At 30.3% G+C, this 115,343-nt stretch carries 124 protein-coding genes and 1 pseudogene (1 of these 125 running past the window's edge); 45 read left to right on the forward strand and 80 right to left on the reverse strand.

Going from position 1 to position 115,343, the window contains the following annotated elements:
• Positions 1–53: 53 nt before the first annotated feature.
• Positions 54–791 carry a hypothetical protein gene (locus AJ887_RS08150; RefSeq protein WP_032603283.1) on the reverse strand — a complete coding sequence of 246 codons (738 nt, stop codon included), beginning with the start codon at positions 789–791 and terminating at the stop codon, positions 54–56.
• The gene (locus AJ887_RS08155; RefSeq protein ID WP_070240068.1) at positions 784–2,010 is read right to left on the reverse strand and encodes a hypothetical protein; all 1,227 of its coding nucleotides are present in this window, start codon (positions 2,008–2,010) and stop codon (positions 784–786) included. Before AJ887_RS08155 ends, AJ887_RS08150 begins: the two co-directional genes overlap by 8 nt.
• A 127-nt stretch (positions 2,011–2,137) precedes the next feature.
• On the opposite strand from AJ887_RS08155, the gene AJ887_RS08160 reads away from it, so the two are divergent.
• Positions 2,138–2,722 (forward strand): IMPACT family protein, encoded by a 585-nt coding sequence (locus AJ887_RS08160; RefSeq protein ID WP_070240066.1) that lies wholly within the window; start codon positions 2,138–2,140, stop codon positions 2,720–2,722.
• 43 nt (positions 2,723–2,765) lie between these two features.
• On the opposite strand, the gene AJ887_RS08165 is transcribed toward AJ887_RS08160, so the two are convergent.
• From AJ887_RS08165 to AJ887_RS08190, 6 genes are all read right to left on the reverse strand, one after another.
• Positions 2,766–3,149 carry a hypothetical protein gene (locus AJ887_RS08165; protein ID WP_070240064.1) on the reverse strand — a complete coding sequence of 128 codons (384 nt, stop codon included), beginning with the start codon at positions 3,147–3,149 and terminating at the stop codon, positions 2,766–2,768.
• Positions 3,150–3,222: 73 nt separating this feature from the next.
• The gene (locus tag AJ887_RS08170) at positions 3,223–3,558 is read right to left on the reverse strand and encodes a hypothetical protein (RefSeq protein ID WP_002859498.1); all 336 of its coding nucleotides are present in this window, start codon (positions 3,556–3,558) and stop codon (positions 3,223–3,225) included.
• Positions 3,548–5,125, reverse strand: a complete 1,578-nt coding sequence (locus tag AJ887_RS08175; RefSeq protein ID WP_070240062.1) for an ABC-F family ATP-binding cassette domain-containing protein — start codon at positions 5,123–5,125, stop codon at positions 3,548–3,550. The genes AJ887_RS08170 and AJ887_RS08175 overlap by 11 nt, the downstream gene beginning before the upstream one ends.
• 122 nt (positions 5,126–5,247) lie before the next feature.
• Positions 5,248–5,781: a hypothetical protein gene (locus AJ887_RS08180; RefSeq protein WP_002861172.1), complete on the reverse strand. Its 534-nt coding sequence runs from the start codon at positions 5,779–5,781 to the stop codon at positions 5,248–5,250.
• Positions 5,781–6,041 (reverse strand): hypothetical protein, encoded by a 261-nt coding sequence (locus AJ887_RS08185; RefSeq protein WP_052800315.1) that lies wholly within the window; start codon positions 6,039–6,041, stop codon positions 5,781–5,783. Before AJ887_RS08185 ends, AJ887_RS08180 begins: the two co-directional genes overlap by 1 nt.
• A 42-nt stretch (positions 6,042–6,083) precedes the next feature.
• Complete coding sequence (locus AJ887_RS08190) at positions 6,084–6,515, reverse strand: hypothetical protein (protein WP_070240059.1); 432 nt, start codon at positions 6,513–6,515, stop codon at positions 6,084–6,086.
• Positions 6,516–6,682: 167 nt separating this feature from the next.
• Here AJ887_RS08190 and AJ887_RS08195 point away from each other — a divergent pair, with 167 nt between their 5' ends.
• Together AJ887_RS08195 and AJ887_RS08200 are read left to right on the forward strand one after the other, a co-directional pair.
• On the forward strand, positions 6,683–6,892 hold the full coding sequence (locus tag AJ887_RS08195) for a transcriptional regulator (protein WP_002778401.1): 210 nt from the start codon (positions 6,683–6,685) through the stop codon (positions 6,890–6,892).
• A gap of 60 nt (positions 6,893–6,952) precedes the next feature.
• On the forward strand, positions 6,953–7,909 hold the full coding sequence (locus AJ887_RS08200; protein WP_070240057.1) for a hypothetical protein: 957 nt from the start codon (positions 6,953–6,955) through the stop codon (positions 7,907–7,909).
• Between the two features lie 4 nt (positions 7,910–7,913).
• Here the strand turns inward: AJ887_RS08200 and AJ887_RS08205 are convergent, their stop codons facing one another.
• Both AJ887_RS08205 and AJ887_RS08210 read right to left on the reverse strand, forming a co-directional pair.
• Positions 7,914–8,486, reverse strand: coding sequence for a YceI family protein (locus tag AJ887_RS08205; RefSeq protein ID WP_002870418.1), 573 nt, complete (start codon positions 8,484–8,486; stop codon positions 7,914–7,916).
• Positions 8,487–8,560: 74 nt separating this feature from the next.
• Positions 8,561–8,923 (reverse strand): HIT family protein, encoded by a 363-nt coding sequence (locus AJ887_RS08210; protein ID WP_002857306.1) that lies wholly within the window; start codon positions 8,921–8,923, stop codon positions 8,561–8,563.
• Positions 8,924–9,029: 106 nt separating this feature from the next.
• Between AJ887_RS08210 and AJ887_RS08215 the strand changes: the two genes are divergently transcribed.
• Entirely contained in the window at positions 9,030–9,734 is a 705-nt protein-coding gene (locus tag AJ887_RS08215; RefSeq protein WP_070240055.1) for a putative metalloprotease CJM1_0395 family protein, read from the forward strand.
• Positions 9,735–9,797: 63 nt separating this feature from the next.
• Here the strand turns inward: AJ887_RS08215 and AJ887_RS08220 are convergent, their stop codons facing one another.
• The 13 genes from AJ887_RS08220 to lgt form a co-directional block, all read right to left on the reverse strand.
• Positions 9,798–10,010 carry a hypothetical protein gene (locus tag AJ887_RS08220; protein ID WP_070240053.1) on the reverse strand — a complete coding sequence of 71 codons (213 nt, stop codon included), beginning with the start codon at positions 10,008–10,010 and terminating at the stop codon, positions 9,798–9,800.
• A gap of 215 nt (positions 10,011–10,225) precedes the next feature.
• Positions 10,226–10,681: a hypothetical protein gene (locus AJ887_RS08225; protein WP_070240051.1), complete on the reverse strand. Its 456-nt coding sequence runs from the start codon at positions 10,679–10,681 to the stop codon at positions 10,226–10,228.
• A gap of 22 nt (positions 10,682–10,703) precedes the next feature.
• On the reverse strand, positions 10,704–11,702 hold the full coding sequence (locus AJ887_RS08230; RefSeq protein WP_070285078.1) for a Cj0814 family flagellar-dependent secreted protein: 999 nt from the start codon (positions 11,700–11,702) through the stop codon (positions 10,704–10,706).
• Between the two features lie 35 nt (positions 11,703–11,737).
• A complete protein-coding gene (locus tag AJ887_RS08235) occupies positions 11,738–12,520 on the reverse strand; it encodes a hypothetical protein (protein WP_070240047.1) in 783 nt (260 codons plus the stop codon).
• Between the two features lie 87 nt (positions 12,521–12,607).
• Positions 12,608–14,329, reverse strand: a complete 1,722-nt coding sequence (locus AJ887_RS08240) for a GMC family oxidoreductase (protein ID WP_002872556.1) — start codon at positions 14,327–14,329, stop codon at positions 12,608–12,610.
• A gap of 1 nt (position 14,330) precedes the next feature.
• Positions 14,331–15,059 (reverse strand): gluconate 2-dehydrogenase subunit 3 family protein, encoded by a 729-nt coding sequence (locus AJ887_RS08245; protein WP_002857555.1) that lies wholly within the window; start codon positions 15,057–15,059, stop codon positions 14,331–14,333.
• 135 nt (positions 15,060–15,194) lie between these two features.
• Complete coding sequence (locus AJ887_RS08250) at positions 15,195–15,899, reverse strand: tetratricopeptide repeat protein (RefSeq protein ID WP_052834232.1); 705 nt, start codon at positions 15,897–15,899, stop codon at positions 15,195–15,197.
• Positions 15,899–17,728 (reverse strand): dynamin family protein, encoded by a 1,830-nt coding sequence (locus tag AJ887_RS08255; protein WP_070240045.1) that lies wholly within the window; start codon positions 17,726–17,728, stop codon positions 15,899–15,901. The genes AJ887_RS08250 and AJ887_RS08255 overlap by 1 nt, the downstream gene beginning before the upstream one ends.
• Positions 17,718–19,904, reverse strand: coding sequence for a dynamin family protein (locus tag AJ887_RS08260; RefSeq protein ID WP_070240043.1), 2,187 nt, complete (start codon positions 19,902–19,904; stop codon positions 17,718–17,720). Before AJ887_RS08260 ends, AJ887_RS08255 begins: the two co-directional genes overlap by 11 nt.
• A gap of 27 nt (positions 19,905–19,931) precedes the next feature.
• Positions 19,932–20,657, reverse strand: a complete 726-nt coding sequence (locus AJ887_RS08265) for a fumarate reductase iron-sulfur subunit (protein WP_002938180.1) — start codon at positions 20,655–20,657, stop codon at positions 19,932–19,934.
• Positions 20,650–22,641 carry a fumarate reductase flavoprotein subunit gene (locus AJ887_RS08270; RefSeq protein ID WP_002861159.1) on the reverse strand — a complete coding sequence of 664 codons (1,992 nt, stop codon included), beginning with the start codon at positions 22,639–22,641 and terminating at the stop codon, positions 20,650–20,652. Before AJ887_RS08270 ends, AJ887_RS08265 begins: the two co-directional genes overlap by 8 nt.
• Positions 22,625–23,407, reverse strand: a complete 783-nt coding sequence (locus AJ887_RS08275; protein WP_002854660.1) for a fumarate reductase cytochrome b subunit — start codon at positions 23,405–23,407, stop codon at positions 22,625–22,627. The genes AJ887_RS08270 and AJ887_RS08275 overlap by 17 nt, the downstream gene beginning before the upstream one ends.
• 67 nt (positions 23,408–23,474) lie before the next feature.
• On the reverse strand, positions 23,475–24,290 hold the full coding sequence (gene lgt / locus AJ887_RS08280) for a prolipoprotein diacylglyceryl transferase (protein ID WP_070233628.1): 816 nt from the start codon (positions 24,288–24,290) through the stop codon (positions 23,475–23,477).
• A gap of 89 nt (positions 24,291–24,379) precedes the next feature.
• Between lgt and AJ887_RS08285 the strand changes: the two genes are divergently transcribed.
• Positions 24,380–25,279, forward strand: coding sequence for a membrane lipoprotein lipid attachment site-containing protein (locus AJ887_RS08285; RefSeq protein ID WP_002859484.1), 900 nt, complete (start codon positions 24,380–24,382; stop codon positions 25,277–25,279).
• A 70-nt stretch (positions 25,280–25,349) separates the two neighbouring features.
• On the opposite strand, the gene AJ887_RS08290 is transcribed toward AJ887_RS08285, so the two are convergent.
• The 8 genes from AJ887_RS08290 to gatC all read right to left on the reverse strand — a co-directional run bounded on the left by AJ887_RS08290 (position 25,350) and on the right by gatC (position 31,657).
• Positions 25,350–26,138: a shikimate dehydrogenase gene (locus AJ887_RS08290; RefSeq protein WP_002854447.1), complete on the reverse strand. Its 789-nt coding sequence runs from the start codon at positions 26,136–26,138 to the stop codon at positions 25,350–25,352.
• Positions 26,135–26,965, reverse strand: a complete 831-nt coding sequence (locus AJ887_RS08295; protein WP_002861155.1) for an SPOR domain-containing protein — start codon at positions 26,963–26,965, stop codon at positions 26,135–26,137. Before AJ887_RS08295 ends, AJ887_RS08290 begins: the two co-directional genes overlap by 4 nt.
• 13 nt (positions 26,966–26,978) lie before the next feature.
• A complete protein-coding gene (locus tag AJ887_RS08300; RefSeq protein ID WP_002870803.1) occupies positions 26,979–27,524 on the reverse strand; it encodes a DUF1882 domain-containing protein in 546 nt (181 codons plus the stop codon).
• Positions 27,521–28,765, reverse strand: a complete 1,245-nt coding sequence (locus AJ887_RS08305; RefSeq protein ID WP_044778523.1) for a serine hydroxymethyltransferase — start codon at positions 28,763–28,765, stop codon at positions 27,521–27,523. The genes AJ887_RS08300 and AJ887_RS08305 overlap by 4 nt, the downstream gene beginning before the upstream one ends.
• Complete coding sequence (lysS, locus tag AJ887_RS08310) at positions 28,762–30,267, reverse strand: lysine--tRNA ligase (RefSeq protein ID WP_070240041.1); 1,506 nt, start codon at positions 30,265–30,267, stop codon at positions 28,762–28,764. The genes AJ887_RS08305 and lysS overlap by 4 nt, the downstream gene beginning before the upstream one ends.
• On the reverse strand, positions 30,268–30,741 hold the full coding sequence (locus tag AJ887_RS08315; protein WP_002854230.1) for a Fur family transcriptional regulator: 474 nt from the start codon (positions 30,739–30,741) through the stop codon (positions 30,268–30,270). It lies immediately after the preceding gene.
• 1 nt (position 30,742) lies between these two features.
• Positions 30,743–31,306, reverse strand: a complete 564-nt coding sequence (locus AJ887_RS08320; RefSeq protein ID WP_070240069.1) for a CvpA family protein — start codon at positions 31,304–31,306, stop codon at positions 30,743–30,745.
• Positions 31,307–31,372: 66 nt separating this feature from the next.
• Entirely contained in the window at positions 31,373–31,657 is a 285-nt protein-coding gene (gatC, locus tag AJ887_RS08325; protein ID WP_044780450.1) for an Asp-tRNA(Asn)/Glu-tRNA(Gln) amidotransferase subunit GatC, read from the reverse strand.
• A gap of 144 nt (positions 31,658–31,801) precedes the next feature.
• Between gatC and AJ887_RS08330 the strand changes: the two genes are divergently transcribed.
• From AJ887_RS08330 to AJ887_RS08360, 7 genes are all read left to right on the forward strand, one after another.
• Positions 31,802–32,380 (forward strand): hypothetical protein, encoded by a 579-nt coding sequence (locus AJ887_RS08330; protein ID WP_002870798.1) that lies wholly within the window; start codon positions 31,802–31,804, stop codon positions 32,378–32,380.
• Positions 32,377–33,375 (forward strand): hypothetical protein, encoded by a 999-nt coding sequence (locus AJ887_RS08335; protein ID WP_044778522.1) that lies wholly within the window; start codon positions 32,377–32,379, stop codon positions 33,373–33,375. Before AJ887_RS08330 ends, AJ887_RS08335 begins: the two co-directional genes overlap by 4 nt.
• Positions 33,372–33,662, forward strand: coding sequence for a hypothetical protein (locus AJ887_RS08340; RefSeq protein WP_002854689.1), 291 nt, complete (start codon positions 33,372–33,374; stop codon positions 33,660–33,662). The genes AJ887_RS08335 and AJ887_RS08340 overlap by 4 nt, the downstream gene beginning before the upstream one ends.
• Positions 33,649–34,278, forward strand: a complete 630-nt coding sequence (locus AJ887_RS08345) for a type III pantothenate kinase (protein WP_070240039.1) — start codon at positions 33,649–33,651, stop codon at positions 34,276–34,278. Before AJ887_RS08340 ends, AJ887_RS08345 begins: the two co-directional genes overlap by 14 nt.
• A gap of 118 nt (positions 34,279–34,396) precedes the next feature.
• Positions 34,397–35,743, forward strand: a complete 1,347-nt coding sequence (locus tag AJ887_RS08350) for an FAD-dependent oxidoreductase (protein ID WP_070240038.1) — start codon at positions 34,397–34,399, stop codon at positions 35,741–35,743.
• 48 nt (positions 35,744–35,791) lie between these two features.
• On the forward strand, positions 35,792–37,234 hold the full coding sequence (gene pyk, locus AJ887_RS08355; protein WP_044780448.1) for a pyruvate kinase: 1,443 nt from the start codon (positions 35,792–35,794) through the stop codon (positions 37,232–37,234).
• 98 nt (positions 37,235–37,332) lie between these two features.
• Complete coding sequence (locus AJ887_RS08360) at positions 37,333–37,968, forward strand: hypothetical protein (protein WP_070240036.1); 636 nt, start codon at positions 37,333–37,335, stop codon at positions 37,966–37,968.
• Positions 37,969–37,998: 30 nt separating this feature from the next.
• Here the strand turns inward: AJ887_RS08360 and pflB are convergent, their stop codons facing one another.
• From pflB to der, 5 genes are read right to left on the reverse strand one after another with little or no spacing between them, the layout of a single operon-like run.
• Positions 37,999–40,461, reverse strand: a complete 2,463-nt coding sequence (pflB, locus tag AJ887_RS08365) for a motility protein PflB (protein ID WP_070285080.1) — start codon at positions 40,459–40,461, stop codon at positions 37,999–38,001.
• Between the two features lie 9 nt (positions 40,462–40,470).
• A complete protein-coding gene (gene serS / locus AJ887_RS08370; protein ID WP_002861147.1) occupies positions 40,471–41,706 on the reverse strand; it encodes a serine--tRNA ligase in 1,236 nt (411 codons plus the stop codon).
• Between the two features lie 10 nt (positions 41,707–41,716).
• Positions 41,717–42,676, reverse strand: coding sequence for a tryptophan--tRNA ligase (gene trpS / locus AJ887_RS08375; RefSeq protein ID WP_070240032.1), 960 nt, complete (start codon positions 42,674–42,676; stop codon positions 41,717–41,719).
• Complete coding sequence (locus AJ887_RS08380; protein ID WP_079860877.1) at positions 42,673–43,170, reverse strand: shikimate kinase; 498 nt, start codon at positions 43,168–43,170, stop codon at positions 42,673–42,675. The genes trpS and AJ887_RS08380 overlap by 4 nt, the downstream gene beginning before the upstream one ends.
• Positions 43,157–44,539 carry a ribosome biogenesis GTPase Der gene (gene der, locus AJ887_RS08385; protein ID WP_070285082.1) on the reverse strand — a complete coding sequence of 461 codons (1,383 nt, stop codon included), beginning with the start codon at positions 44,537–44,539 and terminating at the stop codon, positions 43,157–43,159. The genes AJ887_RS08380 and der overlap by 14 nt, the downstream gene beginning before the upstream one ends.
• A gap of 100 nt (positions 44,540–44,639) precedes the next feature.
• On the opposite strand from der, the gene AJ887_RS08390 reads away from it, so the two are divergent.
• The 7 genes and pseudogenes from AJ887_RS08390 to AJ887_RS08420 all read left to right on the forward strand — a co-directional run bounded on the left by AJ887_RS08390 (position 44,640) and on the right by AJ887_RS08420 (position 49,441).
• On the forward strand, positions 44,640–45,572 hold the full coding sequence (locus AJ887_RS08390) for a DMT family transporter (RefSeq protein ID WP_070240026.1): 933 nt from the start codon (positions 44,640–44,642) through the stop codon (positions 45,570–45,572).
• Positions 45,569–46,372, forward strand: a complete 804-nt coding sequence (gene kdsA / locus AJ887_RS08395) for a 3-deoxy-8-phosphooctulonate synthase (protein ID WP_070240024.1) — start codon at positions 45,569–45,571, stop codon at positions 46,370–46,372. The genes AJ887_RS08390 and kdsA overlap by 4 nt, the downstream gene beginning before the upstream one ends.
• A gap of 9 nt (positions 46,373–46,381) precedes the next feature.
• The gene (ribE, locus tag AJ887_RS08400; RefSeq protein ID WP_070240022.1) at positions 46,382–46,846 is read left to right on the forward strand and encodes a 6,7-dimethyl-8-ribityllumazine synthase; all 465 of its coding nucleotides are present in this window, start codon (positions 46,382–46,384) and stop codon (positions 46,844–46,846) included.
• Complete coding sequence (gene nusB, locus AJ887_RS08405; RefSeq protein WP_002854405.1) at positions 46,846–47,244, forward strand: transcription antitermination factor NusB; 399 nt, start codon at positions 46,846–46,848, stop codon at positions 47,242–47,244. Before ribE ends, nusB begins: the two co-directional genes overlap by 1 nt.
• Positions 47,241–47,918 (forward strand): annotated as a pseudogene (gene pyrF, locus AJ887_RS08410) (orotidine-5'-phosphate decarboxylase); the annotation flags it as partial. The gene nusB and the pseudogene pyrF, both read left to right, overlap by 4 nt.
• A gap of 57 nt (positions 47,919–47,975) precedes the next feature.
• Complete coding sequence (msrP, locus tag AJ887_RS08415) at positions 47,976–48,869, forward strand: protein-methionine-sulfoxide reductase catalytic subunit MsrP (RefSeq protein WP_070240019.1); 894 nt, start codon at positions 47,976–47,978, stop codon at positions 48,867–48,869.
• Entirely contained in the window at positions 48,869–49,441 is a 573-nt protein-coding gene (locus AJ887_RS08420) for a ferric reductase-like transmembrane domain-containing protein (RefSeq protein WP_070240017.1), read from the forward strand. The genes msrP and AJ887_RS08420 overlap by 1 nt, the downstream gene beginning before the upstream one ends.
• Here the strand turns inward: AJ887_RS08420 and AJ887_RS08425 are convergent.
• The 8 genes from AJ887_RS08425 to rpsU form a co-directional block, all read right to left on the reverse strand.
• Complete coding sequence (locus AJ887_RS08425) at positions 49,406–51,118, reverse strand: AAA family ATPase (RefSeq protein WP_002861139.1); 1,713 nt, start codon at positions 51,116–51,118, stop codon at positions 49,406–49,408. The genes AJ887_RS08420 and AJ887_RS08425 overlap by 36 nt on opposite strands.
• On the reverse strand, positions 51,118–51,942 hold the full coding sequence (locus tag AJ887_RS08430) for a hypothetical protein (RefSeq protein ID WP_070240015.1): 825 nt from the start codon (positions 51,940–51,942) through the stop codon (positions 51,118–51,120). Before AJ887_RS08430 ends, AJ887_RS08425 begins: the two co-directional genes overlap by 1 nt.
• 10 nt (positions 51,943–51,952) lie before the next feature.
• Complete coding sequence (locus AJ887_RS08435; protein ID WP_002861137.1) at positions 51,953–52,429, reverse strand: hypothetical protein; 477 nt, start codon at positions 52,427–52,429, stop codon at positions 51,953–51,955.
• Between the two features lie 8 nt (positions 52,430–52,437).
• Positions 52,438–52,929 (reverse strand): YajQ family cyclic di-GMP-binding protein, encoded by a 492-nt coding sequence (locus AJ887_RS08440; RefSeq protein WP_002861136.1) that lies wholly within the window; start codon positions 52,927–52,929, stop codon positions 52,438–52,440.
• Positions 52,919–53,854 carry a D-2-hydroxyacid dehydrogenase gene (locus tag AJ887_RS08445; RefSeq protein WP_070240013.1) on the reverse strand — a complete coding sequence of 312 codons (936 nt, stop codon included), beginning with the start codon at positions 53,852–53,854 and terminating at the stop codon, positions 52,919–52,921. The genes AJ887_RS08440 and AJ887_RS08445 overlap by 11 nt, the downstream gene beginning before the upstream one ends.
• Positions 53,855–53,857: 3 nt before the next feature.
• Positions 53,858–55,027, reverse strand: coding sequence for a glutathionylspermidine synthase family protein (locus AJ887_RS08450; protein ID WP_070240011.1), 1,170 nt, complete (start codon positions 55,025–55,027; stop codon positions 53,858–53,860).
• Positions 55,028–55,036: 9 nt separating this feature from the next.
• Positions 55,037–55,642, reverse strand: a complete 606-nt coding sequence (locus AJ887_RS08455; RefSeq protein ID WP_044778507.1) for a UPF0323 family lipoprotein — start codon at positions 55,640–55,642, stop codon at positions 55,037–55,039.
• Positions 55,643–55,757: 115 nt separating this feature from the next.
• Entirely contained in the window at positions 55,758–55,970 is a 213-nt protein-coding gene (rpsU, locus tag AJ887_RS08460; RefSeq protein ID WP_002780697.1) for a 30S ribosomal protein S21, read from the reverse strand.
• Positions 55,971–56,129: 159 nt separating this feature from the next.
• Here rpsU and ccoG point away from each other — a divergent pair, with 159 nt between their 5' ends.
• From ccoG to cmeC, 5 genes are all read left to right on the forward strand, one after another.
• Positions 56,130–57,506: a cytochrome c oxidase accessory protein CcoG gene (gene ccoG / locus AJ887_RS08465; RefSeq protein ID WP_070240010.1), complete on the forward strand. Its 1,377-nt coding sequence runs from the start codon at positions 56,130–56,132 to the stop codon at positions 57,504–57,506.
• Complete coding sequence (gene cmeR, locus AJ887_RS08470; protein WP_070240008.1) at positions 57,493–58,125, forward strand: multidrug efflux system transcriptional regulator CmeR; 633 nt, start codon at positions 57,493–57,495, stop codon at positions 58,123–58,125. Before ccoG ends, cmeR begins: the two co-directional genes overlap by 14 nt.
• A 94-nt stretch (positions 58,126–58,219) precedes the next feature.
• Complete coding sequence (cmeA, locus tag AJ887_RS08475) at positions 58,220–59,323, forward strand: multidrug efflux RND transporter periplasmic adaptor subunit CmeA (RefSeq protein WP_070240006.1); 1,104 nt, start codon at positions 58,220–58,222, stop codon at positions 59,321–59,323.
• The gene (gene cmeB, locus AJ887_RS08480) at positions 59,323–62,445 is read left to right on the forward strand and encodes a multidrug efflux RND transporter permease subunit CmeB (protein WP_079860876.1); all 3,123 of its coding nucleotides are present in this window, start codon (positions 59,323–59,325) and stop codon (positions 62,443–62,445) included. The genes cmeA and cmeB overlap by 1 nt, the downstream gene beginning before the upstream one ends.
• Positions 62,438–63,916, forward strand: a complete 1,479-nt coding sequence (cmeC, locus tag AJ887_RS08485) for a multidrug efflux transporter outer membrane subunit CmeC (protein WP_070240002.1) — start codon at positions 62,438–62,440, stop codon at positions 63,914–63,916. The genes cmeB and cmeC overlap by 8 nt, the downstream gene beginning before the upstream one ends.
• 22 nt (positions 63,917–63,938) lie before the next feature.
• Here the strand turns inward: cmeC and cmeU are convergent, their stop codons facing one another.
• The gene (gene cmeU / locus AJ887_RS08490; protein ID WP_002870770.1) at positions 63,939–64,190 is read right to left on the reverse strand and encodes a CmeU family protein; all 252 of its coding nucleotides are present in this window, start codon (positions 64,188–64,190) and stop codon (positions 63,939–63,941) included.
• A 127-nt stretch (positions 64,191–64,317) separates the two neighbouring features.
• On the opposite strand from cmeU, the gene AJ887_RS08495 reads away from it, so the two are divergent.
• A complete protein-coding gene (locus tag AJ887_RS08495) occupies positions 64,318–65,664 on the forward strand; it encodes a coproporphyrinogen III oxidase family protein (RefSeq protein WP_070240000.1) in 1,347 nt (448 codons plus the stop codon).
• Here the strand turns inward: AJ887_RS08495 and hemJ are convergent.
• The 4 genes from hemJ to AJ887_RS08515 form a co-directional block, all read right to left on the reverse strand.
• On the reverse strand, positions 65,661–66,113 hold the full coding sequence (hemJ, locus tag AJ887_RS08500; protein ID WP_002861126.1) for a protoporphyrinogen oxidase HemJ: 453 nt from the start codon (positions 66,111–66,113) through the stop codon (positions 65,661–65,663). The two genes, AJ887_RS08495 and hemJ, sit on opposite strands and share 4 nt — an antisense overlap.
• Positions 66,097–66,567, reverse strand: coding sequence for a signal peptidase II (lspA, locus tag AJ887_RS08505; RefSeq protein WP_052858530.1), 471 nt, complete (start codon positions 66,565–66,567; stop codon positions 66,097–66,099). Before lspA ends, hemJ begins: the two co-directional genes overlap by 17 nt.
• Positions 66,560–67,897 carry a phosphoglucosamine mutase gene (gene glmM / locus AJ887_RS08510; protein WP_002888125.1) on the reverse strand — a complete coding sequence of 446 codons (1,338 nt, stop codon included), beginning with the start codon at positions 67,895–67,897 and terminating at the stop codon, positions 66,560–66,562. Before glmM ends, lspA begins: the two co-directional genes overlap by 8 nt.
• Before the next feature lie 93 nt (positions 67,898–67,990).
• On the reverse strand, positions 67,991–69,016 hold the full coding sequence (locus AJ887_RS08515; protein ID WP_002857587.1) for a cytochrome-c peroxidase: 1,026 nt from the start codon (positions 69,014–69,016) through the stop codon (positions 67,991–67,993).
• Positions 69,017–69,215: 199 nt separating this feature from the next.
• Here AJ887_RS08515 and plsY point away from each other — a divergent pair, with 199 nt between their 5' ends.
• The 5 genes from plsY (at position 69,216) to AJ887_RS08540 (ending at position 72,694) form a co-directional block, all read left to right on the forward strand.
• Entirely contained in the window at positions 69,216–69,824 is a 609-nt protein-coding gene (gene plsY, locus AJ887_RS08520; protein WP_002860289.1) for a glycerol-3-phosphate 1-O-acyltransferase PlsY, read from the forward strand.
• On the forward strand, positions 69,809–70,126 hold the full coding sequence (locus AJ887_RS08525) for a dihydroneopterin aldolase (RefSeq protein ID WP_002857609.1): 318 nt from the start codon (positions 69,809–69,811) through the stop codon (positions 70,124–70,126). The genes plsY and AJ887_RS08525 overlap by 16 nt, the downstream gene beginning before the upstream one ends.
• A gap of 78 nt (positions 70,127–70,204) precedes the next feature.
• Complete coding sequence (gene hsrA, locus AJ887_RS08530; protein WP_070239998.1) at positions 70,205–70,876, forward strand: homeostatic response regulator transcription factor HsrA; 672 nt, start codon at positions 70,205–70,207, stop codon at positions 70,874–70,876.
• Positions 70,877–70,988: 112 nt separating this feature from the next.
• Positions 70,989–71,234, forward strand: a complete 246-nt coding sequence (locus AJ887_RS08535) for a YfhL family 4Fe-4S dicluster ferredoxin (protein ID WP_002854647.1) — start codon at positions 70,989–70,991, stop codon at positions 71,232–71,234.
• A complete protein-coding gene (locus tag AJ887_RS08540) occupies positions 71,234–72,694 on the forward strand; it encodes a Ppx/GppA phosphatase family protein (protein ID WP_052858526.1) in 1,461 nt (486 codons plus the stop codon). Before AJ887_RS08535 ends, AJ887_RS08540 begins: the two co-directional genes overlap by 1 nt.
• Here AJ887_RS08540 and AJ887_RS08545 read toward each other — a convergent pair.
• The 9 genes from AJ887_RS08545 to AJ887_RS08585 form a co-directional block, all read right to left on the reverse strand.
• A complete protein-coding gene (locus tag AJ887_RS08545; RefSeq protein ID WP_070239996.1) occupies positions 72,691–73,494 on the reverse strand; it encodes a hypothetical protein in 804 nt (267 codons plus the stop codon). The two genes, AJ887_RS08540 and AJ887_RS08545, sit on opposite strands and share 4 nt — an antisense overlap.
• The gene (gene fliN, locus AJ887_RS08550; RefSeq protein WP_070239994.1) at positions 73,495–73,803 is read right to left on the reverse strand and encodes a flagellar motor switch protein FliN; all 309 of its coding nucleotides are present in this window, start codon (positions 73,801–73,803) and stop codon (positions 73,495–73,497) included.
• On the reverse strand, positions 73,803–74,225 hold the full coding sequence (locus AJ887_RS08555; protein WP_044780438.1) for a chemotaxis protein CheX: 423 nt from the start codon (positions 74,223–74,225) through the stop codon (positions 73,803–73,805). The genes fliN and AJ887_RS08555 overlap by 1 nt, the downstream gene beginning before the upstream one ends.
• Positions 74,226–74,295: 70 nt before the next feature.
• A complete protein-coding gene (trpA, locus tag AJ887_RS08560; RefSeq protein ID WP_070233655.1) occupies positions 74,296–75,045 on the reverse strand; it encodes a tryptophan synthase subunit alpha in 750 nt (249 codons plus the stop codon).
• Positions 75,038–76,216: a tryptophan synthase subunit beta gene (gene trpB / locus AJ887_RS08565; RefSeq protein ID WP_044778488.1), complete on the reverse strand. Its 1,179-nt coding sequence runs from the start codon at positions 76,214–76,216 to the stop codon at positions 75,038–75,040. The genes trpA and trpB overlap by 8 nt, the downstream gene beginning before the upstream one ends.
• Positions 76,213–76,812 carry a phosphoribosylanthranilate isomerase gene (locus AJ887_RS08570; RefSeq protein WP_044778487.1) on the reverse strand — a complete coding sequence of 200 codons (600 nt, stop codon included), beginning with the start codon at positions 76,810–76,812 and terminating at the stop codon, positions 76,213–76,215. The genes trpB and AJ887_RS08570 overlap by 4 nt, the downstream gene beginning before the upstream one ends.
• The gene (gene trpD, locus AJ887_RS08575) at positions 76,799–78,400 is read right to left on the reverse strand and encodes an anthranilate phosphoribosyltransferase (RefSeq protein WP_070239992.1); all 1,602 of its coding nucleotides are present in this window, start codon (positions 78,398–78,400) and stop codon (positions 76,799–76,801) included. The genes AJ887_RS08570 and trpD overlap by 14 nt, the downstream gene beginning before the upstream one ends.
• On the reverse strand, positions 78,397–79,647 hold the full coding sequence (locus AJ887_RS08580) for an anthranilate synthase component I family protein (protein WP_070285084.1): 1,251 nt from the start codon (positions 79,645–79,647) through the stop codon (positions 78,397–78,399). Before AJ887_RS08580 ends, trpD begins: the two co-directional genes overlap by 4 nt.
• A 167-nt stretch (positions 79,648–79,814) precedes the next feature.
• Positions 79,815–79,940, reverse strand: a complete 126-nt coding sequence (locus AJ887_RS08585) for a hypothetical protein (RefSeq protein WP_044778484.1) — start codon at positions 79,938–79,940, stop codon at positions 79,815–79,817.
• A 122-nt stretch (positions 79,941–80,062) separates the two neighbouring features.
• On the opposite strand from AJ887_RS08585, the gene AJ887_RS08590 reads away from it, so the two are divergent.
• From AJ887_RS08590 to AJ887_RS08600, 3 genes are all read left to right on the forward strand, one after another.
• Positions 80,063–80,848, forward strand: a complete 786-nt coding sequence (locus AJ887_RS08590; protein ID WP_070239988.1) for a sulfite exporter TauE/SafE family protein — start codon at positions 80,063–80,065, stop codon at positions 80,846–80,848.
• 72 nt (positions 80,849–80,920) lie between these two features.
• The gene (gene uvrA / locus AJ887_RS08595) at positions 80,921–83,746 is read left to right on the forward strand and encodes an excinuclease ABC subunit UvrA (RefSeq protein ID WP_002854378.1); all 2,826 of its coding nucleotides are present in this window, start codon (positions 80,921–80,923) and stop codon (positions 83,744–83,746) included.
• 4 nt (positions 83,747–83,750) lie between these two features.
• Complete coding sequence (locus tag AJ887_RS08600) at positions 83,751–84,194, forward strand: YqaA family protein (RefSeq protein ID WP_002854339.1); 444 nt, start codon at positions 83,751–83,753, stop codon at positions 84,192–84,194.
• Here AJ887_RS08600 and AJ887_RS08605 read toward each other — a convergent pair.
• Positions 84,150–85,157 (reverse strand): nucleoside hydrolase, encoded by a 1,008-nt coding sequence (locus tag AJ887_RS08605; protein WP_002854630.1) that lies wholly within the window; start codon positions 85,155–85,157, stop codon positions 84,150–84,152. The genes AJ887_RS08600 and AJ887_RS08605 overlap by 45 nt on opposite strands.
• Positions 85,154–86,515, reverse strand: a complete 1,362-nt coding sequence (locus tag AJ887_RS08610) for an MFS transporter (protein WP_044780425.1) — start codon at positions 86,513–86,515, stop codon at positions 85,154–85,156. Before AJ887_RS08610 ends, AJ887_RS08605 begins: the two co-directional genes overlap by 4 nt.
• Positions 86,516–86,675: 160 nt before the next feature.
• On the opposite strand from AJ887_RS08610, the gene polA reads away from it, so the two are divergent.
• The 3 genes from polA to motB are packed head-to-tail and all read left to right on the forward strand — an operon-like array spanning position 86,676 to position 90,854.
• Complete coding sequence (gene polA, locus AJ887_RS08615) at positions 86,676–89,315, forward strand: DNA polymerase I (protein WP_070239986.1); 2,640 nt, start codon at positions 86,676–86,678, stop codon at positions 89,313–89,315.
• 16 nt (positions 89,316–89,331) lie between these two features.
• The gene (motA, locus tag AJ887_RS08620) at positions 89,332–90,108 is read left to right on the forward strand and encodes a flagellar motor stator protein MotA (RefSeq protein ID WP_002880492.1); all 777 of its coding nucleotides are present in this window, start codon (positions 89,332–89,334) and stop codon (positions 90,106–90,108) included.
• A gap of 2 nt (positions 90,109–90,110) precedes the next feature.
• The gene (gene motB, locus AJ887_RS08625) at positions 90,111–90,854 is read left to right on the forward strand and encodes a flagellar motor protein MotB (protein ID WP_044780423.1); all 744 of its coding nucleotides are present in this window, start codon (positions 90,111–90,113) and stop codon (positions 90,852–90,854) included.
• Between the two features lie 5 nt (positions 90,855–90,859).
• Here the strand turns inward: motB and flhB are convergent, their stop codons facing one another.
• Together flhB and AJ887_RS08635 are read right to left on the reverse strand one after the other, a co-directional pair.
• Positions 90,860–91,948 (reverse strand): flagellar biosynthesis protein FlhB, encoded by a 1,089-nt coding sequence (gene flhB, locus AJ887_RS08630; protein WP_044780422.1) that lies wholly within the window; start codon positions 91,946–91,948, stop codon positions 90,860–90,862.
• A 118-nt stretch (positions 91,949–92,066) separates the two neighbouring features.
• Entirely contained in the window at positions 92,067–92,663 is a 597-nt protein-coding gene (locus AJ887_RS08635; RefSeq protein ID WP_002854219.1) for a peroxiredoxin, read from the reverse strand.
• Between the two features lie 206 nt (positions 92,664–92,869).
• Here AJ887_RS08635 and AJ887_RS08640 point away from each other — a divergent pair, with 206 nt between their 5' ends.
• The 6 genes from AJ887_RS08640 (at position 92,870) to AJ887_RS08665 (ending at position 96,163) form a co-directional block, all read left to right on the forward strand.
• Entirely contained in the window at positions 92,870–93,154 is a 285-nt protein-coding gene (locus AJ887_RS08640; protein ID WP_002854354.1) for a DUF362 domain-containing protein, read from the forward strand.
• Between the two features lie 112 nt (positions 93,155–93,266).
• The gene (ndk, locus tag AJ887_RS08645) at positions 93,267–93,680 is read left to right on the forward strand and encodes a nucleoside-diphosphate kinase (RefSeq protein WP_044780421.1); all 414 of its coding nucleotides are present in this window, start codon (positions 93,267–93,269) and stop codon (positions 93,678–93,680) included.
• Positions 93,681–94,034 carry a hypothetical protein gene (locus tag AJ887_RS08650; RefSeq protein WP_044780420.1) on the forward strand — a complete coding sequence of 118 codons (354 nt, stop codon included), beginning with the start codon at positions 93,681–93,683 and terminating at the stop codon, positions 94,032–94,034.
• A 23-nt stretch (positions 94,035–94,057) separates the two neighbouring features.
• Positions 94,058–94,204 (forward strand): 50S ribosomal protein L32, encoded by a 147-nt coding sequence (gene rpmF / locus AJ887_RS08655; RefSeq protein ID WP_002858674.1) that lies wholly within the window; start codon positions 94,058–94,060, stop codon positions 94,202–94,204.
• A 5-nt stretch (positions 94,205–94,209) separates the two neighbouring features.
• Complete coding sequence (plsX, locus tag AJ887_RS08660; RefSeq protein WP_044780419.1) at positions 94,210–95,196, forward strand: phosphate acyltransferase PlsX; 987 nt, start codon at positions 94,210–94,212, stop codon at positions 95,194–95,196.
• Entirely contained in the window at positions 95,189–96,163 is a 975-nt protein-coding gene (locus AJ887_RS08665) for a beta-ketoacyl-ACP synthase III (protein WP_044780418.1), read from the forward strand. Before plsX ends, AJ887_RS08665 begins: the two co-directional genes overlap by 8 nt.
• On the opposite strand, the gene AJ887_RS08670 is transcribed toward AJ887_RS08665, so the two are convergent.
• From AJ887_RS08670 to AJ887_RS08750, 17 genes are all read right to left on the reverse strand, one after another.
• Positions 96,160–96,510 (reverse strand): RidA family protein, encoded by a 351-nt coding sequence (locus AJ887_RS08670; RefSeq protein WP_002854323.1) that lies wholly within the window; start codon positions 96,508–96,510, stop codon positions 96,160–96,162. The genes AJ887_RS08665 and AJ887_RS08670 overlap by 4 nt on opposite strands.
• Entirely contained in the window at positions 96,507–97,583 is a 1,077-nt protein-coding gene (serC, locus tag AJ887_RS08675) for a phosphoserine transaminase (protein ID WP_002880497.1), read from the reverse strand. Before serC ends, AJ887_RS08670 begins: the two co-directional genes overlap by 4 nt.
• A 9-nt stretch (positions 97,584–97,592) precedes the next feature.
• Positions 97,593–98,756, reverse strand: coding sequence for an exodeoxyribonuclease VII large subunit (xseA, locus tag AJ887_RS08680; RefSeq protein ID WP_044778464.1), 1,164 nt, complete (start codon positions 98,754–98,756; stop codon positions 97,593–97,595).
• Positions 98,753–99,460, reverse strand: a complete 708-nt coding sequence (ubiE, locus tag AJ887_RS08685) for a bifunctional demethylmenaquinone methyltransferase/2-methoxy-6-polyprenyl-1,4-benzoquinol methylase UbiE (protein ID WP_002872421.1) — start codon at positions 99,458–99,460, stop codon at positions 98,753–98,755. Before ubiE ends, xseA begins: the two co-directional genes overlap by 4 nt.
• 2 nt (positions 99,461–99,462) lie before the next feature.
• Positions 99,463–100,659 (reverse strand): hypothetical protein, encoded by a 1,197-nt coding sequence (locus AJ887_RS08690; RefSeq protein ID WP_002880500.1) that lies wholly within the window; start codon positions 100,657–100,659, stop codon positions 99,463–99,465.
• Between the two features lie 45 nt (positions 100,660–100,704).
• Positions 100,705–101,115, reverse strand: a complete 411-nt coding sequence (perR, locus tag AJ887_RS08695; RefSeq protein ID WP_002861102.1) for a peroxide-responsive transcriptional repressor PerR — start codon at positions 101,113–101,115, stop codon at positions 100,705–100,707.
• Between the two features lie 85 nt (positions 101,116–101,200).
• On the reverse strand, positions 101,201–103,048 hold the full coding sequence (gene dxs / locus AJ887_RS08700; protein WP_044779538.1) for a 1-deoxy-D-xylulose-5-phosphate synthase: 1,848 nt from the start codon (positions 103,046–103,048) through the stop codon (positions 101,201–101,203).
• Positions 103,041–103,871, reverse strand: a complete 831-nt coding sequence (gene fliH, locus AJ887_RS08705) for a flagellar assembly protein FliH (protein ID WP_070285086.1) — start codon at positions 103,869–103,871, stop codon at positions 103,041–103,043. Before fliH ends, dxs begins: the two co-directional genes overlap by 8 nt.
• Positions 103,872–103,878: 7 nt before the next feature.
• A complete protein-coding gene (gene fliG, locus AJ887_RS08710; RefSeq protein WP_002854670.1) occupies positions 103,879–104,907 on the reverse strand; it encodes a flagellar motor switch protein FliG in 1,029 nt (342 codons plus the stop codon).
• Positions 104,907–106,589, reverse strand: coding sequence for a flagellar basal-body MS-ring/collar protein FliF (gene fliF, locus AJ887_RS08715; RefSeq protein ID WP_002861099.1), 1,683 nt, complete (start codon positions 106,587–106,589; stop codon positions 104,907–104,909). The genes fliG and fliF overlap by 1 nt, the downstream gene beginning before the upstream one ends.
• Before the next feature lie 53 nt (positions 106,590–106,642).
• Positions 106,643–107,737, reverse strand: coding sequence for a histidinol-phosphate transaminase (gene hisC, locus AJ887_RS08720; RefSeq protein WP_002922251.1), 1,095 nt, complete (start codon positions 107,735–107,737; stop codon positions 106,643–106,645).
• Positions 107,727–108,800, reverse strand: a complete 1,074-nt coding sequence (pheA, locus tag AJ887_RS08725; RefSeq protein ID WP_070239982.1) for a prephenate dehydratase — start codon at positions 108,798–108,800, stop codon at positions 107,727–107,729. The genes hisC and pheA overlap by 11 nt, the downstream gene beginning before the upstream one ends.
• Positions 108,794–109,555, reverse strand: coding sequence for an HAD-IIA family hydrolase (locus AJ887_RS08730; protein ID WP_070239980.1), 762 nt, complete (start codon positions 109,553–109,555; stop codon positions 108,794–108,796). The genes pheA and AJ887_RS08730 overlap by 7 nt, the downstream gene beginning before the upstream one ends.
• 1 nt (position 109,556) lies before the next feature.
• On the reverse strand, positions 109,557–110,765 hold the full coding sequence (gene lysA, locus AJ887_RS08735; RefSeq protein ID WP_070239978.1) for a diaminopimelate decarboxylase: 1,209 nt from the start codon (positions 110,763–110,765) through the stop codon (positions 109,557–109,559).
• A 43-nt stretch (positions 110,766–110,808) separates the two neighbouring features.
• On the reverse strand, positions 110,809–111,867 hold the full coding sequence (locus tag AJ887_RS08740; RefSeq protein ID WP_070239976.1) for an LptF/LptG family permease: 1,059 nt from the start codon (positions 111,865–111,867) through the stop codon (positions 110,809–110,811).
• A gap of 1 nt (position 111,868) precedes the next feature.
• Positions 111,869–112,414 carry an aminoacyl-tRNA hydrolase gene (gene pth, locus AJ887_RS08745; protein ID WP_002892865.1) on the reverse strand — a complete coding sequence of 182 codons (546 nt, stop codon included), beginning with the start codon at positions 112,412–112,414 and terminating at the stop codon, positions 111,869–111,871.
• Positions 112,411–112,947: a 50S ribosomal protein L25/general stress protein Ctc gene (locus tag AJ887_RS08750; RefSeq protein WP_002791314.1), complete on the reverse strand. Its 537-nt coding sequence runs from the start codon at positions 112,945–112,947 to the stop codon at positions 112,411–112,413. Before AJ887_RS08750 ends, pth begins: the two co-directional genes overlap by 4 nt.
• A gap of 131 nt (positions 112,948–113,078) precedes the next feature.
• On the opposite strand from AJ887_RS08750, the gene AJ887_RS08755 reads away from it, so the two are divergent.
• Genes AJ887_RS08755 through AJ887_RS08765 form a run of 3 tightly spaced genes read left to right on the forward strand, consistent with a single transcriptional unit; the run spans position 113,079 to position 114,349 of the window.
• Entirely contained in the window at positions 113,079–113,417 is a 339-nt protein-coding gene (locus AJ887_RS08755) for a DMT family transporter (RefSeq protein WP_002870735.1), read from the forward strand.
• A 2-nt stretch (positions 113,418–113,419) separates the two neighbouring features.
• Positions 113,420–113,734, forward strand: coding sequence for a DMT family transporter (locus AJ887_RS08760; RefSeq protein ID WP_002794052.1), 315 nt, complete (start codon positions 113,420–113,422; stop codon positions 113,732–113,734).
• Positions 113,735–113,743: 9 nt separating this feature from the next.
• On the forward strand, positions 113,744–114,349 hold the full coding sequence (locus AJ887_RS08765; protein ID WP_070239974.1) for a dethiobiotin synthase: 606 nt from the start codon (positions 113,744–113,746) through the stop codon (positions 114,347–114,349).
• Here the strand turns inward: AJ887_RS08765 and AJ887_RS08770 are convergent.
• Positions 114,336–115,343: the 3' portion of an adenosylmethionine--8-amino-7-oxononanoate transaminase gene (locus AJ887_RS08770; protein WP_044779544.1), read on the reverse strand. Its footprint extends 276 nt past the window's final position; only the last 1,008 of its 1,284 coding nucleotides appear in the window; the start codon falls outside the window, past its right edge; the stop codon is at positions 114,336–114,338. The two genes, AJ887_RS08765 and AJ887_RS08770, sit on opposite strands and share 14 nt — an antisense overlap.

The following is a 115,343-nucleotide window of genomic DNA, read 5'->3' on the forward strand; positions in this document are numbered from 1 at the left end:
TAAATATTTGTGTAAGTATTTATATAAGTATTTGGTGGGTTAAAAAATGGGGGCTATATTTTAGAGCACTCGTAATTTTTATTTTTTATATTAACAAATTGACTTTTAAGTGTTTTAAAATCTGGAATATAAGCATAACCGCTAAGCGTATCTACAACGATACAAAGAGCATGCTTTTTTGATAACAAACGTATAATGCAATCTGAATTATTCTTTGCTAAAGTTTTTTCATATGCATAATTGGCATTTTTTAACGGAGAATACACTCTGCCCATTTCATCAAATACTAATCTAGTAAATCCTGAACAAGATCCTTTGAATTCAACCTTTTCTATTCCGAATCTTTTTGTAAGATTAAATCTTTGTGTAGTTTTTTCATCATCTTTACTAATAACTCCACTTTGACCTGAATTCATTAATTTGTTATGATTGATTACATCAACAGCAATTTCTCTATCTATATTGATTTCAGTTTTACCTAAATTAGCATTTCCATCGCCATTTTTATCCAAGAAAATAGTATATGTTTGATCATAACCTGTGGCAGCTGATTTTATAAAATAAATCTGCCATTTACTTTTAAACCACTCTCTTTTTGCGATAGCCAACTCATCAACTCTTATGCCTTCTTGCATCATGGCTAAACTTTGGGTATATTGGATATCATTAAGAATTTGTATTGCACCTTCTAGTAGATTGTCTTTTTTTAAGTAAAGACTGCCTAAATTAAAAACTATACCCAAAATGAGAATTATAAACACAAATTCCAACAAACTGAAAGCTTTAATCATAGTTTAAAATCTGATATACTTTTTCATATTTTCCAAGTTTTACCTTAACAATTTTTTTGTCCATATCATGCCTATCGGCTTGTTTTAAAGCTTTTAAATAAAACTTATTGCTATTTTTTATTCCATAGAATCGCAATCTTTTTTGCAAACTTGGGGCTGTTGCAAGCTCTAAAACATCTTGTTTTTTTAATTCTAGCGCCAATTCTTTAGCAAAATGATAATTATTGGCAAAATGACGATTTGGATTGTTTATAAAATAATACAATAATTGATTAGCGACGATTAAAAAGTAACAAAATATTAAAAAAATTATAGAACATTCTATAAAGATTTTATACCTTAATCGAAAAACTGGCAATCTCACTCTATAACTTTGCATTAAAGTTTTTATAAGCAAAGGAGTACAAATAACACAAAAAGGTAAAAAATCATCTAAAAAAAGTTTTTGTCTTAAAGAAAGCAACAAACAAAATACAAATGTTACGCTCATTAAAAACCATAATAAATTTTTATATTTCTGAAAAGTCAAACGATAAATAGTGTAAAAAAAATACACAAAAACCAAAGGAGAAAAACATGCAGCAAAAATTCCTAAAGTATCTAAAAAATAACCTCTTGGGCGACCACCTGTATCAAAACCATAAAAACTGATACTCGCTCCAAACAAAATAAGAGATAAGGTAAATAAAATAGCATTTCTTTTATAAATCCCAAAAAAGAAAAAAGTTAAAAATAAAATATTAAAAGATTTATCAACAAATAATACTATAATCAATAATATATAAAAAAGCCATTTTTTTTCATATTCGTAAGCACATAATATAGCAAGGGTTAAAAAAATCACCAAAGATGCGGCATTAACCAGTAAAGCACTTGCAACAGTACCCGGCAATAAAACAAATAACAATAAAGAAAAAAAAGCATCGATTTTAGTTTTAGTATATTTTAAAGCTAGTAAATACAAAAGTAAACAACTTAAAAAATGAAAAAATAAAAAAGGAAGCCTTAAACCAAAATCATTTTGCCCAAAAATAAAAGTTCCAAAATGAGATATATAATAAAGCAAACTATGGGAAAAAATAAGTGATTTACCCTGCTCATCAAAATAAATATCAGCTTCATCAGCACTAATACTCAGTGTTGAAATTCCATAAAACAAAGCTAACAAATCAAGACTAAGTAAAATGATGATAAGTTTATAATTTTTGATTTTTTCCATAATGAAAATTTTACAAAATTAAACTTAAAATATCAATGCAAATCATATAAATATCAAATATCTTAAAAATTAACATCAAATTGATTTTAGTTTTTATAAGTATAATTTTAAACAAAAAAAGGCAAAAATGCAAACTATTGATCAAATTTTTCAAACACAAATCGATATTAAAAAATCTACTTTCTTATCTTTTCTTTGCCCTTTTAAAGATTTTAAATTTTTAATAGAAACACTAAAAAAAGAGCATCCAAAAGCTGTTCATTTTGTCTATGCTTATCGTGTTTTAAATGATTTTAATCAAATTGTAGAAGATAAAAGTGATGATGGAGAGCCTAAAGGAACTTCTGGAATGCCAACTTTAAATGTTCTAAGGGGGTATGATCTTATCAATGCGGCTTTAATCACTGTAAGATATTTTGGCGGTATAAAACTTGGTACAGGGGGACTTGTAAGAGCTTATAGCGATGTGGCAAATGCCGTGATCAATAATTCTTCTTTACTTTCATTCGAATTGAAAAAAAATACAACCATTGCTATTGATTTAAAAAATTTAAATCGTTTTGAACATTTTTTAAAAACTTATTCTTTTAATTTCACAAAAGATTTTAAGGATTGCAAAGCTATATTACATATCAAATTAAATGAAAAAGAGGAGCAAGAATTTGAAATTTTTTGTAAAAATTTTGCACCTTTTGAAATAGAGAAATTATAAATTCTTGCAAGTAAATATAAAAGCTCCAAAATGGAGCTTTTGATTAAATTGCGCTCAATAAATCATTTAACAAAGTATTATTCTTACTTTGTTCATTTGCACCTTGTTGTGTAAGATCATTATGAACGCTAGCACTTTGAGCTCTCATAGACAACTCGCCTTCATTTTGTCTAAAACGATAAGCGTAAACATTTGACATTTGAGCATAATTACTTAAATTTGAATTTGAGTTTTGCGCATTGCTTTGAAAACTACTGCTAGAATTTAAAGCATCTCCGCTTGACTTCTCATCCGCCTTATTTAACATATCCATAAAATCAGAATCTCCAGATGAAGAATAATCTTCAATCTGTTTATCCACCTGTTTATACTGACCACTAATAGCATCGTATTCATACGAGCTAATCGTTCTATAATTTACCTGCATAGTTTTCTCCTTTCAAAATATGCAAAAACTATACAAGCAAAAAGCGTTCCTTTTTATGTAAGATCAATGTTTTTTAATCATGATGAGTAGGCAAATGCTCCACATCAAGCTCATTGTTGGCTATAAATTCCTCCTTGGCTTTTTTACAGTTTTCATCACGCATTTTGCGGTATTCATTGCGAATGGTGATTTCTTTATCGCTTAGAGGTCTATCTTCTAAAAAACTGATATGAAAATAAGTATCATCGCTCTTTGAATAAGTTTTATAAAAATCTATATAGTCAAAATAATCCTTGCCATTATCAAACTCTACCACTTCTTCTATATAAATCGTAGGCCCAAAACCCTTGTGATTTTGTGTATAATGCCCAAAACCTGCGCTGTATTGAATTCTAAATTTAGCCATCATTTTCTCCTAAAAATTCTTGATAAGTTCCACGAAAATCTGTAAGCTTACCATTTTCTAAATGCCAAATTCTATTAGCAAAAGCAGAAACTAACTCCCTATCGTGACTGATACAAAGCACTACACCCTTGAAATTATACAAAGCTTCGCCTAATGCAATAATACTTTCAAGATCTAAATGGTTATCAGGTTCGTCTAAAAGCAAGAAATTTGGACGCTCTAGCATCAAACGAGAAAGCATTAAACGATGTTTTTCGCCCCCACTTAAACTTGCTGCCATTTTTTCTTGATCGCTGCCACTAAAAAGCATTCTACCTAAACACTTGCGGATTTCATCTAGATCTTTAAATTTTTCACTCATAAGCCATTCGTAAAGTTTCAAATTTTCACAAATTAAATTACTTGTATCTTGAGGAAAATATCCAAGCTCTATAGTTGCCCCAAGATGTATAGATCCACTATCTGGATTTATAGCATGGGCGATGATTTTTGCCAAAGTACTTTTGCCCACACCATTTGCCCCAATCAAAGCGATTTTATCATTTTTTTCTATTTTTAGCTCCAAATTTGAAAACAATTGTTTATCATAAGCCTTGCCTATACCTTTAAATTCTAAAACTTCATTACCTATTTCACGATTGGTTCTAAAAACTATGCTAGGATCTCTACGGCTTGAAATTTTAATCTCTTCAAGCTCTAGTTTTTCAAGTGCCTTAGCACGGCTTGTGGCTTGTTTTGCCTTAGAAGCATTTGCGCTAAAACGGCGAATGAAATTTTCTAATTCTTCTCTTTCTTTTAAGGTTTTATCACGTTTAAGCTCAGCTTGTTTTGCCAAAAGCGTTGAAGCCATATACCAATCATCATAATTTCCCGCAAAATCACGAATTTGTTTAAAATCCACATCCAAAATTCTTGTGCAAATTTTATTTAAAAAATGCCTATCATGAGAGATGACAACCAAAGTCCCTTCATGTCTTAAAAGTTCATTTTCAAGCCAAGAAATCGCCTCTAAATCAAGGTTATTTGTAGGCTCATCTAAAAAAAGCACATCCGCACCCAAAAATAAAACTTGAGCTAGTAAGACTTTAAATTTATCCGCACTTTGTAAGGTGCTCATTAAAGCATCAAAATCTTTAATCTTTAAAGAACTTAAAATTTTTTCACAACGTGTTTCACAATCATAATTTGGATCTTCTTCGGCCGTTATTATCTCAAGCTCACCTAAGCGTTCATTGATCTCATCGGTAAATTCCTCGCTCATATAAAGCTTTTCTTTTTCTTTTAAGGCCTCATATAAACGCTTATTTGCACACATCACTGCATCTTTGATGGTGTAGTTTTCAAAAGCAAATTGATCCTGTCCTAAAACTGCGATTTTCAAGCCTTCATCAAATACTATTTCACCACTACTTGACTCAATTTCTCCTGAAAGAATTTTTAAAAAAGTCGATTTTCCCGCACCATTAGCACCGATAAGTCCATATCTTTGTCCTCTAACAAGCTTTAAATTCACATTTTCAAATAAAAGCTGATTTGCAAAACGCATAGTAAGATTTTTTACTTCAACCATGATTTTCCTTAAATTTTTTACTTATAAAAATTTTTAAGAAATTGTATCAAAAAAAGACTTGAAATTAATTGAGTACAAATTTTATATAGACAATGAAAATAAAATTTCATTGTCAAAATAAATTAATAATCCAAAAGTTCTACAAAAACTTGCTTTTTATCATCGCTAAATCTAGCACTATAAGAAATTTGAGTTTCATATTCCCCTCCATCAAATAAAATTCCTTTTAAAGCACCTCTTGAATATTTTTCTCGCATTTCATTAGGCATTTGTGGATAAGTAAATTTTAAACTAGCCATACAAAAACTAGTTTTTTTATCCTTGCTATCTTTGGTTATAAAACTTTCAAAAGAAGTATAAACCACTTCATTAGCATAATCTTTCAAATCAAGTAAAGGTTTAAAATGCGCCCTTAAAACTCCAAGCGTATCAGTAGATAATGCAGCCTCTAAATCCCTCATATCCATACCATTGGAATTTATCCTTAACGCCCTTAAGGATTGTTCATTTAAACCATACTCAACATAAACCCATTCATCATCATCTAAAATACTTTTTAGCGTAAGCTTAACATCTTCATCATCGCATTTTGGCTTATTATTAAAACATCCTGCAAATAAAAAGACCAACATCAAGCTTAATAAAATATTTTTCATTATTTCTCCATTATTATTTTAATAAATTCTATGATTTCATCATTTTTAGCACCATCTTCCCCTAAAAGACTTTTTAATAAATCTAAGTTAAGCTGTGGAGGAAATATAAGATAAGAATTTACTGGAAAACCATTTGATTTTAAGCCTATGCAAAATTTTTCATCTTTATTTGTGTATGCTTTTCCTGCAACAATTTTATAAGTATCTTTCTCATAAAGTAAAGTAGGCTCTACTTCAAAAGGTGTATATTTTTCACTCATTTTCATCTCCATTCTTTCATTAGTTTTAAAATAAAATAATCATCACTGTATGATATTTGCAATTTTTTCATAATTTTGTTTGCGAAGTTTTTTACCTACTAAAAACATATCTACAATCCACCAAATAGTCCAATTGACTATCCAATTCATAAGCACTAATATATATGCTATGTTCTGCAAAGATTCACTTGCAACAATATTAAAAATTATTGGAATAATCACAAATGCTAAACGCACAAAACCTAAAACCATATCACCTATCATAAAACGCCCTACTCCAAAAGGGCCAAATAAAAAAGTTCCTACCCAAAACACCAAAGCAGGGCTTTTTAGTTTAAGCATAGGAAGTTGATTTAACACATCTTTTTTTCTTTCTTCGCTTAAGCGTTCAAATTTTTCTTTTAGCGTAATTGCTGCTAAACCATCTCTTGGTAACTTATCACCAATATTAGAAAGAACTGAATTAAAATCCATACATTTCTCCTTGAAAATTAAAAAATATCTCGAATTATTCCACACTATCACTTAATTAATATTGAAATATTAAATATATTTTATATAAAAAATTGAATATTTCAAGTGTTTTTAATAAAGAAATTTTAATGTAAAATCTTTTAAAGGCTAAATTTTTAAGGTAAAAAATGACAAAAAAGAGCAAGCGTGATATGGCATATGAACTAGACATTGATGTTAGCACTTTATATAATTGGAGAAAATATAAACCCAATTTATATCGTATTGTTATGCTTGGCTTTAAATTTGATGAACTTTTAGAAAATAGCAAAAAAACTCATGAAGAATTACTTCATATAGAACAAACCATACAAGATGAAATTGCTAAATTTAAATAAAACCCACTTTTAAGCTTTTTTCTATACAATTATCACTTTTATTAAAATCAAGGATTTGAAATGTTTTTATTAGATTTTTTAATATCATTGAGCTTTATTTTTGAAATTTCAGCACTTGTGCTATCCTTTTACTTTAAAAATTCAAAAATTTTCTTTTTGACTTTAGTATTATTAGGAGCTAAGTTACCTTATTTTTATACAAGTTTTTTTCAAGCTAATTTATTTGTGGCTTTATTTTTACCTATGATTTTTACTCTATTTTGCCTTGGAAAACATCATGTTTTAATTTTAAATAAAAAAAATATTGCTTCAATTATAACCCTTATTTTTATAGGCGTTTTAAGCATCATTTTACCTAGAAATACTACTTTTAATAGCGCTGGTTTAGAATTTCATTTTATTGCATTAGATTTTTTTAAACCTGTAAGTGAATTAGGGTTTTTATTTTTTTTAGTCGGATTAATGCTTGTTTTTATCAAAACCTTTAAAACTAAAGAATATTATCTTATTATCGCATTTTTTGCTGCATATTTTCAGTTTTTATTTCAAGAAGGAGCAGGAATAAGGTATTTTGAATTTGCAAGTTTAGTTTTTTGTTTTTATCTTTTAAATCACGCTTATAGATTGGCTTTTTTTGACATCTTAACAAAACTACCTAATGAAAAAAGCCTTACACGCTTTACAAAGGGAAAAAACAACTATATCATTGCCTTGCTTCATTTTAATGAACTAAAAGACACTAAAGAAAGCTATGCCAAACTCATCTTAAAACAAATTGCAAAAATTTTAAAACGCTTTAGAGCAAAAATTTTCATCGTAGACAATGATTTTATTTTAATTTTTAATGATAAAAATCAAGCTTTAAATCATCTTGCTTTTTTAGAATCCACCTTGAAAAACACGGAATTTAATTTAGAAAATGAAAATTTTAAACCAGATTTTAAATTGATTTGGCAAGAAAGCGAAGAAAATTTGGATAAAAATTTACAAAGTCTAAGAGCAAGACTCTTAGACTAAAAAATTATTTTTCGTTTGCTTCAACTTCGATATTTAAATTAATATCATCGCTTAAAGTAATAGTTGAAGTACTTGTCGCGAATTTAAAATCAGAGCGTTTGATTTTTCCATTTAAAGAAAAACCTATTTTTTCTTTTCCATCTTTGCCTTTAGCTACACCGCCGATTTCAGTATCTAAAACGATATCTTTAGAAACTCCAGCTATAGTTAAAGTTCCTGTCATTTTGCCTTTTTCATTATCGATTTTTTCATATTTTTTCATTGTAAAAGTCATATCAGGATATTTTTTTGCTTTGAAAAAATCATCTTGTTGTAAGTGATTATCTCTTGTTTGATTTTCTGTATTTACAGATGCGATTTTTATAGTTGCATCAAGCTTTTTAAACTCAGCACTCGCAGGATCAAAATCAATCACCGCAGAATAATCTTTGAAATTTCCTTTTACATTGCTAATTTGTAAATGTTTGATTTTAAAACCTACATCTGTATGTGCTTTATCTAAAGTATATTCTTTAGCAAACAAACCTGTGCTTAACAAAGACACCGCAACCAATGAACTTAATAAAACTTTTTTCATTTTTTTCCTTTTTTTATAGTAATTTTCAATATAAAAATTTTATTAGATAAAACATAATAAATCATTAATAAAAATTAAAAAATTTTACTATTTAAAAATTTTACAAATTCTTCAAATTTAGGCAAATCAAGCTTTATTGCTTCTCTTTGCTGTTTTCCCCACATACACTCTGGAAAAAACGCATCTTCTTTAAATCTTGCCATAACATGAAAATGCACCCTTGGCACATAATTTGCAAAAGAGGCGATATTGATTTTTTCAGGTTTGTAAAATTCTATCATAGCCTTTTCACAAAGTAAAATTTTTTCAAAAAGTTCTTTTTGCAACTCTAAAGGACAATCGCTAAATTCTTTATAAATTTCTTTAGTAAAAATTTTAAGCCAAGGCACTTGAGCCTCCTCTTTCTCTATATAAATCAAATCATTTTCATAAATCATTACATTCCTTTGAAATTGTATTTATGATTATTTTACAAAATTTATCAAATTTTTAAGTCAAAATGCGTTAAAATTCCTAAAATTTAAAAAACAAAAAGGAGGATAAATGCAAATTAGTTCAAGTTATAACTCTTATGATTACTACTCTAGCAAACCTTCTTTTGATAAAACAAATCAATCTGATTCCACTCAAAAAGATGAAAAAAATCTTAGTGAAAATAAAGATGATAAAGAAAAAAATGGCGAACAAACCCAAATGGTTAATGGCGTAGAGCTAAGCCAAAAAGAAGTAGCTCAAGTTCGCGAACTCCAAAGTATCGATAGAAATGTAAAAGCTCATGAAGCTGCACATCAAGCAGCGGGTGGCGGCTTAGCAGGTGCTGCAAGTTTTACTTACACAAGAGGCCCTGATAATCAAATGTATGCTACAGCGGGCGAAGTTCCTATCAGCATGCAAAAAGGAAACACACCAGAAGAAACTATAGCCAATGCAAGACAAATCGCAGCAGCAGCTATGGCTCCTGCTGATCCTAGCCCACAAGACTATAAAGTTGCAGCAAATGCTACAAAAATGGAATTTGAAGCAAGAGCTGAAGCAATGAAGCTTAAAGCCGAAGAAGCCAAAGAAAAAGAAGAAGAAAATAAAGAAAAAGATGACAAAAATTCAGAAAATAGCTTAGAAAAAACAGATAAAGATTCAAAAAACAACGATAAAAATTTAAATTTTGATAAAGACTTTAAAAATTTTGTTGCTAGAACTTATCAACAAAACTCACAAAATAACGACATTAAATTCAACATCGCATCTTAAAATCCTTAATTTAAATAAAAAATTTACTCCAATCTTCCTTATAAATAAAGCTTTGTTTTAAAATTAAACAGATATATCTAAAAAATTTATCTTTTTATTATCTGCTTTATCTGTATTTGTAGAATTACTTTGTTCTTCTTTTTTAGCTTCGGCTTCTACTTTTTGTTTATCTTCTTCTTGTTCCATAAGCTTTAAAGTATCATATATTTGATGAACTTCCTTAGGCATACATTTATGGAAACGATGATTTGAATTTGCATGTAAAATATTTAACATTTTTTATCCTTTTTATAATTTAAATTTTTGCATTTTCAAGCCTTTATATCTATGCCTTGCTTATTCAGTATTTCTAAGATTTCTAAAACATCCATTCCATTTTCTTGTTGAACTTTTAAAAATTGTTGCCAAAAATTTGTTTTTACTTCATCTTTGTAAGTTTCGCTTTTACTTTCTGCTTATATAGGTTTAAAAGTTTTTGTTTCTTGTTCTTTTTAGTTGTTATATTGTTCTTGTGCAGTTTGCATTTCTTGTTGAATATCTTTTCTGCTTTTCTCGGCAATTTCGCCAAATCTAGCTTCGTGTTTAGCTTGAAGATCTAACCATTTTTGTTTAAATTCTTCTACACTCATACTTGTGTGATAAATTTTTACATATTCTTTTTGTAAGTCTTCATCCAACCAATGCACCGAAGCTTTATTTTGTGCTTTAAAATCTTCTTGGCTTAATTCACCCTTTAAAATCTGATCTTGTATAGAGCCTTTAGCGATAGGAATTTCTTTTGTAAGTTCATCATAATAATCTTTGTAAGATTTTAGAAGTTCATCTAAATTTGCAACATTTGACTTGTTTTTATCATTTGGAATTTGAGCGGTATTTTTATCGCCAAAATTCCAGTTATTTGTTGTGCTTATTCCAAAAATGCTTAAACTCGAATTTATAGTATTCATATTTTTTACCTTTTAATGTGATTTAAATTGTTATATCAATTTTTTGTTTTCTCTGTAAGTATTTTATTAATTCTTTTTGCTCTTTTTGCATTATCTCAATTAAAGGTGTAAATTCTATATTTTCATTATTTGTATCGACAATACCCGCACCTTGAACTATACTATTTTTATCTAACTTTAAATTATAGTTTCTATCATTCCAAGCTTTTTTGACTTCTTCACCACTCATAGACTTATCAAAGCCTTCGGTTTTTCCTTGACGCGTAGCCTCTCCTTCTCTAGTATAGATATTCTCATTTATAATAGCTACTAAAAGCCCACCTTTAGTAATAGTGCCATCTTTATTAGTGTATTTGCTTGGTGTCGTATCAAAAAATACGCCTGTATTAATATTTTCTTCACCGCCATTATTATTATTAAAAATATCTGTGGCAGAATTTCCTTTCATAAGATTTTCAGTAGTATTAAAAAACAATTTGTTTATTTTTGTATCAGTTGTATTTTCATAATCAAAATCTATATCAGCATTTAAATAATCCGTAGCAGAATTATAAATTTTCGTTACTTGCATAGTTTGGCGATTAAATTCATAGCCTTGTGGGAAGTTGGCTATCTCTTCTAAGTTAAAGTTATCTTTAGAATTTAGCACATCTTCGCCTACAACTTGACTTAAAATTTTATAGGCATTTCCTACGGTTTTAGCAATGTCTATACTCTCAAAAGCTCTTAATGGATTTTTTTCATTCGTAGATATTTTTACTAAGCTTTCCATAGTGCTAGAATGAATTTTTATATCCTCAGGAATTCCTGCTGCTTTATTAAATTCACTTGTAAAATAACCCTCGTTATCTACTTCATAACCTAAAACTTTATTATTTGTTTTAGTAGTGTCTTGGGCATCTTGTAGATTTTTTACACTATTATTTGAAGTGTTTGAATTTAAGGAAGAGTTATTATTGTGTTTAATGTTAATATTAAGATTAACAAAGGGATTATTGAAAGTTGAGTTAATGCCTATCATTTTTTATCCTTTTTAAAATTTAAATTTTTGCATTTTCAAGCCTTAATATCTATACTTTTTGGTGCAGAATTTGAAGAAAGGATTTTGTTAAATTCTCCTGCATCATCATCGCTAAATTTCATACCAAAAAGAAGTTCTAATTCTTTACTAGTGCTAAATTTACCTTCTAATAGTTTTTTTACAAGTTCGTTTCTTGTGCTATCATCTTTGTAAGTTTCTTTGTTTTTACTTTCGCCTTGAATGGCTTTGAAGGGTTTTTCACTTTGTTGAGTGATAATTTCATCATCACTAGAAAGCAACATTTTATCACCCATAGCCATTTCGTATTCTTTCACAAATTCATCGTGTCTTTGCTTAAAATCTATGTATTTAGTTTTAAACTCATTTAAGCTTAAATCTTTACTTATAAGTGCGTCAAATTCTTTATAAAATTCATCGGCTTTTTTGATGATGTCGTAGCCCAAATGAAACATCTTAGAATAAGAAACAAAAAAACCTAACATCATTTTCTCCGTAGTTGGGTCCCATTTTGTATAAGCAGGATTAAAATCTTTTAAAGGGGATTTTTCTATTTTATTGGGGTATTTTAAAGCATTTGACTTCATAAAGTTGTTAAATTCTTGCATATCTTTTTTGCTAATACTTTCATCAAGTCCGAATATTTTAGGATTATACTCAAATTTTTTTCCACGATAAGGCAAAGCACCTTCTCCTGTTATAACGGCTACTCCGTGTTTGTTGATTTTAAAATCAATATTTTTATCTTGTTTAAAATTTGAAGTGTTATAATTATAATTTAAATTTACACCATTAATCATTTTTGCCTTCCTTGATATTATATACTATATCGGAAAAAAATTAAAAATTTATAATCTTGAGAGTTTTCAAAAACTCTCAAGTTATTATCAAGCTAAGCTTTTTCCACTTTTATGATATTTTAAAATACCTTCAGCACAGCGATAAGCCAAAGCTCCCACAGTATCAGTTGGATTATATCCACTATTGTGTTGGAAATTTCCTGCTCCTACAACAAAAAGATTATCCGCATCCCAGTGTTGTAAATAAGTATTAACCACACTAGTTTCTCTATCTGCACCCATTGTTGTTCCACCTGTGTTATGAGTAGATTGATAAGGCACAACGCTATAATCCTTAAGATAAGCGCCTTTTTTGATTGATTTTACTCCTTGCATTCTTTTTGCTACCTCAGCTGTTTTATCTGTGATAAATTTATGCAAAGCTCTATCTTGATCGGTGAAATTATAAGTTAAGCGTAAAAGTGGCATACCAAAAGCATCTTTATAAGTTGGATCAAGACTTAAATAATTATTCTTATGAGGCAAAGAAGCACCTTGTCCTGCTACGGTAATAGCTCTTGTGAAATTATAATTTAATGCTTTTTTAAATTCGGCACCCCAAGTTGGAGCTCCTGCTGGAAGTGGGGCTGATTGTATAGGGCGAGTTCCAAGCTGAACGCTATAAATCATAGCTCCATGAAGGAATTTTTCCTTAGAATGATCAAAATTATCTCCGTTAAAATCATCACTCGTAGTTCCTAAAGCACCTGAACCCATAAAGGTGTTAAATTGCTCATCAAAGAAAGCTGTTGTGCCCATATTCATTTGGTAACAATAATTTCTACCTAAAGTTCCTTTACCTGTTTTTGGATCGTATTGCTCACCTATGTTGCTTACCATTAAAAGCTTAGCATTGTTAAACATATAACTTGTAAGTACAACTATATCAGCAGGCTGGATATACTCTTTCATCGTTCTAGTATCGACAAATTTTACCCCTGTTACTTTTCCGTCTTTTTTAAGAATTTGCGTTACATTGCTATAAGTGCGTATGGTGTATTTGCCTGTGCTCATAGCCTTTGGAATTACTGTGTTTAAAGGACTTGCTTTTGCGCCATACTCACAACCAAAACGCTCACAATACGCACAGTATTGACAAGGAGCTAAATCTTGACCATCAGGGTTTGTATAGCCACCTTTAGAATTTGAAGCTGGCAAACGATAAGTGTGTAAATTTGAACTTTTTGCTGCACTTTCAAATCGTTTAAGCATTTTAGTATTTTCAAGAGGTTCTTGTGGATAAGGACTGGATCTAAAAGCTCCCATTTTTTCTGCTAAAGGATTTGGCTCACCTGATACCCCACAGGTTTTTTCAAATCTATCATAATAAGGCTCCATATCCTTATAAGTCACGCCCCAATCTTGCAAGGTATAATCATTACCTAATTTATTACCATATCTTTGTTTGCTTAGGGTTTGAATTTCAAAGTCATAAGGCATAAACCTAAAAGTCCAACCATTCCAATGCACCCCTGCACCGCCAACATTATTACCCAATAAAAACGAACCCATTTTACGATAAGGCAAGGCTAAACCACTAGGATCATGGCGAAAAGTCACAGTGTCTTTCGAGCAATCTTGCATCAAACCATAATTAATCCCGTATCTCCACTCATCATGGATAAAATTAAAATTTTCAGTACTTTGCATATGTCCGCGTTCTAAACTAAGTACATTCAAACCTGCTTTAGTAAGCTCTGCAGCCACTATACCTCCAGTCCATCCTGCTCCAACTGTTACCACATCTACTTTTTTTAATACTTCAGCCATTTTAACTCTCCATATCTGCTAAACCCATAGGTTCAATGTTAAAAAATTCATCACTTGCAATTTTATCCACATAGCTCATTTGTGCGCCTGGATATTGCATCATTCTCCAACCATTTTTATTATCATTTCCGCCATAAATTGGATCAGCTAAAACTCCAGCTACTGTCATATCTCTTAAAAGTGTGAAAAAATAAGAAGATTTAAAACCTGTAGTTTGAATTTTTCCTTTTTCAAAATCGCTTAAAATTTTATCCTGATCTCCACCTTTAAGCAAAGAAAAAGATTTTTTATAACGCTTTTGAGCATTTTCTTCAAGAGCATGCACGCCTTCTAAAAAAATATCTTTGCGTTGCATAGGAGTTTGATAGCCTTGTTCAGCTTTACCCTCCATGAAAGGCCCTTGCATATATTCTCTATCATTATAACCATAAGCACTAGCTAGCTGATTATCAATAAAATAAGGCACGCCTAAACCTATAGCTCCTTCTCCCTGCTCATCTTTAGGATAAATTCTTTCACAGGCTGCACTTAAGGTATCAAATTCAGTTTGAGTTTGAAAAAACATTCTACCTCTAATTTTATTTGATTTTCCTTGTGAAGCTTGATGCGAATGCGTAAGTTCTGCTGCCTTTAAAACAGCACCGCCACCTATAGTGCTAGCTGCTACTACAGAACCACCTAGAAGCCCTAGTTTAAAAAAGCTTCTGCGATCAATAATATTGTCTTGCATTACTTCTCCTTGATAATAATTTAAACAAGACTATATTAGTCCTATTAATATAAATTTAACTTTAAAAAGCGATAAATTTTGTGTTATTCTTAATTTTATTTAAGTATATCTTTGAAAGTAATGAAAATAGAACTTTTAATAAAGCTCTATATCTTTAGAATTAAGTTCTTTATAAGCTGCGCAAGCTTCTTGATGTTTTTGATCGCAAGCCATTCCAAAATATCTTTTTGCCTTTGTTAGATCTTGTTTTTCTAGTTGATTATAGCGTCCTAGCAAATAACAAGCCTCACCAAAACCTAAAGTGCAAGATTTAGAATAAAAAGCAAGAGCAGATTTTACACTTGCTTTAACAAGTTCTCCTTTATCATATAAAGATCCTAACTGATAACAAGCCCTTGCATTTTTTAAATCACAAGATCTTTTATAAAAACTTGAGGCCATTTGTCCATCTTTTTCTTTTTCATAAAATAAAGCTATATTATTACAACTTAATGATTCTCCTAAAGTGCAAGCTTTATTAAAAGCCAAAAGAGCTTCATTTTTATAACCTTGATTTTGCAAAAGCAAAGCCATATTAGAACACGCATTTGCTAAACCCAATTTACAAGCTTTATCATAAAATTTATAAGCTTGATTTAAATCCTTACTCACACCCTTAGCACTTTCATGCATAAAAGCTAAAGAAAAACAAGCTTTAGAAATATCTTTTTCACAAAGATTCTTAAAAATTTCATAAGCTTTATCAAATTTATTTGCCTCGTAAAGTTTTAAACCCTCTTCTAATTCACTTAATGCAAATAATGAATTAAAAAATAAAAATAAAGTTAAAAATATTCTCATCAATCTTCCTTTATATTTTCTCTAACATTTAAAATCTGTGCTCTTCTTTTTTGAAGTTCTGCTTTTTTAAGATCTAAAAATTTATTTTTTTCTTGGATTAAATTTTGACTTTGTTCTAAAAAATTTTTTGCAATTTTTGTCAAAATAGGCTTATTAATAAGCAAAGCTTCAAACTCATAAACATTTAATTCATTTAAAACTCTTTCATAAATTTCACTTTTTTTAGGATAAAAAAGTACAAATTCAGAACTATCAAGCTCATAAAGAACACGGCTTTCATTGATTTTACGACTAAAAAATGCGAGGCTTAGTTTCGTAGCATTTTCATAATTTGTAAAAGCCTTAAGATTTAATTTTTCAAAAAATAAATCAAGCTCTAAAATACTTTTAAATAAAAGTTCTTTAAAATCTTTCAAAAAGTACTCATCGCTTGCATTGCAAAAAGCTCTTAATTCACTAAAATTTTTATCACTTTGGAAAATGTGATCTTTTTGTATGTTTGAAAATTCTGCTTTAAAAAGCAAAATTTCTCTTTCAAGTATGTTTATAAAATCTTTTAATTTCATCTTGATTTCTTCAAAAGATTTATAAAGTTCATTTTTGATTTTTTTAAACTCTTTACTCATCACATCACTATTATAAAACATCGCCAAAAAAGCATCGTCGCTCGAAATATAAGGCGCTTTATAATCATATCTTGTGTATAAATCTTTCTTTAAAAATCCTTTGCTTTCTTTGTAAAAATAAGCATCTTTTTCCTTAACACTTGCAAAAATTTCACTAGAAATTCTTTCACTAATGCTTTTAAGCTGTTCTAAAATCTGATGATTTAAAATTTCAATCTCTTTTAAAAAATTTTCATACGCTAAAAGTAAATGCTTTTCATAACTTTGAAATTGATTTAATAAACGATCAAAAATACCTACAAAAAGTTGGTTTTCATCTTCTAGAATTTCGCATAAATTTAAAATTTTTCTTTTAACAAATTTTTCTTTTAAAGCTGTTGTATCTAGCTGAGTTAAAAAATCAAGCAAAGATTGAAAATTAGATTTTTCATAGCTTTGCTCATCTTTAGCTTCTTTGCAAGAAATGGCAATAAGCTCATCAAAATATTTTAAAAATACACTTTTTGCATAATTTAAAACATTATCTAGTTCTTCTGTGCTTAATTTATCTTTTTGATTTAATACACAAATGCTATTTTCTCCTAAAAGTTCTAAATTTGCTTTTATGGCATCTTCTTCACTTTTTTTACCTGCATTATCAATCAAACTTAACCAAATCGCCCCATGAATATTTTTAAGCTCATCAAGAGTTGTTAAAGTATCATTTTCATTTGCATTTAAACCTGGAGTATCTACAAGAGTGATTTTTTCAAGTAAAGGAATGGGTGCAAAAATATGCAAACTTTTTGCTTGTTTTACTTCATTTCTTTGATCCGTATAAAAGGCTAATTTTTCTATATTTGTGATAATATCACTTCCATCTTCAAATTCTACTCTTAAAAAATATTCTTTTGCATAGCGTAAAAAAGTAGGTTTAAAAGTAACAGGAACAACACCCGTAGGCAAACAATCACACCCCAAGATCAAATTTAGCAAACTTGATTTACCACTTGAAAACTGCCCTATAATAGCGATATTAACATTCTTATCCAAAGAAAACACAAGCTCTTTTAATTCATTTTCTAAAGCATAACTTGCGTGCATAAAAGGCTCATTAAGTTCCTTACAAAGCTCTTGAATACACCCTTTAAAACTATCATCAAAACTCACACTATAAGTATTTTCATAGGCTTTTATAAAATCATTTAAAAGATTAATCTGCATTTAAAAGCCCCATTTCAAGTTGTTTTAATTTTTCAATTTTTTCTAAATTTTCTTCAAAAGAATTTAAAATATTAGCATCTTGATTTTTCAGACTCTGTAAAACTTTTTCAAGACTTTCTAATTTTGATTTTTGATTTTTTTCATAATGTTTTAATTTATCATTTAAAAACTCAAAAAATGCTCCATTGATATTTAAAGAGTTTAAAATTTCGCTCATTTTAAATTCTTTAAAAGTATCAAAAATAACCATATCTAAATTCGTTTCAAGCTCATATAAATCTGATTTTAGATTGCTTAATTTTTCAATTTTCAATCTTAAAAGTGCAAATTTTTCACTTTGAAAAATACTATCTATATTTTTTGAAATTCCATCTTTAAAACCTTCGAAACCATTGTCAAAATCATCTTTTAAAAAATCATATTTTAAAGATAAATTTGTTTTAAGCTCCTCGATTTTTTTAATATTTTCAAATTTAATTTCTCTTAAGATATCATTAATCCCATCTTTTGTGGTAATATCAACTATATTTAAAATACGAGAAAGATTAAGCTTTTGTGCATTATTTTTCAAATATTTAAACTCATCTATCAAGCGTTCTTTTAATTTTTTAGCCAAAAGTAAAACAAGATTATCTATGCCACTATCTATATTTTTAAGTTTTGCAATGGAATTTGAAATTTCATCTTGTGCTTCTTTTAACAAGGTGTTTTGCTTTTGAAGTTCAAGTAAAAGCTTTTGATTTTCTTCACTTACACCTTGTTTATTCTCCTTAATAAGACGATTTTGCATTTCATATTCGCTTAGAATATTTTTAAGCTCTAAATGCAATTCTTTTTTGTAAGCTCTTAAGGCAATCTTACTTTTTTCTCCTGCGTAAAGCTCGTTAAAAAGATAGTTTTCAAATTCTTGCATACCACTTTTTTGCAAACTTTCCTTAGGTGCTAAACCCTTATAAAAATCACTTGCCATTTTAGCACTCACACATAAAAAATCAATCTTTTCCACCAAATTTTCATCTAAATCCACAAGTCTTGATTTTAAGCTTTCTTTGGTATAAACAATGACTTCTTCTAAATCCTTTTTGCTTAACAAATCCGCTTTAGTTAAAACAATTAAAAACTTACTCAGCCTTGAGTTTAAAAGACAATGCACCAAAAAGTCCGCATCCTTTTGAGTCAAGCTTTGAGAAGCATTCATTAAATGAATTAAAAAATCACTTTCTCTAAGATACTCATTTGTAACAATTTCTCTTTGAACTACAACATCATCAAGTCCTGGAGTATCAACTATGGAAATATTATTTTTTAAAAAATCTAAATGACTTTTAATTTCTATTTTTTTAATTAAAGCTGAAATTTTATTTTTAGCTGAACTGAAATTTTTAAGTTCACAAAGTGCGATATTTTGTATTAAAGGTTTATCCTTGATAAAATCCTCTATATTTACACTCTTATCCAGCTTGTCAATAAATTCTTTTAAATCTGCATTAAAGTGCGAACTTTCAAGTATATTTTGCCATTCTTTTTTATCCCAAAAATATATCTTTGCTTCTTCACTCTTACCATAGCTTAATACTGTTAAATTAGCTGTTTCAGGTATGTTTGAAACCCCTAAAAAATCTTCTTTTAAAAGAGCATTTAAAAGACTTGATTTTCCTGCATTCATCACGCCAGTGATGGCTATATTAAACTCTAAATTTTGAAATTTTTCCAAAGTTTTTTGAAGTCTTGATTTTAAATTTTCATCAAAACTTAGCTTTTGAAGCTCCAAATTAATGGCGTTTAATTCTTTAAAATCATTTTGAAATAAAGCTTTTTGATCTATATTTTGAACTTTTTCTTGAGAAATAAAATCAAATATTTCGGTATTTTTCGAAATTTTTTCTAAAATTTTTAGAGCCTTAAGCAAATCTTGCTTTGGAACAAAACCTGATTTAAAAAGATTTAAAATACAAATTTGAGCATTTTGTATACTAAAAATATCCACTCTTAAATCAATTTTTTTACAAAGCTCTTGAAATTCTTTTAAGAGAAAATATCTTTCATAATTGTCTTTATTGACACTTAAAATAATCGCGCACTCAGCCGTATCAAGTTTGTTTTTATCTTGAAATTTAACATCAAAATTTAAAAACTGGAGTTCATTTTGCCAAATTTTTTGGAATAATTCTTTCATAATCTTCCCCTTAAAAAGGGGAAAGATTTATTTATTTCTTTGAGCAACAAGTTGTCTTCTCATATAAGCGATTTTACTTTGTAAAGGTAATTCTTTAGGACAATTATCTTCACAAGCAAGCAATGACATACAACCAAAAACACCATCATCATCGCCTACTAATTCATAAAAATCTTCTATAGTTCTATGATCGTGCGGATCTTGTAAATATCTAGCTGTTCTTAAAAGTCCTGTAGCAGCTATGAAATTTGGACGCATAAGTTTAGTTGCACAAGAAGCTACGCAAATTCCACACTCTATACAACGATCAAGTTCAAAAGTTTCATCCGCAACCTCTGGCTCAATGCGTTCTTCAAGTTTAGAAATATCAGTTTCTTTTTCATTATGCACCCAGCTTTCAACACGCTTACACATGTCTTCAAACCACTCGCCTGTATTCACACTTAAATCTTTAATATGTCTAAATGCAGGCATAGGCATAAGCTCTATCACTCCATCAGGATAATCTTTAGTTAAAGTTTTACAAGCAAGTTTTGGCACTCCATTAATCATCATTGCACAAGATCCGCAAATCCCTGCACGACAAACAAAGTCAAAACTCAGATCCGCATCCATTTTTTCACGGATCAAAGTCAAACATACAAAAACTGTCATAAAAGGAGTTTCTTCAAGCTCATAAGTCACAAAATGTGGTTTAGAAATTTTGCTTAAAGGATTATATTTAAATGCCTTTATTGTCAATTTTCTACTCATAATCAACTCCTATTCTTTGGTTTGGTGCTTTATATTTAGCTTGCAATTCATAAGGCATTAAAGCGTTTTGAATTTCATAACGACCTTTGCCTTCAGCTTCCATTTTTTCACGGATAGCATCCACTTCAGCTTGGCGTTTTTCACTTAAAGGATTTTCTATAATATTTCCTTTAGCTCCATATCCACGGAATGCTGGTGGAATTTCCATTTTCATAATATCAAGCTCTTCGTATTCTATGCGTGGTAAGGTTTCGCCTTCTACCCAAAAAGTATTGGTTCTTTTCATCCAATTTAAATCATCTCTTTTTGGATAATCTTCTCTATAATGCGCCCCGCGACTTTCTGTTCTTAAAAGTGCTCCATAAGCTACACAAAGTGCTATTTTTAACATTCTTGGCACTCTATACGCTTCTTCAAGCTCTGGATTTGCACAATCAAGTTCTTTACAATGTACTTTAACGTCTTGAGAATCTTTATAAAGTTTTTCAAGTTCATCTACTGCTTCTTTCAAACCTTCACCTGTTCTAAAGATGGCCACCTTATCCCACATGATTTCTTTCATTCTGTTTTTGATTTCAAAAACATTATATTTACCTTCTTTATCTACTAAAGATTTTAAATATTGATACTCTTTAGTTAAGAAGTCTTTTACTACATTTGTGTCAATTACTTCACCATTATTTTTACAATAATCTGCAAAATAATCTCCCACTATCATACCTGCTACAACAGTTTCAGCACATGAATTTCCACCTAAACGATTAAATCCGTGCATATCCCAGCAAGCTGCTTCTCCACAAGCAAAAAGTCCGTTTAACCATTGACTTTCACCTGTTGGTTTAGTTCTAATTCCACCCATAGAATAATGCTGCATTGGAAGAACTGGCGCCCAACCTTTTGGACCTTCATCTGCTGGATCAATACCATTGAAAGTTTTGCAAATATCTTGTACATCGCGGAGATTTTTTTCCACATGAGCACGACCCAATATAGAAATATCAAGCCATAAATGATCCCCATAAGGGCTTTTTACACCTTTGCCTTTACGAATATGTTCCATCATTCTACGACTTACCACATCACGGCTTGCAAGTTCTTTTTTCTCTGGTTCATAATCAGGCATAAAACGATATCCATCCACGTCACGTAAAATTCCACCATCACCACGACAACCTTCAGTAAGCAAAATACCGCTTGGTACAATAGGAGTTGGATGAAATTGCACTGCTTCCATATTTGAAAGTCTGCAAAGCCCTGTTTCAAGAGCGATGGCTGCGCCCGTTCCTTCGCAAATTACCGCATTTGTAGTTTGCTTATAAATTCTACCATAGCCCCCTGTTGCTATCATGGTTCCTCTTGCAATATAAGCAATAAGTTGTCCATTGGTTAAATCTCTAGCGATCACACCTAAGCATTTTTTACCATCATGGATAATTCTTACTGCTTCCATTCTATCAATAATTTTTACTTGATGTTTAATAGCTTCATTTGCTACACCATAAAGCATACAATGCCCTGTTGCATCTGCGATATAGCAAGTTCTCCATTTTTTAGTTCCACCAAAATCTCTAGCATTAATAAGCCCGTGCGCTTCTTCTTTTTCTTCAATCACAGTTTTTTGCGCATTGATTACAACAGTTCTTGGACCTTTAGTAACTCTAGTCCAAGGCACACCCCAAGCCGCAAGTTCACGCACTGCTTTTGGTGCAGTTTGAGCAAACATTCTTGCTACTTCTTGATCACAGCCCCAATCACTTCCTTTTACTGTATCTGCGAAGTGAAGATCTTCATTATCACCCTCACCTTTTGCCCCATTTGCTAAGCTTGCCTGCATACCTCCTTGCACCGCTGCAGAGTGAGAACGCTTCACTGGACAAATACTTAAAAGTGTTACACTTTGGCCACTCTTTGCTACTTCAATAGCCGCTCTAAGACCTGCTAATCCTCCGCCTATTACTAAAGCATCACTATATTGTATATTCATAATTTGCTCCATTGTAGTTTTTTATCATCGCAGTAGTTTGGGTTTGATTTTGGTAGTTTTCATAACCTATTTTTATAAATGCTGCAAGACTTAACACACCTAAAACTAGGAAGAAAATACTGATTATCCATTTAGCAGTTTTAAGCTTTTTACGACTTTCTTTTACATTTTTTCCTTCAAACCAACCCCATTTAACACAAAGTCTATAAAGCCCTATACTTCCATGAAGTTCAACACAGACTAAAAGAACAGCATAAAAAAGCCACATAAAATGACTTACAACCCTATCTCCTGACATATCGCCGCTGATTTTATCTGCATTGGTTACAATAAAAATAAGATGAGCAGAACCTAAGAAAAACATAATAAAACCTGTAAAAGCTTGAACCCACCATAACGAAGTATCGCTGTGATTCATTTTTTTACTGTGTGTTCTTAGTATTTGATACTGACGGTAATTAATAGGAAATTTTCTCATTGCAAGTAAAGCATGAACGAAAAAAACCACTAAAACACAGGCGGCTAAAAATGAAGTAAGATAACTCATAACAGGATTATCGTAAACAAATTTTAATTCTAAAAAATGTACCACAGAATTAAAAAAATCCTCACTGACTAAAATTGTAGAAACAAAAAGCATATGCACCCACATAAAAAGACCTAAAAAAAGCCCTGAGGCACTTTGGATAAAGTCTAATTTCGCAGGCATTTTACTTTTTTTGCCCTCAATGCTCTTACCCAAATAACCTTCGATAAGCTCACGCATCTTTACTCCTTTGTAAAAAGAAATTAAAAAATCCATTTCATTATATTACAAAAGTCTTTAAGATAGATTAAATATTTACTTTTTTAAACTTTATACAAATATAAACTAACAAAGCTGTTATAAACATTATAAAACTTAAAATTTGTCCCATACTCATACCCCATAAAACAAAACCCATACCAAAATCAGGCTCGCGATAAAATTCACATATAAATCTTGCCAATGAATAAGCACCAGCATAAACAAGAATCAATTCCCCTTGAAAACTTTGCTTAAATCTTGCTAAATAAACTATAATAAAAACAACAATACCTTCTAAAAATGCTTCATAAAGTTGCGATGGATGACGCAATACTCCATCAACATAAATTCCCCAAGGCACATTTGTAATGCGACCAAAAAGCTCTTGATTTAAAAAATTTCCTATACGACCAAAAACATAAGCCAATGGAACACTTAAAGCAACCAAATCAAGAAAAATCCAAGGATTTGTTTTATATTTTTTACAAAACAATAAAGTAGCTATCAAAAATCCTATAATTGCTCCATGATAACTCATACCTCGAATACCTACAAATTCACCATTAATATAAGGATTAAAAATTTGCCAAGGATGAGTAATATAATACATAGTATTTGCATCATAAATCAAAATATATCCAAGCCTTGCACCTAAAATAACCCCTATTTCAACCCATATAAAATAACTATCCAAATGTTTTTCATTAATGTCTAGTTGAAATTTTCTTACAAAAAATTTAGCCAAAAGCAAAGCCAAAAGCAAAGCTATAACATACATAATGCCATACCAATGCACCTTTAAACCAAAGATGCTAAAAGCTATAACATTAAAATTTGAATAAATATGCTGCCAAAATTCCATATATCTTTCCTAATTTTCTTTTATAAAAATATAACAAAAAAACTTTAACTTGCTATAATTAACACAAACACATTAAATAAAGGTAAAAAATGAAAAAATATATTTTACTTGCTAGTAGTATGTTAATTTTAGCAGCTTGTGGGGGTACAAGTAGTAATTTTGTCAATGTTTCTATGCCAAATTTTAAACCCCAAGTTCCAACAAAGGTTGAACCTATTGATTCTGGAGTAAGCATTGCTCTTGAGCCTATTAATATAGAACAAAATAACAATTATTCTGATTATTTTGAAAATTCAGTGCTTAAAATTCGCATAGAAAAAGAAATTGATCTTTTAAAACAAAATTTAGAAGAGCAGATCAAAACCATCGCTCAACTAAAAGGCTATAAAATAGTTACTACTAATCCAGACTACACTCTTAAAAGTTCAATCAGTATTTATACGGAAGAAAAAAATGCACAAAAAACAAGCAATTTTATGAGTGGAGATTATGTAAAATCCAATTTAGGTATAAATTTTAAAGGTAAAATAGATTTTATAGATGCACACAATCCACAAAATTCAACCAATCTTTCAAGTAGTACTAAACTAGATTCTTTAGTTGCGCTTAACTATCCTATTAAAAATGATGATGGGGTTAATATGTTTAAAACTACTATCTCCACTGTACCAACTCAACTCAATAAAGGTTTAGAGCAACCTGCTTTTGAAATTGATAAAAGTTTTTTAGCTTTTTATAAAAATACATTAAATACACTTTATAACAATCTACCAAAAGCAACAGACATAGGCAAAACTATACCTAATACAAATAGTGGTTTTAATAGTTTTGATGGCGATGCTACCTTTGAAGAAAGCTTACCTCAAACAAATTCTAATCAAAATAATACAATTGAAAACACGCCTACACAAAATATTCCTACAAATCCATCTTCAACAAATCAAAATAATCAAAGTAAAAATCAAGATGGGGTAGAAATATTTGAATGATAAAACTTGTGAGAAAATTAAACTTTCTCACACAAAAAATAAGATTTTCTTATACAAAAAAACTATCATTCTACTTTAAAATCAATGCCTGTTGCATTGCATTTTTTATCATCTCTCTTTTATCTCGTATTTCAAAAAAAAGCTCAAAAGCAAAAACCCCTTGCCATAAAAGCATATCAAGCCCATCTTTAATTTTTAAATGATACTCTTTACACAATCTATAAAAAGGTGTTTCTCTGCCATAAATTACCTCAAAAGCAAATTTAGCTTTAGGTAAAATTCCATCTAAAAGCTCTCTATCACAAGGTAAATTTTCATCTTTTAATCCAGCAGAAGTTGAATTTACAACCAAATCAAAGTCAAAATCTTGCAAGTTTTTATAAAGATAAGTTGGATAAGCTAAGAAATCTTTAAATCTTTCTTTACTACGATTAGCTATATACACTTCTACGCCTTTTTGTTTTAATGCATAAGCAAGCGCCAAAGCTGTACCTCCAGCACCTAAAATCAAAGCTTTTTTTATATTATCAAAATCCTTAATAGCTTCTAAAAAACCTAAAGCATCAGTATTATAAGCGTAAATTTTATCTTCTTTTAAGCATAAAGTATTTGCAGAGCCAATATTTCTAGCAAAATCATCCTTCACATCAGCAATATCTAAAGCTTTTTCCTTAAAAGGCAAAGTAATATTAGCTCCACTAAGTCCTAATTTAAAAAAATCTTCTCTTAAACAGTTAGCATTTCTTAAATGATAGCGTGTATAAATGCTATCAAGTCCTAAGGCTTTGATAGCATTATTATGCATTCTAGGCGATTTAGAGTGAGAAATAGGATCGCCTATAACTGCTAAAAATTTCATTTTAAAGTAAAAGAAAAAGCATCTTTTGCAATATCCTTACGGATTTTAGCAAGTTCTGCTGCAATATCTGCCTTTTCAAATGGTCCTATTAAAACCTTAGTAATTTCTTTACCTCCAACTGTAGTTTTATAAAGTTTATAATCATAACCTTTTTGTTTTACAGAAGCAAGTTCTTTTGATTTTTGATCCAAATTACTTACTGAGAAAATTTGCACATAAATACCCGATGCTAAACCACTTGGATGTACAGGTTTAGCATCAACATTTTTAAATAAATCATTTGCATTTTGTTCTTTTTTAGGGGTTTGTTTTGCACTTTCTTTTTTTACAGCTGTTTGTTTTTTTGCTTCTTCTTTAGGTTTTGCAGTTTGTTTTACTTCTTGTTTGGGAGCACTTGCTTGCGGAGTAGTATTTTCTGAAGTAGTTGCTGTTGGTTCTGCTGGAACTTCTTGATCAGGCATAGCAAAATTTGTACTATCATTGTTATTTGAACTAGAGGTTGTTGTATTTTGAGTTGTATTTTGTTCATCTTGAAATTGTTTTCTTAATGCCTCAAATTGATCTTCTGCTGAAGTATTATCTGTAATTGGCATACTTTCAAAAGAAGTATCATTGTTATTGTCTTGAGTTGCTATAGGTTCACTTGGTAATACACTTTGATTTTGCGTATTTTCATCACCACTACCATTAATAAGTTTCATAACTATCATGATAGCTAAAAACAAAATAACTAAAGCAATAACTCGTAAAAGAATTTTTTTTACTTTTTCACTTTTATTACTTTTTTCTAAAATAATATCATCAAATTCATTTTTTTGATTTTCCATAATTTGTCCTTTCTTACATGTGCTTAGACCAAGAACTTCCTCGTTCTTTTTGATAAACCTCATAAGGCAATATTAAAATATTAAATTCCCTAGGTACATCCATACTAGGAAACACCTTCCATTCTACTGGCATTTTACTTGCAAACATCATTGAAAGTTTAGATGCTAAAGAATAACCTTCGTTTAACGCCGTGTGTCCTTTGTGAATATAAAGATGTAAATGTCCTGGAGTTTTAGTCTTATAGGCTGTGAAATTTATAAAACCTTCCTCTCTTAAAATAAGTTGTGCACGGTGATAAAATCTTTCAGCATTAAAACCATTATAATCAAAGACAATATTTTCTACTTTATTATCTTTTGTTATTAAATCATGAGCGACAACAATTTTTTTAGCAGCGTGTTCTCTCATGACATTTAAATTTAAAGGAGCATCAACTCTTTCAAATTTATCAAAAAATAAGCGACCTCTATGTGTAGTTTTATTTACAATTTTATCGCGTCTTATATAATAATGATCGCCAATTATTTTAATTAGTGACATATCCATTGGTGAAATCAAAACATAGCCCTTTCATAAATAATAAAATTACTTGCAAGTTTTTTTAATTCTTGTTTAATATTCTCTTGTAATTTTTCATTATTAATATCATCTAAAATATCTGCAATATAATTTGACACAGTTTCCATTTCTTTTTCTTTAAAACCTCTGGCAGTAAGGGCTGGAGTTCCAAGTCTTAATCCACTTGTGATAAAAGGACTTCTAATCTCTCCTGGAACGGTATTTTTATTTGCAGTAATACCTGCATTTCCAAGAGCTAAATCTGCATCTTTTCCACTAAATTCACGATCTAAAAAACTCATTAAAACAAGGTGATTATCTGTTCCATCGCTAACAAGTTTAAATTTTCTATCCATTAAAACATTAGCTAAAACCTGAGCATTGGTTCTTACTTGTTTTGCATAAACTTTCCACTCATCACTAAGATTAAATTTAAATCCTACTGCTTTTGCAGCAATTACATGCATCAAAGGACCACCTTGAATACCTGGAAAAATCGCAGAATTAATTTTTTTAGCAAGCTCTTCATCATTTGTCATAATAATACCACCTCTTGGACCACGCAAAGTTTTATGTGTAGTTGAGCTTACTACATGAGCGTGCGGAAAAGGACTTGGATGTTCGCCTGCTACAACAAGGCCTGCAATATGAGCTATGTCAGCAAAAAGATAAGCACCTATTTCATCGGCAATTTCTCTAAATTTAGCAAAATCAATCACTCTTGCATAAGCACTAGCTCCACAAACTATAAGTTTTGGCTTTTCTTTTTTAGCAATTTCTCTTACTTTTTCATAATCAATTCTTCCATCAAGTTCTACACCGTAAAAACAACTTTCATACATTTTACCTGAAGAACTTACTTTTGCACCATGAGTTAAATGTCCGCCATGACTTAAATCCATTCCTAAAATTTTATCACCTGGATTAATCAAAGCCGCATAAACACCTTGATTAGCTTGAGAACCCGAATTAGGCTGAACATTAGCAAATTTACAATTAAAAAGTTTTTTACATCTTTCAATGGCTAGAGTTTCAATCTCATCAACAAATTCACAACCACCATAATATCTTTTACCCGGATAACCTTCTGCGTATTTATTTGTCAAGACACTTCCCATAACTTCCATTACTTCAGGTAAAGTGAAATTTTCACTCGCTATCATTTCAAGACCTTCACATTGACGCTCTAACTCTTTGTTTGTTAAATCAAAAATTTCTTTATCAAACATTTCCAAACTCATTCTTTCTCCTTTAGTTCTGATTTTAATGGACGCATTGCAGGAAACAATATCACATCTCGAATAGATTTTTTATTTGTCAAAAGCATAACAAGTCTATCTATGCCTATGCCCTGCCCTGCCGTTGGAGGCATTCCATAACCCAAAGCATTTACAAAATCTTCATCCATTTCGCAAGCCTCTTCATCGCCTGCATTTTTAGCTTCAATTTGTTTTAAAAATCTCTCATATTGATCAAGAGGATCATTAAGCTCATTAAAACCATTTGCCAATTCTCTTCCGCAAATAAACAACTCAAATCTCTCAGCAATCTGAGAATCCTCATCGCTACGTCTTGATAAAGGACTTATGGAAATAGGAAAATCAATCACAAAAGTAGGATTGATCAATTTTTCTTCCACATAATTGTCAAAAAGTTCAGCTTGTAAATGTCCAAGTTCAAGCTTTTCATTCGCTTCAAAACCATCTGCTTTTAATTTAGTAAGAATTTTTTCCTTATCTTCGATTAAATCCCTATCTAAATCACCATACTTGCAAAGTGCATCTTTATAGGTTATTCTTTCAAAAGGTTTGGAAAAATCTATCATTTTTCCATCAAATTCTATTGTTTTTCCTAAATTAAGTTTATCCAAAAGTAAAGCAAAAAGTTCTTCAGTTAAATCCATTAAATCTTTATAATTATGATAAGCCCAATAAAATTCTATAGTTGTAAATTCGGGATTATGAGTTAAATCCATACCTTCGTTTCTAAAACAACGATTGATTTCAAAAACCGCCTCAAAACCACCCACTATAAGTCTTTTAAGATAAAGTTCTGGAGCAATTCTTAAAAATCTTTCTACACCTAAAGAATTATGAAAAGTTATAAAAGGCTTAGCGTTTGCTCCACCTGCAATCGGATGCATCATAGGAGTTTCTACTTCTAAAAAGCCTTTATTTTCAAAAAAATGACGAATCAAACTCACTACTTTAGAACGCACTAAAAAATCTTTTCTAACTTCTGCATTCATTATCATATCAACATAACGTTTGCGATATCTTTGCTCAATATCTGTTAATCCATGATATTTTTCAGGTAAAGGAACAATAGCTTTTGTAGCGAGTTTTACTTTGCTTGCATGCAAACTAAACTCACCTGTTTTAGTTACAAAAGGAAAACCTTTAACCAAAACAATATCACCCACCTCTAAATTCTTTTTTAAAATCGTATAAAGTTCTTCACCTACGCTATCTCTACTAAAATAAATTTGTAAATTTGTATCCTCATCTTCAATGTTTGCAAAAATCGATTTCCCAGCTATACGCAAAAGTTTCAAACGTCCTGCAACGACAGCATTGACACTTTCATCTCTTTTTTCAATTTGCTCTAAAATATAAGAAAATTTATCCTTAAAAGTCTTTAAAGACATTTCTTTTTCTAAAAAATGAGGATAAGGATTAATCCCTATTTTTTTTAACTCTTTAGCTTTTTCTATTCTTTGCTGCTCTAAAATATTATCAAACATTTATATTTTTACCTTTGCTTTTTGATTATTACAATCGCCACAAACACCATAAAGCTGCATCAAATGCCCTGTAAGTTTAAAACCATGTTCTTTTGCAATCAAGGCTTGCTGTCTTTCTATAATAGGATTTTCGAACTCTATAATTTTTCCGCAATTTTTACATATCATATGATCATGATGAGGTTTATTGGCAAGCTCATATTTTTTACCTGCTGAACCAAAAGAAATGGAAGTTACCATTTCTGCTTCTTCAAGCAAATTTAAAGTACGATAAACAGTTGCAATTCCTACATTTAAATCAGGTTCAGCTTGTTTGATTTCCATATATAAACTTTCGGGTGTGTAATGAGTATCACTGTGATAAAGGGTTTTTAAAAGCACTTCTCTTTGCTTGGTATATTTAAGTCCGCCTTGTCTTAATATTTTTTTAAATCTCTCAAGTAAAACATCATATTCCACATTTTCTATCAGCATATCACTCCCCTTTTTGAGTATTGTTTAAATCACTTACAATATCTTGCAACTTTTCACTAGCATGATCTAGACTATTTTCTGTTAAAGGTTGATTCATAATAAAAGATCCCGTTTCTTTAAGCAAATTTAAAGTATAGCTATTTTTAGCAAAATTACCTAATTTGTCATTTAAAAAATCGATTCTTACTACACAAAAAACCAAAATTGCAAAAATTAAAAAGATTTTTGCTCCGCCAAATATAAAGCCACCAATACGATCTAAAAAACCTAAGCCACTTAATTTAATCAACTTAGAAAGAAAATTACCCACCAATAAACAAACTATCCAAAAAATAATTAATATGGCTAAAAATCCAGCAAATCCAGCTAAGCTTTGATTTTCTATCTTATAAAAAGCACTTTGTATAAATTCAGCTGCTTGAGTTGCATATTTTGAAGCAATAAAAACACCACCAATAATACCCAAAAGTCCAAAAATTTCTTTTATCAAACCATTGATAATACCCTTAAGCCCTAAAAGCAAGGTAAATCCTAAAATAAAAGCATCAAACCAATAAAAATTCATTTCAATACACTCTCTGATTTTTTGTTTTAAATTTATTCTACAAATAAGCACTAAATGCTAAGTTAATCATTCTATGATTTTAGGAACAACAAAAAAATGTTCTTGTTTTTTTGGAGCACAATCTAAAACCTCATCAATAACATTGCTATTTCTTATCTCATCAATCCTCAAAGGAGCTCCACCTTTTATAGTACTCACAGTAATCTCTTGGGAGTTTAAATCAAGTTCGTTTAATTTTTCAACAAAATTCACAATTTCACTTAACTGTGCAATGGTTTCATTTCTGTTTTTTGTTATTTGCAAAGCACTTAATTTTTCAAGCTTGCTTAATAATTTCTCATCTATTTGCATTTCTTAAACCTTAATAAAAAAGTTAAAATTTTGAAAATTATATCATAAAAAGCTTTAAATTGTTTAGGATATTTTGCAATTTATATGATACAATATCATAATTTTTCTATACAAAAATAAAAATATTTTTTTCAAGGATAAATTTTGGGACTAAAAGATAATTTAAAAGTTGTTAAAAACGAACTTAACACGGAAGAACAATTTATAGAAAATTTTATCAAAGGAGAGAGATTTATACGCAAGTATAAATTTTACATATCTGCTGTTGTTATAATTTTAGTTGCTTGGTTTGCTGGAAATTTTATAATCTCAAAAATAAACGATTATAAAACAAAAGAAGCAAATGAAATTTATGCCAATCTAATACAAGATCCTAGCAATAAAAATCTTTTAGAACAACTTAAAAATAAAAATACCAATCTTTACGCTATCTTTTTGCTAAAAGAAAATATTAATGATTTCAATAATACAACTCTCCAAAATGAACTAAAACAAATTTATAATAATGCTCAAACAAACACTTTACTTAAAAATATTATCGCATTATCTTTAGGAGATAAATCGATATTTTTAAAAAATTATGATAAATTATTAGAAGCTTACAAACTTTTAGAGCAAAATAAAATCGAAGAAGCTAATGTTTTACTTTCTCAGATAAAAGAAAATTCAAGTTTAAACCAAATAGCTAAAAACCTCAAACATTATCAAGGCATTACACAATGAAAAAAATATTTTTAACACTATTTTGTTTAATATTTCTATGTGCTTGTGGCACCAAAAGACAATATTTTGAACCAAAACAAACCGATGGAGATTTAAGTCATAATAGCAATTTAAAAAGTAAAATTGTTGATTGGAATCTAGTTTCTGCAAAACTTAGCAATAATACAGCTATCTTAAAAAATAATATCTCCATAGACAAGTTTAAACTTCCTAAAAATTATATGCTTCTAGCTTATCAAGATGGGGAATATTTTACTGCAGATAATAATGGAAATTTAAAAATTTTTGACAATTCTTATAATGAAATTTATAATTTTCAATTTGACGCTAGTGTTGTAGGAGTAGCTTCTAATGGAGATGATTTAGCCCTTGTACTTGCAAACAATACTATAGTTCTTGCAAATCGTTCTTTGGGTATTAAATTCAGTCAAACCCTAACCTCAGCTCCAGCCCAAGACAGTCGTACCGCTAATCCTATATTTTTAGACAATATCATCGTTTATCCAACACTGGATGGCAAAATTTTAATTCTTTCAAGAAACAATCTTCAAATCATTAAAGATGTGGTTATTTCAGCAGAAAATTTTTTCAACAATGTAATCCATCTAAGTGTAATCGGAGATAAACTTATAGCAACAACAGCTAAAAAAATCATTGTTGTAAGCCCTGCTAGAACTCTTTATCTTGACGCTGACATAAAAGATGTTGCACTTAGCGATGATGGTATTTTTATACTAGAAAAAGATGGCACTATTATTAAAACTGATTATAACTTAAGAAAAATTGCGGAAAAAAAATTTGAATTTGCTATTTTTGTAAAAAGCAATATATACAATAATTATTTATATATTTTTGAAAAAACAGGCTATCTTATCAAAATGAATCTAAATTTAGATAATGCACAAGTATTTAAACTTTCAGAAGCTGTTGATAAAATTTCTTTCATGGGAAATGGTAAATTTTACTACGGAGATAAAATTTTAGATTTGCTATGATAAAAATTTTAGAACAAACAATAAAGGCTTTAAAATTAAATTTAAAGCCCTATGACTTAAGTATGTTGACTAGAAAAAAAAGTTATATTTGTGCTAAAGATCAAAATAACATTCTTTTTATGTATACAGGAAAAACAAAATTTTTAATGAAAGATGCCTTATTTTTAGAAAATCTAGCACAGCAAATTAACATAAATAACAAATATTTTTTTAGCATGGCTTCTCTTTGCTCTAAAGCAAAAAATCATCTAGAAATGAAAGGATTTAATATCTATGCTGCTCTGTGACATTGGGAATTCAAATGCTAATTTCCTAGATGATAATAAATATTTCACTCTTAGTATAGATCAGTTTTTAGAATTTAAAAATGAACAAAAAATTTTTTATATCAATGTCAATGAACATCTCAAAGAACATTTAAAAAATCAAAAAAATTTTATCAATCTTGAACCTTATTTTTTATTTGATACAATTTATCAAGGATTAGGAATCGATCGCATAGCAGCTTGTTATACCATTGAAGATGGGGTTGTTGTAGATGCAGGTAGTGCTATTACAATTGATATTATTTCTAATTCTATACATCTTGGTGGTTTTATCTTGCCAGGTATTACAAATTATAAAAAAATTTATAGCCATATTTCACCACGATTAAAAAGTGAATTTAACACTCAAGTTAGTCTTGATGCATTCCCGCAAAAAACCATGGATGCTTTAAGTTATGGTGTTTTTAAAGGAATTTACCTACTGATAAAAGATGCCGCTCAAAATAAAAAGCTTTATTTCACTGGTGGAGATGGGCAATTTTTAGCAAATTATTTCGATTGCGCAATTTATGATAAACTTTTAATCTTTCGAGGAATGAAAAAGATTATAAAAGAAAATCCCAATTTACTTTATTAAAAATGTTACAAAAATTCTCATTGATATCAAACCTTAATGAAATTTAACTTTTTGTAAAACAAATTCAATTAAACTTCTATTTAGAAAGAAGTTTATTAAAATAAAAAAAGGAAAAACAATGAGCCAACAAGAATTTGATGTGCTTGTCATCGGAGCTGGAATTTCAGGAGCAGCATTATTTTACGAGCTTGCAAGATATACAAATATTAAAAATATTGCTTTGATAGAAAAATATAATACGGCCGCAACATTAAATTCTAAAGGAACGAGTAATTCTCAAACCATTCATTGTGGAGATATTGAAACCAATTATACTTTAGAAAAAGCGCGAAAAGTAAAAAGAACAGCTGATATGATAGTTAAATATGGATTCATGCAAAATGCGCAAAATAATTTCATGTTTTCTCATCAAAAAATGGCCCTAGCTGTTGGAGATATAGAATATGATTATATGAAAAAACGCTATGAAGAATTTAAAGAACTTTATCCTTATATAAAATTTTTCGATAAAGCAAAAATCAAACAAATTGAACCCAAGGTTGTTTTAGGAGAAGATTGCAATCAAGATAGACCTGAAAATATCTGTGCCATGGGTGTTGAAAGCGGCGAGGTTTTTACAACTGTAGATTTTGGGAAAATGAGTATAAATCTAATAGAACAAGCGCAAAAACAAAATAAAAATACTTTTGTTGCCTTTAATCAAGAAATTATTCACATAGAAAAAAAGGATGATATTTTTATATTAAAAACCTCAAATCATCAAGAATACCATGCCAAAAGCGTAGTTGTCAATGCTGGGGCGCACTCTTTATATTTAGCACATAAAATGAACTTAGGTATGGATAAGTCTTGTTGGCCTGTTGCAGGAAGTTTTTATTTAACCAAACAAAAACTTTTAAACGGTAAGGTTTATATGGTGCAAAATCCTAAACTTCCATTTGCAGCTCTTCATGGAGATCCTGATTTACTTGCTGATATGAACACTCGCTTTGGACCTACCGCACTTGTTATTCCAAAACTAGAACGTTATCATGGTCTAAAATCAGTTCCAGAATTTTTTGAAGCGCTAAAACTTGATAAAACTGTTTTAAAAGTAACTTTTAATATGTTTAAAGATGCAACAATTAGAAATTACATCTTTTATAATTATCTTTTTGAACTACCTTTTGTTGATAAAAGCTTATTTGTTAAAGATGCCAAAAAAATAGTCCCAAGTCTTAAAGCAAGCGATATTTATTATGCGAAAGGTTTTGGAGGCGTAAGACCGCAAGTTATTGATAAAACTAAAGGAGAATTAATACTAGGTGAAGCAAGCATCACAGAAACCCCTGGTATTATTTTCAATATGACTCCAAGCCCTGGAGCAACAAGTTGTTTAGGAAATGCTGAAAGAGATGCAAAGCTTGTATGTAATTACCTAGGAATGGAATTTAACGAAGATAAATTTTCTTCAGAATTATTGTAATCATTTTGTTTCTATTTTTAGCTACAATAATTTCAAAAGGAGTTTGCTATGCTTAAAAAAACAAAAATTGTAGCCACAGTAGGTCCAGCAAGTGAAAAGGAAGAAATTCTACGCCAAATGATTATCAATGGTGTAAATGTTTTCCGTTTAAACTTTTCTCATGGAACACATGAGTATCATAAAAAAAACTTAGATACCATAAGAAGAGTAGCTAAAGAATTGCATACTCGTATTGGAATTTTACAAGATATTAGTGGTCCTAAAATTCGTACAGGCGAACTTAAAGAACCATTTGAATTAAAAAAGGGTGATAGAATTGATTTTTATCGTGAAACAATTTTAGGGGAGAAGATTGCTCAAAATCATTATAAAATCAGTATCAATCAAAAATCTATTTTAGATATGTTAAAAATTGATGAATATATTTATCTATATGATGGATCAATTCGTGCTAAAGTAGTAAACATAGATGATCAAAAAATTGAAACCATTATAGAAAATGATGGTTTTTTAAACTCAAATAAAGGTATTAATTTTCCGAATACTAAAATCAATATTGATGTTATTACACAAAAAGATAAAAATGATTTACTTTGGGGTATAAAAAATGAAGTAGATTTTTTAGCAATATCTTTCGTACAAAATGCGCACGATATTGATGAAGTTCGTGAAATTTTAGCACAAAATAACGCAAAAATATCTATTTTTGCAAAAATTGAAAAATTTGATGCAGTAGAAAATATTGATGAGATTATTAAATCTAGCGATGGTATAATGGTTGCAAGAGGAGACTTAGGTATTGAGGTGCCTTATTATAAAGTTCCTAATATCCAAAAAGAAATCATACAAAAAGCAAACAATGCCTCTAAGCCTGTTATTACTGCGACTCAGATGCTTTTTTCATTAGCCAAAAGCAAAACCGCCACAAGAGCTGAAATTTCAGATGTTGCAAATGCTGTTTTAGATGGAACAGATGCAGTAATGCTAAGTGAAGAAAGCGCCGTTGGTATAGATCCTGCAAATGCTGTTGATATAATGTGCCAAACTATAATAGAAACAGAAAAACGCTATCCATATAACAAATTTAATGATTTTAATGATTTAGACAATACAGATAAAATCATGCGTTCTTCAGCTCATCTTGCAACAGATCTTAACTCTGATGCTATTTTTTCTTTAACAAGTAGCGGAAAATCTGCTATTAAGATTGCAAGATATCGTCCAAATATAGAAATCATAGCAGTAGGGCATTCTGAAAAAACCTTAAACTCTTTAAGTATAGTTTGGGGAGTTAATCCTGCGATTTTGGTTAACAAGAGTAATGAACTTACAGAATTATTAAAAGACTCTGTAAGATCAAGTGTTGAAAAAGGTTTTATGGATGAAGACAAATGCTATCTTCTAACTGCAGGCTTTCCAACAGGAGTAGAAGGTACTAGCAATCTTATCCGCATTCTCAATAAAGAGCAAATTGCTTATTATCTACAATAAAACATTAAATTCCTTTGAAAATAAGGAATTTAATGTCCTTATAAATTTTTTAAGTCAAAAGTCGATATAAATTAAAGCCTCACACAAAAGGAGCAAATATGCAAGTGAATACTTTTTCAAATATCGCTAGCATGGCACAAACACAAGTTAGCAATAAGAAGGCAGATGATGCTAAGGAAAACACAAAAGACAAAAATGTTCAAAGTGCTAATTCTAGCAGGGATGTAGATAAAAATACCCTTGAAAAATTAAATGCACTTGGTGGAAAGGGCATTACACAAATTTACCTAGTTCAGTTTCAACAGCAAACAATGAATGCTGTAATAGGTTCGAGCAATGCCCAAACTGGACTAGATAGTCTTTTAAATGGTGCCAATTTAAATACTGCGAAATCTATACTTACAAATATTGATTTTGCATCCTTAGGCTACAGTGGCAAAAATCCACTTGATATGAATACAGATGAACTTCAACAACTTGTAAGTGAAGATGGTTTTTTTGGAGTGGAAAATACAGCCAATCGCATCGCGGATTTTGTTATTAAAGGCGGTGGCGACGATGTTGAAAAATTGAAAAAAGGTCTTGAAGGTATGAAAAAAGGATTTGAGCAAGCAGAAAAAATGTGGGGTGGAGAACTTCCTCAAATCAGTCAAAATACAATAGATGCGGCACTTAAAAAAGTTAGCGATCGCATTGATGAACTAGGCGGAAAAACTCTAGATCTTCAAGCTTAACTAAAAATGCTTAGAAATTTCTAAGCATTTTTAGTTGTTATTAATATCAAAAGTAAAAAATTCACTCTTAAAATTATTAGGTAAAGTTTTATACTGAGATATCGCAGCTTCATAGTTCTTTACTTCTTGATACAACATACCAAGAGCTGCTTTACTCTCTTTGTTATTTTTATCTGTAAGTTTAGAAAGCTGCAAAAGCGCTATAGCTGAATTTGGATTATTTGCACCTACGGCTGCTACGGCTGCTAAAAATAAAGTTTTAGTATCTTTAGCTCCATAATCATCAATCAAAGAATTATAAAGCGCATAAGCCTCCTCGTATTGCTGTGCAAAAATATCCAAATAAGCTAAAGTTTGTAAAATACCCTCATCTTTTGCTCCTGACACATTAATCAACTCTTTAAATTTCTGTCTTTCTAAATTTAAAAGCCCTGCAATATGCATTAAATTAACATAAAATTCCCTAGCTATATTTGGCCCACCAAAAACACTACGATAATCAAGTTTTAAATTTTTAAAATGAATTTGAGCATTTTGAGCATATTCTTTAATATTTAAATTTGAATTTAAAGAATTAAAATACAAAATATTTGTCAAAATATCTTCAGGCAACTCTGAACGCAATTTAGCAATTTTCACATCTACTTGATTATTAAGGTTATTATTTTTAGCAACAATAGCTTCAAAAATCAAACTCAAAGGCGTATCTTTTTTTGCTTCATCTAAATAAGGAAGCATAGAAATATAATTATTATTAACTAAAAATAACATACTTTTTTGCATATTAGCTTTAAAATTAGAATCAGCAGCTATATTATCAAGAATTTCATTGTAAAGTTTAGTTGTATCAATATCAATTAATTTTGCACAAAACATAGCAAAAGCACCTGCTAAGTAATTTTTAGGATTAAGATGATATGAACTTGAAAAATGCTTATAAGCAAGTTCATAATTTTGCATTTGGGCATAAGTTAAAGCCAAATTATAATGTAAAATACTATGTTCTGGATAATCCTTGATAAGTTTTTGAAATTCTTGGTTAGCAAGGCGTAACTTCTGATTTAATGCATAGTTAATAATATTGGCAATTTTTACATTGGTAGATGAAAGAGCCTTGCTTGTATTAAGATAAACTCCCGCATCAGCACTATCATCAACGAAATCTGTAACATTAGCTTTTTTAATATATAAAGCAGCCTGCTTACTATCAAAAACTTGATAAGGCGCAAAATAAAAAAGCAAATCGAATTGATCTTTTTGTTTTTTTAACAAATCTTTTGAAAAAGAATTTTGAGCAACTGCTATATTAAAAAGATCCTTATTTAAACGAACTTGAATTTTATAAGCATCTAAAATCTTATATCTATCTTTATCATTATCATAAGAATTTTGCAAGCGCGCTAACATATCTTGATAATTTCCTGTTTTAATATCAACCAATGTTAAAGCCGCCAAACTTTGATTAAAATCTCTTTCAATTTTCATCGCTGTACTTAAAGCGACTTTAGCTTTAGCATATTCTCCTATTCTAGCGTATAAAAGACCTAAAGATAAACTAGATTCAAAATTGCCTTGAGAATTTAATTGCTGTATAGCCTTGGAATCAAAGTCCATTTTTGCATAAATTTTAGCAGACAAATACTTTGCAACATCAGAATACGGCTCCACATCTGTTCTTTGTAACATTTGTAAAGCCTCAGGGTAATATCCTTTGTAATAATTAATCAAGCTTAAATAATAATCATATAATTTTGATTTTCCTTCTTTTGGAAGATACACTTGAGCTAAATCAATATAATATCTAAATTTTTCCTTATCATTAAGCTTTAAAGCACAAACAGCAGCATTGATAGCAGCTACACTTTGATTTTCTCCATTGGCTATAGCTTTCTTGAAGCTTTCAAAAGCTTCTTGGAATTTATTCTCATTCATTTGAGAAACGCCTAAATTATAATTAGATAAAGATTCGTTATATACGGCAACTTGCTCATAAACTTTTAAAGCCTGTTCAACCTCACCCTTTAAATATAAAGCATTTGCTTTTTGGATCATACCATCAATTCTTTGCATATCATTGTATTTATATGATTCATCAGGCATAACAACAGGTTGTTCTAAAGGCTTAGAAGCTATAATATCTGGTTTAATTTTTCCTTCACTAAAAGTTAAATAAAAAAGTGTAAAAACTAAAATACAAATAATCCCCAAAGATAAACCCACAAGAGACATAAACTTACGATCTTTATACCAAGGCGCAGGCTCTTGACTTTCAACTTCTTCAAAAGTTAATACATCTTCAGGCGCACTTTCTCTTGTAAATTTAAAACCACTATCACTATTTTCTTGAGGTAATTCTTCTGGCAATGATGCAAATTCTTCATCTTCTGGAGCTTGCCCCTCTTGCCCTTTAAATCCCTCTAAACTCTCATCAAGTCTTGGTTGATTTAAGCCATCTTCGGGTTTTTCTAGTATTATATCTTCTTGTTCAGCCATCTATACTCTTTAAAAATATTTTTTCAAAGCATCAGGAATATGAATTTTTCCTTCTTTGTCTTGATAATTTTCCATAATCGCTACCAAGGTTCTTCCTACTGCCAAAGATGAGCCATTAAGAGTGTGAACGAGTTCATTTTTTCCTTGTTCATTTTTATAGCGAATTTTAGCACGTCTTGCTTGAAAATCACGACAATTTGAAACCGAGCTGATCTCACGATATTTATTTTGTCCTGGAAGCCACACTTCAAGATCCACAGTTTTTGCTGCACTAAAACCCAAATCTCCAGTGCAAAGCATCAAATGTCTATGCGCTAAACCTAAAGAACTCAGCAAATCACTTGCACACTCAAGCATTTCATTAAACACGCTATCACTTTGCTCAGGTTTAGTAATACTTACAAGCTCTACTTTTTCAAACTGGTGTTGTCTTATAATACCTCTTGTATCACGCCCTGCACTGCCTGCTTCTTTTCTAAAACAAGCGCTATAACAAGTCATTTTTATCGGTAAAGTTTCACTCGCTAAAATTTCTCCACTATAAAGATTGGTTACTGGAATTTCAGAAGTTGAGATCAAATACAAATCCTCATCATCTACCTTATACATATCTTCTTTAAATTTTGGCAACTGACCTGTCCCAAACATAGTAGCACCATTTACCAAAAAAGGCACATTAACAAATTCAAATCCACGACTTCTATTAAAATCTATCATATAATTTACCAAAGCGCGGCTTAATAAAGCTCCTTCGTTTTTAAGCACACAAAAACGACTTTGTGAAATTTTTACCCCACGCACAAAATCAAGCCAATTTAAACTCTCACCTAATTCAAAATGTTCTTTTGGAGTAAAATCAAAGCTAGGTGGATTTAAAACTTCTTTAAGCTCCACATTTTCATCTTCGTCTTCACCCACAGGCACACATTCATCAGGGATATTTGGGATGGCATGAGCGATTTCTTCAAGCTCATTTTCTAAAGCATTTACTTTAGCGCTTTGCTCATTAATTTTACTTTTATTTTCGCTTAATTTTGCTTTTAAACTTTCTTTATCTTCGGTTGTAGCAAGTTCTTTACTGAATTTATTTTGAAAAGCTTGAAATTCTTCTAAAGCTGTTTTTTCTTTTTTTAAACTTGCAAAAAGTTCAGCAAGTTTTTTTAAGATATTTTCATCAACTTTTTTATTTTTTAACTTTTTAGCCACTTCATCAAAATTATTTTGCAAATTTTTTAAATCTAGCATTTTCTACTCCTTAAAGTCCGATTTTTTCATAAATTTTTTGCATTTTTTCTTGGGCGATTTTTCTTGCTTTTGTCGCACCAAAATCCAAAATTTCTTTCAAATGCGAAGGCTTTTCTAAAAGCTCATTATATTTTTCTCTTGCTTCTTTAAAATAAGCATTTACAAGCTCGTTTAAATACATTTTAAAATGTCCATAACCCTCACCACCTTTTTCATAGCGTATTTGTAATTCTTTTTGCCCTGATTCATCTAAAAAAAGCTTTGCGATTTTAAAAATATTGCAGTTTTCATGATCTTTTGGATCTTCTAAAGCGGTGCTATCTGTAACTATGGAAGAAATTTGTTTTTTTAAGGTTTTTTCACTGCTAAAAATATCTATAGTATTTTGATAAGATTTACTCATTTTTGCCCCATCGGTGCCTACAACTACAGCTACTTCTTCATTAACTTTAGCCTCTGGAAGGGTAAAAATTTCACCCCATTCATTATTAACTTTTAAAGCAATATCACGTGCGATTTCAACATGTTGGATTTGATCTTTTCCCACAGGAACAATTTGTGTATCAAAAAGTAAAATATCAGCTGCCATTAAAACAGGATAAGAAAAAAGTCCGTGTAAAGCACTAAGCCCCTTAGCAACTTTATCCTTATAACTATGCGCACGCTCTAATAAACCCATAGGAGTAAATTGCGATAAAATCCAATAAAGCTCCATAACTTCCTTAACATCACTTTGCAACCAAAAAACGCTCTTTTGTGGATCTATACCAAGGCTTAAAAAAGCCGCAGCAGCTTTTAAGGAATTTTGTTGAATTTTTTCTCCATCTTGAGAAGAAGTCATGGCATGATAATTAGCAATAAACATAAACATTTGGTTTTTTTCTTGCGCATCTACCATTTGTTTAATCGCACCAAAATAATTACCTATATGCAAATCGCCACTTGGCTGAAGGCCTGTTAATACTCTCATTTTATCACCTTTTTAATCTCGCTTAAAAGCTCATCTATATTTTTATTTTCTATATTTAAAATAAAATTTGCCTTTTGTTCATACTTGCTTAAACGCTCATTATATAATTTTTTTGCTTTAATTTCATCATAAAATAAAGGTCTTTTAGAAATTTCATTTTCATCTAAACGCTTTTTTAAATATTCAAAATCTGCTTTTAAATAAATACAAAAACCTGCTTTTTCTAAATTTGAAACATTAACAAAGCCCCCACCTGTAGCAATACAAGTTTTCTCACAAGAACTAAAAAAATCAGCCATTTTTTGCTCTTGTTCTCTAAAAAAATTCTCACCTTTTTGCGCAAAAATTTCACTGACTTTTTGATTAAATTTTTGTTCTATTAAAAAATCACTATCTAAAAAAACAAGATCTAAATCCTTAGCTAAAGCTCTTGCTAAAGTGCTTTTTCCAGAACCCATAAATCCTATAAAAACGATATTTTTAACTTTCATCATTTTCTTTACTGCCCTTTTTACGCGAAGCGATCACTAAAGGCACACCTTCGAAATTAAATTCTTTTCTGATTTGATTTTGCAAATAACGCTTGTAGCTAAAATGCAAGGCCTTAGGACGATTCATAATAAGTGCAATTTTTGGCGGTGCTAAGTCATATTGTACTGCATAATAAATTTTAACCAATTTCCCATAATCATGCGGCAAAGGATGTGCTCTTGTGGCATTTTCTATCAAGGTATTAAGCTTAGAAGTTTGGATTTTTTGAGTAAAATTTTCAAAAATTTGCAAAATTTTATCGAGTAAAACATGCACCCTTTTTCCACTTAAAGCTGATACACTAATCACGGGTGCGTAAGCTAGAAATTTAAAACGATCAAGACGCAATTCTTTTACAGTCTTATCAAAATCCATCTCACTTTTATCCCATTTATTTAAAACAATAATCACACCCAAACAATACTTAGCCACAAGCCCAGCAATGCGTTCATCAAGCTCGTTAAAGCCCTCATGCGCATCTAAAACCAAAAGTGCTATTTGAGAATGAGATAAAATTTTTTCCGTGCGATTTAGTGCAAAGCGTTCTAGTCCTTGAATTTTACCCCTTTTTCTAATACCTGCAGTATCAACAAATTCTATCACTTTATCTTTATGAACTACACTTTCATTAACAGGATCTATAGTAGTTCCTGCGATAGAACTTACAACACTGCGTTCTTGCTTAACCAAAGCATTTAAAAGACTTGATTTTCCAACATTTACACGCCCTACAATACCCACTCTGATATGATTTTGATCAACTTCTTTAAATTGAAATTCTTTTCCTTCTTCATAATGCTCTAAAAAATCTTCTAAATTTTCTTCTTCATCGGGGATTAAAAACTCTTCATGTAAAAATTTTCCAAGCCATTCATAAAGTTCATCTAAGCCTACATTATGAGTTGCTGAAAGATTAAAGATTTCCTTTACGCCAAAATTTGCAAACTCCCAAGCCCTTTCTTCATCTTTTTTATTATCTACTTTATTAATCACTAAGGCTATAGGTTTTCCAAGTTTTTTTAAAGAATAAAAAAACTGTCTATCCTCATCATCAGGCGCTAATTTCCCATCAACTAGATAAAGTATGATATCGCTTTCTTTAGCTACTTTTAAAGTGTTTTTTTTCACATTTTTAAAAAGTTCATCACTTTCATCAAGCCCCCCACTATCAATAAGCATGGCTTTTTTTGAATGAATATGAATTTCTGTTTTATTTGTATCTCTAGTTGTGCCTGAAATATCACTTGTAATAGCTATTCTTTGTCTTGCCATTCTATTAAAAAGACTTGATTTTCCCACATTTGGCTTGCCTATAAGTATGATGCTTTGCATTTTTTTCCTAGAAAATTATATTTTTAAAATTATATAAAATTTGGCTTAATATTAAGCAAAAAAAGACTAGAATTAGCCCAGATTTTAGTCAAGGAAAAAAATGCTAAAAGTAATCAAGCATAATTTAGGAATTTATTTCATGATTTTAGCATGTTTGGATTTTGCACTTATGGGAGCTTGTGCAAAAATTCTTAGCAAGGAAATGAGTTCTATAGAAATTATGTTTTTTAGAAATATCATAGGAATTTTTTTCATAGTCTATCTTTTAAAACGATCTAAGGCACATAAAGAAGGGGGGCATTTTTGGCTCTTGATATTTCGTGGAGTAGTAGGCACGCTTTCACTATATATGTTTTTCTATAATGTTTCAAATATTACACTAGGTGGAGCTTTTGCTTTTCAAAAAACCGCTCCTATTTTTATTACTTTAATAGCTTTTGTTGTTTTTAAAGAAAATATTGGCATCAAAGGCTGGATAGGAATTTTAATAGCATTTGGTGGAGTACTTTTAATCGCTCAGCCTTGGACTCACAATTTAAATCATTCAGGCTTTGATTTAAAAAATTCAGTTATAGGTATCACGAGTGGATTTTTAGCCGCTTTAGCTCTTACAAGTGTAAGAGAACTTAGAAAATCTTACACTACAGAACAAATTGCCTTTTCTTTTATCCTTTTAGGAACCTTAATGCCTTTAATTTCTATGATCAGTGCTGAATTTTTTGAACCACAGCATCTTGATTCTTTGCATTTAGATTTCATTCTAGCACCTTTTGTGATGCCAAGTCTTACAGCTTGGCTTATCATTGCCATTATGGGAACTTTAGGTACCATTTATCAAATTCATGTCACCAAAGCTTATGGTATCGCTAAACAAGCAGGAGTGGTTGCTGGGGTTAGTTATCTTGATGTAGTATTTAGTATGATAGTTGGGATAATTTTAGGAGATAATTTACCAAGTACTATGGTTTTTTTAGGTATAATAGGCATTATTTTTGGTGGATTAATTTTAGTTAAGAACAAAGGAAAAAAATGAAAAAAATGATACTCATTGCTGGTCCTTGTGTGATAGAAAGCAAAGATTTGATTTTTAAAGTTGCTGAACAATTAAAAAATTTTAATGAAAATCCAAATATAGAATTTTATTTCAAATCAAGCTTTGACAAGGCCAATCGCACAAGTATTAATTCTTTTCGAGGTCCTGGTCTTGAAGAAGGATTAAAAATTTTACAAAGCGTAAAAGATGAATTTGGTATGAAAATCTTAACCGATATACATGAAAGCAATCAAGCAAACCCTGCAAGTGAAGTAGCTGATGTCTTGCAAATTCCTGCTTTTTTATGTCGCCAAACCGATTTACTTATAGCCGCAGCAAAAACTAAGGCAAAAGTTAATATCAAAAAAGGACAATTTTTAAACCCAAGCGATATCAAATACAGCGTTAAAAAAGTTCTACAAACCCGTGGTATAGAAGATGAAGGCTATGAATCTGCTCAAAAAAATGGTGTTTTTGTGGCTGAAAGAGGAGCTAGCTTTGGCTATGGAAATTTAGTAGTAGATATGCGTTCTTTAGTTATCATGCGTGAATTTGCTCCAGTTATTTTTGATGCTACCCATAGTGTACAAATGCCAGGTGCTGCAGGTGGAAGTAGCGGAGGGAAAAGCGAATTTGTAGAACCTTTAGCAAGAGCGGCAGCAGCCGTAGGCATAGATGGCTTTTTCTTTGAAACACATATTAATCCTTGCGAGGCTTTATGCGATGGACCTAATATGCTTAATCTTACACGCCTTAAAAATTGCGTTAATACATTACTAGAAATACAAAATATCATATAAGGAAAACAAATGAATATTATTGAAGGAAAATTAAATTTAGACTCAAAAACAAAAATTGCTATCATTAATGCAAGATTTAATCATATTATCACAGATCGTCTTGTAGAAGGAGCAAAAGATGCTTTTTTAAGACACGGAGGCAAAGAGGAAAATCTAAGCCTTATACTTGTTCCTGGTGCTTTTGAACTTCCGTATGCGTTAAAAAAAGCTATAGAAAGCAAAAAATTTGATGCAATTTGTTGCGTAGGCGCAGTAATTCGTGGCTCAACTCCGCATTTTGACTATGTTTCAGCAGAAACTACCAAAGGCATAGCCAATGTGAGTTTAAATCATAATATCCCTGTAAGCTTTGGTGTTTTAACTACAGACACAATAGAACAAGCCGTAGAAAGAGCTGGAAGCAAGGCAGGCAATAAAGGCTTTGAAGCTATGACAACTGTAATTGAGATGTTAAATTTAAGCAAGGAGCTTTAATGGCAACGCGTCATCAAGTTCGCCAAAGCGTCATCTCCTTACTTTATGCTTTTGAATTAAATTCTCAAAACAACGTTTTTGTAGATGAAATTTTAGATGAAAAAAAAATACGCAATGAACAAAAAAATTTTACTTTAAATTTATATCATGGAATTTTAGATAATTTAAACAATATTGATGAAACCTTAAATTCATTTCTAAATGATAATCAAATTACAGCTTTAGGACATGTAGAAAGAGCTATACTAAGACTTGGAGCTTATGAGTTACTTTTTACCGATACTCCTAGTGCCATTGTTATCAATGAGGCTATAGAACTTGCCAAAGAACTTGCTAATGACAATTCTCCAAAATTTATAAATGGAGTTTTAGATGCCTTGATAAAGGCTAAAAAATGAAGCTTTGTGTCGCGCTTGATCTTTCTACAAAAGAGGAATGCTTACAACTTGCTAAAGAATTAAAAAATTTAGACATATGGTTAAAAGTAGGTTTAAGAGCATATTTAAGAGATGGTTTTAATTTCATAGAAGAACTTAAAAAAGTTGATGATTTTAAAATATTTCTTGATCTTAAAATTTATGATATTCCCAACACTATGGCAGATGCTTGCGAAGAAATATCAAAACTTGGTGTTGATATGATCAATATCCATGCAAGTGCTGGAAAAATAGCCATGCAAGAAGTTATGACACGGCTTAGCAAATTTTCAAAAAGACCTTTAGTTTTAGCAGTTTCTACTCTTACGAGTTTTGATGAAGAAAATTTCTTTAGTATTTATAGACAAAAAATCGAAGAAGCTGTAATTAATTTTTCAAAAATATCCTATGAAAATGGACTTGATGGTATGGTATGCTCTGTTTTTGAAAGTAAAATCATCAAAGAACACACTCAAAGAAATTTCCTAACTCTCACTCCAGGAATTCGTCCATTTGGAGAGAAAAATGATGATCAAAAACGCGTCGCTAATTTAACAATGGCTAGAGAAAATTTAAGCGATTTTATTGTAGTTGGACGCCCTGTTTATAAAGATAATAACCCTAGAAAAATTTGCGAAAAAATTCTACAAGAAATTTAATAATCATTATCCTTGTTATGTTTTAATAATAAAAATTTTTAATAAGGAAAAATTATGATTATAACTCCTGAGAATTTATATAAAAAAAGAAGAGATTTTTTAAAACTTGGAGCAGGTGCTTTAATAAGTTCAAGTGTGCTTACTTCTAAATTATCTGCTTTAAATTTCACAAACGATACTAATCCAAACAAACTTGAAATCAGCGATGAAGAACTGGCTACAAATTATGTCAATTTTTATGAATTTTCAACAAATAAAAAAAAGGCTGTATCATTAGCACAAAATTTCAACACTCAAAATTGGAAAATCGATATCAGTGGAGAAATAGAAAAACCTTTAACTTTAAACATGGAAGATATTTTAAATTTTCCCCTAGAAGAAAGAATTTATCGTTTTCGCTGTGTTGAAACTTGGTCTATGGTGGTACCTTGGGTAGGCTTTGAATTGCGTCGTTTAATTGAAATGGCAAAACCTACAAGCGAGGCAAAATTTGTTAAATTCACCACTCTTTTAGATAAGAGTCAATTTCCCGATCAAGATACTTTATTTCCAACTATAGACTATCCTTATGTAGAAGGACTTCGCATGGATGAAGCTATGCATCCTCTTACCTTGCTTGCAGTAGGAATGTATAAAAAAGCCTTAAAGCCTCAAAATGGCGCTCCAATACGCCTTGTTGTTCCTTGGAAATATGGCTTTAAAAGTATTAAATCCATAGTTAAAATAGAATTTACCAAAGAACAGCCTAAATCCACTTGGGAAAGTTACGCTCCAAACGAATATGGTTTTTATGCCAATGTCAATCCTAATGTTTCTCATCCTAGATGGTCTCAAGCTAACGAGAGGACTTTAGGAGATTTCTTTACCAAGCCTACTTTAATGTTTAATGGATATGAAAAAGAAGTGGCAAGTTTATATAAAAACATGGACTTAAAAGTGAATTTTTAATGCAGGCAAAATACTTTAAATTTCTTGCTTATTTTAGCTTTATCATAAGTTTAATCTATGGCTTTTATCACATCATAAAAGCCTTGGATTTTGTAAAAGAAGCCTATATTTACACTGGAATATTTGCTTTAATCTTTTTAAATTTAAGTCTTTTATTTTCTTTACTGAAATTTAAAAAAACAAAAAATTATCCTAAAATTTTAGGTATTTTTGCAGCTTTTTGGGCGATTTTACACTTTTTAAATTATTTTATTTTTGATAGAAATGCTCAAATTTTAAAGCTTTTTGATGATATTTCACATCGTTTATTAGAAGTAAGTGGATTTATCGCATTTTTAATCATATTTTTAATGCTTTTAAGTTCTTTTAAAATCTTTAAAAAACTTAGTAAAATCAGAAAACTAGGATATTTAAGCTTAGTTTTGGCAAGTTATCATTATTTTTTAACTCCAAAAGTTCCTATGTTTTGGGAATGGAGTGCTTTAATTGTAGCTTTGTTTTATTTTATAGTTCGCTATACAAAAACATTAAAAAAGTTAAAATCCAACAATCTTACTTTTATCAAAACTTGAATTTAATTCTTTTTGTATGCTTTCTATAAAATCTTGCATTTTAAAAACCCCATCTTGTGATACAGCTACTTTCAAAGCTGTATTCTTCACCACCATTAAAATTTGTGCTCCACTTAATTCATAATTTGATAAAATATTTATATCAAAATCTTTTTCAAATAATGCTTTTTTAGGTAGAAATTTTTCCCAAATTTTAAGCCTATCTTTAAAATCAGGTTTTTTAAATTCTATCTTATAATCAAATCTTCTTGAAAATGCACTATCTAAGCTTTCTAAAAAATTTGTCGTAGCGATAATCACACCGCTAAAACGCTCAATTTGCTCTAAGAATATATTTTGCATTTGATTATGCATTTTATCGCTACCACTACTTCCATCTACACGCGTACTTAAAAACTGATCGGCTTCATTGAGAAGTAAAATAGGACTTTGTTTGCAAGTTTGCACGATATTTTTATAGGTATCAAAAATTTTTCTTACATTTTGTTCACTCTCTCCAACCCATTTGCTCAAAATTTTAGAACAGTCAAAACTAAGAACAGATTTTTTCATTGATTTAGCCATAGCTAAAGCTGACATAGTTTTTCCAGTACCAGCAGGACCATAAAAAATAATTTTAGCTTCTATATTTTTATTGCTCTTTATACCCCAAGAATGAAGTCTTTCTAGGACTTTTTTATCTTGTTGTTTTAAAATATTTTCTAAAAGCTCTTTTGTATTTTCAGGCATAATAATATCATTGATGTCAGTGCTTGGTTCTATAAGCTCGAAAATATCTTGATCTTTTAAAACACTTTCAATTTTGATTTTTTTACTTTGTTTTGGTTCAAAATTTATAATTCTTTGTAAAATTTCATCAATAATAAAAAAACTTTTAGAAATATCTCCAAAAGCATTTAAATATTCATCATACTCGATTAAGTTTAAAAGAGGAGCATTTTCTTGTAATAGTTTTTTATTTTTATGCCTTTCTAAATCATTTTCACTGATTAAAGAAAGTAAAGAATTCATTTCTCTAGAAATCGAACTTTCATTACTTAAGGCGTATTCTTCTTTTAAAAGTGCTAGAAAAATAATTTGTTCTTTATGTTCAAGATTGTATTCTTTAAAAATATCAGCTAATACATTATAAAATTTACTTTTTTTTAGTCTTTCTTTGATATGTTTTTCATAAAGTTTAATTTGATTTTTTATTTCACTATTATAAGCACTTTTTTGTATAAAACTTAATCTTTCGTATAATTGAATACGCACAAATTCATCTTTTAAATATTCTAAATAATCTGCATAAGCCTCTTGTTTCTCAAAGTTTAAACGAGGTTTTGCTTCTAAAAATTCTAAAAAATATTCACTTAGACTAAGCTCGCTTTGCAATAAGGCAAGAGTTAATGTTTGAGTTTTATTATTTTCTAAACTTTTAAAAAAACTCGAATTTTGATTTACAAAACCTCTTTCGATAAGTTTTTTTAAATCCTCCAAAGCATCAAGATAAAGATACTTATCATTTCCAAAAATTGTCGATAATAAAGTAAAGGCATTGATAGAAGAAATAGAAACGACATAATTTCTACAAAGTTCTCTAAGAATCAAAGCCTCATTTTTAGCACACTTAAGTTCTTTATAAATTTGAGTATCTTCTATATTTTTCAAACTTAAAAAATTTTTTAATTTTTCCATTATTTTTTAAATTCCTTAAGCTCATCTTCGTTAAATTCTACGCAAATATTTTCATCTAAAAAATGACCTTCAAAAGGTAGATAACAAATTTTTAGTTTTCCATTATTAAGCAAAAAATTATTATTAAATTGTAAATTTTGCAGATCTTCAAAACACTCATCACATGTATTTTTAAGCTTCTCATGTAAAAGATTTTGAAATTTTTGATTTTCAGTATTATACAAATCATTTAGTTTTACAAACGCGTGAGCATTAATATCATAAACAAAATTATTTAACTCTAAAATAGCACGACTCATGCCATCTTCATAAAAATAATACCATTCTTCAAAACTAATTTTTCCATCTTGTAAAAAAATAGGTTTTTGGCGAATTTGTTCAAAGCTAAATACACCCTTATGAACAGGATGAAATTCTTTAAAATCATCATTAAAACCTATAAAATCAAGACTACGCTTTATACGAATGCCATCTTGCGTTTCAATAAGTTCTAAAGTAGTCGTTCCTAAATTTTCTCCTTGAAAATTTTTATTATCATATGTAAGCATTTTAGAAGAATTGATTTTATATTTTTTACGCTCATCCTGCCAAAAATCATTTATCTTAAAGAGTGGAATCTCTAAATTTCCATTTATATCATCAACAATTAAAAAACTAGAACTTGTTTGATTTTTATCCCTGTCAAAAAGTGGAGTCATAGGTGCATTATCATAAACTATGGCAAAAATTTCTTTATCCTGCAAATGATAAAAATACAATTCACCTTTATAAACTTGTGCTAAAGCTAGATTTACAAAGCAAAATACCAGTAAAAAAAATTTCAAACTCTATCCTTCAATTTTGAATATGCGTTAAGATAATTTTAGTATGTGAAATTTTATCAAAAAAACTTACTTTATTATCACAAACTTGATAAAAAATTTCATAATTTTTTGCTTTTAAATTTTGCTCAAAACCACAATCAGTTTTTTCTAAATTTTTACCCTGCCATAAAGCATTTGCCTTTAAAATATCACTTAAAATATCATCATAATATACATTTTTAAAAAATTTTTGATTAAACACTTTTTTATCATAACACACTGCATTGATGCAAATTTTATCCTTGATTTTGAGTTCAAAAAAAGCTTGCCCTAGTTTATAAACTTCCAAATTTAAAGCATTATTTTCTTTTTTTAAAAAAGCTGCATCATTGATTTTTATCATAGGAGAAGCAATCAAAACCATCAAGCTTTGACTTGAAAAATTTTGATTTTTCACACTACAAGCACAAAGAAAAAAAACAAAACATAGAGCTAAACAATGTTTCAAATTTAACCTTATTTGAGATTTTTAAAACTGATATTTAACTCTAAATCAAGCTCTTTTACAAGCTTCATCACAGCTTGTAAATCATCGATTTGTTTTGCTACAACACGAATTTCTTCACCACGAATCGAAGAGTTAACTTTAAGCTTGCTATCTTTAATAGCTTTATTGATTTTTTTAGCATTTTCACTATCAATAGCATCGTTTGCTTTCAAATTTAAACGAAACATTGCTCCACTTTCACGAGAAAGCTCTTTAATAGCATTAGGATTAATTCCTCTTTTGATAAGTTTAGAAATCACTATATCTTTTAGAACATCAAGTTTTCCTTCACTAGAAGAACTGAGTTTAAAAATACTCTCTTTTTCGTTTAAATCAATCTCACACTTAATTCCTTTTAAGTCATAACGACTATCAAGTTCTTTTTTAGCTTGTTCAAAAGCATTTTTTAACTCTTGCTTATCTAAAGCTGCTGAAATATCAAAACTATGTTCACTTGCCATTTTCTATCCATTCTTTTAAATTATTATAAACTATATCCATTAAAGCATTTAAAGCTTCCTTACTCGCCCATGCAACATGAGGGGTGATAATAAGATTTTCTTTATTTTTAATGCTTAAAAGCGGATGATTTTTCATCATAGGTTCAATTTCTAAAACATCAAGCCCTACACGAATATTTTTTTCATCTATGATTTTAGCTAAATCATTTTCATTGATAATCCCACCTCTTCCTACATTAATCAAAATCGCATTATCTTTTAAAAGCTTTAATTCTTCAAAGGTGAGTAAATTTTTAGTTTTTTCATTTAAAGGTGCATGGATACTTATAATATCACAAGTTTTTAATAAATCTTTTAATTCCAAATGTATAAAATCTGCGTTTTTATTAGCTCCACTCGTAGAACAATAATAAATTTCAGCTCCAAAAGCCTTTGAAATTTTTGCCACTTCTTTACCTATAGTTCCTAAGCCTATAATACCATGTTTTTTACCGCTTAAGGTGTTTAAAATTCTGCTATAATCTGTAAAAATAGGACTTTCACACCATTTACCCTCTTTACTCCATTTGTCATAATAAAGCACTTGATTTAAAAAAGCAAACATAAATGCAAAAGTATGTTGTACAACACTCATGGTAGAATACCCAGCAGCATTTTTTACAATAATACCTTTTTCTTTAGCATACTCAATATCGATATTATTAACCCCTGTAGCAGTTTCTAAAATGAGTTTTAAATTTTTACAAGCATCAATCACATCTTTATCAATTACAACCTTGTTTGTTATGGCGACATTAGCATCTTTTAAACGCTCTATGGTTTGCTCTTTATTTGTTGTAGTATAAATTTGTAAAGAACCAAATTTTTCAAAAACACTTAAATCATAATCCCCTAAAGTTGCCGCATCTAAACAAACAATTTTCATTTTTCAATCCTTTATGATATGTCCTACAAATTTAGAATAATTATCAAGCACAAGACCACCTTTTCTAAATCCTAAACCACACCCTTCATAGGCAAAGAAAACACCTGCTTGATAGTATTCGTTTTCACATGAATTAAACTCTACATATTCTTGATAAATAGCCTTATTATTCCCGTAAGGACCTACATTCTCATGCAAAGTTTTTCCATCTTTAATTATACTGATATTTGCACCTTCTCTACCAAAAACAGGTTTTTTAACATAGTTTTTACCCTCTAAAGGAGTATCTTTTGTTTCTAAAAGTAAAGGATGATTTGGATAAAGTTCCCATAAAATTTTTAAAATTCCCTTAGATTGAAATAAAAGCGTATAAGCAGGATTTAAAATAATTGCTCTTTGATTACGCATAATTTGAGTTAAAAGCATGGCAAGTTCACCCTCTTCTATGGCTATATCTTCCCAAGGAATAAGCTTAAACCAATACTCATAATTTTCGCCCTCTTTAAAAATACCCTCTTCGCTAAATTCCACCTCATCCACAAAGGAAAAATTAGTTTGAAAACCTGCTTCATTGGCTATATGAGAAAGTAATTTTGTAGTGATTTCTTCTTCTTTACTTCCTACAACACTTGAAAAAAGAATTTTCCATCCTTGATAATGCTCTTCAAACCCTTCAACACTTTCATCAAGGGTAATAAGTCTTTTAAAATTATCCATCAAACTTTCATAAATGCTGTTAAATTGTGCGCTTTCATCCATTCCATTTTGTTTTAAAAGCGCCCATTGTAAAATCGCACTTTCAAAAAGAGCAGTAGGGGTATCAGCATTAAATTCTATAAGTTTTATAGGCTTACCATCAAGTCCACCCGCTAAATCAAAACGCCCATATAAATGCCAATGAACCTCATTTTCCCAACTCATCTTAATCGCATCAATAAGATTAAAAGGAATTCCAAGCTCATCAAAACGATCATTATCAATCACTTCTTGCGCTGCAGCAATAAACATATCATAAAGCTCATTTACCGCTTCATAATAAGCATTAGCTTCACTTTCCTTAACACAAACTAACTTATTGCTAATATAATCACTTCCATCTTCATCTGTATGCCAAGAAAAACCTATATTTTCTAAATAATCTTTTTGAAGTTTGTCTACTTGTAATAATTGCATTATTTATCCTTAAGAACCAAAAGAAGAACTAGAACTTGCAGCTTTAGAGCCTCCACCAAAAAAGCCTGATTTTTTAGCGCTTGAGGTAGAACTCGTTGAGCCTGCTTTATTAAAACTATTCACACTTCTTTGATAAGCACTTTGATTTGAAAAAGCACCGCGTTGTTGATTAGCAAAATTTTGATTATTGAAAAGTTTTGAACCTATCCAACTTCCCAAAATAGCACCTGCAGCACTTGCAAGTAAAGTTTCTCCTAAACTCAATCCTCCGCTACTGATTTGTCCATTGTCTTTAGTTAAATTTGAAGTTCCATTGTCAATTTTAGCTGCTTCTTCTTTAATCAAAGCATCCATTTCTTCTTTGGATAAAATTCTTTCTGTACCATTAAGATCTTTTAAAACTACCCTTGTTTCATCACTTGGATATTGATCTTTGATTTTATACTGCCCTGGAGCTGTTTCTTCGATAATTACAAAAGCTCCTTGAGCATTAGCTGCTTGATTTAAAGTATCTGCATTGTCATTATTACTTCCACAACCTGCTAAAGCACCTCCAGCAACAGCTGCTAAACCACCTATCATACCAATTTGAATGATTTTTTTGATTTTTTTCATAAGTTTATCCTAAAAACAGAAAATCTAGATTAGAAATTTTAACAAAAAATAATAAATACTTTTTAATACCAAATGAAGTTTGCAGATATAAAAAAAGCCCTTTCGGGCTTTTGGGTTAGAGTCTTGACTCGTAGCGTCTAAGCATATAAAGTCTTTTAAGCATTTTTTTGCGTGCTGAAATTTTTTGTTTTTTGCGAATTTCAGTCATAGGCTCGAAAAATCTTCTTGCTCTTACTTCAGTTACAACTAGATTTCTATCTACTTGTTTTTTGAATTTACGATACGCTTCATCAAAAGACTCGTTAGGATGCACCTTGATTCCTGGCACAGTCCTCACCACCTTTCTGTGTAAATTTTTGTTGTGAAATATAATTATAAAACACTTCTTATTAATTCTAACTTAGAAAGCATTTAAAAATTGTTTTAGTTTTTATCGGTTATAATCCTTAATTACAAAGTGCTAAAAAATTATAATTAAGGTCTAAAAATGCAAGGACACATTACAAACTATACAAAAAAACGATATTTTGTATATTTAATTGCAAGTATTATCATATTTGCCCTACCTTTCATAAGAATTAATGAAAATCATTTTTTTCTTTTAAGTTTTGATCATTCTAAATTAAACCTATTTTTTATTTCTTTTTCAACACAAGAATTTTATCTCATGCCTTTTGTTCTTATATTTCTTTTTTTATTTATTTTTTTTATTACAACTTTAGGTGGAAGAATTTGGTGTGCTTGGAGTTGTCCACAAACAATTTTTAGAGTTATATATAGAGATATCATACAAACTAAAATTCTTAAAATTCGCAAAAATATCAATAACAAACAAAAAGAATATGAGGGACAATATTTTAAAAAATTTCTTGGAGTAATAATTTTTTATTTTATATCTTTAGTTGCTGTTAGTAATTTACTTTGGTACTTTATTCCTCCTGAAGATTTTTTCAATTATATTCAAAATCCTGGTGAGCATCTACTTTTACTTGGAGTTTTATTTTGTGCTAGCTTACTTTTTACTTTGGATATTACCTATTTACAAGAAAAATTTTGTATTTATGTCTGTCCTTATGCAAGAATACAATCTGTAATGTTTGATCATGATACAATGCAAGTGATCTACGATGAAAAACGCGGAGGTTTGATTTATGATGGACACACTAAACTTCATAAAAAACCGCCTGAAGGAGAATGCATAGGTTGTGAAGCCTGTGTTAGCATCTGTCCAACTCATATTGACATACGCAAAGGAATGCAACTTGAATGTATTAATTGTCTTGAATGTGCCGATGCTTGCTCTAAGGTACAAAGCAAATTTAATCGTCCAAGTTTGATCAATTGGACAAGTGCAAAAGCTATTGAAACGCGTTCTAAGGTTCATTATTTAAGATTTAGAACGATAGCATATTTTATAGTTCTTTTAATTGCTTTACTAGCTTTAATCATCATGGGAAGCAAAAAAGAAAGCATGCTTTTAAATATCAATCGTAGTAGCGAATTATATAATATTTCAAATGTTAAAGGTGAATTAGTCATTTCAAATGCTTATACCTTTTTGTTTCAAAATACAGATTCTAAACCTCATGAATATTATTTTACAGCAAATTTAGAAGGAATAAATGATGGAATTGAAATCATAAGACCAAACAAACCTTTTAAATTAAAAGCAGGAGAGCAAGTTAAAAAAATAGTTGTTATCAAAGCTACAAAAAATTTAGCAAATAATGATAAAAAAGATGTAATTTTTCCTTTACATATAAAAGCTTACGCAAAGGATAATGAAAAAATTTCGGTTTTTAGAAAAAGTATATTTGTATACCCTAAAAGAACTCTTATAAAGGATAAAAATGAACTCAAATAGAACACCATCACAAAAAGTTTTAGCCAGACAAGAAAAAATCAAAGCAGTGGCCTTAGAGCTTTTTTTAACAAAAGGATACCAAGAAACAAGTTTGAGTGATATTATTAAATTATCTGGAGGATCTTATTCTAATATTTATGATGGTTTTAAAAGTAAAGAAGGATTATTCTTTGAAATTTTAGATGACATATGTAAAAAACATTTTCATCTTATTTATTCCAAAACACAAGAAATTGAAAATGGTACTTTAAAAGAAATTTTAACTTCTTTTGGTTTAACTTTTATAGAAATTTTTAATCAACCAGAAGCTGTAGCTTTTGGTAAAATTATCTATTCTCAAGTTTATGATAAAGATAGACACCTTGCTAATTGGATAGAAAACAATCAACAAAATTTTTCCTATAACATACTTATGGATTTTTTTAAGCAACAAAATAATTCTTATATGAAAAAAAATGCAGAAAAACTTGCTGTTCTTTTTTGCACTATGTTAAAAGAACCTTATCATCATCTTAATGTTTTAATTAATGCTCCTTTGAAAAATAAAAAAGAACAAAAAGAACATGTTGAATTTGTTGTAAACGTTTTTCTAAATGGGATCAATGGCTCCAAAGCTTAAAAAATAATTTTATTAACCAAAATTAAGATATAATTAGCCAAAAATTTTTGTAATAAATATTACAATTTTTAATTTAATTTTTCAAGGCAAAACCATGAAATTATTTCAAAACAATACTATTTTAGCTTTAAGTGTTGTGCTTTTACTCACTGCTTGTAGCAAAGAAGAAGCACCAAAAATACAAATGCCGCCTCAACCTGTAACAACAATGAGTGCTAAATCTGAAGATTTGCCACTTAGTTTTACTTATCCTGCTAAACTTGTCAGTGATTATGATGTTATTATAAAACCTCAAGTTAGTGGCGTAATAGTAAATAAACTTTTTAAGGCTGGAGATAAGGTAAAAAAAGGACAGACATTATTTATTGTAGAGCAAGATAAATTTAAAGCTAGCGTTGATTCAGCTTACGGACAAGCTTTAATGGCTAAGGCAACTTTTGAAAACGCGAGCAAGGATTTTAATCGTTCCAAGGCTCTTTTTAGCAAAAATGCAATCTCTCAAAAAGAATACGACTCTTCTCTTGCTACATTTAATAATGCAAAAGCTAGTCTAACAACTGCTAGAGCACAACTTGCAAATGCAAGAATTGATCTAGATCATACCGAAATAAAAGCTCCTTTTGATGGTACTATAGGAGATGCTTTAGTTAATATAGGGGATTATGTAAGTGCTTCAACAACTGAACTAGCTAGAGTTACAAATTTAAATCCTATTTACGCAGATTTCTTTATTTCAGATACAGATAAACTAAATTTAGTCCGCAATACTCAAAGCGGAAAATGGGATTTAGACAGCATTCATGCAAATTTAAATCTTAATGGAGAAACCGTTCAAGGCAAACTTTATTTTATTGATTCCGTTATAGATGCTAATAGTGGAACAGTAAAAGCCAAAGCTGTATTTGATAACAACAACTCAACACTTTTACCGGGTGCTTTTGCAACAATTACTTCAGAAGGTTTTATACAAAAAAATGGCTTTAAAGTGCCTCAAATAGCTATTAAACAAGATCAAAATGATGTTTATGTTCTTCTTGTTAAAAATGGAAAAGTAGAAAAATCTTCTGTACATATAAGCTACCAAAACAATGAATACGCTATCATTGACAAAGGATTGCAAAATGGCGATAAAATCATTTTAGATAACTTTAAAAAAATTCAAGTTGGTAGCGAAGTTAAAGAAATTGGAGCACAATAATGTTTTCTAAATTTTTTATCGAAAGACCTGTTTTTGCTTCAGTTGTTGCAATTATCATTTCTTTAGCTGGAGTCATCGGTCTTACAAATTTACCCATAGAACAATATCCTTCTTTAACTCCTCCTACGGTTAAGGTAAGCGCAACTTACACAGGAGCTGATGCACAAACCATTGCTTCAACGGTTGCAAGTCCTATCGAAGATGCAATCAATGGTGCAGATAATATGATTTATATGGATTCAACTTCAAGTTCTTCAGGAACTATGAGTTTGACTGTCTATTTTGATATCGGCACAGATCCCGATCAAGCCACTATAGATGTTAATAATAGAATTTCAGCTGCAACTGCAAAAATGCCAGATGCAGTTAAAAAACTTGGAGTAACTGTTAGAAAAACTTCTTCAGCAACACTTGCTGCAATTTCTATGTATTCAAATGATGGTTCAATGAGTGCAGTGGATGTATACAACTACATCGCTTTAAATGTTTTAGATGAGTTAAAAAGAGTTCCGGGAGTTGGGGATGCAAACGCTATAGGAAATCGTAATTATTCTTTAAGAATTTGGCTAAAACCTGATTTATTAAATAAATTTGGAATCACAGCTACTGATGTAATTTCTGCGGTTAATGACCAAAATGCTCAATACGCAACTGGTAAAATTGGCGAAGAGCCCGTAACTCAAAAATCCCCTTATGTTTATTCAATCACTATGCAAGGAAGACTACAAAATCCTAGCGAATTTGAAAATATTATTTTAAGAACAAATGATGATGGATCATTTTTAAGACTTAAAGATATAGCTGATGTAGAAATAGGATCACAACAATACAGCTCACAAGGACGATTAAATGGCAATGATGCAGTTCCGATTATAATCAATCTTCAATCAGGGGCAAACGCATTGCATACAGCAGAACTTGTCCAGGCTAAAATGCAAGAACTTTCAAAAAATTTCCCAAAAGGTTTAACATATAAAATTCCTTACGACACAACAAAATTTGTGATAGAATCAATCAAAGAAGTAATTAAAACTTTTGTTGAAGCTCTAATTTTAGTTATCATTGTTATGTATATGTTCTTAAAGAATTTCCGTGCAACACTTATTCCTATGATAGCTGTACCTGTTTCATTATTAGGAACTTTTGCTGGACTTTATGTTTTAGGCTTTAGTATTAACTTGCTTACGCTTTTTGCCTTGATTTTAGCTATAGGGATTGTTGTAGATGATGCGATTATAGTTGTGGAAAATATCGATAGGATTTTACACGAAAATGAACAAATAAGCGTAAAAGATGCTGCTATCCAAGCGATGCAAGAAGTTAGCTCTCCGGTTATTTCAATTGTTCTTGTACTTTGTGCTGTTTTTATACCCGTTTCTTTTATATCAGGTTTTGTTGGAGAAATTCAAAGACAATTTGCCCTTACCTTAGCAATATCTGTAGCCATATCAGGCTTTGTTGCTCTTACTTTAACACCTTCTTTATGCGCACTATTTTTACGACGTAATGAAGGAGAGCCATTTAAATTTGTAAAGAAATTTAATGATTTTTTTGATTGGAGTACTTCTGTATTTAGCACAGGAGTAGCATATATTTTAAAAAGAACCATTCGCTTTATTTTAATTTTTTGTATTATGCTTGGGGCAATTTTTTATCTTTATAAAGCTGTACCAAGCTCTTTAGTTCCTGAAGAAGATCAAGGTTTGATGATTGGCATTATTAATCTTCCTTCGGCTTCAGCACTTCATAGAACAATCTCAGAAGTTGATCATATAAGTCAAGAAGTTTTAAAAACCAATGGAATTAAAGATGCAATGGCTATGATAGGATTTGATCTTTTTACAAGCTCATTAAAAGAAAACGCTGCTGCAATGTTTATAGGCTTGCAAGATTGGAAAGATAGAAATGTGAGTGCTGATGAAATCGCCATGGAACTTAATAAAAAATTTGCTTTTGATCGCAACGCTTCAAGTATATTTATAGGTCTACCTCCTATACCTGGATTAAGTATCACAGGTGGCTTTGAAATGTATGTTCAAAACAAAAGTGGAAAAAGTTATGATGAAATACAAAAAGATGTAAATAAACTTGTTGCTGTAGCCAACCAAAGAAAAGAGCTATCAAGAGTAAGAACAACCCTTGATACAACTTTCCCTCAATACAAGCTTATAATTGATAGAGATAAATTAAAACACTACAATCTTAACATGCAAGATGTTTTTAATACAATGAATGCAACTATAGGCACTTATTATGTTAATGATTTTTCTATGTTAGGCAAAAACTTCCAAGTAAATATCCGTGCAAAAGGTGATTTTAGAAACACACAAGATGCATTAAAAAATATTTTTGTAAGATCAAACGATGGAAAAATGATACCACTTGATTCTTTCTTAACTTTACAAAGAAGTTCAGGGCCTGATGATGTAAAACGATTCAACCTTTTCCCAGCGGCACAAGTTCAAGGTCAACCCGCACCAGGTTATACTTCAGGTCAAGCTATAGAAGCGATTGCTCAAGTAGCAAAAGAAACTTTAGGGGATGATTATTCCATAGCTTGGAGTGGATCAGCCTATCAAGAAGTTTCTAGCAAAGGAACAGCAAGCTATGCTTTTGCTTTAGGGATGATATTTGTCTTCTTAATTCTAGCTGCCCAATATGAAAGATGGCTTATACCTTTAGCAGTTGTAACAGCTGTGCCTTTTGCGGTATTTGGATCATTTTTATTGGTATATTTAAGAGGATTTAGCAATGATATATATTTTCAAACAGGACTTTTGCTCTTGATTGGACTTTCAGCTAAAAATGCTATCTTGATCGTAGAATTTGCAATGGAAGAGCGCTTTAAAAAAGGCAAAGGAGTTTTTGAAGCAGCTGTTGCAGCAGCAAAACTTCGTTTTCGTCCTATCATAATGACTTCTTTGGCATTTACTTTTGGGGTCTTGCCAATGATTTTCGCAACAGGAGCAGGAAGTGCTTCAAGACACTCTTTAGGAACAGGGCTAATTGGTGGAATGATCGCAGCATCAACTTTAGCGATATTCTTTGTGCCTTTATTTTTCTATCTTTTAGAAAATTTTAATGAATGGCTAGATAAAAAAAGAGGTAAGGTTCATGAATAAAATAATTTCAATTAGCGCTATAGCAAGTTTTACTCTTTTGATTTCAGCTTGCTCTTTAAGTCCAAATTTAAATATTCCCGAAGCAAACTATAGCATTGATAATAAGCTTGGAGCCTTATCCTGGGAAAAAGAAAACAATAGCTCTATCACAAAAAATTGGTGGAAAGATTTTGATGATGAAAATTTAAATAAAGTGGTTGATTTAGCACTTAAAAATAATAATGATTTAAAACTTGCCTTCATACACATGGAACAAGCTGCTGCTCAATTAGGTATAGATTTTAGCAGTTTGTTGCCAAAATTTGATAGTAGCGCAAGCGGTAGTCGTGCAAAAACAGCTATAAATGCTCCAAGCAATCGAACCGGGGAAGTAAGTTACGGTAATGATTTTAAAATGGGGCTTAATTTAAGCTATGAAATCGATCTTTGGGGAAAATATCGCGATACATATCGCGCCTCAAAATCAGGCTTTAAAGCAAGTGAGTATGATTATGAAGCTGCAAGACTTTCTGTTATTTCAAATACAGTTCAAACTTATTTTAATCTTGTAAATGCTTATGAAAATGAAAATGCTCTTAAAGAAGCTTATGAATCTGCAAAAGAAATTTATAGGATTAATGATGAAAAATTTCAAGTTGGTGCTGTAGGTGAATATGAACTTGCTCAAGCAAGAGCCAACTTAGAAAGTATGGCTTTGCAATGCAATGAAGCAAAATTAAATAAAGAAAATTACCTTAAAGCTTTAAAAATTTTAACTTCAAATGATTTAAATGACATACTTTACAAAAATCAAAGCTATCAAGTTTTTAATCTTAAAGAATTTGACATTCCAACTGGAATTTCAAGTACCATCTTGCTTCAACGTCCAGATATTGGCTCTTCTTTAGAAAAATTAACTCAGCAAAATTATCTTGTTGGAGTTGCTCGCACGGCTTTCTTGCCTAGCCTTTCTTTAACAGGATTATTGGGATTTGAAAGCGGAGATTTAGATACCTTGGTTAAAGGAGGTTCTAAAACTTGGAATATAGGTGGAAACTTTGCTCTGCCTATTTTTCATTGGGGTGAAATTTACCAAAATGTAAATTTAGCCAAGCTTAGTAAAGATGAAGCTTTTGTAAATTATCAAAATACCTTGATTACTGCTTTTGGAGAAATTCGCTATGCTTTAGTAGCTAGAAAAACTATACGCTTACAATACGATAATGCACAAGCAAGCGAACAATCTTACAAAAGAATCTATGAAATTGCTAAAGAACGCTATGATATAGGAGAAATGTCTTTGCAAGATTATTTAGAGTCACGTCAAAATTGGCTTAATGCTGCGGTTGCTTTTAATAATACTAAATATTCTTATGCTAATTCCATAGTAGATGTAATCAAAGCATTTGGTGGAGGATTTGAGCAAAGCGAAGATATGAGTAAAAATATAAAAGAAGAATCAAAAAATTTAGATATGTCTTTTAGAGAATAGTTTATTCTATTCTCTAAATAAATTAAAAATCTTTGTCTAAATCTGCATCTGTAATTTCATAAGCCTTGTAAATAGCAGGCAATAATTTTCTTATAGCATAATCAAAATGATAAAATTGCCTATATACCTCTTCTGGATTTAAATTTTTAGCATTCTTAAAATCAAATACTTCAGTATTATTGATTTTGGCAATATTTTCATCAAAATAAGAGTAAAACTTTGCTCTTTGTTTAAACAAAACATTTAAATTTTGAACAATTTTGGCTTTATCCATTTTATATCCTTTTTAAATAATTTAAAAACTTAATCCCATTTTTTATTTAAGAAATAAAAAATTTACTCCTATTTTAGCTAAAAATTGATAAAGTTATATATTAAATATTTTAATATATAGGCCACTTATGAATTTATTTCAAAATTTAGCTTTAAAATACTCTCATACTATGATGGAAAAATCCCTCCAAAAAGGTTTCAATGTCGAACTTTTAAAACAACCCAAAGAAAAAATTCCAAAACAAGACAAAAGCTATATGCTTTATGCCCATGTACCTTTTTGCCATACTTTTTGTCCTTATTGTAGCTTTCATAAATATTATTATGATGAAAATTTAGCCAAAGTGTATTTTCAAAATCTTAGAGAAGAAATTAAAATCATGAAAGATAAAGGTTTTGATTTTACTTCCATGTATGTGGGTGGTGGTACAACACTGATTAACGAAGAGGAATTATTAAAAACCTTAGAACTTTGTAAAAAATTATTTAATATAAAAGAAATTTCATGCGAAAGTGATCCAAATCATATTGATCCAAATAAGCTTTCTATGTTTAAAGGTATAATTGATCGTTTAAGTTGCGGAATTCAAAGTTTTGATGATGAAACTTTAAAAAAAGTGGCAAGATATAATAAATTTGGTTCATCTAAAGAACTTCAAGAAAAAATTTCAAAAGCTTTAGGAATTTTACCTATTTTTAGTATAGATCTTATTTTCAATCTTCCAGGACAAAGCGAAAAACAACTTTTAAATGACTTAGGAATTGCTAAAAATTTAGCCCCGCAACAAATCACAACCTATCCTTTAATGAAATCAAATCTTACCAAAGATAATATCGCTAAAAGTCTAGGAGTGAGCATTAAAGATAATGAATTTACTTATTATCAAATCATACGCGAATTTTTTAAAGACTATACCCAAAACAATGGTTGGAGTTTTTCTTTAGAAAAAAACAAGCTTAATGACGAATATGTCAGTTCTCATCATGAATACCTAGGAGTGGGCAGTGGGGCTTTTAGCTTTTTAGATGGAGAGCTTTTAATTAATGCATTTAATCTAAATGATTATGCTAAATTTATACAAGAAAAACAAAATGCTAATATAGCCAAAGCTTGTTTTGATAAAAAAGAAATTATCAAATATGTCTTTTTAACTGAAATTTTTTCAGGGAAAATAGAAATTGATAAATTTAATAAAACTCTAAATTGCAACCTCGAAAAAGAACTTTTCATAGAACTTTTAGGACTTAAAACAAGTGGTGCCATCATAAAAGATCAAAATGCTTTAATCGCAACTGAATTTGGTCAATATCTTTTTGTGGTTTTAATGAAAGATTTTTACACAGGAATGGATCTTGTGCGTGCAGTATTTAGAGATGATAAGCGTCTTAAAAATAAAGATTATATCGATATCATGAAAGAAAATATTGATCCGCTTAACTCCGCTAGTATGGAATTTAAAGCGGAGACAAACTAAAAGGGGCGAACAACCATCATTAAAGCGATAATAATAAACATTATAGTTGGGAATTCATTATAAATTCTAAAATATTTCCCACTTTTAGCAGAAGTATCATTTGCTAAAGCTTTTAAACAATAATAATTATGTATATGGAAAATAATCAAAAGTGTAACACAGGTAAGTTTAACATGCATAAAACCCGAACCTACCATTAAAACTTCCTTATGAGCATGCAACATTAAACTTCCTGTGATTAAAGTCACAATCATTGCAGGAGTTTGTATATAAAAATAAAGTTTTCTTTCTTGAATTTTTACAATCTCGACAAAACCTTTATTGTCTTTATGTTCAGCATGATACACAAAAAGACGAGGTAAATAAAAAAGACCCGCCATCCAAGAAACAAATGCCAAATAATGCACCCATTTAATCCAAAAATAATAATCATTAATCCATTCTGTCATCTTTTTTCCTTTTTTTAAATATTTCTTGTATTAAAATCAAAGCCACACTTATATTTATCATGACATCTGCAACATTAAAAATAGCAAAATTAAACCATTTATGCCAAAAAAACATATCCACTACACCTCCATGTATAAAACGATCCAATAAATTTGAAACACCAGCACCAAGCATCATTCCAAAAGCTATACTATGAGTTTTTAAAAGTGTTTTTTGCCAAAAAAGATAAATAAAAAGCACGCCAATTAAAACAAGATGTAAATATTTTAAATTATGTTCTAAAAAACTCAACATTGAAAAAGCTACGCCTGTATTTAGAGCATAAGTTAAATCTAAGTATTCACTCTGCCATCTAAGTCCTGCTAAAGTTAAGGATTTTACCCATTGATCAAGAGTAAAAACCAAAACAAAGGCACCCCAAAAATAAAAAATAAATTTAAAAGTTTTAGCCATTTAAAGCTTTCTTAAAAAACTCCACAACATTTTTCATTTCTTTTTCTAAGAGCTTAATATCTCTGGCTTCTAGTAAAAGTCTTATCAAATTTTCTGTTCCAGAATAGCGAAATAAGGTATTAATATTTTTATTTTCTAAATCTTTTTTTAATTCTTTTAAACCTTTAATTTTATCTAAATCTTTTTTTTCTGCAATTTTAAGATTGGTTAAAAGCTGAGGATAAGGTTTAACTTGACCCAAAATAGAACTTGCAGATTTTTTCTTAGAAAGCATTAAAGCACTAAATTGCAAGGCGGCTATCAAACCATCTCCAGTTTTTGCATAATCGCTAAAAATAATATGCCCACTTTGTTCTCCACCAAAATTTCCACCATTGGCTTTTAGTTTTTCAAGCACATATTTATCGCCCACATTACAAGTATCAAGTTCTATACCATGTTTATTTAAAAACTCTTTTAAAGCACCATTACTCATTATAGTAGCTACAACACTTGATTGTAATTTACCTTGTTCTTTAAGATAAAGTGCCAATACGCCCAATAAACTATCCCCATTAGCCACTTCGCCTTTTTCATCTACAACCACCAAACGATCTGCATCACCATCAAAAGCAAAGCCCAAATCTGCACGCAAACGCTTTACCTCAGCAGCTAAATTTGCAGGATGTAAAGCTCCACAATTTTCATTGATATTAAGTCCATTAGGTTTATCGCTCATTACTATAACTTCAGCACCTAATTCCTTAAAAACAGTAGGTGCTACCTTATAAGCTGCCCCATGAGCCACATCTAAAACCACACGCAAAGACTTTAAAGTAAGATCTTTTGGAAAAGAATTTTTAATAGAAACAATATACCTTCCTATAACATCATCAATTCTTTTCGCTTGACCAATTTTCTCCATATCTACCTTAGAGGCTTGTATAAGCTTATCATCAAAATAAATTTCTTCTATTTTTTTCTCTATATCTTCACTGAGTTTGTTTCCATGAGCATCAAAAAATTTAATACCATTATCATAATAAGGATTGTGAGAAGCTGAAATCATAATCCCTGCATCACAACGCATATCTTCAGTTAAGAATGCAATCGCAGGAGTTGGCATAGGACCAATTTGTATAACATTATATCCTATAGAAGTAAGCCCTGAAACAATAGCATTTTCTATCATATAGCCGCTTCTTCTTGTATCTTTTCCTACTAAGATATTATTAGTAATACTTTTATCTTTAAAATAAATACCCGCAGCCATTGCTAAACGCATAGCCAAAAAACTATCTAAAAATTCACCCGCTTTTCCACGAACTCCATCAGTTCCAAAAAGTTTCATTGCAAACCTTTCTAGCAAAATTTAAAGACAATTATAACAAAGCTAAGATAAAGAAATTTAAACAAGCTCTAAAATTAGAGCTTGTTTGGAACCTTATAGTTCAGGTTTAGGAGTTTTTTCAGTAGAAATAGGAAGTTGTGGATAAACAATTGCTGGTTTTGTTCCTGTTAAAGATTTTAAGAAAGTTTCAATACTTTTTGCTTCTTTATCAGAAATTTTAATGCCAAGTTGCACACTACCCATTTCCTTAATAGCATCTTTTAAATTCCAAATCGCACCATTATGAAAATATGGAGCAGTTTCAGCAACATTTCTTAAAGTTGGAGTTTTTACCATGCCATTTGCATCACCTTTAAAATCACCTAAATTTGCAAATTTATATTTACCAGCAACTTCAAACGCTTGCATATTGCCACCTAAATTCACACCATTATGACAAGCTACACAACCTTTATCTATAAAAAGCTTTAAGCCTTTTTGTTCTTCTTTTGTTAAAGCTTTTTCATCGCCTTCTAAAAATTTATCAAAACGAGATGGAGTGATCAAAGTTCTTTCAAAATTTGCAATTGCATCAGCAATATTGTCAAAATTTACACCGCTTTTACCATAGATTTTTTTAAACTCACTCACATATTCAGGCAAAGATGAAATTTTTTCTACTGCAAGTTTAGCAGGAGTTGCCATTTCAGGATCAGCTTGGATTGGACCTTTAGCTTGATCGGCTAATGTTCCTGCACGACCATCCCAAAATTGAGTATTATTTAAAACTGCATTATAAACTGTTGGTGAATTTAAATGATGAGGATTTGCTGTCCATTTATGACCTATTGCAGTACTGATTCCATCTGTTCCACCAAGTCCTACATTATGACAGGTATTACAAGAAATGATACCACTTTTTGAAAGGCGTGGTTCAAAATAGAGCTTTTTGCCAAGCTCTGCTTTTTCAAGAGTAAATTCACTAGCCTTTACTCCATTTTGTTTTAAAATTTCATCAACGCCTTTTTGATCTTTTGGTAAGGCAACAAGACCTGAATTTTTAGCTTCATCTATAAGACTTGCAGCATTTAAGCTTGAAAAAGCAACTAAGGATGCGATTAGCAATGATTTTACTTTCATTTATAAACTCCTATTAAAGATAAATTAAAATAAAATAATAATCATTTAGAGCTTAAATAAAAATAAATATTATTAAAAAATATTTACAATTAATTAATACTATTTTTATCTTAAAAATTATTTTTTGTTTATTTATTTTCATAAGATATAATTTTTAGTTATAAATCTTAAAATTTTAAGATGATTTGAAAAGGATATTATGGAAAATTTAATAATTTACGCTTTTATATATCTTTTAGGTTCAATCCCTTTTGGGCTAATCCTAGCTAAATTTTTTGCTAAAACTGATATCAAAAAAGAAGGTTCAAAAAGTATAGGAGCAACCAATGTTTTAAGAGTAGTAAAAGAAAAAAATCCCAAACTAGCAAAAAAACTTGCCATTGCTACAATAATTTTAGATTTTGCAAAAGCAGCTATTCCTTTACTAATCTTGAAATTTCTTCATTATGATCAAGCTTTGCTTTGGAGCGTGGCAGTTTTGGCTATTTTTGGACACTGTTTTTCAATTTACTTGTTATTTGAAGGAGGGAAAGGCATAGCAACAGGAGCAGGCGCTATGATAGTTTTACTTCCATTGGAAGTGCTTACAGCATTTATTGTGTGGGTAGTTATTGGAAAAATTTTTAAAATATCTTCGCTAGCTTCTTTAGCAGCGTTACTTGCTTTTGTTATAAGTTCTTTTATATTTAATTATGACTTAGAAATTCATACGCATGCACCCGTTTTCATTATCGCTTTTATTATAGTATATAAACATCTACCTAATATTAAAAGATTGATTTTTAAAGAAGAATGCAAAGTCATATAAAAATAAAATTTCACTTTAAGTGTATCATCGGTATATTAGATTTCGAAAGAAGGAAAAAACAAAAAATTATTATCAAGCTTAAAGCTAAAGCAAATGAATTTTTAAATTATGCAGAGGTAATTACCAAAATTAAAAAATGGTATAAAAAAGAAGAATTTTACACCCTTGAAGAGTCTTTAGACTTTGTAAGCTTAAATTTAAAAAAAGATTTTCCTAATTTAACCAATCTTAACATAAAAATTTTCAAACCCCATATAATAAAAAATGCTACAGTTGGGGTTAAATTGAAAAAAAAATATTAATTTTTTTTTAAAGATATCTAAACATTTACTTAAGCTATGATATAATTCTTTAAATTTTTCTTAATAAGGATAGAACAAATGAGAATTTTAGTTATAGAAGATGAGATTAGCCTAAATAAAACAATTATAGACAATCTTAATGAATTTGGTTATCAAACCGATTCTTCTGAAAATTTTAAAGATGGAGAATACTTTATCGGCATTAGACATTATGATTTAGTTTTAGCAAACTGGACTTTACCTGATGGAGATGGAGTGGAACTTGTTAACACTATTAAACATAAATCTCCAAGAACTTCAGTTATGATTATGTCTTCAAAAACAGACAAAGAAACAGAAATCAAAGCTTTGAAAGCTGGAGCTGATGATTTTGTTAAAAAACCTTTAGATTTTGATATTCTACTCGCAAGAATTGAAGCAAGACTAAGACTTGGCGGAACCAATGTTATTAAAATTGAAGACTTAGTTATTGATCCAGATGAGGAAAAAATTACTTATAAAGGTCAAGATATAGAACTTAAAGGAAAACCTTTTGAAGTTTTAACGCACTTAGCAAGACATTCGGATCAAATTGTATCCAAAGAACAACTTTTAGATGCCATCTGGGAAGAACCTGAGCTAGTAACTCCAAATGTTATCGAAGTAGCTATCAATCAAATTCGTCAAAAAATGGATAAACCATTAAATATATCTACCATAGAAACAGTTCGTCGTAGAGGATACCGTTTCTGCTTCCCTAAAAAATCTTAACAATTTTGCACCTTCGGTGCAAAAAATTTATCTTTATTTCTATTTTTATATTTTATTTAAGTTTGGTTATTGTATAAACTAAAATTATTTTTTAAATTTTTGAAAGGTTATGATGTCTCTTTTAATTACAAAAGACTGCGTATGTTGTGATGCTTGCAGAGAAGAATGTCCTGATGAAGCTATTTATGAAAATAGTCCAATTTATGTAATAGACCCTGATCTTTGTTCAGAGTGCGTTAATGATTTTTCAGAGCCTGCCTGTATTGTTGCTTGCCCATATGAATGTATCATTCCTGATCCTGATAATGTAGAAACTATAGAAGAATTAAAACTCAAACATAGAGATAGAGAATTTTAATGGCAAAAAAAACAGCCGTTGTTGATCTTGGCTCAAACTCCATTAGAATGGTGATTTTTGAAAAAACTTCTAGATATGGTTTTTATACAACTTGCGAATACAAACGCAAAGTAAGACTTGGAGAAAATGCTTATAATAATGGCAAAATTCTCCAAGAAGAAGCCATGCAAAGAGCTGAAGATGCTTTAGCTTTTTTCAAACAATGCGCTTTAAAGCATAAATGCAAAAAAATATTTATAGTAGGCACATCAGCCTTAAGAGATGCCCCAAATTCAAAAAATTTCATTAAGAGAATCAAAGATAATCTGTCTTTAAATATACGCTGTATAGATGGAAAAAGCGAAAGCTACTTAGGTGGTCTTGCGGCTTTAAATTTATTAAGTCCTTTTAAGGATGGAACCACTTTAGACATAGGTGGTGGTTCTAGTGAATTGTGTTTAATAAAAAATAATAGAATTATTTCTTGCATATCTCTTGATATTGGCACTGTTAGGCTAAAAGAATTATTCTATGATACTGGAAAAATGGATTCTTTAGAAGAATTTATAAAACCAATTTTAGAACAAATTCCTAAAGAATTTTGCAATCAAAACCTTATTGCAATAGGTGGAAGCTTAAGAGCAATATCTAATTCCATCATGCAAAAAAATTCCTATCCACTGAAAAATTTACATGATTTTCGCTATATGCTAGATGAAGAAAAAGGACATATTTTAAAAATTTTTAATTCAAACTTAGACTCTTTAATCAATTTTGGCATAAAAAAGGATCGTTTTGATACCATTAAAGAAGGTATATTTATTTTTTTAAAGATTGCGGAAAAAATAAAAGCCAAACAAGTTATCACGAGTGGAGTTGGAATCAGAGAAGGAGTTTATTTACAAGATTTGCTTCGTCCTAAAATCACATTTCCATCAAATTTCAATCCTAGTTTAAAATGTTTACAAGATAAATTTTTACAATCAAAACAAAAAAATAAAACTCCACATTTTGCTCTCCAAATTTTTACAGCCCTTAAAAATCTTCATAGACTTAACGATAACTACAAACATACTTTACTAAATGCTGCTAAATTATGCCATATTGGAGAATATTTAAATTTCTATTTTGCTAATGAACACTCTGCTCATTTTGTACTAGGTGGATTAAATTATGGATTTTCGCATAAAGAAAAAGCTTTAATTGCTAGCATTATTAAGCTTAATGGAAAAAAAGTTAATCCTTATAATCTTGAACCCTATAAACAACTTTTACCCAATATTCATACCATTTCATGGCTTAATTTTATTTTGTGCTTAGCTAAAACTTTAAGCACAAATGAAGATAAGATTGATTTTGCTTTTGCAAACAATACTCTTTATATATATCAAGAAAACAAAATTCTTAATTTACCCAAAGATGAGCTCAAAAAAATTGCAAAACCAGCTACCATAGCATTAGCAATCAATCAAAAAATTTAAGATTTTTTACCTTTTTGACGCTGCTCTATAAGATTTTGAATTCTTTTTTTATTCTCTTCAAAAAAAGAATCAAAATTTTTCTCTGTTTTTTCTGTATGTTTTATTATTTGTTCCTCTGGAATTTCAACACTTTCTAAAAGTACATTGGAATTACCTATTATCATTGTATAACGTTTGTTGGCGTGATCAAAAACAACAAGTTGATTATTTTTATCCAAAAATCTTTGGAAAATCATAGTAAAATCTCTAGAAACATTGTTATTTTTATAAACCATAGTCTTTTTAAACCACCAAAGCACTATTAACAAAATAACTAAAATCAACATTACTAAGATATAATTTGTATAATCATACCATTCTAAACTTGTACTTTTTGGTTTAGGCATTAATTCTTGAGAATTATTCGCAGTAGTTATAGGTGATGCTACAGATTCGATATTTGCTTTCCCTTGCTCTATAGCTCGTATTCTTACTCCAAATTTATCATTGATAGAGCTAAGTTCTAAATTAATATTTTGTTTGTTTTGTAGCATAATATAGGTATTATTATTTTTAGAACTAATACTAATTTTATCTACAAGCTGAGAGTTAAGTTCTTTTAATTCATCTTTAGAATACGTTAAATCACTAAAAGTTAAAAGAGTTAAATTTTTTTCTTTTTTTTGAGAAATCTTGCCATTATAAGCATTATCAAAAGAAAGCATTAAATCTACTCGGTCATTTCTATCGTAGATATTATAACTAATCAACTCAACACTATATAAAGGTAAAATTAAAAAAAATAATACTAGTAATCTCATTTAAATTTCTTTTTTAAAGTATTGAAACACAGTCTTAGAATCCAAAATTTCATTAATTCTTATAGCGAGATTTTTTTCATAAACCATAACCTCGCCTTTGCCAAAAATTCTTTTATTGATATAAAGCTCAACGCTTTCTCCAGCAGGCTTTTCAAGATCAATAACCGAACCTACTTCAAGTTTTAAAAGCTCCGCTACACTCATATTTGTAGTTCCAAGCTCGCTTACAAAATCTACTGTAATATCTAAGATATCTTCATAAGATTGTAAAAGCCCATGATGAATGTTAAACTCTATATCATCGCTCATTATTTGCAATATCCTATTCTAAAATAACAATTTTCAAATTTATAAGTTAAAGCTTCATCTAGAACTATTTCAGAAAAATCAACTTTTCCTAAATATTCCGGAATTCCGAGTTTATACTCGTCATCACCCTTGGCATCATTTAACAAATTTTTAGCATAACCTATAATCTGATTGGCACATTCTTTAGTTAAATCGCACCAGTCATCTTCTTTAAATTTTTCATCATTAATTAAAATTTCTGCAATTTTTTTTAAAAATTCTTTTGGAAAAAATAAATAAAAATTACTTTCTCCTTCGCTTTTGCCCATGATAGAAATACTCGCTCCATAAAGTTCACCGCTTATATCTTGAGCTGCTTCAATGCGAAGTCTTAAGATATGCTCGCAAAAATGAGTGATGGAATACTCAAGAATCTTTAACATAGCTACCACCTTTATAAAAAACTTAATTTAAAATTATAGTAAATATAAAATAAAAATATGTTTTAAAATTTTATTTTTTGAAAATTTCTTCAATATCTTTCATTATTATATCCAAATTTCCTTGTTTAAAACACTTTACTATGCTAGTTCCCACAATCACTCCATCAGCAACTTTTCTCATTCTTTTTACATCTTGATTATTTTGAATGCCAAAACCTACAAAAATAGGCAAATTTGTAAAAGATCTGATTTCTTTTACTTTATCTTGTAAGACTGCTTCTTCGACACTTTTAGTACCTGTAATACCTATGCTTGCTAATAAATAAATAAAACCTTTAGCATGTTTTACTAACTTTTTAACCCTTTCTTTAGGGGTTGTAACACTTACAAGTGTAATTAAAGCTATATTATATTTTTCACACTCTTTAATTAAATCATCACTTTCTTCAAAACTTAATTCAGGTATAATCAAAGCACAAATCCCTAAAGATTTTGCTTTTTTCACAAATTTTTCCAAACCATAAGAAAAAATTAAATTATAATAAACCATAAAAACCAAAGCTTTTTTAGTTTTTACCCTAGCTAAAAGCTCAAAAACATTGTAAATATCTACACCTTGATCAAGAGCTATTTTTGCCGCATCTGCAATAATCTCACCATCGGCAATAGGATCACTATAAGCAACACCAAGTTCTAAAATATCAATAGGGCTTTGATCCAATCTTTGCAAAAAAGCTTCACTTGTTTGAAGATTTGGATAACCTAAAACCGTATAAGCCACATTTGCATTTTCTTTATAAAATTTTCTAAAATCAACCATAAATCACCCCTTTTTTATAATCTCTAATCATTTGCATATCTTTATCTCCCCTACCTGAAAGATTTACTACTATCACGCTTTTCTTTTTTAAAGTTGGACAAAGTTTTTCTAAAAATGCCAAAGCATGCGAACTTTCAATCGCTGCAATAATACCTTCTTCTTTACAAAGTAATTTTAAAGCCTGCATACATTCTTCATCACTTATAGCATGATATTGCGCTCTTTTGCTTTCAAATAAAAAAGCATGCAAAGGACCAATTCCTGGATAATCAAGCCCTGCAGAAACACTATGTACAGGCAAGATATTGCCTAAATCATCTTGTAAAACCTTGGTTTTCATACCGTGAATAATGCCTGTTTTTCCCTTATTTAAAGTCGCTGCATGATAAGGCGTATCAATGCCAAGCCCCCCTGCTTCAATACCTATAAGTTTAACATTTTCATCTTTGATAAAATCATAAAATATTCCTGCTGCATTGCTTCCACCCCCAACAGCTGCAATAATATAATCTACTTTTTTATTGAGTTTTTGAAGTTGCATTTTGCATTCTTTTCCTATAATGCTTTGAAAATGCGTTACTATTTTAGGATAAGGATAAGGACCTACCGCGCTTCCAACCACATAAAAAATATTTTTAATATCCCCAACCCAAGCTTGAATAGCTGCAGTAGTAGCTTCTTTTAGAGTTTTAAGCCCACTTTGTACTGCATGAATTTTAGCACCCAAAAGCTCCATTTTATAAACATTTAAAGCCTGTCTTTGCACATCGATTGCCCCCATATAAATTTCACATTCAAGTCCTAAAAGTGCTGCTGCAGTGGCTGTTGCAAGTCCGTGTTGACCTGCTCCTGTTTCTGCTATGATTTTTTTCTTTCCCATTTTTTTTGCTAAAAGGGCTTGAGCGATAGCATTATTGATTTTATGTGCTCCAGTATGATTTAAATCCTCGCGTTTTAAATAAATTTCATGCTGATATTTTTTGCTTAAATTTCTAGCAAAATAAAGTGGAGTAGGACGGCCTACATAAGTTTTTAAAAGCTCGTTTAATTCTTTTTTAAAGAGTTTATCTTTAGAAAATTTCAAAAAAGCACCTTCTAGCTCATTTAAAGCAAACATTGCACTTTCAGGCAAAAACTGCCCACCAAAATCCCCATAATACGCTTTTTTCATTTTTTCAACTCCTTTAAAATTTGTTTTATTTTATTGATATCTTTTAAGCCTTTTTCATCTTCAAATTTCGAATTAAGATCTAAAATTTTAGCTCCTGTTTTTACAGCCTTATGAATATTATCTAAACCTATGCCTCCAGCTAATACAAAATCTTTAGTATAAGAACTTAATAAAGTCCAATTAAAACTTATTCCATTACCGCCCTTTAAAATTCCCTTAGCATCAAAAAGCACTAAATCAGCAAAAATTTCACTTTTTAAATCTAAACTATCTTCCACACTTATCACCTGCCATACAAAAACATTTTGTACCTTTAAAATTTCAAATTCTTCTTTGGTAATAGTGCGATAAATTTGTACTCCATCAAGCTTAACTTCTTGAATACATCTTAAAATTTGTTCCAAATTTTCATCTACAAAAACACCGACAACTTTTTTATCTTTTTCATGAAAAATTGCACTTAAATTTCTTGCTTGTTCTAAACTCACTCTTCTTGGACTTTTAGCAAAAATAAGTCCAAAAAAATCAATATTTAAAAAAGCTAAATCTTTAGCATTTTTTTCATCTTTAATGCCACAAATTTTAAGCTTTAGCATAAGCTTGATACTCCTTAAAATACTCTATAACTTTACCTGAATAAATGGCTTCTAAAATCATATCTTTAGCCACTAAAGGCGAACTTGCTTTATTGGCTGTATAAAGTGCAAACATAGCATTTAAAACTACTAAATCAAATTTTGCCCCTTGCATTTTACCACTTAAAATATCTTTTAAATCCTTAGCGTTTTCATATGCACTAGATCCTATGATTTCACTATGAAAAGCTCTTTTAAAACCAAATTGTTCAGGACAGATAGAATACTCTAAAATTTCTCCTTCACAAAGCTCATAAATTTTACTTTCATCGCAAATACTAAGCTCATCCATACCATCATTTCCTCTTACCACTAAAGCTTTTTTGCGTCCTAAATTTTTTAAAACCTCTATCAAAAGCCTATGCACAGGTGCGTGATAATTTCCCATAAGTTGATATTTTAACTTTAAATTAGGGTGCAATAAAGGACCTAAAACATTAAAAACCGTTCTTACTCCAAGCCTTGATCTGATCTCTTTAAGTTCTCCTACTAAAGGATGGAAAAATGGAGCATGTAAAAAACTAAGCCCTTGATTGTTTAGTTGTTTTAAAGCTGATTCTAAAGTGTTTGGAGTAGTTATATTTAAAGCTTCTAACACATCTGTACTTCCACTAGAACTTGAAATGGCACGATTTCCGTGTTTAGCTACTTTTACTCCTAAAGCTGCTAAAATAAAAGCACTAGTCGTAGAAACATTGATACTTTTAAAACCATCTCCACCTGTTCCACAAATATCAATCATCTCACTCTCATCACTAAAAGTTTGAGAATATCTTAAAATTTGCCTTACAAAAGCACTTAAAGATTTTTCATTTAAAGACTTTTCAGTGATTAAAATCAATAAAGCCGCCACTTGCAAAATTTCATAATCTTTAGACATAATAATCTTACAAATTTGCTCAAAATCATCGCTTTGTAAAAAATGATTTTCACTCATTTTTTGCAAATAAAAACTTAAAGGATTTTCTTGTTTTTGTGATTTTTTTATATCTTGTTTTAAAAAATTAGAAAAAAGCTGTAAGCCATATTCACTAAAATAGCTTTCAGGGTGAAATTGCACACCATAATAAGGTAAATTTTTATGTCCCAAAGCCATAATCACACCCTTTTCATCAAGGGCTAAAATTTCAAGCTCATCACCAAGCTGTTTAACCTCTAAAGAATGATAACGCATCACGCTAAAATTTAAAGGTAAATTAGAAAATAATTCATTTTCCCTGCACTGTTTTATCAAAGAATTTTTTGCATGCATAGGCTCTTGCATCTTAACCACTAAAGAATCAAAAGCTAAAGCTAAAGCTTGATGTCCTAAGCAAATGCCCAAAACAGGGATATTAAGCCTTGCTTTAAAAATTTCAAGACAAATCCCACTTTGACTGGGATGTTTTGGACCAGGGCTTAAAATAATATGAGTAGGATTTAAATTTTTAATTTCACTCAGAGAAATTTCATCATTTCTTCTTACTAAAATTTCATCATTGCTGAGTTGTTCTAACATGCTTTTAACATTAAAAACAAAAGAATCATAATTATCAATTAAAAGTATCATTGATTTTCCTTTTTTAATTTTTCAAAAGCTACCAAAAGTGCCTTGCGTTTAGCACAAATTTCTGCATATTCTTTTTGACTCTCACTTTGCAAAACAATACCCGCCCCACTTGCCAAATAAGCCTTATCTTGAGTAAAAAAAGCGCAACGGATTAAAATCGCTAAAGTTATATCTTCATTGAAATTTAAAAATCCTACCGCACCACCATAAACTCCACGATCACAATCTTCAAGCTCACTAATGATCTCTAAAGCTCTTATTTTAGGAGCTCCACTTAAAGTTCCCGCTGGAAAAACTGCTTCAATCACATCGAAAATACTCGCATCTTCTTTCATATTGGCATACACTTCACTCACTATATGCATGACAAATTTATTTTTAATAATAGAAAAAAGATTTTCCACCCTTGTTTGAGTGCCAAATTTAGAAGCATCATTTCTTGCTAAATCTACAAGCATCTTATGTTCACTAAGTTCTTTTTCATCACTTAAAAGATCTTTTTCTAAAGCCAAAAGATCGCAGTTATTTTCCAAATTTCTAGTTCCAGCAATAGGGGCTAAATAAATCTCTCTTTTTTTAATTTTTAATAAAAACTCTGGAGAAGAACCCAAAACAACACCATATTTACTTGGAAAATAAAACATATAAGCGCTTGGATTTAAAACACTTAAACTCTCATAATAATCAAAAGCATTTACTTGATGCTTGATACAAAGTTGCTTACTTAAGACCACTTGAAAAATATCTCCACTTAAAAGATATTCTTTAGCTTTTTCACACATTTTTAAAAAATCATTTTTTTCATCTTCTAAAGAGTTTAAAATTTCAAAATCATTTTTTTGCTTCGTTTTTATTGGCTCAATATCATCTTTTAAATATTCAAAATATTTTGAAGCGCCAAATTTAAAAAATATCTTACTATTTTTCTCATAAATCAAATAAGCTTTAGCATTGGCGAATAAAAATAAAGGAAAATCATAATTTTTCTTAGAAGAAAGTGGAATTTTTTCAAACAAAGATACAAAATTTGCACTAAAAACTCCAAAAAATCCAGCAAAATCGCAAATTTTATTCTTGCTTAAAGCTTCATAATATTTTACCTTAAACTCGCTAAAGGATAATTCATTAGCATCTAAATAATCACAATCAATCCCTATAATTACCTTAGTCAAATCCTCTGCAAAATAAGAATTTTCAAATTTTTCAAGGATTTGTCTGTAATAAAAATTTACATTTTTAACAAACATAATAAACCTTTTTAAAAATTAAAATAAATTAAAATAACATTAAAGAAAAAATTTAGATAAAAAGAAGTTTAGAAACGCCAAGAGCGAAGAGTATGTGTAAGTTTTAAAATCAAAGAACTACTAAAAAAACCATTTTCACTCATCTTTTACCTTTCTTATAAAATATTTCAAAAATTAAGACTTTTATGAAAATTTTTAAAGTCTAAATTAATTTTAATCAATAAATATAAAATTTGCTTTAAATTTAAAATAAATATTATAAAATCTTTATATTTTATAATATTTTGAAACATTTTTACGATGCTTAAAGTTACCAAAAAAATATTCTATTTTTATAAAAAACTAAGATAATACTTAGCTTAATAAGATAAAATTATTCCGTATTTGAAATATTTAATATTTTTTAGGAAAAGCTATGGAAATCACAGATTTACCTTATCTAATCATAGGAATCATTTCAGGTATTGCTTCTGGACTTTTTGGCATTGGTGGAGGTATGATTATCATTCCTTCTATGTTCGCACTTGGAGCAAGTGCTCACCATGCTATCGGAATTTCAGTATTGCAAATGATTTTTGCAGCAGTTTTTGGCTCTTATATTAATTATAAGAAAAAAAATCTAAATCTTAAAGATGGTATTATGATAGGTTTTGGAGGGCTCATAGGGGCAAGCTTTAGCGGAATGCTTTTAAAAGCTTTAAGCGATGTAGCTCTTACTAGCGTATTTTTGGCGGTAAGTTGTATATTTTTTATCAAATATGCTTTTGGAATTAAAGAAAACATTGTGCAAAATCAAAGAAGCGTTTGGGTAAAGAATGTCATTTTATTTATTGCTGGAGCTTTTACTGGTATTTTTGCTATTTCTTTGGGAATTGGTGGTGGACTTTTAATTGCTCCGATTTTAGCTTATTTTTTAGGCTATGATAGTAAAAAAGTTGTTTCTTTATCCTTGTTTTTTGTTATTTTTGCTTCAGTCTCTGGTATTATATCTTTTTCAAATTCTGGAGTTATAGACTCTGAAGTTATTCATAAAGGAATACTAGTAGGTATAGCTTCTATGGTTGGAGTTTTTATAGGAATTAAAATCATAGAAAAAATGCATATTTCAGCTCATAGAAAAATTTTACTTTGCGTATATGCCTTATCAATACTTGGAACCACCCACTCTTTACTTAATAAGCTAAATCTTATAAATTTTTAACTTGGATTTATCCAAGTTCTTTTAATATTATTATGCTAAAATCTTAAATTTATTTAATGTTTAGGAAAGACTATGAACGATACCATCAAAATCATTGGTGCAAGAGAAAATAACCTAAAAAATATCCACCTTGAAATTCCCAAAAACAAACTCATTGTTTTTACAGGACTGAGTGGGAGTGGAAAATCAACCCTTGCTTTTGGAACTCTTTATGCTGAAGGACAACGCCGTTATATAGAAAGTTTAAGCGCTTATGCTAGACAATTTTTAGATAAGGTAGGCAAACCTGATGTTGATAAAATCGAAGGTTTAACCCCAGCCATTGCTATAGATCAAAAAACCACTTCTAAAAACCCACGCTCTACCGTAGGAACCATCACTGAAATTTATGATTATCTAAGACTTTTATATGCAAGAGTAGGTATTCAACATTGTCATCAATGTGGACAAAAAATCTCATCTATGAGTGCAAGTGATATAGTCAGTGAAATTTTAAAATTTCCAAAAGGTGCAAAAATCATCATCTACGCTCCACTCATACGAGAAAAAAAAGGAACTTATGCAGATTTACTTGAAAATTTACGCAACAAAGGCTATGTAAGAGCTCAAATCGATGGAGTTTTAGTAAGACTTGATGAAGAAATTGAACTGGCTAAAACCAAAAAACACACCATTAAACTTGTCATAGATAGACTTGAAATTCAAGAAGATTTACTTTCTCGCCTTGCAAGCGATATAGAAAAAGGTTTACAAGAAAGCTTTGGAGAAATAGAAATAGAAGTTTTAAATCATGAAGAAATAAACCTTAATAAACACTATCATTTTAGCGAGCATTCAGCTTGTTTTGATTGTAAAATTTCCTTTGTTCCACTTGAACCTTTAAGCTTTTCTTTTAATTCTCCAAAAGGAGCATGTGAAGCTTGTGATGGACTTGGAATTCGTTATACTTTAGATATGAAAAAAATCATCGATGAAAATTTAAGCCTCGAAAATGGTGCTGTTAAAATCATGTATGGTTTTAACAAAAGTTATTATTATAAATTCCTAATCGCCTTTTGCGAACAAAATGAAATTCCTATCAAAATACCTTTTATGCAATTAAGCGAAGAACAAAAACGCCTTGTATTGTATGGTAATGCCAAAACTATAGAATTTCTTTGGAAAAGAAATCGTCTAAAACGCACTTTTGAAGGCGTGGTTAAAATGGCTTATGAAATGCTAAAAGATGAAAAAGATTTAGCCGAATATATGAGTGAAAAAATTTGTAAAGACTGCGGTGGGCATCGTTTAAAACCCGAAAGTTTAGCCGTGAAAGTAGCCAAAAAAGGCTTGGGTGAAATTTTAGATATGAGCATAGAAGATAGTACGGCCTTTTTTGCAGATGAGAAAAATTTTTCTTATTTAAGCGAGCAACAAAAACTTATTTCTAAACCTATCCTAAAAGAAATCAACGAAAGATTGTTTTTCTTGTATGATGTGGGGCTAGGTTATCTTTCCTTAGGGCGCGATGCAAGAACGATTAGTGGGGGTGAAGCACAAAGAATCCGCATAGCTTCACAAATTGGCAGTGGTTTAAGCGGAGTGATGTATGTCTTAGATGAGCCTAGCATAGGACTTCATGAAAGAGATACTGCAAAACTGATTAAAACTTTAAGAAATTTACAACAAAAGGGCAATACCCTAATTGTCGTAGAGCATGATAAAATGACTATAGAAGAAGCAGATTTTATTGTGGATATTGGCCCAAAAGCAGGAAAATTTGGAGGTGAGGTTGTATTTAGTGGAACTTATAAAGAACTTTTAAAAAGCAAAAGCGAAACTGCACTTTATATGAATGGGAAAAAACAAATTTCACAACTTCAAAACAGAGCACAAAAAGAATGGCTTGAACTTAAAAATGTAAATATTAACAATATCCAAGATTTAAGCGTAAAATTTCCTTTACAAAATTTAGTCGCTATAACAGGAGTTTCAGGTTCTGGAAAAAGTTCTTTGATACTTCAAACCCTACTTCCTTTTGCACAAGAGGAATTAAACCGGGCTAAAAAAGTTAAAAAACTTGGTGGGGTGCAAATAGAAGGACTTGAAAAACTTGATAAAGTTATTTATCTTGATCAAAGCCCAATTGGACGCACACCACGTTCAAATCCTGCCACCTATACAGGCGCTATGGATGAAATCAGAAATCTTTTTGCCGCCACTAAAGAAGCTAAAATGCGTGGTTATAAAGCAGGACGCTTTTCTTTTAATGTAAAAGGGGGAAGATGTGAGAAGTGTAGCGGAGATGGAGAAATCAAAATAGAAATGCATTTTTTACCTGATGTTATGGTGGTTTGTGATACTTGCGGGGGCAAACGCTACAATGATGCCACGCTAGAAATCAAATATAAAGGCAAAAATATCAGTGAAATTTTAAATATGAGTGTTTTAGAAGCGAGTGAATTTTTTACAGCCGTTCCTAAAATCAAACAAAAATTAGACACTCTAGTAAAAGTGGGCTTAGATTATCTAACCCTAGGACAAAATGCCACCACCTTAAGTGGAGGTGAAGCACAAAGAATCAAACTTGCCAAAGAACTAAGTCGTAGCGATACAGGAAAAACCCTTTATATACTTGATGAGCCTACAACAGGACTGCATTTTGAAGATGTTAATAAACTCATCTTAGTTTTACAACATTTAGTTGATCTTAAAAATTCGGTTTTTGTGATAGAGCATAATTTAGATGTGATTAAAAATGCTGATTATATCATCGATATGGGGCCTGAAGGCGGAGTTAAAGGCGGCAAGGTTATTAGCACAGGAAGCGTGGAAAAAGTCGCTAAAGAACACAAAAAAACCCGTTCTTACACAGGATATTATCTAGACTTAGAGCTTAAAAATACACAAAAATCATAATTTTATGTTTGATTTTTTATATAATGATATAAGTTATTTAGGACTTTTTATAGTGTGTTTTCTTTCAAGCACACTATTACCTTTGGCAAGCGAAGCCTTTGTTTTAGGCTTTATAAAACTTGATTTTAATCCAAATTTAGTGCTTATCGTAGCTACTTTGGGTAATACCTTAGGAAGTTTAAGTACTTATGGCTTGGCTTATCTTGGTAAGCAAAAAATTTTAGAAAAATACTTTAGCAAATCCTTGAAAAAATTAGAAAATTTCAATGCTAATTTTGCCAAATTTGGAAGTATATTTGCTTTTTTAAGCTTTTTACCTTTAGTGGGAGATCTTTTTGCCTTAGGACTTGGTTTTGCGAAATATTCTTTTTTAAAAACTATATTTTTTATCTTACTTGGAAAATTAAGTCGTTATGCTTTCATAATTTTCATAGCAAACTCCTTTTAAAAGCCTCTCTTTTATAAGTTTTAAAAGCTTTGCATTGTCTACATTTTTTAAAATTTTAACACAATTTTTAGTGCTTAAATCCATCCCCATACTCATTTTTGGTTCTTTAAAGCAACGCCAACTCATACCTCTTGCCAAAGAACTATCGCAAATAACATCAGCATAACACTCATCAAAATCTGCAATACTAGAATCTAATGCGTAAGCTATCGTTAAAGCGTCATGTATCCAAGTTCCCTTTGTACCACGTGTTTTAGAAGCATAATCAATCCAAACGCCTAAAGTTTCAACGATAAAATCGCATAAAATATTCTTAGCTTGCAACTCTTTTAAATCCTCATGAGTCAATAAAGTCTGCATGGTTACATTATAAGGTACGAGTGTAATTTTAGCTCTTGAATTTAACACTATACTAGCCGCCTCAGGATCGAAACCAAAATTTGTATCTTTAGTGTAATAAGGCATATCAAAACTACCGCCCATAATAAAAAGCTCTTTAAGATTTATATCAAAATCTTTAAAAATTTTCATAGCCATAGCGATATTTGTCAAAGGTCCTATCGCACAAATAGAAATTTCTTTAGGATTTTTACCCACCAACTCACCCATTTTAAAAATCGCATCAGGATTTATATTTTCTAAAATTTCAGGACTTTTTATATTTTCCCAAAGATATTCGAGTTTAAAATTTTTTACACTTTCATCAAGTCTTTGACGCCAAGCTTTACTTGGTTCTTTTAAGGCTTCATTCGCTCCTAAATAAACGGGGATATTTAAATTTAAACGTTTAAATAAATCCTTAGCCACGCTATAGGCAACAAGACTTGGAACATTACCGCAAATTGTGCTTAGCATTTCAAGTTTGATTTCTTTAGATGCCAAAATCAAAGCAAGCGCTAAACCATCATCGGTATTTGCTCCTGCAATAGCATTGCCTATATCCGTGTCTAAAATAAGTCTCATATCGCATCTTCTATTTTATTTAAATCTCTGCCTCTAGTTTCTGGCGCAAAAAATGTAGTCACAAAACCTATACCTGCAGTTAATACAAAATACGTTGCGATAGGCCACCAAGTGCCATAATACGCAAGCAAAGCAGAAGCCACCATAGGCGCTGTTCCTCCTGAAAGAATAGAACCTAGCTCCTTAGCAAAAGCCATTTTTGTATAACGGTTTTTTACCCCAAAAAGTTCTACACCCCAAGCCGCTTGTACACCAAAAATCCCTAAAGATGCTAAAGACATACCTACAATAATAGTTAAAATCACAATAATTTCATTTTTACTATCTAAAAGCATAAAAGCAGGAAAAGCATAAATCATCAAAAGCAAACAAAACATTCTATAAGTAATACGTCTTCCAAATCTATCACTTAAATAACCTGCCAAAGGAATAACCAAAAAACCCGCCAATGAAGCTATCATTACCGCTGTAGTGGCAACTGATTTGTCTAAAAGTAAAATTTTAGTCACATAACCTACAATAAAACCTTGCGCAAGATAAGAAGGTCCGTTTTCGCCTATTCTTAAGCCCACCATAGTCCAAAAAGCACGACTTCTTTGCCAAAAACTTCTTTCATCTTTTTTCATATGCTTTTCGTTATTAAGACGCAATTTCATCATTTCATTTTTTTGCTTTTCAAAAACAGGGGTTTCTTTGACATGAAAACGAATATATACAGCAAAAAGAGCGATTAAAATACTTCCCATAAAAGGAACTCTCCAACCCCATTCTTTAAAACTCGCTTCATCCATTTGTACCATCAAAAGCCATACAAAAGACGCAAGCAAAGTTCCGCTATTTGATCCTAAGGCAATCACAGAAGAAACAAGCCCTCTTCTCTTGCTAGGAGCATATTCTCCAAGCATAACTGTTCCACCTGAAAGTTCAGCTCCTGCGCCAAAACCCTGCATAAAACGTAATGCAACCAAACAAATAGGCGCCCAAACACCAATCACTGCATAGCTTGGAATAAAACCTATAAGAGTAGTTGAAATTCCCATTAAAGCTATTGTAGCCATCATAACATTTTTTCTTCCGTGTTTATCACCTAAATAACCAAAAAACAAAGCCCCAATAGGTCTTGCAATAAAACCTATGCCATAAGTTACAAAACTAAGCAAAAGTGCAATTACTGGAGTTTGCTCAGGAAAAAACACTTCTGAAAAAATTGTTGCAGCTGCTAAACCATAAAGTGCAAAATCTGCATATTCCATAGCAGTTCCCAACCAGCAAGAAAAAACTGCCTTTTTAAAAACTTTCCTACCTTCAGGTGTATTAAAATTCTTATCCGCAATTCCATCAATTTGCTGATTTGTCATTACATTATCCTTATATTTTAATATATTTTTTTATAAATAATTTGTAATTATGGCTAAAAATTGCAGTGTTTTTGCTTAAAGATCTTAAATTGTAGACATTTTAAGCAAAATTTTGAAATAATATAACCCAAAAATATATTTTATCAAAGAAGAAATTATTATGAAAACTTTAACTATTATTGATACTTTTGGATTTTTTTTCAGACTTTACTACGCATTAAAAGGTTTTAAAAATTCACAAGGACAAGCTAGTGGAATGATTAGCGGTTTTGCAAATTTTATTTATAGCTTAAAAAATGAACACAAAAGTGATTATATTGTTTTTGCATTAGACTCCAAAGGAAAAACTTTTCGTAGCGAAATTGATCCAAACTACAAACAAAATCGCACTCCACCACCACCTGAACTTCTAGAACAAATTCCAATTTGCATAGAGATGATAGAAAAAATGGGTTTTATAAGCGTTTCTAGGGAAGGTTATGAAGCCGATGATATCATCGCTTCTTTTGTAAGAACTTGTGAAGATAGGGATATTTTTGTACGCATTATCACTCAAGATAAAGATCTTTATCAACTCATAAAAGATGGTAAAACAAGCATTTACAGTCCTATTTCTAAAAACGACTATGATGAAGCAGCGTGTTTAGAAAAATACGGAGTAAAACCTCATCAAATCAGAGATTTTTTAGCTCTTTGCGGAGATAGTTCTGATAATATTCCAGGCGTTAAAGGTATAGGCGCAAAAGGAGCCAAAACCTTACTTGATGAATTTGGCAGCATAGAAGGAATTTATGAAAATTTAACTCTAATACGCAACGAAAGAAGTCGTAACTTGCTTTTAGAGGGTAAGGAAAATGCATTTTTAAGCAAAAAATTAGCTTCTTTGTATGACAATTTAGAAGTGCAAAATCTCATAGAAAAAGCCACTTATCCTGATGAAGAACCTCTTTTAAAAATACTTGAAATTTTAGAACATTACGAACTTAATGCTTTGCTTAAAAAACTGCGTCAAAATCCTGATAATAAAGATAAAAATTTAGGTTTTAAAGCCACTTTAATACAAGATGAAAACAAACTTTTTGAAATTTTAAATACTCTTGATAAAGAAAGTATTATTGCTTTTGATACCGAAACTACAGGACTTGATACAAAAGAGGCAAAAATTGTTGGTTTTAGTTTTTGTATGAGTGAAAACGAAGCCTTTTATGTGCCTTTAACTCATAATTATCTTGGAGTAGGTGAGCAAATCTCATTGCAAAGTGCCAAAAAAGCTATAGAACTAATCTTTGATCATTTTGTTATAGGGCACAATCTCAAATATGATTTTAAAATCATTCAAAATAATTTTGGATTAAATTTGCCTCAAAAATACGCAGATACAATGATTTTAGCATGGCTTAAAAATCCTTCTTTAAGAGTAAATATGGATGATTTAGCCTTAAGACTTTTTAATTATGAAACCTTACATTTTGAAAGTCTTGTTAAAAAAGGAGAAAATTTTGCAAGCGTAGAACTTGAAAAAGCTTGCAAATACGCAGCAGAAGATGCTTATATCACGTTAAGATTTTATCTTTATTTTTTAAAAAATCTTGAAACTCCTTTATTAGAACTTGCTAAAAACTGTGAATTTGATTTCATTAAAATCATTATGATGATGGAAGAAAATGGCATAAAGCTTGATACAAATGCACTTGAAGTCCTTATGAAAAAATTTGAAAATGAAATCAAAAATTTAAGTGAAGAAATTTATACTCTTTGTGAGGATAGATTTAACTTAAACTCACCTAAACAAGTAGGTGATATACTTTTTGAAAAACTTAAACTTCCAAGTGGAAAAAAAGGAAAAACAGGATATTCTACCGATGAAAAAGTTTTAAATGCACTTTTAGATAAACATCCTGTAATTGCTAAAATTTTAGATTATAGAGAACTTGCCAAACTTTATTCCACTTATTGCGAACCTTTGTTAAAACTAGCGTTAAAAGATAAAAATTCACGCATTTATTCAAGTTTTTTACAAACTGGCACTGCAACGGGTCGCCTTTCATCTAAAGATCCAAATTTGCAAAATATTCCTGCACACGGACAATACGCAAAAGATTATAAATCTTGTTTTGTAGCTAAAGATGGATTTAGTTTTATCTCTCTTGATTATTCCCAAATCGAACTGAGAATGCTTGCGCATTTTAGCGAAGATGAAAAACTTTTAAATGCTTTTGCCAATGATGAAGATATACATGCAAGAACAGCTATAATGATTTTTGGAGAAAGCAATTATGAAACCAGAAGTGTTGCAAAAAGTATAAATTTTGGACTTATTTATGGCATGGGCTATAAAACTTTAAGTCAAAATTTAAAAATAGAAGCTCATTTAGCCAAATCTTACATAGAAAAATATTTTGAAAATTTTACTAGCATTAAAAAATATTTTGAAACAGTTAAAAACGAAGCTAAACAAAATGGTTTTATCACTACTTTAAGCGGTCGCAAGCGTTATTTTGATTTTGAAAATGCAAAACCTATGCAAATTGCCATGTATGAAAGAGAAAGCATTAATTCAATCTTGCAAGGTTCAGCAGCAGATGTAATCAAACTTGCAATGCTAGAAATCAATAAAGAATTAAATGAAGACAAAAAGCTTATTTTACAAATTCATGATGAATTAATTTTTGAAGTAAAAGATGATTTATGTGAAAATTTTGTAAAAAAAACTAGAGATATTATGGAAAATATAGTAAAATTAAAAGTAAAATTAAAAACAAGCTCAAGTATTGCCAAAAATTGGGGCGATTTAAAATAATCAAGGAGATATTTATATGGATCTTTCAACCATACTGGGAATGGTGCTTGCAGTTACTAGTATTTCAGTAGGAGATATACTAGAAGGTGGTAATCCTTTACATGTTATACATCTTTCTTCCTTTCTTATAGTTATGCCAACAGCTGCATTTTGTGCAATGACTTCTACACATAAAAAAATTGTAAAAGCAGCTTATAAAGAACTCAAAGTTGTCTTTAAAGGCTCTGGCGTAAATCTACCTGAAAGGATAGCCCAGTTAATAGAATTTGCTATTATTGCAAGAAGAGATGGACTTTTAGCATTAGAATCAAGAACCAATGAGATTGAAAATGAATTTTTAAAAAATGCTATGATGATGCTTGTAGACGGTAAAAGCTTTGAAGAAATTCACGAAAGCATGGAAATACAAACCGAACAACTTGAAGAGCATTATAAAGAATGCGCAGAATATTGGATAGTATTTGGAGAAACTTGCCCTACCATGGGACTTGTTGGAGCGGTTTTTGGTCTTATTCTAGCTCTTAAATTGCTAGACAATCCCCAAGCAATGGCAGCGGGTATTTCAGGTGCTTTTACAGCTACGGTTACTGGGATTTTTGGTGCTTATGCGCTTTTTGCACCTTGGGGAAGAAAAATGAAAGCTAATGGAATGGATCTTGTAAAAGAGCAAATTGTCATCACTGAAGCCATAAAAGGAATTGCAGAAGGTGCAAACCCTAGAGATTTGGAAGCTAAGCTTTTTAATTTCTTAAGTCACGATGATCCAAAAATTTCACAATTTGACAAAGGTTAAAAATGGCTAAAAAACATAAATGTCCAGAATGTCCTGCAGGTGAAAAATGGGCCGTGCCTTATGCAGACTTTCTAAGTTTGCTTTTGGCACTTTTTATTGCTCTTTGGGCAATTTCCAAAACAAATCCTGCTAAAGTAGAGGCTTTAAAAACCGAATTTGTTAAAATCTTTGATTATACCTCTACTCAAACAGTCAAAGAAGAGAGTAAAACCCAAGAAAAATATAAAGGTGCAGCAAAAGAAGAAAGTGATGAACTCAAATCGTTAAAACAAATGACTATGACACAGCAAGAAACTATCAAACGTCTTCAAGCAGCTCTAGATCAAAGCGACAATCAGATTGCTCTTAACCTTCCATCTAAAGTTGAATTTGAAAGAGGTAGCGCTCAAATTGTTTCAGCTGATATACAAGATTATTTAAAACGTATGGCTGAACTAACAACATATTTACCACCTCAAGCAAAAATAGAAATTAGAGGCTATACAGACAATAGCGACTCTATTATAAGAAGTTATGAGCTCGCCTACCAAAGAGCAGAAAATGTATTAAAATATTTTATAGAAGGTGGAGCAAATTTAAAAAATATTAGCATTAAAAGCTATGGGCTTAATAATCCCATCAATGGAAATCCGCAAGCCTTAGAAAATAATAGAGTAGAAATATATTTTAAAGTCGATACAGCAGATACAAGTACTCAAAAATCGGTTCTTGAGCTTATTAACAAAATAGGAACTAAAATACCTTAAAAGTTTTAGCTTCCTTTTTTTACTTGACCAGCTAAACGACTCTTATTATTTGTATTATAAACAAATCCTAGCACCTCAGCTACAGCTTTAAACATTTCCCTAGGAATAAGATCATTAACATCGCAAGCTTTATAAAGCTCCCTTGCTAAAGGAGGATTTTCATAAACTACAACATTATTTTCATAGGCAACTTGTTTTATGCGAAGCGCGAGAAAATCCACTCCTTTGGCAACAACCCTAGGGGCTTGTTCTTTACTTGTATCATAACGAATAGCTACGGCATAATGCGTTGGGTTTGTGATCACCACATCCGCACCTGCAACATCTTGAACCATACGACGACGCGCAGCTTCCATTTGAAGTCTACGAATTCTACCTTTAACTTGAGGATCTCCTTCCATTTGTTTATACTCATCTTTTATTTCTTGTTTGCTCATACGCAAACCTTTAAAATACTGAAAACGCACCAAAAAAACATCTAAAACAGCAATAATTAAAAAAGCAACTATAACAATAGCTGCTAAAACAATAGCTCTGTCTCTTAGCCAAGTAAGCTGTGCAACCATAGTATAAAGCTCAACTCTTGGAAGCTCTTGCATAAATTTAAGTAAAACTATAAAAGCTATAGTAAAAACAATACCCACTTTTAAAATAATTTTTATACTTTCAACAATTTTTTTCAATGAAAAAAGGTTTTTTAAACCTTTTAGAGGATTGATTTTTCCTAAATTTGGCATAATAGGTTTAGTTGTAAAAATAAAACCAAATTGCATAATATTTCCCAAAACCCCAGCAATCATAATACTTAAAACAATAGGTGCAAGAATAATTAAAACCTCAAAAATGCTTTTAATCATAATGGCTTGAATAATACGCAAATCAAATTCAACACCAATAAAACTTTGATAGTATCTATATAAATTTACAATTCTCTCGCCCATAAAACTCATCATAAGTAAAGTTATAGTTACTCCAATTATCAAAGTTACAATAGCTGCCGCATCTTGAGACTTTGGAACATTACCTTCTTTACGCGCATCTTCTATCTTTTTGGACGTGGGTTCTTCTGTTTTTTCTTGATCTTCGCCTGCCATATTTTAGCCTAAGTAAAAATTTTAATATGTGTGTAAAATTATAGTAGAAAATTTATGAATTTCAATTAAAGAATAAAAATGAAGAAAAAGCCTCATGAAGAGGCTTTATACTAAGAAATTAAAGTTTAGCTTCGTTTTTACCAAGATATTCAGCCACGCCTTTAGGGTTAGCTTTCATACCTTCATCGCCCTTATTCCATCCTGCAGGACAAACTTCACCATGCTCATTTGTAAAAAGCATAGTATCAACCATTCTTAACATTTCATCTATATTTCTACCTAGTGGTAAATCATTAACCACAGCATGGCGAACTGTTCCATCAGCATCAAGCAAGAACGAACCACGAAGGGCAACTGCTTCTGCATAAAGTACATCAAAATTTCTAGCAATCTGCTTAGTTAAGTCAGCAACAAGCGGAAATTTAACCTGACCAATACCACCTTGATTTACTGGAGTATTTTTCCAAGCAAAATGTGAAAATTCATTATCTCCTGAAATTCCAATTACTTCAATACCGCGGTTTTTAAATTCTTGATATCTTTTGTCAAAAGCTATAATTTCTGAAGGACAAACAAAAGTAAAATCTTTTGGATAAAAGAATACTACCGCTCCTTTTGGGCCTATGTTTTTGTAAAGATTAAAATCTTGAACAATTTCATTGTTTCCTAATACCGCTGGAGCAGTAAAATCTAAAGCTTTTTTAGTAACTATCATATTTTCTCCTAAATAATAAATTTTATTGATAACGAAATTATATCGTTTAAATCTTTATTTTTTTTTAAATATCCAAAATAATATTAAAAATTTAAGAAAGTTATAATTATTATCAAATAAGGTAAATTTTTGATTATCAAAATTTACCTTATTTAAGAATTTTATGCTAAAATCATTTAAATCTTATATATTAAAAAGGAGAAAAAATGGCTGTAAAAATTACAGATATATGTATTGCTTGTGGTTCTTGTATTGATGAGTGTCCAGTGAGTGCTATCGTTGATGATGCTAACAATCCAGAAGGTGAAGATAGATATTATGTTTATGCAAACAAATGCGTTGAATGCGTAGGACATAATGATCAACCAGCTTGTGCTAGCGCTTGCCCAACAGATGGATGTATAGTTTGGAGTGCTGTAGAATCAGGACAACCAAGTCGTGATAATATTGGCGCTGATATGAGAAGTGGGGACACTCCAGTTTTTGCATAATTTTAAAAAAAGAAAAAGCTAGAGATTCCTAGCTTTTTCTTTTAATTTAACTTTCTTTAAACAAATTCAAGTATAATTTTAAGCTTTATTAAAATAAGGAGTTATTACAAAGATGGAAAAAACTTTATCTATAATTAAACCTGATGCTGTTAAAAAAGGTGTTATAGGAAAAATTTTAGATCGTTTTGAAAGCAATGGATTAAGAATCGCTGCAATGAAAAAAGTTCAACTTAGCAAAGAACAAGCTGAAAATTTTTATGCTGTTCATAAAGAAAGACCTTTTTTTAAAGACTTGATTGAATTTATGATTAGCGGTCCTGTTGTTGTTTCTGTACTAGAAGGAGAAGGTGCTGTATTAAAAAATAGAGATTTAATGGGAGCGACAAATCCTAAAGAAGCTAAAGCAGGAACAATTAGAGCCGATTTTGCTGAGAGTATTGATGCTAATGCTGTTCATGGAAGCGACAGCTTGGAAAATGCAAAAATAGAAGTTGAATTTTTCTTTAAACCAAACGAAATTTGCTAAATGAAAATCCCTTTTTCTAAGATTAACATAAAGGAATATCCTTTTAAACTTAATCTTGAGAATATGATTTTTGAAGGAAATTTAGTAAAAATAAATCCTAAGCTTGTTAAAATAAATGCTATTATGCAAGGTTTTATCTATAGACCTTGTGATAGTTGTGGAACTGAGTTAGAACTTGAAATTAAAGAAAATTTAGAACTTTTTGCAAGTGATGGTATTTTTAAAGATGAAGCAAACAAATTGAGCAATACTATAGAATTTTTCGATGGACATATTGATTTAATAGAAGTTGCTATCAGCGAGCTTGAAGCTTATTTGAGTGATTATTTTTATTGCATAAATTGCAATAATTAATTAAATTTTATAAAGGAGAAAAAATGGCAGTACCAAAGAGAAGAGTGAGCAAAACTCGTGCAGCTAAACGCAGAACTCACTATAAAGTTAGTCTTCCTATGCCTATAAAAGACAAAGATGGAAGCTACAAAATGCCTCACCGTGCGAATCCAACAACTAAGGAATATTAAAATCAATGATTAACATTGCCATTGATGCAATGGGTGGTGATTTTGGAGAAAAACCCATTATAGAAGGCGTTTTAAAGGCACTAGAAGCAAAACCTTTTAACGCTATCTTAGTGGGAAATTCTAAAATTCTAAAACCTTTAATACCAAAAAAATTAGAGCAATATATACAATACGAAGAAGCTAGTGAAATTTTTTCGATGAATGAAAATGCCACAGATGCTTTAAAAAATAAAGAAACAACCATATACAAAGCTATTAATTTATTAAAAGAAAAAAAAGTAGATGCTGTAGTTTCAGCGGGTCATAGTGGAGCAAGTATGTCTTTGGCTACCTTAAGGCTTGGAAGACTTAAAGGTATTTCAAGACCTGCTATTGCCACTTTAATGCCAAATATCGTTAACAAAACTTTACTTTTGGATGTTGGAGCTAATACAGATTGTAAAGCTGAAAATTTATTTCAATTTGCCATAATGGGTGAAGTTTATGCTAAAGAAATTATGCAAATTCAAAAACCACGCCTTGCTTTACTTTCTAATGGTGAAGAAGAATGCAAAGGCAATGAACTTACCAAAGAAAGTCATCAGCTTATGAAAAAAATTCCAAATTTTATAGGCAATGCTGAAGGTAGAGATATTTTCAATGGTGAAATAGATGTTTTAATCTGCGATGGTTTTGATGGAAATGTTATTTTAAAGGCTTGTGAAGGTGTGGCAACAGCTATTTTTCAGCTTCTAAAAAACGAAGTAAAGCAATCTTTTATTTCTAAAATAGGTGCTTTACTTATGAGGCCATCTTTTAAAAAATTAAAAAAACACATAGATTGGCAAGAATATGGCGGAGCACCCCTTCTTGGAGTTAATGGCTGTGTAATCATAAGTCATGGAAAAAGCGATTCTAGAGCTATTAAAAATGCAATTTTTCAAGCTATAAATTTTAGCCAGTCTCATATCAATGAACTTATAGAAAATGAACTTGGGAAATACAATGCTTAAAGCCAGTCTTAAAAGTATAGCTTCTTATATTCCAGAAAAAATTTTAAGCAATGCTGATCTTGAAAAGATGGTAGATACCACCGATGAATGGATCACTAGACGCACAGGCATTAAAGAAAGACGCATTGCTGGTGAAAATGAGAATGCTAGCGATTTAGGCACAAAAGCTGCATTAAAAGCCATAGAAAGAGCAAATTTAAAACCTGAAGATATTGATGCAATTCTTGTAGCCACTTTAAGTCCTGATTATTTTACTATGCCTTCAACGGCTTGTAAAATTGCTTCAAATTTAGGACTTGTAAATATTAGTGCTTTTGATATTTCAGCAGCTTGTTCTGGTTTTATCTATTTACTTGAACAAGCTAAAGCCTTAGTAGAAAGTGGTTTGAAAAAAAATGTTTTAATCATAGGAGCTGAAAAAACAAGTTCAATTATGGATTACAATGACAGAAGCATTTGCATACTCTTTGGAGACGGTGCGGGTGCTGGAGTTGTAAGTTTGGACAATGAAAATCATATCCTTGATGTACATACTGCAAGCAATGGTAATTATGGAGATCTTTTAATGACTCAAAGATCGCAAAAATCAAGCCTATGCCAAACACTTTCTATGCAAATGAGGGGCAATGAAGTTTTTAAAATAGCAGTAAACACGCTTAGCAATGATGTTGTAGAAATTTTAGCTAAAAATAACATTTTAGCACAAGAAATTGATCTTTTTATTCCTCATCAAGCTAATCTACGCATCATTAAAGCCGTCCAAGAAAAACTCAATCTAAGCGATGAAAAATGTGTGATCACTGTACAAAAATATGGCAATACTTCAGCTGCTTCTATACCTATGGCAATGAATGATGCCTATGAAGAAGGTCGACTTAAAAAAGGAGATCTGATCTTGCTAGATGCTTTTGGCGGTGGTTTTACTTGGGGATCTGCGCTTTTAAAATTTGGAGGAGAGAATTTTTAATTCTCTCTTAGCTTTCCAAAAGCTTGAATTTCTACCAAATAACCCTCTGCTAAAGCACTTCCTACACAAGCTCTAACAGGTTTAGGATAATTTTTAATCCAAGCATCATAAATTTCATTCATTGCATCAAAATCTTGCATATTAGCTAACCAGATTTGAATTTGAATCAAATCTCCTTTGTTTGCGCCTATTTTTTCAAACAAAGCATCAAGTTCTGCAAGCGCTTCTTTAGTTTGTTTTTTAATATCTCCGCTAGGTTCAAAAGCCACTTGTCCTGCAGTCTTAAAATATTTATCAAAAACAATAATTTGCGACATTCTATCGCACTCATCAAAACGCTTTATCATGCATATTTTCCTTGAAATTCTTTCATAAATTCACACAAGGTTTTTACCTGATCCAAATTAAGCACATTATAAATACTTGCACGAATTCCCCCTAAAATTCTATGTCCTTTAAGTCCTATCATTCCAGCTTCTTCGGCTTCCTTTACAAAAAGAGGCTCTAAATCTTTATTTTTAGCAATATTAAAACTCACATTCATTAAAGATCTATCCTTTTTATCTGCATGTCCTTTATAAAATCCATTGCTTAAATCAATACACTCATAAAGCATAGCAGCTTTTTGAGAATTTTTCTCATGTACTTTATCAAGTCCGCCTTGATTTAAAAGCCAATCCATTTCAAGATTAAACATATAAATAGCAAAGGTTGGAGGCGTGTTAAACAAGGACTGATTCTCAGCATGAGTCAAATAATTTAACATGCTAGGAATTTGTTTATTTTTAGATCTTTCTAACATATCTTTACGGATAAAAATACAACTTAAACCCGAAATTCCAGCATTTTTTTGCACTCCGCCATAAAAAAGAGCAATATTTGAAAAATCTACTTTTCTAGAAAAAAAATCACTCGATGCATCCACAATCAAAGGAGTTTTAGTTTTAGGATAATTTTGATATTGAGTGCCGTAAATAGTATTGTTAGAACAAATATAAGCATAATCAGCATTATCGCTAAATTCCACTCTAGGAATATGATTAAAATTACTTTCCTCGCTACTTGCTACGGTTTTAACATTGACACCTAAAATTTGTGCTTCTTTAATCGCTTTTTTTGTCCAAACTCCTGTATTTGCATATTCACAAATCCCATTTAAAGCTAAATTCATAGGAATCATAGCAAATTGCAAACTTGCTCCACCTTGTAAAAATAATACTTCATAATCATCATTTAACCCGTAAAGTTTTTTAGCTTTCTCTTGTGCTCCAAAATGCACTTCTTCAAATACTTTTGTGCGGTGAGAAATTTCCATTATAGAATAACCCCTACCCTGATAATCACAGAGTTCTTTTTGAGCTTGCTCTAAAATTTCTAAAGGTAAAGTCGATGGCCCTGCACTGAAATTGATTTTTCTCATAATTTATCCTTATAAAATTTTTGCTTCTTTTTGAGAAGTTTGAGAACTTAAAATAACGATATCATCACTCTTAAGATCTTCTAAATTTGCTATTTTACCATTTTTTCTGATACAAATAAACTTTTTGCTTTTATTAAAAAAATTCTCATGTTGCAAATAAGCATTTTGCAATTTATCTAATTTTAATTCATTATAACGCATTTGATTTGCCAGTAGATGATTTAATTGCTTTTCTATATTATGGCTTTGTTTTATTTTTTCATCTATTATTTTTGGCAAAGAATTAAATTTGAAAAATTTGCTTAAATTTAAAAGCAAATTTTCATAATTTTGTATTTTATGATTCCAAAGTTGCATTAATTTTTCTTCCATTAAATCCAAACTTTGCTCTATATCTAACTTAGAATAAAACAAAGTATCTATAGCAGCTGAGGGCGTTGGAGCTCTAAAATCTGCAACAAAATCACTAATAACATAATCAATCTCATGTCCTATGGCTGAAATGATAGGAGTTTTTGCTTTAAAAATCTCTCTTGCTAAATTTTCATCATTAAAACAAAAAAGATCTTCCCTGCTTCCTCCACCACGTGCTATAATAAGAACATCTAAATCCATATCATCGGCTTTTTTTAAAGCTTGTATAAGAGAAAAAGGAGCATTATTTCCTTGAGTTAAAGCATCAAAAATATAAATTTTTGCCAAAAAATATTCTTTTTGATGAATAAGTTTTAACATATCTTGCAAAGCAGCAGAAGTTTTTGAAGTGATAATGCCTACTTTTTTAGGAAATTTTGGCAAAGATTTTTTAAAGCGTGGATCAAAAAGTCCTTCTTTTTGCAAACGCTCTTTTAAAGCCAAAAACTGTGCTTCTAAATCCCCAAAACCTGCTTTTTTCATACTAGTAGCGATAAATTGATAACGACCGCTTTCAGGATATAAACTCACACTTCCACAAAGCTCTAAAAAATCCCCCACCGCTGGTTTAAACCCGACTTTTAAATTAGCTCCTTTAAACATAGCACAAGCAATGCTTGATCTTTCATCTTTTAAATCAAAATACCAATGCCCTGAACCATGCAAAGTAATTTTTGAAATTTCTCCACTTAAAACTATATCATCAAAATGTGTTTCTAATAAAGCCTTTGCTTTAAGATTTAATTCTGTTGGTGTCATAGTTTTTTTGCTATAAACATTGAACTCACGCCAAAGCTAAAACTTTTATAATCAAGCATTTCAAAACCAGCATTTTTAAGTTCTAAGATGAATTCTTCCTTACTTAAAAATCCTTCAATAGAGTTTGGCAAATACTCATAAGCACTTTTATTTTTACTGATTATCCCACCTATACTTGGTAAAATATTTTTAAGATAAAAATCTCTACAAGCTGCTATAAATCCACCCTTTTCTCTTTTTGTAAATTCCAAAACTACCAAAATACCATCTTTTTGAAGTACTCTAGCAAATTCACTTAAGGCTTTTTGTCTTTCTACAACATTGCGAATGCCATAACTAATGCTTAAAATATCTAAACTTTGACTTTCTAAAGGTAAATTTTGCGCCCCTGCTTCTATAAATTCGACATTTGGAAATTTTTCTTTTGCAACATTTAGCATGCCACTACTTGGATCAATACCTTTAATATTTAAAATATTTTTTTCCATTTTTAAAGCACTCTCTTGCCAAATCTCTATCATATCCCCTGTGCCACAGGCAATATCAGCGATTTTTAAATCTTTTTTTAAATACAAACTCATCACTCTTTGACAAGCTTTTTTGCGCCACGCTACATCAGCTCCAAAGCTTAAAATTCTATTCGCCTTATCATAAGTAGGTGCAATTTGATTAAACATTTCTATAATTTTTTCTTGTTTTTGCATTTTTATCCTTTGTAAATTTTCAAATTTTTACTTGATTTTTTAAGCAATTTGCAAAATTTATTTTTATTATTGATTATTTTCGAAAAAATATTTTTATCTCTATCTTTGCAATATTTTTCATAAAGTTTGTTTAAATTTTTTATCTCTAAAAAACGATAAAAATATTCTAAAAATATTGCCAATTCAAAAAAACTATTTTCAAAAAGCTCTAAATCAAAATTTTTTAGTATATTTTTTCTAAATAAAATAATTTTTTTTCTAAGTTCTAACGCAACAAGTTGTTTAAAAAACCTATCTTTGCAATCGCCTTCATAAAAAGAATTTTCCTTTATGAAAAAATCAAAATCATTAAACAAATCTTGGATTTTTTCATCGCTTAAAAATAGTAATAAATCTTGATTTGAATTTTCACTTGCTAAAATATCTTGAGTTTTTTTCGTTATATCTTTAAACTTTAAAGCCAAAATATTACTCAAATTTTTATCTAAAATAGTATTCATGCTTGATAAAACTATATACAAACTTCTTGAATAAAATAAAAATTCACATAAACTTTGCTTATCTTTTCTCTCTAAAGATAAAGTCCAATAAAATTTTAATTTTTTAAATAAATAAAATAAAAAAATCCTAAATCCATCATAAGCATTAATATAATTTGGAAAATCCAAGCTAAAATTCTGATTTTTTTCTATAATTTTAAAACATTTCTCTATATCAAACTTTTGATATTCAAAACCATATAAAACGATATGTTTAGAATTTAAATCATGATGTAATTCTTTTTGAATTTTAAAATCTTTAGGGATTTTAAATTCATTGGAACTATCCAACGTTGGAAAAAATATTTTTAAAATACAAATTTTAGGCTCTTCATAAATATCAATATAACTTTTTAAAGAACACAATTTAAATTCGAAGCGTTCTTTTTTAATGCTCTTTCCTATAATCTTTTTTCGAGCTTTTTCAAATTTTTTTTTAGAAATTTTCTCTTCTTGATTCTGTTCTAAAATTGAATTATTAAATTTTGTAATTTTATAAAATTCATTGCAAAAACTTTGAAATTTAACACTATGATTTGAAGTTATTTGAGTATAAAAAGTTTCAAATTTAGAATTTCGAAAAGGTATATTATCTTTTTTTAAATTCTCTAAAAGAGTGCAATCAGATAGTAAAAAGTTTTTTTGAATTTCATAAACCATTAAAATAACCCTTAAAATATATGGGCTATTTTAACCTTATTTTGCTTAATGACACTTTTTACAACTATCAACATAAGCACAAACGGACAGATGATTGACGAGATTGCCTATCTTTTTTTCTAAATGCTCTTGATATTCATAAAGCTTAGCATCTTTAAAACTTAAATCCTCTATACCACCACATTTGGCGCAAACTACATGAATATGTTCTTCTTCATAAATATCGTAACAAGTTTTTTGATTTAAAACATTGATTTCAACAACTAAACCTTGTTCTTGTAAAGTATTAAGATTTTTATAAACCGTCGCTAAAGAGATTGAAGGGTATTCTTTTTTAATTTCTGCATATAATTCATCAATATTAGGATGCTCATGTCTTTTTAAAATTTTTAAAACACATAGTCTTTGCGGAGTAGCTTTTAACTCATGTTTTTTAAGCATTTGTAGTAATTCCATTGTATTTATTCCTTGCTTTTTTAAGTGGAAATAATAATAAAATTTTTATTAAAAGAAGTTTATATTAAATAATATTTTTTATTATTTAATGATAAAATTTTAAAACTTTCGTCAACAAACTATTGACATCTTTTTCTAGATTTTTTTCCACCTCACTTGTTTTTCCATGTTCAATAAATTTGTCTTCATATTCAAAGCTAATAACTTTTACATGCAAATCATATTTTTGTAAAAAATTATTAATTAAACTTTCTATACCGCCAATTTTAACATTTTCACTAAAAATAAACCAAATTTTACTTTTTTTAGCAAGCTCACGCAAAAGCTCTTCATCTAAAGGTTTAGCAAAAATTAAATCGATCAAATTAGCATTATTATTCATTTCTTGCAAGGCTCTTAAAACTTGCCACGCTTTTGCCACACCTTGTCCATAACCCAAAAAAGCAATTTCACTATTATTTTTTACAAGCCATTGTGCCTTACCAAGTTTTATCTCACAAGGATTAAATTCTTTATCCAAAATAAAACTCCCTCTAGGATAACGAAAAGCAATAGGTCCTTGATGTAAATAAGCGTACTCCATTATATTTTGCATCATTTGCTCATCTCTTGGGGCTAAAAGAGTGAAATTTGGCAAAGGAGCTAAAAAACTAAGATCAAAAACACCTTGATGTGTCTCCCCATCTTCGCCTACTATCCCTGCTCTATCCATAGCAAAAACCACATTTAAATTCATAATTGCACAATCATGGATCACTTGATCATAAGCACGCTGCAAAAAGGTGCTATATATTGCAATAAAAGGTTTAAATCCTTCTTTTGCCATAGCAGCCATAGAAGTTACTGCATGCTGTTCTGCAATAGCCACATCCCAAAAACGATTTGGATATTTTTCTATAAGCTTATCAAGACCTGTTCCACTTGGCATAGCCGCCGTAACCCCAACAATATTTTCATATTTTGAGGCTAAATCAAGCAAATTCTTAGAAAAAATTTCAGTAGCAGATTTTTTAGTATCACTTTTTTTAACACTCTCTCCACTATCTATATCAAAAGCTCCTACCCCGTGCCATTTAGCATGTTTTCCTTCAGCTAAAGCATAGCCTTTACCCTTTATGGTTTGAGCATGTATCACACAAGGTTTTTGCATAGCTTTTGCTTGTTTTAATGCAGAAATAATTTCACCTAAATTATGTCCATCAATAGGCCCTATATATTCAAGCCCTAATTCTTCAAACAAAAGCCCAGGAGTAATAAGTTTAAAACTCTCTTCAAAACGCTTAGCCATATAAGTAGCACTATCAGGTAATATATCCAACATTTTAGCAATACGCTTTTTAAAACTTTGATAAAGCTGTGTTGCCATAGCCTGAGAAAGATACTTTGAAATTGCTCCAATTGGTTTTGAAATACTCATTTCATTATCATTTAAAAGTATTACGCAAGGAAATTTAGAATCACCCAATTCATTTAAAGCCTCATAGGCCATACCCGCACTTAAAGCACCATCTCCAATCAAAGCAACAGGAATACGCTTTTCACCTTTTAAAGCAATGGCCTTACAAGCACCTACTGCCAAAGAAATAGAGGTGCTAGAATGCCCTGCTACAAAATAATCTCCCTCGCTAGGTTTTGTATAACCGCTCAAACCATTGATTTGTCTTAAAGTATCAAATATTTCTTCTTTTCCGCTTAAAAGCTTGTGTGTATAAGATTGATGTGACACATCAAAAATAAAAGGATCTTTTTTTGCATCAAAAACCAAATGCATTGCTATACTAAGTTCTACAGCACCCAAATTTGAACTTAAATGTCCACCATTTTTACTCACAACTTGTATGATTTTTTCACGTATAGATGCTGCTAAATTTTCTAATTCTTTTAAACTTAGCTTTTCTAACTCTTCTTGAGTATGGGCAAATTTTTTACTCATTATTCACCATTTTTTTAATTTTAGTTAGACGAGAGTTAAGATTGGATTCTATATTGCCTGCGTCACTTATAATAATAACACTTCCTTTGCTAATTGCATCATCAAGACTTATTTTAATATGAGCATTCTGATCAAATTGCTCTTTTAAATACTCATAATCCTCTGCATTAACCTTAAGCTCAATTGCACTAGCACCCTTAAGCTCGCCGATTAAATCTTTGGCCAAAGCATAAGCTATCTTACTTGAATTTAGTTCAAGTTCTTTTAAGATTACTTCTTTAGCGATATCTATAGCAGTATCTGCTAATTCTTTCTCGTTTTTTTCTATAAAATTTTCAAGATTTTCACAAGCATTATCGAGCTTGGCTATACTTTTTAAATACTTATCTTTAAAATCACTCAATTCCTTTTGAAATTCTTCTTTTGCTTTCTCATAACCTTCTTTGGCAAATTTTTCTTTAGCATTTTCAAGTTCTGAATTTAAGCGGTTATTAAATTCATTCTCTTGACTTTCTATTTGCATTTGAAGTTTAATAATATTGCTTGACATTTCATCTGTTTTTTTAAGCAAATCTTCAACAAAACTTGGTTGAAATGTTGGAATTTGAGTTTCCATAACAGCTTGCGTAGGGGCAATAGCATAATTTTCTTCGACTGGTTTTTCATCATTTAAAGATATATTAGCATTTTCTTCATCTGGAGTTTGAGTATGTTTTTTTTCACCTGTATGATTATCAAATTCTGAAATAACTTTAAAACGATATCCTTCAACAACATGCTGATCAGAAGCCCCACCAGAAATTACATTGCTACGATTAACCATCTCTCACCTACTCTATCATTTCATCCGCATCGCCTGTTTGAACAAGACCTTGTTCTGCAAGTTTTTGCACCACTTCAACAACCTTTCTTTGTGCATCTTCAACATCTTTAACACGCACAGCACCCAAAAAACCCATTTCTTCAAGAAAAGCTTCGCTTGCACGCGTAGACATATTGGCTAAGAATTTTTGCTTTAACTCTTCACTTGCGCCTTTTAAACCTATCATTAAATCACGCTTATCAGCTACTTTTAAAATTTCTCTTATAGCTTGAGTACTAAGTTTTTGTATATCATCGAAAGTGAACATAAGCTCTTTAATAGTCTCTGCTAAGCGTTCATCACTTTGTTCAATATAAGTAATGGTTGATTTGCTTGCTTTTTGACCCAAACGATTAAGCACTTCTGCTACTGCTCTTGGGCCGCCCACTTCAACCTTATAAGAGGTAAGACTTTCAAGCTTGCTTTCTAGCACTGCAGAAACTCTTTTAATAATACTTGGAGAAATATCGCCAAGATTTGCCATTCTTATAACCACCTCAGCCCTTAATTCATCACTAAAATACTCTAAAGTTTCTGCCGCATGAATAGAATCCATATGTGCCAAAATAAGAGCGATGGTTTGTGGGTGCTCTTTAGTAATAAAGTCTGCAAGTTGCTGTGGTTTAATTTGCGCCAAATAAGCAAAATTTTGATTATTCTCCATACTTTTAGTGAGTTTTTCAAGAATTTTATTTGCAATCTCTGGCCCAAAAGTACGAAAAAGTATTTCTTTAGCATATTCCAAACCACCACTTTTAATATATTGATTTGATTGAAGCAGAGTGTAAAATTCTTCTAAAACTGCAGTAGCTACGGATCTATCAACATTTTTAGCCATAGCAATATAACGTGAAATTTCTGTAATTACATCAATTTCCATATGTGAAAACACAGAAGTTGTTGCATCTTCGCCAAGTTGTATAAGAAATATCGCCACCTTTTCAGGCATCGATAAATCATCATAGACCATTTTTTGTTCTTCACTTAGCTTTATCATCACATATCCTTTTCACCAAATTCACTATCGTTTTGAATTAAATTTTGCAAAAGTGCAGCAATTTCCTCGCTTTTATCACTTACCAAACCACGCAATTTTTCAAGCAAAACCTCATACTGGATAGAATCTTCATTGAAATTATCTCCAAAACCAAGTTGTTCTTCAACTTTTTTCCTTGCTGCATTCATTTTTTCCAAAGTATCTTCAACATCATCTAAAACAGCATTTGGACCTTGCTGCATTTCTTCTTGCGCTGCGACATCTTCAAGCATTTTTTGAGTAAATGGAGTAATAACTTTTTTGTAAAAAATAAAAAGTAAAATCGCTGCAATAAAATACTTAACCGGTGGAATAAACGGCTCAATAAAACGATTATAAAAAGTCTTAACTTTACTCTCAACTCTAATCGACTCACGATGAAATGGTAAATTTTGAACTACAACACTATCACCTCTAGTAGCACTAAAATTAATAGTATTTTTAACTATACTCTCAACACTTGCAAGCTCTTCTTTGGTTAATGGAACATATTCGCTTTTCACATCCCCATTTTCATCAACCACATCTTGATATTTTCCATCTATAGTAACAGCTGCTGAAGTGCGTAAAACTGTTGCAAATTGTTTTTTGGTATTTGTAATAGTTTTAGAAAGTTCATTATTCGTAGTAACTTGATTTTTTTTATAAGTGTCAATTTGACCCTTATTGTCAAGTCCTTCAACAGGACCTATATTAGAAACAGCACCTGGAACACCCTGAATTTCTGGATCTTTTCTACCTGTTCTTTCCTCGTTTAAAGTTTGCTCGCTACGCACTATAGGATTTGGATCATAAATTTCACTTTGAGATTCTTGCTTGGAAAAATCAAAATCTATATTTACACTCACTTTTACTTTATCCATACCACCTGCAAAAGGAGCTAAATTTTCTATAATCTTATCTTCTAAAGCTTTTTCTTGATCACTTTTAAATTTAATTTGCGCACGAACCAAATCATCTTCATATGCTTCTTGCTCATCTAAAGGCACACCACTTTGATCACTAATCTTAACATTTTCTTTAGTAAGTTTTGGAACCGCCGCTGAAACAATATTTTTTATGCCATCAATTTGTTTTCTAGTAAGCTTTAAGCCTTCGCGAACATTAACAACAACTGAAGCTGTAGGCGGAATTTGCCTTTCGGTAAAAACACTATCTTTAGGAAATGCTATGTGTACAACAGCGCTACGAATAGGTTCTAAAGTCTCAATAGTTCTTGCAAGTTCGCCTTCTATGGCTCTTTGGTATTTTACCTTTTGTTCTTCATTTGTAGCTCCAAAAGCTTGAGTATCAAAAGCTTCAAAACCCACGCGACTATCTTTTATAAGACCTTCGCTTGCAATAAACATTCTTTGACGATAAACCTGATCTTGTGGAACTAAAATTTTATTTTCACTTTCTAATTTATAGGGAATATTATTTTGTTCAAGTTTAGCTACAATTGCAGCAGAAGAACTTGGACTTACATTTTCAACTAAAACTGCATATCCATTATTTGCATTACTACCACTTCCGCGAAATAAAGCTAAAAAAACCAAAAACCCAACCACTACTACAATAGATGCAGCAATCACTATACGCTGCTTGCGAGTTAAATTTTGATAAAGTTGCCCAATTTGATGAAACATATTTTTAAAATCCATTAATTCTCATCCCTTAGTTTGGCGAATTTTACATATTTTTATTTGATTTATATCTATCTTAAAATCTTATCAAATTCTGTAAAAAATCTTTCATTTTCATAAGATGTTCCTATAGTAATGCGTATAGCATTTAAACCATAGCTTTTTAAATTTCTTATTATTATACCCTTTTTAAGCAATTTTTCAGACAAATCTGTACTATTTTTTTCATCAAAAAAATAAGTGATGAAATTTGTATAACTATCAATGATTTTGATATTATGTTTTTTAGCAAATTCTTTATAAAGCTCCATTTGAGAAAAATTATTCTCTAAAGTTTTTTCAGTAAATTCATCATCATCCATTGCTGCAACTGCTGCTTTTAAAGCAAGATTGCTCACATTAAAAGGCGCACGAAGCTTGTAAAATGCACTAATAATACTAGCATCAGCTATGCCATAACCAATGCGTAAGCCTCCTAATCCATAAAGCTTAGAAAAAGTTCCCAAATAAAGTACATTGTCAAATTCTTTAATCAATTCACAAGGTTCTAAATGTTTTTTGCTATCTTTAAAACTTGCAAATTCATTATAAGCTGCATCAATCACAACTAAACAATCCTCCTCCACACCTTTAATAAATTTGGTCACTTCACTTGCATCCAAACACTCGCCTAAAGGATTGTTTGGCAAGCATAAGAAAATGAGTTTAATTTCATCTTTGTGCGTTTCATAAAGCTTTTTAAACTCATCTAAATTATGAGTAATGCTTTGAGTTTTATAGCACTTTGCACCGCATTGTTTGGCGTAAATTTCATACATAGCAAAGGTAACTCCAGCTTGCAAAAAAGCATTTTTAGAATTTAACTTAGCATGTATAGCAAATTCAATCACTTGATCACTGCCTGCACCGATAATAATATTTTCATTTTGAACTTTGTATTTTTGAGCCAATGTGCTTTTAAGTTCTATCATACTATCATCAGGGTAAAGATGGGCTTTGTTTGCATTTTGTCTTAAACATTCTATAGCTTTTGGTGGCGTGCCAAAAGGATTTTCATTACTTGCTAATTTTATCACTTCTTTAACGCCATATTCTTTAGCAATAACTTCTATATCTTTGCCGGGTTCATAATTGCTTAAATGATTTAAAAATTCATTAAATTTCATCTTTCTCTCCTGATAAATAAGATCCAAGCCAAACAATCTCTTGTATATCTTTTAAAGCTTTTTTTACATTTTCATCATCAATATGCCCTTCAAAATCTATATAAAAACTGTGTAAAAATTCTTTTGATTTTACAGGACGAGATTCAAGCTTGGTAAGATTGATATTTTCTTTTTTAAACTGCTCTAATAAAAAGCTAAGCCCCCCAGGTTTATGTGCTGTGTGTGCTAAAATAGAAGTTTTACAATTTGGCATTTTAGGATTTTTAATATCGCTTAAAATTAAAAATCTTGTTTTATTGGCTGCATTATCTTCTATTTTATCAAAAAGCACAGGCACATTATAAAGCTTAGCCGCTATTTTAGAGCAAATTGCTGCTGCATATTTATCTTGCGAAGCTAGATAAGCCGCATTAGCTGTAGATTTTGAAGGAACAAATTCTATAGCACTAAGTTCATGACTTTCTAAAAATTTACGACATTGATTATAACCTTGTGGATGCGAATAAATACGTTTGATTTCTTTTAAATTTTCATTAATTCCCACAAAAGAATGATGAATATCCATATAAATTTCACCAAAAATTTTAAGCTCATTATACCTACCTAGACAATCTAAAGTAATACCTACTGCACCTTCGGTATTATTTTCTATAGGCACAACACCGTATTTTGCTTCTTTGTTGCTTAACTCTTTAAAAACATCTTCGATATTAGCCAAGGCTATATAACGACTCATCGCTCCAAAACGACTTCTTGCTGCTTGATGAGTATAAGTTCCTTCAGGCCCTAAATAAGCTATAGTTTGAGGCATTTCTAAATTTCTTGAAACTGCAAAAATTTCTTGATAAATTGCCTCTATGGCATTTTGATCTAAAAGTCCTAAATTTGCATTTTTTAAACGATTGATAATGGCTCTTTCGCGCTCAGGACGATAAATACTTCCCCCGCTACTTTGTTTAAGCTCGCCTATGCTTTTAACATAAGTCATTCTTTCGTTTAAAAGTTCTAAAATTTTATCATCAACCGCATCGATTTTATTTCTAAATTCTTCTAAATTTAGCATTTTAGCTCCTTTAAAAACTCAAAAACACTAGGATAAACTCCATCAAGCAAATCCGTATCAAGCCCTTTTGTGTCGCTTATTTTGCCGCTTAAAACTAACAAGGTTTTCATGCCGAGTTCTTTTGCCTTAAGCAAATCTCCTCTAAAATCATCACTAATGATTTTAATATCTTCAAAATCGATTTTTGAATTTTGTCTTCTTATCAAATTTAAAGCTTCTTTATAAAAAGCAATGCTAGGCTTACCCACAACCTCGTATTTAAAATCAATAGCATTTTTAAGCATAGCCATAATGCTACCTACACCAGGATAAGGCCTGCCATCTTTTTTATAAATGCTAGTTTCGTGCATAGCTATAAACCTAACTTCTCTTCTAGCAAATTCTATCATACTAGCAAAATCTTTAAATTTAAAATCATCATAACTAGCTACAAGCACAGCACTAGGATTTACAAAATCAAGTTCAAAACCAAGATTTTCAAGACTTTTTACAAACTCATCTGCACCAAAAGCCACAACTTTACAAGGTTTTAAAAGGTGTTTTAAAACGCTAAAAGGATCAATATAAGCATTTTCTTTTATAGCCAATCCTTTTTGCTGTAATTTTTCTAAAAAATCAAGTTTTTTTGTATTGTTAGTAATAATAACATAAGGAAGATTTTTTGCATTTAAAAAATCGATCAATTCTTTAGCACCATGGATTAAACTCTTATCATGATCAGAAATTAAAGTCCCTTGAACATCTAAAAAAAACATTTTAAGCCTTTAAAAATTTCTCTTCTAAAACGATTTGATTTTCAAAATTTTCTCTTTGACGGATCAATCTTACCTGTCCTTCTTCAAGGGCTAATTCGCAAACTTTATTACGAGTATTGTAGTTACTACTCATGCTAAAACCATAAGCTCCAGTATTTTTAATAACCATTATATCACCACTTTGAGTGCTAGGTAAAGACCTTGCTTTAGCAAAAAAGTCTCCACTCTCACAAATTCCACCTACAACATCACATAAACTCTCTTGGGCTTGAGTATAAGGTAAGATTATTTCATGATAAGCCTCGTATAAACTTGGGCGTATAAGATCATTCATCGCTCCATCTACTACAACAAAACGCTTGGTTTTATTTTGTTTTTCATAAAGTACTGAACAAACAAATTCTCCACTTTTAGCAACTAAATACCTTCCAGGCTCCATTCCTATGGTTAAATCAAGCCCATGAAGTTGTGCTAATATACCTTGTGCATAATTATAAAGATCAACTTCACACTCATCTTTTTCATAAGCCACACCCAAGCCACCGCCTATATCAAAAAATTTAAGATCGATTTGCAAGGCTTTTAACTCTCTTACAAGTTTTGCGACAATGGCTGCTGCTTCATGAATAGGAGAAATATCTAAAAGTTGCGAACCTATATGAAAATGCACTCCAACAGGCTCTAAAAAAGATGAATTTTTTGTATAAAGATACATTTTTCTTGCTATATCAATTTCAACACCAAATTTATTTTCATTTAATCCTGTAGAAATATAAGGATGAGTTTTTGCATCAACATTTGGATTAACACGAATACTAATTCTTGCCTTTAGATTAAGTTCTTTAGCCACACTTTCTAAAAGCATCATTTCAGCTTCGCTTTCAAGGTTAATATATAAAATATCATATTCTAAAGCTTGTCTTAACTCTTCTTTGGTTTTTCCTACTCCACTAAAAATAATCTTATAAGCTTTTGCCCCTGCTTTTAAGGCACGCTTTACCTCGCCTATACTCACACAATCAAATCCACTATCTAAATTTGCAAGCATTTGCAACAAACTTAAATTTGAATTGGCTTTTACAGCATAAAAAATTTGAGATTTTCTAGCCTTAAAAGCCTCTTTGAGATTTAAAAAACGCTCTTTTATGAAATCAAAATTGTAAATATAAAAAGGAGTATTAAATTCTTGCTTTAATTGTTTATAATCCATATTTAACCTTTAATTTTTATAATTTTACTACACAAAGCTTAATTTATCGATGCTTATAATACATATAAGCACTTAAACAACCCAAAATTATAATAGGCACTACAATGCCAATTTCACTTGCAATCACACTATTTTCGCTTAATCTAGTAAGCAAAAACAAGACTCCCCAAATCATCAAAGTCACTACAAAAGCTATAAAAGTTACAAAAGCAAGATTAAAAAATCTTGCTATTACAGGAAAAAAATAATACATAATAAGCATTAAAAATGGTGCAAAAAAAGGAGTAAAAACAAATTTATAAAGATTGATTTTAAGAGCATCTGTATTGACATTTTGCGCCTTAAAAAGCTCAAAACTTTCAAGTGCGTCAGATATTGAATAATCACTATTACTAGCAACCCCTTCTATAATCTTTGGTTTAAAACCCTCAAGTGATTTAAGCTCGGAGAAATCTTGTATCTTTAAACCATCATTAGCAAGTTCATAATTTTTAGGTAATAATGTAATATTACCATCTCGCAAAATCCAACTTTCACCTTCAAAATGGGCATTTTTAGCACTTACAAAAGAGCTTAAATTTAAATCATTGATATTAAAAATTTTTATATTTTGAGCACTATTTTGTCCATGATTTATCTTTGAAATATAAACAAAATTATTGTTAAATTTCAAAAACACTTCTCCACTTTGATTCATAATAGTGCCATTTTTTAAAATATTTCTCTTATAATCATTTGCATAAGCAAAAGAAGTAAAATTCAATCCTATATAAATACAACAAAAAAATAAAGCCCATAAAAAAGGAAATAAAATAACATAATTTCTGCTCAGTCCTAATGCATAAAGACTTACAAATTCATTTGCCCTGATCATGGAAATCAAAGAAACTACCAAGGCAAAAATCAAAGAAATGGGTAATACATAAGGTACTGCCGAGAAAGATAAAAACATAATATAAAGCAAATCAAGATTTGCGGCTTTTGGTAGATCTTTAAAATTTAAGAGCAAATCAATACCACAATAAAAACCAAGTAAAGAAAAAAATATAATAAAAAAATTTTTTAGATAAATCCCTGAAATAAAACGAAAAAATATCCACATCTTAAGCCTTTAGGCTGTATTTAGATGATATAGCAGACAAATCATCATTTTCAATAAGCTCAAGCAAAGCTTTTTTTGTATGCTCTAAAACTTTGCTTAAAGTTATTTCTTCTTCGGCTTTAAACTTGCCCAAAACATGGGAAATCACATTTTCACCCTTTCCCACTCCTATACGCACTCTTTCATAATCATTTCCACATAAAGTATCTATGCTTTTAAGCCCATTATGTCCACCACTTGAACCGCCTTTTTTAAAGCGCAAGGCTCCTAAATTTATATCTATATCATCATGGATAACTATCATTCTTTCGCATTTATAAAAATCATTCACTGCTTTTACACTAAGTCCTGAATTATTCATATAAGTGCTAGGTTTAAGAAGAAGTAAAGAAGAACCTATTTTAAAAAGTTCTCCTTTAAATTTAGAGTTTGTAAGATTTGTAAAATTGCTTTCTTTTAAAAGCAAGTCAATTAGCATAAAACCGACATTATGACGGGTATTTTCATACTCTACGCCTATATTGCCAAGCCCTACGACTAAAATCATCTAGCTTTTTCTACGCCTACAACCGCTACTCTATCAGCATCAATCATAGTTACTCCCGCAGGAACTACAATATCACGAACAAGTAAAGCATCACCCACATCAAGTTTACTTACATCAAGTTCGAAGAAATTTGGTAAATTTTCAGCTGCACATTTTACTTTTAATCTTCTTTTTGATTGGATTAAAACACCTTTATTTTTAAGACCTATAGCTGTTCCTGTGATTTTAACCGGAACCATGTACTTAGAAATCACACCTTTTTGTGCAACTTTCAAATCCACATGTTTAAGCTCTGCAGTTACAGGATCTTTTTGATAATCCACAACTACAACGCTTAAAGTTTGAGAACCTACTTTTACATCAAAAATTAAAGTAGTTTTTTTACGAACTTCTTTAATAAACTCATTTACTTTAAAAGCGGCATTGATGTTTTCTAATCCTTTTCCATAGATGTTTGCGATTAGATAACCATCTCTTTTTAAAGCTTTAGCAGCTTTTCTACCGATACTCTCTCTAACGATACCTTCTAACATCTTTTGTCCTTTCTTAAAAAATGAGCTTCGATTATATCTAATTTTGGCTTATGGAAAAGTAAATTTATAGCTTCTTTTAATTTCTTTAAGATATAATTTGTTTTATAAATTATGTTAATTTAAGGCTTCATGTGAATGAAAAATTCAATATCAATATAGCTTGGTTTTTAATAATCTTAGGTGGGATTATAGAATGCTTTTGGGTAAGCGGACTTAAATATTCTACAGAAATTTGGCATTATATTTTAACAGCCATTGGAGTTTGTATTTCTTTTACTTGTTTTTTAAAAGCTTGTGAAAGACTTGAAGTAAGCATTACTTATAGTGTTTTTGTAGGCATTGGCACTATAGGAGTGGTTTTAAATGAAATGTTTATTTTTAACGAGGCTGTTTCTGTAATTAAACTTGTGCTTATAGCGATTTTACTTTTAAGCATTATAGCCCTTAAATGGGTAAGCAAGGAAGCTTAGTTATGGAATGGTTTTATTTGTTTTTAGCTACTGCTTGTGAAATTTTTGGTGTGGTGATCATGAAAGAACTTGTGAGCACTAAAAACAAGCTTTACCTTTTGGCTTTGATAGTGTGTTTTGGATTTTCTTTTACTTTTTTAAGCTTAAGTATGCAAAATATCGCTATGAGTGTTGCTTATGCTATATGGACAGGAGCTGGAACTGCTGGTGGGGTAATGATAGGAGTACTTTTTTATAAAGAAAGTAAAAGTTTTTTAAAACTTTTTTTAATCGCTGTGATTATTGCTTGTACAGTAGGTTTAAAATTTCTTTCTTAAGGATTTTTTGTGCAAATTTATGTGAGTGGAATACATACTGATGTAGGAAAAACACATTTTAGTGCAGCTTTTTGCGCGAATTTTAACTATGATTATTTTAAACTCATTCAAGCAGGAACTCCAACAGATAGCGAGTTTATTGCAAAATTTAGCCCAAAAACAAAGGTTTTTAAAGAAGGTATTTTTTTGCAAACTCCAGCTTCTCCTCATCTTGGAAAAATCAAAGAAAAGCTTGATTATAAAGCCTTAGATATTATTTTACCAAAAAGTAAGAACCTACTTATTGAGCTTGCGGGTGGGCTTTTTTCTCCTATGGATGAAAATTACACTATGATTGATTTTGTAAATATTTTTAAACACCCTACGATTTTAGTAGCAAAATACTATCTTGGAAGTATTAATCATATTTTACTTAGCATTGAAGCTTTAAAGCAAAGAAATATCAATATTTTAGCTCTTGTGATGATGGGTAAAAAAGATATCTTACAAGATGATTTTATAAAAAATTATGCAAAAATTCCCATAATCAATCTTGATTTTTTTGATGAAAATAGCATTTTAAATGAAGATTTTAAAGAACAAATGCAAGAAATTTTACAACTTAAAATTCATTAAAAATCTGCTCTAAACTTTCCACCACATAAACGATTTGTTCTTTTGTGATGATGTAAGGAGGCATAAAATAAATCGTATTTGCTAAAGGTCTTAAAAGCAAGCCTTTTTCTAAGGCTTTTTGAAATACAAAAAGTCCCATGCGTTCGTGTTTATGGCTTAAAATATCAAAAGCACTAATCATTCCACAAGTTCTAAAATTTCCTAAAAAATCAAATTTTTTAAGTTTGGAAAATTCTTGCTGGATAAAGGTACTTAAAATTTGATTTTTTTCTAAAATATTTTCATTTTCAAAGATATCTAAAACCGCATTAGCTGCTACACAAGCTAGAGTATTTCCTGTATAACTATGAGAGTGTAAAAAGGCTTTTTGCTCACTATAGGGTGCATAAAAGGCATTATAAATTTCATCCTTTGTAAGCACTACAGAAAGAGGCATAAATCCTCCTGTAATTCCCTTTGAAAGACAGATAAAATCGGGGCTTTGTTTGCATTGATGCAAGGCAAACAAAGTGCCTGTGCGTCCAAAACCCACTGCAATTTCATCAAAAATCACTTGCACATTAAAAGCATGGCAAAGCTTGATCGCTTCATCGATAAAACCAACTTCATACATGTGCATATTTCCCGCACATTGCACCAAGGGTTCAAGAATAAAAGCACAAATTTCACTCGAGTGTTTTTCTAAAATATCTTTTAAAATTTCAAGCTCTTTAGTATAGTCTTTGCCTTGTGGCACAGGAGTGCTTAAACACTCTAAAAGCAAGGCTTTGTAAGTATCTTTATATAGCGCAACATCGCCCACGCTTAAAGCCCCTAAGGTTTCACCATGATAGGAATTGCTTAGGGATAAAAATTTATTTTTTTTCAAACCTTTATTTAAATGATAATGAAAACTCATCTTAAGTGCTACTTCAATGGCACTTGAGCCATTATCCGCATAAAAACATTTATTAAAATCATGCCCCACTTTTTCACAAAGTCTCGTAGAAAGCTT

It is taken from the genome of Campylobacter sp. BCW_6466 (genome assembly GCF_001762835.1).
In the GTDB taxonomy this organism is placed as follows: domain Bacteria; phylum Campylobacterota; class Campylobacteria; order Campylobacterales; family Campylobacteraceae; genus Campylobacter_D; species Campylobacter_D jejuni.

Coding starts and splice junctions, on each gene's coding strand:
- AJ887_RS08150 (WP_032603283.1), bottom strand. CDS start 791: ATGATTAAAGCTTTCAGTTTGTTGGAATTTGTGTTTATAATTCTCATT.
- AJ887_RS08155 (WP_070240068.1), bottom strand. CDS start 2,010: ATGGAAAAAATCAAAAATTATAAACTTATCATCATTTTACTTAGTCTT.
- AJ887_RS08160 (WP_070240066.1), top strand. CDS start 2,138: ATGCAAACTATTGATCAAATTTTTCAAACACAAATCGATATTAAAAAA.
- AJ887_RS08165 (WP_070240064.1), bottom strand. CDS start 3,149: ATGCAGGTAAATTATAGAACGATTAGCTCGTATGAATACGATGCTATT.
- AJ887_RS08170 (WP_002859498.1), bottom strand. CDS start 3,558: ATGATGGCTAAATTTAGAATTCAATACAGCGCAGGTTTTGGGCATTAT.
- AJ887_RS08175 (WP_070240062.1), bottom strand. CDS start 5,125: ATGGTTGAAGTAAAAAATCTTACTATGCGTTTTGCAAATCAGCTTTTA.
- AJ887_RS08180 (WP_002861172.1), bottom strand. CDS start 5,781: ATGAAAAATATTTTATTAAGCTTGATGTTGGTCTTTTTATTTGCAGGA.
- AJ887_RS08185 (WP_052800315.1), bottom strand. CDS start 6,041: ATGAGTGAAAAATATACACCTTTTGAAGTAGAGCCTACTTTACTTTAT.
- AJ887_RS08190 (WP_070240059.1), bottom strand. CDS start 6,515: ATGGATTTTAATTCAGTTCTTTCTAATATTGGTGATAAGTTACCAAGA.
- AJ887_RS08195 (WP_002778401.1), top strand. CDS start 6,683: ATGACAAAAAAGAGCAAGCGTGATATGGCATATGAACTAGACATTGAT.
- AJ887_RS08200 (WP_070240057.1), top strand. CDS start 6,953: ATGTTTTTATTAGATTTTTTAATATCATTGAGCTTTATTTTTGAAATT.
- AJ887_RS08205 (WP_002870418.1), bottom strand. CDS start 8,486: ATGAAAAAAGTTTTATTAAGTTCATTGGTTGCGGTGTCTTTGTTAAGC.
- AJ887_RS08210 (WP_002857306.1), bottom strand. CDS start 8,923: ATGATTTATGAAAATGATTTGATTTATATAGAGAAAGAGGAGGCTCAA.
- AJ887_RS08215 (WP_070240055.1), top strand. CDS start 9,030: ATGCAAATTAGTTCAAGTTATAACTCTTATGATTACTACTCTAGCAAA.
- AJ887_RS08220 (WP_070240053.1), bottom strand. CDS start 10,010: ATGTTAAATATTTTACATGCAAATTCAAATCATCGTTTCCATAAATGT.
- AJ887_RS08225 (WP_070240051.1), bottom strand. CDS start 10,681: ATGAATACTATAAATTCGAGTTTAAGCATTTTTGGAATAAGCACAACA.
- AJ887_RS08230 (WP_070285078.1), bottom strand. CDS start 11,702: ATGATAGGCATTAACTCAACTTTCAATAATCCCTTTGTTAATCTTAAT.
- AJ887_RS08235 (WP_070240047.1), bottom strand. CDS start 12,520: ATGATTAATGGTGTAAATTTAAATTATAATTATAACACTTCAAATTTT.
- AJ887_RS08240 (WP_002872556.1), bottom strand. CDS start 14,329: ATGGCTGAAGTATTAAAAAAAGTAGATGTGGTAACAGTTGGAGCAGGA.
- AJ887_RS08245 (WP_002857555.1), bottom strand. CDS start 15,059: ATGCAAGACAATATTATTGATCGCAGAAGCTTTTTTAAACTAGGGCTT.
- AJ887_RS08250 (WP_052834232.1), bottom strand. CDS start 15,899: ATGAGAATATTTTTAACTTTATTTTTATTTTTTAATTCATTATTTGCA.
- AJ887_RS08255 (WP_070240045.1), bottom strand. CDS start 17,728: ATGCAGATTAATCTTTTAAATGATTTTATAAAAGCCTATGAAAATACT.
- AJ887_RS08260 (WP_070240043.1), bottom strand. CDS start 19,904: ATGAAAGAATTATTCCAAAAAATTTGGCAAAATGAACTCCAGTTTTTA.
- AJ887_RS08265 (WP_002938180.1), bottom strand. CDS start 20,657: ATGAGTAGAAAATTGACAATAAAGGCATTTAAATATAATCCTTTAAGC.
- AJ887_RS08270 (WP_002861159.1), bottom strand. CDS start 22,641: ATGAATATACAATATAGTGATGCTTTAGTAATAGGCGGAGGATTAGCA.
- AJ887_RS08275 (WP_002854660.1), bottom strand. CDS start 23,407: ATGCGTGAGCTTATCGAAGGTTATTTGGGTAAGAGCATTGAGGGCAAA.
- lgt (WP_070233628.1), bottom strand. CDS start 24,290: ATGGAATTTTGGCAGCATATTTATTCAAATTTTAATGTTATAGCTTTT.
- AJ887_RS08285 (WP_002859484.1), top strand. CDS start 24,380: ATGAAAAAATATATTTTACTTGCTAGTAGTATGTTAATTTTAGCAGCT.
- AJ887_RS08290 (WP_002854447.1), bottom strand. CDS start 26,138: ATGAAATTTTTAGCAGTTATAGGCGATCCTATTTCTCACTCTAAATCG.
- AJ887_RS08295 (WP_002861155.1), bottom strand. CDS start 26,965: ATGGAAAATCAAAAAAATGAATTTGATGATATTATTTTAGAAAAAAGT.
- AJ887_RS08305 (WP_044778523.1), bottom strand. CDS start 28,765: ATGAGTTTGGAAATGTTTGATAAAGAAATTTTTGATTTAACAAACAAA.
- lysS (WP_070240041.1), bottom strand. CDS start 30,267: ATGTTTGATAATATTTTAGAGCAGCAAAGAATAGAAAAAGCTAAAGAG.
- AJ887_RS08315 (WP_002854230.1), bottom strand. CDS start 30,741: ATGCTGATAGAAAATGTGGAATATGATGTTTTACTTGAGAGATTTAAA.
- AJ887_RS08320 (WP_070240069.1), bottom strand. CDS start 31,306: ATGAATTTTTATTGGTTTGATGCTTTTATTTTAGGATTTACCTTGCTT.
- gatC (WP_044780450.1), bottom strand. CDS start 31,657: ATGCAAATAGATGAGAAATTATTAAGCAAGCTTGAAAAATTAAGTGCT.
- AJ887_RS08335 (WP_044778522.1), top strand. CDS start 32,377: ATGAAAAAAATATTTTTAACACTATTTTGTTTAATATTTCTATGTGCT.
- AJ887_RS08340 (WP_002854689.1), top strand. CDS start 33,372: ATGATAAAAATTTTAGAACAAACAATAAAGGCTTTAAAATTAAATTTA.
- AJ887_RS08345 (WP_070240039.1), top strand. CDS start 33,649: ATGCTGCTCTGTGACATTGGGAATTCAAATGCTAATTTCCTAGATGAT.
- AJ887_RS08350 (WP_070240038.1), top strand. CDS start 34,397: ATGAGCCAACAAGAATTTGATGTGCTTGTCATCGGAGCTGGAATTTCA.
- pyk (WP_044780448.1), top strand. CDS start 35,792: ATGCTTAAAAAAACAAAAATTGTAGCCACAGTAGGTCCAGCAAGTGAA.
- AJ887_RS08360 (WP_070240036.1), top strand. CDS start 37,333: ATGCAAGTGAATACTTTTTCAAATATCGCTAGCATGGCACAAACACAA.
- pflB (WP_070285080.1), bottom strand. CDS start 40,461: ATGGCTGAACAAGAAGATATAATACTAGAAAAACCCGAAGATGGCTTA.
- serS (WP_002861147.1), bottom strand. CDS start 41,706: ATGCTAGATTTAAAAAATTTGCAAAATAATTTTGATGAAGTGGCTAAA.
- trpS (WP_070240032.1), bottom strand. CDS start 42,676: ATGAGAGTATTAACAGGCCTTCAGCCAAGTGGCGATTTGCATATAGGT.
- AJ887_RS08380 (WP_079860877.1), bottom strand. CDS start 43,170: ATGATGAAAGTTAAAAATATCGTTTTTATAGGATTTATGGGTTCTGGA.
- der (WP_070285082.1), bottom strand. CDS start 44,539: ATGCAAAGCATCATACTTATAGGCAAGCCAAATGTGGGAAAATCAAGT.
- AJ887_RS08390 (WP_070240026.1), top strand. CDS start 44,640: ATGCTAAAAGTAATCAAGCATAATTTAGGAATTTATTTCATGATTTTA.
- kdsA (WP_070240024.1), top strand. CDS start 45,569: ATGAAAAAAATGATACTCATTGCTGGTCCTTGTGTGATAGAAAGCAAA.
- ribE (WP_070240022.1), top strand. CDS start 46,382: ATGAATATTATTGAAGGAAAATTAAATTTAGACTCAAAAACAAAAATT.
- nusB (WP_002854405.1), top strand. CDS start 46,846: ATGGCAACGCGTCATCAAGTTCGCCAAAGCGTCATCTCCTTACTTTAT.
- msrP (WP_070240019.1), top strand. CDS start 47,976: ATGATTATAACTCCTGAGAATTTATATAAAAAAAGAAGAGATTTTTTA.
- AJ887_RS08420 (WP_070240017.1), top strand. CDS start 48,869: ATGCAGGCAAAATACTTTAAATTTCTTGCTTATTTTAGCTTTATCATA.
- AJ887_RS08425 (WP_002861139.1), bottom strand. CDS start 51,118: ATGGAAAAATTAAAAAATTTTTTAAGTTTGAAAAATATAGAAGATACT.
- AJ887_RS08440 (WP_002861136.1), bottom strand. CDS start 52,929: ATGGCAAGTGAACATAGTTTTGATATTTCAGCAGCTTTAGATAAGCAA.
- AJ887_RS08445 (WP_070240013.1), bottom strand. CDS start 53,854: ATGAAAATTGTTTGTTTAGATGCGGCAACTTTAGGGGATTATGATTTA.
- AJ887_RS08450 (WP_070240011.1), bottom strand. CDS start 55,027: ATGCAATTATTACAAGTAGACAAACTTCAAAAAGATTATTTAGAAAAT.
- AJ887_RS08455 (WP_044778507.1), bottom strand. CDS start 55,642: ATGAAAAAAATCAAAAAAATCATTCAAATTGGTATGATAGGTGGTTTA.
- ccoG (WP_070240010.1), top strand. CDS start 56,130: ATGCAAGGACACATTACAAACTATACAAAAAAACGATATTTTGTATAT.
- cmeR (WP_070240008.1), top strand. CDS start 57,493: ATGAACTCAAATAGAACACCATCACAAAAAGTTTTAGCCAGACAAGAA.
- cmeA (WP_070240006.1), top strand. CDS start 58,220: ATGAAATTATTTCAAAACAATACTATTTTAGCTTTAAGTGTTGTGCTT.
- cmeB (WP_079860876.1), top strand. CDS start 59,323: ATGTTTTCTAAATTTTTTATCGAAAGACCTGTTTTTGCTTCAGTTGTT.
- cmeC (WP_070240002.1), top strand. CDS start 62,438: ATGAATAAAATAATTTCAATTAGCGCTATAGCAAGTTTTACTCTTTTG.
- cmeU (WP_002870770.1), bottom strand. CDS start 64,190: ATGGATAAAGCCAAAATTGTTCAAAATTTAAATGTTTTGTTTAAACAA.
- AJ887_RS08495 (WP_070240000.1), top strand. CDS start 64,318: ATGAATTTATTTCAAAATTTAGCTTTAAAATACTCTCATACTATGATG.
- hemJ (WP_002861126.1), bottom strand. CDS start 66,113: ATGACAGAATGGATTAATGATTATTATTTTTGGATTAAATGGGTGCAT.
- lspA (WP_052858530.1), bottom strand. CDS start 66,567: ATGGCTAAAACTTTTAAATTTATTTTTTATTTTTGGGGTGCCTTTGTT.
- glmM (WP_002888125.1), bottom strand. CDS start 67,897: ATGAAACTTTTTGGAACTGATGGAGTTCGTGGAAAAGCGGGTGAATTT.
- AJ887_RS08515 (WP_002857587.1), bottom strand. CDS start 69,016: ATGAAAGTAAAATCATTGCTAATCGCATCCTTAGTTGCTTTTTCAAGC.
- plsY (WP_002860289.1), top strand. CDS start 69,216: ATGGAAAATTTAATAATTTACGCTTTTATATATCTTTTAGGTTCAATC.
- AJ887_RS08525 (WP_002857609.1), top strand. CDS start 69,809: ATGCAAAGTCATATAAAAATAAAATTTCACTTTAAGTGTATCATCGGT.
- hsrA (WP_070239998.1), top strand. CDS start 70,205: ATGAGAATTTTAGTTATAGAAGATGAGATTAGCCTAAATAAAACAATT.
- AJ887_RS08535 (WP_002854647.1), top strand. CDS start 70,989: ATGTCTCTTTTAATTACAAAAGACTGCGTATGTTGTGATGCTTGCAGA.
- AJ887_RS08540 (WP_052858526.1), top strand. CDS start 71,234: ATGGCAAAAAAAACAGCCGTTGTTGATCTTGGCTCAAACTCCATTAGA.
- AJ887_RS08545 (WP_070239996.1), bottom strand. CDS start 73,494: ATGAGATTACTAGTATTATTTTTTTTAATTTTACCTTTATATAGTGTT.
- fliN (WP_070239994.1), bottom strand. CDS start 73,803: ATGAGCGATGATATAGAGTTTAACATTCATCATGGGCTTTTACAATCT.
- AJ887_RS08555 (WP_044780438.1), bottom strand. CDS start 74,225: ATGTTAAAGATTCTTGAGTATTCCATCACTCATTTTTGCGAGCATATC.
- trpA (WP_070233655.1), bottom strand. CDS start 75,045: ATGGTTGATTTTAGAAAATTTTATAAAGAAAATGCAAATGTGGCTTAT.
- trpB (WP_044778488.1), bottom strand. CDS start 76,216: ATGAAAAAAGCGTATTATGGGGATTTTGGTGGGCAGTTTTTGCCTGAA.
- AJ887_RS08570 (WP_044778487.1), bottom strand. CDS start 76,812: ATGCTAAAGCTTAAAATTTGTGGCATTAAAGATGAAAAAAATGCTAAA.
- trpD (WP_070239992.1), bottom strand. CDS start 78,400: ATGATACTTTTAATTGATAATTATGATTCTTTTGTTTTTAATGTTAAA.
- AJ887_RS08580 (WP_070285084.1), bottom strand. CDS start 79,647: ATGTTTGTTAAAAATGTAAATTTTTATTACAGACAAATCCTTGAAAAA.
- AJ887_RS08585 (WP_044778484.1), bottom strand. CDS start 79,940: ATGTTTCAAAATATTATAAAATATAAAGATTTTATAATATTTATTTTA.
- AJ887_RS08590 (WP_070239988.1), top strand. CDS start 80,063: ATGGAAATCACAGATTTACCTTATCTAATCATAGGAATCATTTCAGGT.
- uvrA (WP_002854378.1), top strand. CDS start 80,921: ATGAACGATACCATCAAAATCATTGGTGCAAGAGAAAATAACCTAAAA.
- AJ887_RS08600 (WP_002854339.1), top strand. CDS start 83,751: ATGTTTGATTTTTTATATAATGATATAAGTTATTTAGGACTTTTTATA.
- AJ887_RS08605 (WP_002854630.1), bottom strand. CDS start 85,157: ATGAGACTTATTTTAGACACGGATATAGGCAATGCTATTGCAGGAGCA.
- AJ887_RS08610 (WP_044780425.1), bottom strand. CDS start 86,515: ATGACAAATCAGCAAATTGATGGAATTGCGGATAAGAATTTTAATACA.
- polA (WP_070239986.1), top strand. CDS start 86,676: ATGAAAACTTTAACTATTATTGATACTTTTGGATTTTTTTTCAGACTT.
- motA (WP_002880492.1), top strand. CDS start 89,332: ATGGATCTTTCAACCATACTGGGAATGGTGCTTGCAGTTACTAGTATT.
- motB (WP_044780423.1), top strand. CDS start 90,111: ATGGCTAAAAAACATAAATGTCCAGAATGTCCTGCAGGTGAAAAATGG.
- flhB (WP_044780422.1), bottom strand. CDS start 91,948: ATGGCAGGCGAAGATCAAGAAAAAACAGAAGAACCCACGTCCAAAAAG.
- AJ887_RS08635 (WP_002854219.1), bottom strand. CDS start 92,663: ATGATAGTTACTAAAAAAGCTTTAGATTTTACTGCTCCAGCGGTATTA.
- AJ887_RS08640 (WP_002854354.1), top strand. CDS start 92,870: ATGGCTGTAAAAATTACAGATATATGTATTGCTTGTGGTTCTTGTATT.
- ndk (WP_044780421.1), top strand. CDS start 93,267: ATGGAAAAAACTTTATCTATAATTAAACCTGATGCTGTTAAAAAAGGT.
- AJ887_RS08650 (WP_044780420.1), top strand. CDS start 93,681: ATGAAAATCCCTTTTTCTAAGATTAACATAAAGGAATATCCTTTTAAA.
- rpmF (WP_002858674.1), top strand. CDS start 94,058: ATGGCAGTACCAAAGAGAAGAGTGAGCAAAACTCGTGCAGCTAAACGC.
- plsX (WP_044780419.1), top strand. CDS start 94,210: ATGATTAACATTGCCATTGATGCAATGGGTGGTGATTTTGGAGAAAAA.
- AJ887_RS08665 (WP_044780418.1), top strand. CDS start 95,189: ATGCTTAAAGCCAGTCTTAAAAGTATAGCTTCTTATATTCCAGAAAAA.
- AJ887_RS08670 (WP_002854323.1), bottom strand. CDS start 96,510: ATGATAAAGCGTTTTGATGAGTGCGATAGAATGTCGCAAATTATTGTT.
- serC (WP_002880497.1), bottom strand. CDS start 97,583: ATGAGAAAAATCAATTTCAGTGCAGGGCCATCGACTTTACCTTTAGAA.
- xseA (WP_044778464.1), bottom strand. CDS start 98,756: ATGACACCAACAGAATTAAATCTTAAAGCAAAGGCTTTATTAGAAACA.
- ubiE (WP_002872421.1), bottom strand. CDS start 99,460: ATGCAAAAACAAGAAAAAATTATAGAAATGTTTAATCAAATTGCACCT.
- AJ887_RS08690 (WP_002880500.1), bottom strand. CDS start 100,659: ATGGTTTATGAAATTCAAAAAAACTTTTTACTATCTGATTGCACTCTT.
- perR (WP_002861102.1), bottom strand. CDS start 101,115: ATGGAATTACTACAAATGCTTAAAAAACATGAGTTAAAAGCTACTCCG.
- dxs (WP_044779538.1), bottom strand. CDS start 103,048: ATGAGTAAAAAATTTGCCCATACTCAAGAAGAGTTAGAAAAGCTAAGT.
- fliH (WP_070285086.1), bottom strand. CDS start 103,871: ATGGTTAATCGTAGCAATGTAATTTCTGGTGGGGCTTCTGATCAGCAT.
- fliG (WP_002854670.1), bottom strand. CDS start 104,907: ATGATAAAGCTAAGTGAAGAACAAAAAATGGTCTATGATGATTTATCG.
- fliF (WP_002861099.1), bottom strand. CDS start 106,589: ATGGATTTTAAAAATATGTTTCATCAAATTGGGCAACTTTATCAAAAT.
- hisC (WP_002922251.1), bottom strand. CDS start 107,737: ATGAAATTTAATGAATTTTTAAATCATTTAAGCAATTATGAACCCGGC.
- pheA (WP_070239982.1), bottom strand. CDS start 108,800: ATGCTAAATTTAGAAGAATTTAGAAATAAAATCGATGCGGTTGATGAT.
- AJ887_RS08730 (WP_070239980.1), bottom strand. CDS start 109,555: ATGTTTTTTTTAGATGTTCAAGGGACTTTAATTTCTGATCATGATAAG.
- lysA (WP_070239978.1), bottom strand. CDS start 110,765: ATGGATTATAAACAATTAAAGCAAGAATTTAATACTCCTTTTTATATT.
- AJ887_RS08740 (WP_070239976.1), bottom strand. CDS start 111,867: ATGTGGATATTTTTTCGTTTTATTTCAGGGATTTATCTAAAAAATTTT.
- pth (WP_002892865.1), bottom strand. CDS start 112,414: ATGATTTTAGTCGTAGGGCTTGGCAATATAGGCGTAGAGTATGAAAAT.
- AJ887_RS08750 (WP_002791314.1), bottom strand. CDS start 112,947: ATGTTAGAAGGTATCGTTAGAGAGAGTATCGGTAGAAAAGCTGCTAAA.
- AJ887_RS08760 (WP_002794052.1), top strand. CDS start 113,420: ATGGAATGGTTTTATTTGTTTTTAGCTACTGCTTGTGAAATTTTTGGT.